The following is a 111433-nucleotide window of genomic DNA, read 5'->3' as shown; positions in this document are numbered from 1 at the left end:
TGAGCACGGCGAGCCGGTCGCGGGTGAGGCCGTAGCCCACGGTGTACTCCCGCGCGCTGGGGAAGTAGGCGCCGTGCATCCGCTCGCGTTGGACGCGGAGCATCATCACCGCGTCGGCCTCGGGCAGCACCGGGTCGAGGTCGTAGGTGGTCGCGAAGCCGGCGTCCTTCGACCAGGCGGTGACTCCTGCCGGCATCAGGGTCGGCGGCGCCACCACGGTCACCCGGGCACCGAGCTTGGTCAGCAGCAGCACGTTGCTGCGGAAGACCCGGCTGTGGGTGACGTCGCCGACGATCACCACGTGCTGGTCCTCCAGGGTCCCGAGCCGGCGGCGCAGGGTGTAGGCGTCGAGCAGCGCCTGGGTGGGGTGCTCGTGCATCCCGTCGCCGGCGTTGATCACCACGGCGTCGGTCCACTGGCTCACCTGCTGCGCGGCACCGCTGGCGCCGTGCCGGATGACGAGGCCGTCGACCCCCATCGCGGCGACCGTGAGCACCGTGTCGCGCAGGCTCTCGCCCTTGCTCACGCTCGATCCCTTGCCGGAGACGTTGATGACGTCCGCGGAGAGCCACTTGCCGGCGATCTCGAAGGAGGAGCGGGTGCGGGTCGAGTCCTCGAAGAACAGGTTGACCACGGTCCGGCCACGGAGCGCGGGCAGCTTCTTGACCGAGCGGCGCTGCACATCGTGCATCTCGGCCGCCGTGTCGAACAGGGCCTCGACGTCGGCCACGCTGAGGTCGTCGATGGAGAGCAGGTGCTTGTTCATGCGGGCAGTCCCCCCTCGTCGGCCCCGGCCTCCGGGGTCACCGCCTGCCCCGCCATCGGGGCGATCCGGACCTCGTCGTACCCGTCGGACTCCTCGAGGCGGACCATCACCCGCTCGCTGCGCGAGCTGGGCAGGTTCTTGCCGACGTGGTCGGCGCGGATCGGGAGCTCGCGGTGCCCGCGGTCCACGAGTACGGCGAGCCGCACCGTCGCGGGCCTGCCGAGGTCGTTCATCGCGTCGAGCGCGGCGCGGACCGTGCGGCCGGAGAAGAGCACGTCGTCCACGAGCACGACGACCTTGCCGTCCACGCCGCCGGGAGGCATCCGGGTGTGGTGCGGCTCGCGCGCCGGGTGCCTGCGCAGGTCGTCGCGGTACATCGTGATGTCCAGTGTGCCGAGCGGGACCTCGGCGCCCTCGACCTTCGCGATCCGCTCGGCGATGCGCCGCGCGAGGTGGACGCCACGCGTGGGGATGCCGAGGAGGACGAGATCGTCGAGACCCTTGTTGCGCTCGAGGATCTCGTGCGAGATGCGGGTCAGGGCCCGGGAGATGTCACGGGCGTCGAGGACGGTTCGTCCATCGGGGACAGCGTCTGTGGTTGCTGTAGGTACAGGTGCGGGTCGGGCAGGAACCATCGCGCCGGACCTCCTTCTCCGCCTCACAGGACGGCTCGTTAAAGGATGTCGATCGGGACCGAGACTAGCAGCCCGTCCGGGCACCTCCGGACGCGACTCGGCCTGGTGGCGGGCCGGACTACTCCGGGAGCGGCGGCCCGAGGACCTCGAGCCCGTAGCGGGGCGCGACCTCGTTCCAGCGGCCGATCTCCTCCTCCATGGAACGCCCCTCGCCCGGCGCCGGGATCTCCATCCTGGTGGCCGGCACCCCCACCTCGTCGTAGAGCCCCATCAGGCCTCCGGGAGCGGTGAGGCTCAGGAAGCGGGCCGGCCCGTCGCCCCGGATCCGGAAGGCGTGCGGCGTCCCCAGCGGCAGGTGCAGGAAGGACCCACCGGCGAGGTGGTGCGTCTCCTCGCCCGCGCGGTACTCGATCTCTCCCGCGAGGACGAACAGCGCCTCGGCCTCCTGGGTGTGCCGGTGCAGTGGCGTCGCGATCCCCGGTGGCTGGGTCACCAGCGACATCGCGTAGCCCCCGCCGGTCTCCCCCGCACTGACCAGGTGCTCGAACAGCGATCCCATGGCCCAGGTGCCGGGCCCGTCTCCTGCGGTGTGCACCACGATGCTGTCGCCCATGGCTGCTCCCAAGGTTGATCCGAACTGACTTCGGACGAATATTGCTACGGTAGGCCGCATGACCGCACCCGTCAACGGCCCCCGTCGCTACCGCTCCCCGCGGCGCGAGGAGCAGGCAGCCGCGACCCGCCGTGCCGTGCTGCTGGCCGCGCGCGACCTGTTCACCGAGCGCGGCTACCCGGAGACCACGGTCGCCGACGTGGCGCGCCGGGCCGGGGTCTCGGTGGACACGCTCTACGCCAGCGTGGGACGCAAGCCCCAGCTGCTCCTGGCCGTCCACGACATGGTGCTGGGCAGCGCCGAGGAACCGGTCCCCGCCGAGCAGCGCGACTACGTGCGCGCGGTCCGGTCCGCGGTCGGCGCCCGGGCCAAGCTGACGACGTACGCCGAGGCGCTCGGCCGGCTCTTCCCCGACACCGTCCCGCTTGCGGAGTCCCTGCGGGTGGCCGCCCAGGGCGACGCCGAGTGCCGCAAGGTCTGGGAGGGCCTCAACGAGCGCCGGGCCACCAACATGCTGGTGCTCGCACGCGACCTGCGGGCGACCGGGGAGCTCCGCGAGGACCTCACCGACGACCAGGTCGCCCACCTCGTGTGGACCACGAACAGCCCGGAGTTCTACCTGCTCACCACCGCCCGTGGCCGCTCGCCGCAGGACTACGTCGCCACGGTCACCGATCTGTGGTGTCGCACGCTGCTCGCGGAGCCGCCCGCCTCCTAGGGTGCTCGCATGACATCGGGCAGCACCACCACCGGCACGCAGCACTCCTCCGACGACCCGCGCAACGCCTCGATCCTGATCTGGGTCAACGGGGAGCTGCTCCCCCGCGAACGCGCGGTGGTCTCGGTCTTCGACTCCGGGTTCGTCCTCGGCGACGGCGTCTGGGAGGGGCTGCGGGTCGCCTCGGGCCACCCCGCCTTCCTCGACCAGCACCTCGACCGGCTCGAGGAGGGCGCCCGGGCGCTGATGCTCGATCTCGGGATGAGCCGCGAGGAGCTGACCGAGGCGATCTACGCGACGCTGCGGGCCAACGAGATGACCGACGGCGTGCACGTGCGGCTGATGGTGACGCGCGGGGTGAAGTCGACGCCGTACCAGGACCCGAGGGTGACCATCGGACCCGCGACCGTGGTGATCATCGCCGAGCACAAGGAGCCCCTGCCGGCCACCGTCACCGAGGGGATCACCCTGTTCACCACCCACGTCCGCCGGGCCACGCCGGACACGCTGGACCCCAAGCTGAACGCGCACAGCAAGCTCAACGACATCCAGGCGTGCATCCAGGCCTACACGGCCGGGGCGGACGAGGCGCTGATGCTCGATCCGCAGGGGTTCGTGGCCACGTGCAACAGCACCCACTTCTTCATCGTCACCCGGGCCGGGGAGGTGTGGACCTCCGACGGCCGGTTCTGCCTGGCCGGGATCACCCGCGCGAACGTGCTCGAGGTCTGCCGGGGCAACGACATCCCCGCGCGGGAGACCACGTTCAGCCTCACCGACGTCTACAACGCCGCGGAGGCGTTCGTGACCGGGACCTTCGCCGGGGTGGTCCCGGTGCGCACCGTCGACGGCCGCACGATCGGCTCGGGGCAGCGCGGGCCGGTCGTGGAGCGGCTGCAGTCGCTCTACAAGGAGCACGTGGCCGCCGACGTGGGGTCGCGCGGATGACCGTCCGGGTGGCCATGTGGAGTGGGCCCAGAAATATTTCGACGGCCATGATGAGGTCGTGGGAGAACCGCCCGGACACCGTGGTCGTGGACGAGCCGTTCTACGCCGAGTACCTCGTCCGGACGGGCCTCGAGCACCCCGGCCGCGACGAGGTGATCGCGTCACAGCCGACCGAGGCCGACGAGGTCATCAAGTTGCTCACCACCGACGACTCCGCACCGGTGCACTACACCAAGCACATGACCCACCACCTCCCAGCGGACCTCGACCTGGGTTGGGTGAGCCACTTCCGCAACGTCCTGCTGATCCGGGACCCGGCCGAGGTGGTGGCCTCCTACGTCCGGTCGCGCGAGACGTGCGAGCCCGAGGACATCGGCCTGCTCCAGCAGCTGCCGCTGCTCGCGGCGCTGCCTGAGGACTCACCGGTGATCGACGCGGGCGACTTCCTGCGCGACCCCGAGCGGCACCTGCGGTGGCTGTGCGACTGGCTCGGGATCGCCTTCACCGACCGGATGCTGTCCTGGCCGGCGGGCCCGCGCGAGTCGGACGGCGTCTGGGCGCCCCACTGGTACGACGCGGTCCTCGCCTCCACCGGCTTCGAGCCGTGGCGTCCGCGCGAGCTCCGGCTCAGCGACCACGACGCCGCGGTCGCCGAGGCCTGCCGCCCGGCGTACGACGACCTCCGCGCCCGGCGACTGGTGCTCTGACGGCGCCCCGGGTGTGTGCGCGGACACGTCAGGAGAGGTCGGCGAGCGCGCTCTCGACCGCGCGGTGGAACGTCGGGTAGGCGTAGATCATCGACCGCAACGTGTCCGTCGGGACCTCCGCGTGCACCGCGGTGGTGAGCATCCCGAGGATCTCCCCGCCGCTGGGCCCGACCGCAGTGGCACCGACGAGGACGCCGCGGTCGGCGTCCTCGACGAGCTTGATCAGGCCGTGGGTGCGGGCGATCCAGCCGCGCGTGGACGAGGCGAGGTCGGTGAGCCCGACCCGCACCTCGAGTCCGGCGGCGCGCGCCTGCTTCTCCGTCATCCCGACCGAGCCGACCTCGGGGTCGGTGAAGGTGACGTGCGGCAGCGCCCGGTAGTCGGCGGCGGGACCGTCCTGGCCGAGGATGTCGCGCACCAGGATCGCCGACTGGTACATCGACACGTGCGTGAACGCACCGTGGCCCACCACGTCGCCGAGCGCCCACAGCCCGTCCGCGGCACGCAGCCGCTCGTCCACCTCGATCGTGCGCGCACCAGGGTCGAGGCCGACCGTCTCCAGGCCGAGGTCGGTGAGGTTGGGCCGGCGACCAGCCGCGACCAGCAGCTGCTCCGCGTCGATCTCCCGGTCCTCGAGCACGACCCGGAAGCGCCCGTCGTCGTGGGAGACCGAGCTGATGCTCACCCCGGTGAGCACCTCGATGCCCTCGTCGGCGAAGACGTCGGCGAGCAGCCTGCTCGACTCCGGCTCCTCGGGCCCCAGGATCCGCTCCCCCACCTCGAGCACCGTGACCCGGACGCCGAACCGGCCCAGCGCCTGGGCGAGCTCGGCGCCGATGGGGCCGCCGCCGATGACGGCGAGGGAGCCGGGCAGTGACTCGATCCGGAGGATGTCGCGGTTTGTCCAGTACGGCGTCTCGGCGAGGCCCTCGATCGGCGGAGCCGCGGGCGACGTACCGGGGTTGAGCACCACCCCGGTCGCAGCCTCGTAGACGTCGTCTCCTACCTGCACGGTGCGGGGGCCGACCAGCCTCCCGCGGCCCCGGACGAAGGTGACTCCGGCCGCGACGAGCCGGTCGACGGCGACCTTGTCGTTCCAGTCGTCGGTGGCCTCGTCACGGATCCGGGCGTGGACCTCGCCCCAGTCGGGCCGCACGTCGGCCTCTCCGGCGAGTCCCTCGACGCGTCGCGCCTCCGCGAGCACGTCGGCGGCCCGGACGATCATCTTGCTCGGGATGCAGCCGTAGTACGGGCACTCACCCCCGACCAGGCGCTCCTCGACCGCGACCACGGAGAGACCGGCCTTGGCCAGCGCAGTCGCCGTCGCCTCCCCACCCGGCCCCAGCCCGATGACCACCACGTCACATGTGTTGTTCGCCATCGCCACAGTCTCCCCCTTCCAGCCGACGAGCCGCATACGCGCGGACACTAGTTCTGGATCGCCTCGTCGAGGGTGGTGCAAACCGGTGCGAGACCGGCACCCGGCTCGAACTTCTGTCCGCGCGTCTGCGCGGAGGGGCCGCTCAGCTACTCGACGAACCCACGTCGATGGTGGTGACCAGGTCCGTGACCGAGGGGCGCTGGGGCGTGGAGCCGAAGCCGAAGCGGGGCTCGGGGGATACGGGGGCGAGGTCGCCGAGGTCGGCTCCGTGCCAGGTGCCACGGAGGCCGGTGACCCGGTGGAGGTCGGTGGCGCCGTAGAACTCGCGGCGGCGGTTGCCGGCCGTGCCCCGGGTGCGTACGCCGCGCAGCAGCAACCGGGCCACGGGGTCGGTCACCCGCGCCCACGTCGGAGCCGTGGCCACGCGGGCCGGCACCAGTCGCAGCAGCCGGCCAAGCGACGTCCGGCTGCCCACGCGCAGGGTGAGGTCGAGCCCCGGTGCCAGCACGTGCCAGGAACGGTCACCGACCTCGGCGCTGACCGACCCGGTCACGACGCTGTCGAAGTGGTAGGTCGTGGACACGAAGTCCGCGACCTCCTCGTCTGGGGCGAGCAGGACCCGGGTGCCGTCGGGCTCGGCGAGCATCACGTCGGTGAAGCTGCCCAGCGGCGAGTCGCGCCAGTGGCCGACCACGACGCGCACGCCGCTCGTCGAGCCGGCGCCGGCGATCGCGCCGGTGAACCGGTGCCGGCCCCTGCCCAGCGCCACCAGTGCCTCAGCGGTCGAGGTGGCGGGCCTGGGCGAAGCAGAACACCCCGTAGCAGCCGATGCCGAGACCGATCGCGACGAGCAGGTAGGGGCCGAACGGCTGCTCGAGCACCTTCAGCAGCGCCGCGTCGAGCCCACCGGACTCCTTGGGGTCGTGGGTGATCCCCGCGTAGCAGAACAGCCCGCCGACGATGGCGAAGGCGATCCCCTTGGCGATGTGGCCGACCTTGCCGAGCAGCAGGTAGGCCGCTCCGCTGTAGCCGAGCTTGCCCTCGGTCTCGAGCCGCTCCGCGAACTTCTCCGTCCAGCCCTGCCAGGCCAGCACCACGGCGTACCCGATCACGGCGAGGCCGACCGCGCCCACGATCCAGGGCCCGGCGGGGAGCCCCATCAGCCTGGCGGTGATCCCCTTGGAGCCGTCACCCGAGCCGCCGGACCCGATCGCGACCCGTACGGCGCTCACGCCGAGGACCACGAACACGCATGCCTTGCCCGCGGAGACCGCCCGTTTGCGGACCCGGTCGAAGCCGTCCTCGTCGCGGTGGCCGAAGACCGCCTCGAGGAGGCGCCAGGCGACGAGCAGGAACATGCCCGCAGCGATCGCCCAGACCATCGTCTGGCCGAACGGCTTGCTAGCCAGCTCCTGCAGCGCGCCCTGGGTGCTGGCCTGCTCCTCGCGGTCGCCGAGGGCGAGCTGGACGGCGATCCAGGCGATCAGCAGGTGCACGACTCCGTAGGCCACCAGGCCGGCCCGGACGGCGTGGTCGAGCCAGTCGCTCTGCTCGGCCTCGCGGCCCATCACCCCCGCGTCGGTCACGAGAAGTCGAGATCCTTGAACCACGACTCCAGGACGTAGCTGGTCTTCCAGCCCATCGAGGCGTAGAGGCCGTCGGCACCGGTCGGTGAGTCCGAGTCGACCTCGAGCCCGACCCGGTCGCGACCCCGGCGAGCGGCGTCGGCGATCACGGCGTGCAGCAGGGCCTTGGCCACCCCGCGCCCGCGGGCGTCGCGGTGCACGCCGATGTACTCGACGTAGCTGCCCTCGTGGCCCTCGGCGTTCTCCGGCAGCACCGTCCCCACGAGCGCCCCCGCGGCCAGCGGCTGGCCGTCGTCACCCTCGACGAACGCCAGCCACCAGTGGTCCCAGCGGTGGCCGGGGTCCTCGCGCAGGCGCTGGAGGAACTCCGGGAAGCTCTCCCGGTAGGAGTTGAAGTGGTCCTCGAAGGAGGACTCCAGCATCTCGTGCACCAGCTGGAGGTCACTGGCGACCGGGAGGCCGTTCTCGTGAGAGGCGACCCGCCGCAGGGTCACGCCCTCCCGCGGCCCGGGCAGCGACGTCGCTTCCTCGGGCACCACGGGGCGGGTCATCTGCGGCCACGTACGGCGCTTGGAGTACCCCGCGTCCGCCAGCCACTGCTGCTGCAGGGTGTCGTCCGCGAACGGGCTCGCGTCGAGGCGGGTGCCGTCGACCTCGCGCAGCTTGGAGATCTCCTCGGCCTGCTCCTCGGCCCACTTGTAGAGCGCTCCGGCGAGGGCTGTGGCCTCCTCGAGGGAGCGGTCGACGTACAGCGCGACCATGGTGCGGCCCGCGGCCCGGTCGTGTACGACGACCCAGGCGCCCGGGCGTCCGTCGGGGCTGATCGCCAGCAGCTGGCGGCGCGTCCAGGACGCCGGTCCGGCGACCTCGGACTCGATCGCCTCGCGGTCCACCGAGGACGACCCCGTGTGGGCGAGGCGGTCGGCGCCGCGCAGGGCGACCAGGACCTCGAGGTCCTCCAGGAGCGGGACCCGAGCGGTCCAGCCCTCGGGGAACCCGTCGGGAGTGGTGATCGCTGCGTCGGGGACGGGAGGCTTCGTTTCGGGGGTCACCCGGCCATCCTGCCGGAACCGGCCGTCACCGGGCGAGGGTGTCGCTGTCGCGGACGATGTTGCCGAGCACGCCGTTGACGAACGCAGGCGACTCGTCCGTGGACAGGTCGCGCACCAGGTTCAGTGCCTCGGAGACCGCCACGGCGGCGGGCACGTCGTCGACGTACAGGACCTCGAACGTCGCCAGCCTGAGCACGTTGCGGTCCACCGCCGGCATCCGGTCCAGCGTCCAGCCCTGCGCGTAGCCGGCGATCACCTCGTCGAGCCGAGCGCGGTGCTCGGTGACACCCTGCACCAGCTCGACGGTGTACTCGTTGACCGCTCCTGCCTCCGCCTGCTCCTGCAGCGCCTCCACCGTGGAGCGGTTGCGCATCTCCGAGGCGAAGAGGACGTCCAGCGCCCTCTTGCGGGCCTTCGAACGCGCGCTCATTCCGCGGACCCCATCAGCTGCTGACGCGGCCCAGGTAGGACGAGTCGCGCGTGTCCACCTTGATCTTCTCGCCGGTGGTGATGAACAGCGGCACCGAGATCTGGTGGCCTGTCTCCAGCGTCGCCGGCTTGGTGCCGCCGGTGGACCGGTCGCCCTGCAGGCCGGGCTCGGTGTACTGCACCTCGAGCTCGACCGAGGCCGGGAGCTCGATGTAGAGGACCTCGCCCTCGTTGGTGGCGACCAGGGCCTCCTGGTTCTCCAGCAGGAAGTTGGTGGCGTCGCCGACGACCTCCGGGGAGACCTCCAGCTGCTCGTAGGTGCCGGTGTCCATGAACACGAACGAGGTGCCGTCGTTGTAGAGGTACTGCATCGTCCGCTTGTCGACGCTGGCCACCTCGACCTTGACGTCGGCGTTGAAGGTGCGGTCGACGGTCTTGCCCGAGCTGATGCTCCGCAGCTTGCTGCGCACGACCGCGCCGCCCTTGCCGGGCTTGTGGTGCTGGAACCACATGACCTGCCAGAGCTGGCCGTCGAGCTTGAGCACCATGCCGTTCTTCAGGTCGTTCGTCGTTGCCATGCGGGTATCTCGCACCTTCGGGGGGTCGGGGGCTGGTGAGCGGCTGCTGAGAGTAGCTGGGGCCCGACCTGGTCGGGCACAGCGTCTGAGTCTAACCGGCGAGGGGCTCGGCGACCTCTGGCGACTCCCGGCGAGTGGTGGCAGCATGCGGAGATGGGCTCGTGGACCAGGAAGTTCGCCGCACCGACCATCGCACTGGCCAGCTCGCTGGCCGTCTCCCTGGCTGTCTCGGCCACGCTATGGGCGGTGCCCGCGGCGGCGGCCGACGCCCCGCGGCCCCCGGGCCCGGTGGCACGCGGCAACCCTGACTTCAGCGCCAACGTGATGGCGCCGCTCAAGGTGACCGACTGGGCCGACTTCCGCAGCGACCTGGCCTCGGTCAAGGCGTACGGCGTGGACGCGGTCAGCGTCGACGTCTGGTGGGGCGACGTCGAGGGACGGGCCGACAACCGGTTCGACTGGAGCTACTACGACCGCGTGTTCTCGACGATCACCGCCGCGGGCCTCGACATCGCGCCGATCTTCTCCTTCCACCAGTGCGGCGGCAACGTCGGCGACGACTACACCAGCCTGCTGCCCGGCTGGCTGTGGAAGAAGTACGCCGGCCGCACCCTCGACGGGGTCCGCATCGGGCCCAAGGGGCTCCAGCACCGCAGCGAGCAGGGCAACTGGTCGGCCGAGACGGTGCAGGGCTGGGCGGACCGGCTGGTGGCCGGTGAGTACCGCGACTTCACCAAGGCGTTCACCCGTCACTTCGCGAAGAAGTTCGGCCGCGACATCACCGAGATCAACGTCTCGCTCGGCCCCTCGGGCGAGCTGCGGTACCCGTCGTACAACAGCCACGACACGGGCACCGGCTACCCGACCCGCGGCGGCCTGCAGTCCTACTCCCCGCTCGCGGTTCGGGACCTCCAGGAGTGGGCGATCGACCGCTACCGCTCGCTGCGGGGCGTCAACCGGGCCTGGGGCACCGACTACCGCTCGGTCCGACAGATCCGGCCGCCGGCCGACGCGGACGCGTTCTTCGAGACCGGCGCCTACCGCAGCACGCGCTACGGCACCGACTTCGTGGACTGGTACAACGGCTCGCTGGTCGCCCACGGCAAGCGGATGCTCACCACCGTGATCAAGGCGCTGGGCGGGAAGTTCCGCCACGCCGACATCGGCTACAAGGTGCCCGGCATCCACTGGCAGATGGGCGCGGGCTCGCCGTACCCGCGGGCGACCGAGGTGACCACCGGCCTGATCCAGACCAGCGTGGACGAGTCCGCCTGGCGCACCGGTCACGGCTACGCCCGGATCATCGAGCTCGGCTCCCGCCCGATCGCCCGCCGGCACGTGGTGATGCACTTCACCGCGCTGGAGATGGGCGACAACGACCCCGGCGACGTCGACACCGCCAGCGGGCTGCGCCCCCACTCCCTGGCGAAGACCCTGGTCGGCTGGATCGGCGACTACGCCCACCGGGTGGGCACCGACCTCAAGGGCGAGAACGCCCTCAGCGGCGGGGTCCAGTACGACTTCGGCTGGGACCAGATCAACGACGCCTTCGAGACCTGGGGCTACCTCGGGCTGACCGTGCTCCGGATGGGCGACGTGGCCGAGGGCACCGGCGCCACCCGCTACGCGCAGTTCATCGACGAGTACCGCTGACCGCTGTCGGGCTGGCTCAGTCCTCGGCCAGGGTTTCGCGCACCTGCGCGGCCACCACCGCGGCGTCGGGCGCGGGCTCCTCGGCCAGCCCGCGCACCACACCCTCGCGGTCGGCGACGGAGCGGTTCTGGCTGAGCTTGGCCTTGGCGTCGACGGACTCGACCGTCACCTCCACCCCGACGATCCCCCGCAGCTGTCCCTGGACGTAGGTATCCGGGGCGTCGCTGACCTGCCAGGGCTCCTCGCGGTGCTGCTCGTGCGCGCGAGTGAGCACGGTGACGGCCTCGAGCAGCCACTCCGGCTCGTGGTGGATCCGGGCCCGCCCGCGGAGCTGCACCGCGGAGTAGTTCCAGGTCGGGACCACCCGGCCGTGCTCGGCCTTGGCGGCGTACCAGGACGGCGACACGTAGGCCTGCGCCCCGCGGCAGACCAGCAGCACCGGCGCGTCCTCCTCGACCTGCTGCCAGTGCCGGTTCGCGCGGGCGAAGTGCGCGATCACCCGATCCCCCTCCCAGACCACGGGCAGCAGGGTGGCGAGCGGGTACCCGTCGGCCCCCACGGACACCAGCTCGGCCGAGCCGATGCCGGCCACGAAGGCCCGGATCTCCGCCTCGTCCTCGACACGGTTGAACGGTGGCACGTACATGCACCAAGGCTAGGCCGCGCCGCCCCGTCCCGCCGTACGACGCCGACCGGGCACGAACGTCCCGCCGTACGACGCCGAGCGGGCACGAACGTCCCGCCGTACGACGCCGACCGGGCACGAACGTCCCGCCGTACGACGCCGAGCGGGCAACCATAGGATCCTCGGGTGCGTCTCATGCTGATCCGTCATGGCCAGACCCCCAACAACGTCACCGGCGCTCTCGACACCGGGTTCCCGGGAGCGGGACTCACCGCGCTCGGGCAGCTCCAGGCCGAGGCCGTGCCCGAGGCCCTCGCACGCGAGACCATCCACGGCGTCTACGCCTCACCGCTGCAGCGGACCCAGCTGACCGCCGCCCCGCTCGCAGCCGCGCGAGGCCTGCGGGTCGGCGTCACCGACGGGCTCGAGGAGGTCGCGGCAGGCGACCTGGAGATGCGCAACGACCGCGAGGCCGTGCACGCGTACGTCGATTGCCTGGCCGCGTGGATGATGGGCGGACTCGACCGCCGGATGCCGGGCGGCGAGACCGGGCACGACTTCCTCGCCCGCTACGCCAACGCCATCCGTGACATCGGCGAATCCCACGGACCCGACGACACCGTCGCGGTGTTCTCCCACGGCGCCGCCATCCGGACGTTCTCCGTGCTGGCCGCGGCGCTCGAGCGCGAGGTCGCGGTCGAGCTGAGCATCCTGAACACCGGCATGGGGATCCTCCGAGGGCAGCCGGGCGACACCTGGGCACTGGAGGGCTGGGTGAGCCACCCGGTGGGAGGGCCGCACCTCGCCGATGCGCAGGCCACCCACGACGTCACCGGCGAGAGCGCCGAGGAAGTGGCGCTCGAAGGCTGAGCCTTGCGCCGAACAGCACCGCTACGCGCCGCCGCGCCCCACGAAGCCCGACTCATACGAGACCACCACTGCCTGGACCCGGTCGCGCACGCCCAGCTTGGACAGGATGCGGGCGACGTGCGTCTTCACCGTGGACTCCGCCACCACCATGTCGGCGGCGATCTCCGCGTTGGAGAGTCCGCGGGTGATCAGCCGGAGCACGTCGAGCTCGCGCTCGGTGAGCTGCTCCAGCTGGGGCGGGATACCGGGCGTGGCCACCGGCTCGGCGAACCGCTCCACCAGCCGCTGGGTGATCGAGGGCTCGATCAGGGAGTCGCCGGTGGCGGCCGCGCGCACGGCAGCGATCAGGCGTGACGAGGGCGCGTCCTTGAGCAGGAAGCCTGCGGCGCCGGCGCGCAGCGCGCGGTAGATGTACTCGTTCTGGTCGAACGTCGTGAGTACGACGATCGTCGGTGGGTCCGGCTGCTGGAGGATCTGCTCGGTGGCGGCCAGACCGTCGAGCTCGGGCATCCGGATGTCCATCAGCACGACCTCGGGCTTCACCAGCGACGCCTGACGGATCGCCTCGTGGCCGTTGTCGGCCTCAGCCACGACCTCGATGTCGCCCTCGGCCTCCAGGATCACCCGGAAGCCGGTGCGCACGAGCTCCTGGTCATCGGCGATGAGGACCCTGATCACGTGCCTCATTGTGCCGACCTTCGAGCGCCAGCGGGTCCCCCTTGAGGATGACGTCGCGCTCCAGGTTCATCCCTGCTGTGGACGCGGGCTACCCACTTGCCTTGCGACTGTGAGGTCACCGGGGTCAGTCAGACGCCGCATCGGAAGGAACCAGAGATGGACAACATCCTCAAGGGCATCCGGCCCCTCGACTACGTGCTGACGGCCGTGATGGTCGCCCTGGCCGTGCTGATCGGGCTCGAGAACGTCCTCGCGGGACCCGACTACGAGATCGCGCACCCGCTCGACTCCCAGTCGGTGCTGATGATCCCAGTCTTCGTGCTGGCGGCGCTGCCGATCCTGTGGCGCCGCCGCAACGTCCTCGCCGTGATCGGCGTCTCGTTCGTCGTGACCGCCGCGAGCATCCCGATGTTCGGGTGGGTCACCCGCTGCGGGTGGGCGTTGCCGCTGTCGTTCGCGCTGGCGTACGCCGTCGCCCGCTTCGCCGGGAGCAGGCAGAACCACCTGATCGGCCTGGTCGGCATCCTGGCGCTCCAGATCGTCACGCTGGTCAGGGACGCCTCGACGGACGGCTTGAACGCGCTGCCGCTCTCGCTGCCGCTCGCCGCGGTCTTCTACGGCATCGGGTACCTCGTCGAATCCCGCTCCCGCAAGCAGCACGACGCGCCTAGTGTGGACACCAAGCGCGTCCACGCCTGAAGGGGCCGAACGATGAGCGAGGGCTTCAACGGGATCTTCCGGGGGGTCCGTCCCGTCGACTGGGTGCTTGCGGGGGCACTCACCGCGGTCGCGTCCGGGCTGATGGTGGTGAACATCCACTTCACGGACGCGGGTGTGACCGCAGCCGTCGCCGACGGCACCATGGTCCACGAGCTCAGCTCTCAGTCGTGGGCCATGGTCCCGGTGCTCGCTCTCGCGACGGTCCCGGTGCTGTGGTGGCGGCGCAACGTCATCGCGGTCACCGCGATCGCGCTGGTCGTGATGGTGCTCCACGACGTGGTCTTCGGCTGGGTGACCAGGTGCGGCGCCGGGCTGCCCCTGGCGTTCGTGCTCGCCTACCTCGGTGCAGTGGCCCTGCAGCGCAGGCAGGCAGCGGTCTCGCTGGGCCTGTGCACGCTGCTGACGGCGGCGGTCCTGGCCCGTGACGCCACCACCGGCTTCGAGCCGATGGGGCTCGCGGTCCTGATCCTGGTGATCGTCTTCGGGGTCGGTCGCGCCGTACGGCACCGCACGGCCATGAGCACGGAGCTCCGGGCCCGGACCGTGGAGCTCCAGCGGCTGCGCGACGAGCGGGTCGCGCTGGAGCTGACGAGTGACCGGGTCCGACTCTCCCGCCAGCTCGACGGGCTGCTGCAGGAACGGCTCAGCCAGCTCACCGCCGCGGCGGACTCGGGCCAGGACCTCGACCCGGTCAGCGCCAGGGTCCTGCTGGAGTCCATCGAGAGCGACAGCCGCGCCACCCTCGACGGGATGCGCGAGATCGTCGGTCTCCTGCGGGGAGGCGACGTCGCGCTGGCTCCTGCTCCCACCGTCGCCCACCTCGATGCGCTGCTCGCCCGGCACACCGGCTCCGACTCGCACCTGACGGTCACCGGAGACCCGCGGTCGCTGCCCGCGACGGTCGAGCTCTCGGCGTACCGCATCGTCGAGCACCTCGTCGAGGTCCTCTCCGACCAGACGGGCTCCCCCATCGAGGTCAATGTCCGCTTCGACGACGACGCGCTCGAGATCCGGGTCATCGGACCGGTCAACAGGACGGCCGACGTCAAGACCGCAGTGACGCGGGCGCGCGAGCGTGCCAAGTTCCTGGGCGGCTCGCTCGACATCAAGGTCAGCCGAGGGCGGGCCCGCGCGGTGGCGCAGCTCCCGGTGCCGGGATAGCGGCGGCTGCGCATGGTCAGGGTCGAACGCGTCGCCATCGCCGTGGGAGTGCTCCTCCTGGTGGCGTTGCCGACCGCGCTCGACGGGTGGCCGACCACGCTGCGCGGCAACCTGTTCCTGGTCCTGTTCCTGGCGTCGGGACTCGCACTGATGTGGTGGCGGACCCAGCCGCGCGTCGCCTCCGTGATGTCCCTCGGTCTGCTCCTGGCGGCAGTCGCCCTCGGCACCCACCAGTCCCCCGACTCAGGGATCGTCATCTACTCGCTGGCCTTCGCCGTGCTCGCGCTCGGCTGGTCGGGACGCGCCGCCTGGCTGGTCGGCCTGTGCGCGGTTGCCTACCTCGTGCCCTTCTACTACCTGTCCGAGGGGGGTAGCTGGGTGTCGGCACTGATGTTCTCGGTGCCGCCGTACGTCGCCGGCACTGTGTTGCGGCTCCGCAAGGAGACCGCCGACCAGCTCGCGGTGCGCGCCAAGGAGCTCGAGGACGAGCAGCAGCTCTTCGCCGAGATCGCCCTGCGCCACGAGCGCGCGAGGATCGCCAGCGAGCTGCACGACATCGTCGGCCACGCGATCAGCGTGATGGTGATCCAGGCTGCCGCCGGGCAACGCCTGATCGACACCGATCCGGCGCGTGCCAAGCAGGCGTTCGCAGCGATTGCGGAGTCAGCGCGACAGGGCACCCAGGACCTGGAACGACTCATCGAGCTCCTCGGCGGGACCCCCGACGGCGCTGTCGGCGCTGGCGGCGGACCCGACCTCTCGCTCGTCGACGAGGTGGTCACCCGCGCCGGCCGCAGCGGCCTGAACGTCACCTGCCGCTTCGAGGGGGACCGCGACCGGGTCCCCCCACCGGTCGCGCACCTCGCCTTCCGCGTGGTCCAGGAGAGCGTGACCAACGCGCTCCGGTACGCGCCCGGTGCCGACGTCCGCATCGTCATCAGCGTCGACGAGGCCGAGCCCGGACTCGCCATCCGGGTCGAGAACGACGCCGTGCCGGATCACGAGGCCTCGCTCTCCGGCACCGGCCGAGGCCTGGTCGGCCTGCGCGAACGCGTCCAGACGCTCGGCGGTCATTTCACCGCCGGGGCGACCGGCGCAGGCGGGTGGGCGGTCGAGGCGCGGCTCACCGGGGATGTGGGAGTGCGGACCGAGTAGGGGTCATGGAAGCGTCGGCCTACGTCCGCCGGTGGAAGCTCACCTTGCCGTCGGGGTGCCGGGCGACCCGATAGCGCCGGTCGTGGATCCGACGGTGGTGGTGCCCGCACAGCAGCCGGCCATGCTCGACGTCGGTCGGTCCCCCTTCGGCGTACGCGATGTCGTGGTGTGCGTGGCACATCGAGGGCGGCTTGTCGCAGTCGGTGGCCGTGCAGCCACCGTCCCGGATGCCCATCACGACCCGTTGAGCCTCGGTGTGGAACCGGCGCTTGCGGCCCACGTCGAGCACCTGGCTCTTGCCGCCCAGAACGACAGGGAGGACGCCGGCGCCGCAGGCCAGCCGCCGGGCCTCGGCCGCGGAGATCCGGCCACCGGTGTCCAGGGTGCACACGCCCGCAGCGTCCAGGGCTCCGGTGAGCTGGTCGAGGGTCATCGTGACCACGATCGTCGCGGTGGTCCCACCCGCTTTGGGCAGCCATTTCCCCGGGATCGCCTCGAGCAGCTGGCAGAACGCGACGCCGGTGCGGACCGACGTGGGCAGGTCGGGGTCGATGTCGGTGGCTGTCGAGCGCACCGGGTTGGTCAGCGACCAGAGGAACTTCTTCAGGATCTGTCCGTGCAGCGCTGGGATCCGGAACTTCCCGTGGCACACGCCCTGGTCGTCCTCGCGCAGCTCCAGTGACGTACGCCGCGCGGCGGCCGCTTCCTCGGCCTCGAGCTGCTCGCCGAGGTAGCGGTCGGCCAGCTCGGGGGCGACGACCTCGAACAGGTGCCGCCCCAGGAGCCGCAGCTCGCGGGCGTCGTGGTGTGCGGCCAGCCCGACCAGGTGCTCCTCGGCCCGCCGCCGCTGGTCGGCGTCGACGGCGAACTCACCACTGCGGGGCAGCTGCTCCAGCGACTTCACGATCGCCCGCCCCTGGTCCCCGTTGACCGCGCCCCTGGACATCGCCGCGGCGAGCACGTCGTGCTCCTCGAGCGCCTTGGCGAGCTTCAGGTCCGAGCGACACGCGATCCGGGTCTGCCGGGTGGTGACGGCCAGCCAGTCCCCGGCAGAGGCAGCGCCCTGATCGGTGGTGGCGCCGGCCCGGTCCGCTTCGGCCAGCACCCGCAACCGCATCGCCGCCAGCTGCGCCTCAGCGCGCGCGAGGTCGGTGAGCGTCTGCCGCTGCTCCTCGGGACTCATCGTCGAGGTCGGCAGATCGACCAGCTGATCCAGCCGCCCGCGCAGCCGCCCGGCGAAGTCACAGACCGGGTGCGACCGGTCCATCAGCTGGCTGCTCATGAGTCAATCCAAGCAGCGACCACTGACAGTTTCTGGCCGAGAATCCCCTTGCTCTACAAGGGAATCGAGGACCTTATGGCGGCTGCGATGAGTCCTCGTGGCGGATGAAGTCCGCACTGTCATGACTGCACTCTTTTCGAAGCTACAGACAGTCACGATTCCGGTGACTGACCAGGAACGGACCAAGGCGCTGTTAGAGGAACTCGGCTTCCGCACGACGATGGACGCGGAGCTGCAGCCCGGCTTCCGGTGGATAGAGCTCGCTTTCCCCGACCCAGGGGGTACGACGCTCTCCCTGGTCGCCGCCGGCGACGAGCTGCCGGCGGGGATCGACACCGGCATCCGTCTCCTCACCCCGGACGCCAAGGCCGCGCACACCCTCCTCGCCACCAAGGGCCTGGACGTCGGCGAGTTGCTGGACTGGGACTCAGCCCCGCTGATGTTCAGCTTCCGCGACCCCGACGGCAACCGCTTCTACGTCAACGAGAACGGCTGAGCGCGCAGTGGCCGGTCGCCGACCTGCACCGCATCTGCGCGATCCAGCCAACCATCCTTTCGCGTAACCTCCACAGTGGGTGCTGGCCCGCCGATGCGAGGTCCTGGGTCTTGTGCGGCTGACCACGATGCGGCCGCATGTGGAAGGGGACACGATGAGCCCATGGTGCGTCGCGTGCTCGTGGTCGACGACCACGACGACGTCCGGGCCGCGATCGTGATGCTGCTGACGGCGGAAGGTTTCGCCGTCGTCGGGGAGGCCGCGGACGCCGAGCAGGCACTGACAGTGGCCCGCCGCGAGCGACCGGGGGTCGTGCTGCTCGACATCAGGCTGCCCGGCCCGGACGGGTTCGCCGTGGCCCGAGAGCTCAGCTGCCTCAGTCCGGCGCCCACAGTCGTGCTGATGTCGAGCCGCGAGGCCGGGGTCTACGGCCCGGAGCTCGAGCGGTCGTCCGCCAAGGGGTTCATCACGAAGAGCGACCTGTCGGGCGCCACCCTGAGGCGAGTGCTCGGCGATGTGGTCGCGTGAGGACTGTTCGTCTGGCCGTGGTGGCGGCGGCGGTGACGCTCGGGGTGACGTCCGTTGCCGTCGGGTACGGCTGGCGCCAGCCCTTGTTGTGGGGGCCCGACCTGGTGGTCGGCCTCGTGTGGTGCGCCGCGGGCCTGAGGTTCTGGAACCGTCGACCGATGGTCGCCGCGCTGGCGCTGGGCGTCGGTACGACCTGGTTCGTCAGCAGCTTTGTCCCAGCCACCGTCTTTTGGCACAGGGGGTTGCTCATACACCTCCTGCTCGGCCTGGCGTTCGTCAAGCGGGGTCGTCTGTTGATCGGGACCGTGGCGCTCGTCTACCTGTGCTCGCTCACCCCGCTGGTCTGGCGCGGCGAGCGCGCGACGATCGTCCTCGCATGCGTGCTCCTCGCTCTCGTCGCGGGCCTCGGCAGCGGGCCCGCCCGGCCGGCCCTGGCCCGCGCGGCACAGTCGTGCCTGGTCGTGACCTGCCTGGTACTGGTGGCCAGTGCACTGATCCGGCTCGCTGCGCCAGAACCGGGTGGCGGTGCACTCCCGACGCTCCTCGCCTACGAGGCCACGTTGGTCGTGGTGGCCGTGGTTCTCATCGCCGCCGAAAGCACCACCGACTCCGACTCCGTGGCTGACCGTGTACTCGAGCTGAACGACGGTCCGGCCTCCTCCCTGAGGGACGCGCTGGCCGAGGTGCTCGAGGACCCGGAACTCCAGGTCGGCTACTGGCGTGACCACATTCGGGGCTACACCGATCTTGAGGGTCGCGAGGTGGTGCCACCGTCACCGGCGACCGGCCGCGACTCGCTGCACATCCAAGCCAACGGCAGGCCGGTCGCACTCGTGGTGCACGATGCCGCGCTGCGCGGTGACCCCCGGCTCGCTGCGGCCGTTGGGGTCGCCACCCGGCTGACCACCGCGAACGCGGACCTCCGCGCGCGAGTCAGCCAGCGCCGCGAGGAGTTGGCCGCGTCGCGACGACGGCTCGTGCAGACCGCCGACGAGGAGCGAGCCGATCTGGCATCGCTGCTGCGGATCGGACCTCGAGCCCGCCTCACCGGGCTTCTCGGCACGCTGCGCAGCATCCCGGATCCGCCCTCCGACGTGGCCACTGCGACGGCCCACGTGGCCGAGACCCTCGAAGACCTCCGCCGGTGGGAGCAGGGCCTGCATCCTCGGGACCTGGAGAAGGGTCTTGGTCCGGCGCTCGAGTGCCTGGCCGCCGCCAGCCAGATCCCGGTGACGATCGCCGAATCCGGCGGACGCGCGTCCCCGGCTGTGGAGACCGCGATCTTCTACACCTGCGCCGAGGCCCTGGCCAACGTCACCAAGCACTCCTTCGCCACGCGCGCGACCATCATCATCGCGTCCGACGGAGATCTGGTCACCTTCGAGGTGACCGACGACGGGACTGGAGGGGCGGACCCGGATGCGGGGACCGGGCTCCGGGGTGCGCGCGATCGGATCGAGGCGTTCGGGGGCACGCTGAGGGTGACCAGCGCGACCGGAGGCGGCACCACACTCAGCGGCGAGGTGCCGCTGAGTCCGGATGGCCGTCCCGGATCCTCGGAGGACCCTGCTTCCTGATGGGTCACTCGATCTTGGTGAACGGACGACCTCCGAAGATCGCCTCAACGAACATCTCGGCCTTGGGATTCGTCAGATCCTGGAGGTCGGAGAGCCGCAGCCCGTCTGCGTCGATCTCCCAGGTGCCCGCGAGTGTCCCGGAGCAGTTGGTCTCGAAGCGCACCTCCAGCCGAGTCTCGGTCGAGGAGTAGCTGCCCACGCAAGGTGGGAACGATGCTCCCGGTGGGGGCTTCTCGGTGTAGACACCCTGGTCCAGGGTGAACGTGAGGACACCGACGTACTCCTGCGCAGTGGTCTTGTCGAGCCCGGTCTCCATGAGCGTTTTCAGGCTGTTGTCGCGACGGTAGGTCCCGTCCGGGATCTCGTTCTCGCCGTCCGGCACCTTGGGGCTGGCCTCCTCTGCTTCGACCCCGCCGCAGGCAACCGGGCGCTCATCCTCGCCCACGGTGACGGACTTCTTGAGCTTCGTGATCGTCTCGATCATCTGTGCTGTGGGTGGATCCGCCTGGAGTTGGTCGTAGACCGGCCGGGACTCCCTCAGCCACGCCTTGACTGCGCTGGGCGGCGCCAGGACGGTCTTGAAGCCGGCGTCGCAGAACTCGGCGGCCGCTTCCGCGTCCGTGGGCATCTCTTCGATCGCCCAGCTGCGGGTGGCCACGGCCGCATCCTCGAGGGCCTCACGCTGGCCGTCGCTCAGGTCGGCCAGGACGCTCGAGTTCACGACCAGGGACTGCACCTTCGGGTACAAGGTGACGTTCGCGGTGCCGACTGAGTGCCGGGGCAGATGCTGCGCGTGGTCGAACGACGACTCCACGGCGGTGATCGACCCGTTCGCGACCGCGGCAGCGAAGTCGGTGCCGGGCCCTGCGGCATCAGTGGGCTGGGCACCGAATGCCTTCAGGATCGAGTAGCTGAGTTCGGATTTCGGCGCCCGGATCGCTCGTCCGTCGAGGTCGTCTGGCTCGAGCGTCGGATCCGCGAAGGAGAACGGGTGGCGCAGCGACTCGGGCACCAGCGCCAAGCCCGTCACCCCGGCCTTCGCCAGCCCGGCCAGCATCTCCTCGGCGACGTCATCCGCCACCACTGTGGCGACCAGTGCGCTGGAGTCGACCAGGAGGGGTGCGTGCAGGGCCTGCAACGTGGAGACGCTCTCGGTGTCCCAGGCCCGGGCTGGGATCATGCCCAGATCCAGCTTGCCCGAGGTGACCTGGCGGGCGACCTTCTGGTCCCAGTCCGCCTGGTTCGGGCCAGCCGCACGCCAGACTGGCTTGACGACGACGCTGCCGCCGGACGCCTCGGCGACCTGTCGCGCGAACTCTTTGATCAGAGTGCCTGCCGGCCGGTCCTCGGTGTCATCGGTGCCGATGGTGAGGGTGACCGGGGGTGTCGAGCCGCCCGCCTTGCTGACCTCGTCGTTGCTGCATCCGCTGGCTGCCGTGACAGTGGCGAGGAGGATGGCCGTCGCGGCGATCGAGAGTCTGGTCATGGCCGGGCCTTTCGTGGGGGTGTCGCTCGACCGTAGGCCGGGTGCCGCCCGCTCCACATCGCGGCGGACCCGGTATTCGCGTCCGTGCGATGTGTGGCTGTCCACTATCGCCTGACGCGGTCGCGCTGGCCGATACTGCTCTTGTGTGTGTCGTCGGCGGTCCCGCGGGACGGACCTTGTGCACGTCGGCTGTTCTGCTCGTCGGGGTCGGCACAGTCACCGCCCAGCTGGCCCACAACAACGACCTCGTGACCACGCACGCCGCCGTGCGCCCCTCGGCGGCCGCGCTCCAGCTGGTCGCGTCACTGGCGTTGGTCGGCGCGGGTCTCGTCGTCTGGTTCGGCCAGGAACGCGGATCTGTCGGACCAGCGACTCTCGGCGCCGCCGTCGCCTTCATGGCGCCCGTGTGGGTCGGGTGGCAGGACGCTCCAGCGCTGCTCCGCAGCGCCGGCGTGGTCCTCTCTCCGCTCCTACTCCCTTGTCTCATCGACGTCGCGGTCGGGTTCCCGGACCGCGGGAACCGCGACGCCCTGCACAAATGGCTGGTGAGGTCGGGCTACGCGGTCACGAGCGTGTACGTCATCGTCAGGGCCGCGGTCTACGACCCGTTCCTCGACCCCAGGTGCTGGGCGTACTGCCTGGACAGCACCTTCCTCGTAGACGCCGCACCGGGTTTCGTCGGCGCGCTCGATCTCCTGTGGCGCGTGGCAGCGGCGCTCCTGGCCGCCCTGCTCCTGCTGGTGTCCCTGGCGCGTCCTGGCGCGCTCGACCGCGAACAGGTCGCTGATCTGGCCGGTCGTGACTGCTGCGACTCTCGCTGCGGTGACCCAAGCCGCCCGCTCCGTGCTCTCAACCGCTCCCGAAGACCCCCGCCTCGAGCCGCTCCAGACGCTTTTCCTCGTAGAAGCCGTCTCGCTGGTCGCCCTCGCCGCCGCGCTGGCCTGGGCCACGTGGCGTCGCGAACAGCGACGTGCCGCAGCGATGAGCCGGCTGGCCGAGGTGGCGAGCGAGGCAGCCGGCATCGACTCGCTGACGGACGCGCTGGCCGCAGCCGCGGGGCGCCCCGACCTCGAGCTCGCGTACTGGCTCCCCACGGCAGGACGGCATGTGGACGCCAATGGGCAGCTGCTGGCTGATGCGCCTATGGCGGGTGACGTGTCGGTGCTCCGCGGGGAGACGCCAATTGCGCTGATCAGAGGCGGTGGGCAAACCACATCCACAGCACTGCTGTCGGAGGCGTTGGGACCGGCGGCACGGCTGGCGTTTGACAACGAGCGCCTCAGGGCTGAGGAGATGTACCACGTCCGACGGATCGCGGACTCACGTGCACGAATCGTGGCGGCAGCGGACCGGGCCCGTCGCGAGCTGGAGCGTGACCTGCACGACGGCGCCCAGCAGCGCCTGCTGGCGGTCATGTACTCGCTGCAGACGGCTGCGACCGCTGCGCGCGGTCGCGGGGACCTCGCGCACATCGCGGCTCTGGACGAGGCGGTGGACGAGTGCCGGTCAGCACTTGCCGAGCTGCGCGACCTCGCGCACGGCACCTTCCCCGCCATCATCGACACCGCAGGGCTCGCCCTGGCCCTCGACGATCTCGCCGACCGCGCGGATGTGGTCCTCACCGTGGAGGACCAGATGACTCCGGCCCTGCCTGCACCCGTCGCCCATACGGTCTACCTCGCTGTGGTCTGGGCCCTGGTTGCAGTCGCCAACGGTGGTGGAGTTGGGCCGCTGCGAGTCAGGCTCGAAGTCGCCGGCGAACTCCTCGTCGTGACGATCGAGGGCGCGCCTCCCGGTGAGTACGTTCGGACCTCCGACCGGGTGAGCGCCCTGGGTGGTCAGCTGCATGCCGACGACGGACTACTGAGGATGGAGATCCCATGCGACTAGTTGTGGCCGAGGACACGATGCTGACCCGGGAGGGCATCGTCCACCTCCTGCAGGAGGCAGGGCACGAGGTCGTGGGGCAAGCGGGTGACGCTGTCGAACTCCTCCACCAGGTCGATCAGCAGCAGCCGGACGCGGTCATCGTGGACATCCGGATGCCGCCCACACACACCGACGAGGGCCTGGTCGCCGCCCAGCAGATTCTCGATCGGCACGCGTCCGTGGCCGTCCTGGTGTTGTCGCAGTACGTCGAACCGGCGTACGCCCTGAAACTCCTCCAGGAGCGGCCGGAACGGGTCGGCTACCTGCTCAAGGAAAGGGTGTTCGACGTCGTCGTGCTCATCGACGCCCTCCGTCGGCTCCAGGACGGCGAGAGCGTGGTTGACCCAAGCATCGTGAGCCGGTTGATGGGGCGCCCTCGTGCTGACGACCCGGTTGCCCAGCTCAGCGAGCGAGAGCGCGAGATCCTGGCCTGCGTCGCCGAGGGGCTGTCCAACCAGGGCATCGCCGCGCGCCTGTACATCGCGGAGCGCACAGTGGAAGCGCACATCACGCGGACATTCCAGAAGCTCGGACTGGTCGATGTCGTCGATGCCCACCGTCGTGTGCTCGCGACGCTGCTGTACCTGAGATCCGACCAGCGACCAGACGGTTAGTCCGGCGTTGACCGGATGCCAACGCCACTGCGCAGCAGGGCTGTTCCAAGCTGTGAACGCCTGGATGAGCCAGGACATCAGGCACTCGGGTCATTTCCTGGGGGGTTCGCTGCTGGTCACGTAAGGACGAGGCGCCTTGGCCCACGTATTTCCTCCGCCTGTCGGCGCCCCCAAACGCACGCTCATGGCGATAGGCAGGCAGTTGCATCTTCCCTCTGCGATCCTTTCGATTTGCCCATCGTTGAGTTGCCCGGCGGCCAAGGATGCCTTGACCTAAAACCCACCGACGGCGGCTACGTGTCCAGCATCAGGTGTCGGAAGCCGGACGGAACCATCACGTGGGAAGCGCTTCCGCCCGAGGGCGACAACGTTGCCTGGACCCACGTTTCGGTGGACGGCGTGACCGTGGCCGCCTCCTCGTGGTCGTGCTGGTTGCTGACGTTTGACGCGGCGACAGGTCAGGAGATCGAGCGCATCTTCACCAACTGAGCGCCGGCTCCTGTCGCCTGAGCATCGCCTGCAGCGCTCACGTTCTGAAGAGTGCGTCACACCCCCGCGGATGACCAAGACCCTCAGCTTGCGTGCTGCTGAACGACGTTGAGCACGTTGCCATCGGGAGCACGGACGAAGAAGCGAGTCACGCCCCATGCCTCGGTTGTCAGGGGATGCACGATCTCGTACCCACGCTCCTGTGCTTGGCGGTAGGCGGCTTCGACGTCGTCGACCATGACCGAGACGACGGGGTCCACGGGCGCGGTGGCATCGCTGGTCATCACCTGGAGCGTCACCCTGGATACCGGCGACGTGTGGCGGGCCACCCAGCCCAGGTTGAACTCCTCTTCGGCTAACCCGAGGTAGTCGCTGTAGAAGCTCTTGGAGGCGGGGAGGTCGGGTACGTGGAGGTCGGCGATGATCTGCGTGACGTGGATGCGCGACGGGTCGGCACTCCCAGCTGGGTCGATTTCGCCTGAGGTGTGCTCCGGCGCGGCGCCCAGGAGGTGGATCCAACGCGGATCCTGCTGGCCGGACGAGCGCTCGAGTTCGCGCACCAGCGGTTGCGGGCGGCTCGCCATTCGGCGCAGGCACTCCTCGACCTGGCCCCGGTCAGCGAACCCGTGCAATCGCTCGGTGCGGGTGCGCAGCTCACCCGGCGCCTGCGCGCCGCGGAGCAGCAGGACCGTAAGCAGCGCTCGCTCGTCGGGCTCGAGGGCGAGATGCTCGTCGAGGATCTGGTGGTACTTGAGTGTTCGGCGCCCGGTGTCGGACCACACGATCCGCAGCAGCCCGCGCTCCTTGAGCGACTTCGCGGTCCGCTCGACGATCTGCTGGTCGAGGTAGGTGACGGGGTCGCGGCTGCTCGTCTGGTTGCACGCCGACACCAGTGCCTTTGCGGAGAGGGGATAGGTGGCGGGCACGGTCGTCTGCTTCTCCAGCAGGCTGCCGAGGATGCGCTGGTCAGTCGCATCGAGGACCGGGAGTTCTCTCACGTCACGACCTTAGATCTGCCTTGGCAAGATTGCGGATCGAAGAGCGTCTTTTCACCATGATCACGACGCTTCATGTGGCGGGAAGCTCTGGAGTCGGAGTCACCCTGGCGCCCGGGTGCTGCTGGAGGGGGTTCATACTACGAACGCGTCAGGCTCGTCAGAGACTGGCTTCGCGGACGTGGTGTAGTTGCAGCACGCTTCCCTTCCAGGGAAGGAGTCGAGGTTCAAATCCTCGCGTCCGCTCCATGTTCCAAAGCCGGAGCGCAGTAGCCGCCGTGTATGTCCTCACCGACCCGGGCCGGGGTTGTGGGTTTGCATTGCACAGTCTTTCCACCGCGAATGCTCTACGAGGCCTCATCCGAAAGCGACTTCCAGCGCGCTCACAACGCACCCTCTCGCGCACCTACCGGCCCAGAACCAGCCCGCTCGTCGGCACCCCGGTCCCCGCGGTCACCAGCACGTGGTGGGCATAGTCGACCTGGTTGACCGACGTACCCCGCACCTGGCGCACGCCCTCGGCGATGCCGTTCATCCCGTGGATGTAGGCCTCGCCGAGCTGGCCGCCGTGGGTGTTCAGCGGCAGGCGGCCGCCGAGCTCGATCGCTCCCCCGGCGATGAAGTCCGGGGCTCGCCGCGGTCGCAGAAGCCGAGCTCTTCGAGTTGCATCAGCAAGTACGGCGTGAAGAGGTCGCACGGCACCGCCGTCGCGATGTCCTGGGGCCGGAGACCGGACTGGCGCCGCAGCTCGGGGGTGGTGAGGACCAGGGCCACGGTGAGAGCGCCGAAGAAGTGGCCCACGACAACTGAGCGCCGAGCGGTCATCGACCGCCCGGAGCCGGCTCAGCTCGAGCGCTCGACCGCCGACACCGTCCAGCCCCTCGAGGACACGTCGTCCAGGCGCACGGTGAACAGGAACGGCACCGTCCGCTCCGCGCGCGGGTCACCGGAGACGACCTCCTCGGTCCCGCGGTCGACCTCGTAGTAGATGCCGTGGGCCGCGACCGCGACCTTGAACTCGATCGGCTCGCGCGAGACGAGCTCGCGGACCTCGATGCTGCGGACCGTGGCCGATCGCAGCACGGTGCGGTTGGGCGTGCGGATCGCGGTGAAGTCGAGGCTGCCGTCGTTGATCGCCCACTCCTCGAGGAACTGGTTGATCGCCACTTCGAGCACCGACTTGTCGAAGCGTGCGTCGACCAGGCTGAGGTCGCGGGCGGCGTCGTCAGCAGCGTCGGCCCACGAGATGTTCGTCATGGACAGCACGTCGCTGATCCCTGGCCCGGACGTGCGCTCGGCGACCTCGAGCAGTGCGTCGCGGCCCACCGCCTTCTGGTTCCAGACGTCGGTCTCGATGTCGTCGGTGAGGTGGTGGCTTCCGTCCTCGGCCTGCTCGATCCCGGTGACGACCCATTGGCCGCCCTGGTTCTTGCGCAGGGTCCAGTACTCGACCGGTCGCACCGAGCGGTCCTTGCGGGTCAGCCGCTCCCCGGTACGGCGGTCCACGACGTAGTCGTCGAGCGTCGCCGTGATCCGGAAGGTGACCGTGTCATCGGTCTCGCCGGCGCGGTTGGCCACGTTGACCAGCTCCACGCGCGGGACGTCGAGGATGTCGACGACGTTGACCTGGCCGCGTGCGGCGTACGCGCGCAGCTGCTCGGACCACTTGCCGTAGACGACCGGCGCCAGGATCTCGCGGAGCGTGGCCTCGTCGCGGTTGGTCCAGGCTCGCTGAGCGGTGACGTAGAGGTCGACGGCACGCCGTTGGAGGGCCTCGGTGTCGAAGGATTCGTCGGTGTCGGCCAGGGCGGCGACCTGCGCCCCCACGGCGTTGGCACGAGCGCGCGCCGTCTTGTCGGAGCGGTGGGCGACGCGGTCGCTCGTGGTGTTCATGGTCCGCTTGTCGCGACGCCGCTGGGACCTACTCCTGAGCATCAGGAAGACCACCAGCAGCAGGATGAGGATGAGCAAGCCGGAGCCGCCACCGCTCCCGAGGAAGAAGAACCCGGTGCCGCTACCGCGACCGAGCCCACCGCCGCCTCCCCTGAAGCCCCCGCCGCCACCGAAGCCGTGGCCGCCACCGCCACCCCGCGCGAACGCAGCAGTCGGTGCGAGCAGCAACGGCACGCTGACCAGCGCGAGCGCCCAGCCGAAGAATGCGGCCAGTCGGCGTAGCCGGGTGCGGAGAACAGATCGGGAGCTCATTACGGGGCCTTCCCGGACATGGTGGACGTCGCCGCGCTCGGGTGGCGCTCAGAGCTTGCGTCCTGGATTCAGGTCCGGCCTACATGGTCCCTCGCCTGACCAAGTCGCGGAACCCCGGCTCCTAGCTGCCCGCACCAGCTCGCTTCTCGGGTCCCCGGACTACCGGCGGTCACCAGCACGCGCTGGGCCTCGTCGACCCGTTGAAAGACGCGCCGCGCGAAGGCTGATACCTCCCGTCGCGCCGTAGACGGCAGCCGGCGGCGACCGCCGGACCGCGATTTCGGTTGATCAGGCCTTCGATGGCAGTCCCCACGAAAGTGAGGCAAGGCAAATCCCCGCGTCTATCCACCCAGATTGACGCTCCCAACCAACTGCCTGCGGGATACCTTGGCGTCCCTTGGCCGCCACCATTGTGGTCCGACGGCGAGCCATACAAGAGCGAAAGTTCAGCGCATGAAGGAGCCCGAGTACTACCAATCGCTCATCCCTCCATTGGACCGTCCTGATGGGCGAGAGGCGACCCCTGGGCTGCTGAAACTACGGACTGCGACCCGCGCGCTGCGCAACCACTTGGACGACCTTCCAGTCGACTACAACCAGGACCTGACCGGGGACCGGTTCCTAGCCGGGATGGGGTTCATGTACTCCCGACAGCGGTACGGGTGCGCGGAGTCCCTCATCGGTGGCGCGATGGGCGGCACCGTGCTCGGCGCGATGGCTCGCAGCCTATTCGTCGACGGGCTGCGGTGGCGATGGATTGGCGAGGACCCTGAGGCAAGGCGCCCGCTGCTGCTCGGCGACCTGCTTGAGGAACGGAACAACATCTGCGAGGCGTTGCGGAAGAACAATGTCCCAATGCCGAACCTGTCCCGATGGCTGATGCCCATACCGCCGGTCGCAGACCTGACCGGGGAGTCCCTGACCTGGCTGGACACTCCCCCGCTCCCGGGTGACGAGGAACTCCTGTCGGACTTCTTGAACTCGACGAACGCGCACGGCGGCTCCGCCCCGGCCAGCGACCCGTTGCATCTGCTCGACACGACCGGCCTTCGCGGCGCCGTCATGGTGCTCGCGTTCGCAGGGCACGGAAACTACCTTGGCCACCAGAGCTGCCTAACCGAGGACGGTCAGCCCGGCCACGACCTGCGCGACATCTACGAAGCGCTATTCATGCAGGTTGCGGCCGCAGGTGTCGTCACGGTGCTCCACGGGACCGCAGCTGCGGTGCCCGAACTGTGGCCCGCCGACGTGCCGCAGGAGCCGTTCATGACCAAGATGATGGAGCTCGCCGGCGACGTCGCCGAAGCTGCGCGCCCCATCCACCAACTCTTCACGACCAACCCACGCACCCACAAAGGTGCGGTAGCAACGGTGCGTCCAGCCGCCACCATCCTGAACCCGCGAGCTATCATCCCCTGCGCCGACGTCATGCCGTTCCTGGGCGACCTGCACGGGACCATCGCCGAAGCGGAGCGGTTCTGGACGAACTCCCGAGCGACGCCGGTCGGCGAGGAGCACTTCACGAACGGGACCACACTGCACGAGTCGCTGAACTACGGCGGCGCGTACTCGAACCTCGACACGTGCCTCTCGACATACGACAAGCTCGGGTCCGGCCCCATTTCGGTGTTCGCTGCGCGGATGCTGCTCGAGGAAGCTGCCCGTCTGCGGTGGCGGTTCAGCGTGACGGACGAGAAGGGGTTCGCCGCACGTGCGACGCAATACTTCGACGAGTTCCGTGCACACCAACGCACGACCATCAACAAACTGCGCGGCAACGGCGTCTCCGCGGATGCCGCGAACCGGTTGTTCGAGCTCCCGTCGTTCGTGCAGTCCCCTCCACCCAAGCCCCCGACGAAGAACCGGCAAAAGATTCCGCACCTCAGCGCGCTCCTGCGTGAATTCGGCCAGGCCACGCAGCCGCGGGACCCGGGCTGGGTGGTCGTGGCGTACTCACTATTGAGCCAGGTCACACATGCGACCACGCTCGGCTGCCTGCACGCCGTGAGGTACGACGACGATGAAGACATCTGGCACGGGAACGAGTTGAGCCCAGAGCTCATGGCTCTCTCGTTGGACGTGGCGTGCATTGGTGGCGCTTACCTCATCGGACACTCGGCGTTGATGCTGACCGAACTGAGTGACGATGCCAGGAGATTCCGCGCCTCGCTGCTCGACGGCGCATCGCGGGTTCACCACGAAGCGCGGAACGTTCACGGGCTCGGTTGACCTCGCTCACCGAAAGCGACTCCAAAGGCCAGTGAAGCTTCGTGAAGCCACCGTCCCGACGCTTGTGAAACGAACCTTCAGCCGAGTGAGACTCCTCTCTCGGATCTACTGCGAATTGCTGGTCGTGGCCTTGGTCTTGGTCTCGGTGACAGTGATGGTCGCTGTAGCGCCGACGATCGTGATCGTCTTGCGTGCTCGGGTCAGGGCGACGTACAGATTATTGACGTCGGTTATCTGGTTGATGTCGGCGATGACGACGTGGTCGTACTCAAGGCCCTTGATGAGGAGGGTGCGGGACACGACTTTGCTCCGGTTTCGGCGGCCTTGGTGGCGGATGCGGTCGCGTGCTCGTGCGAGTTCGGTTCCGAGGACGTCAGGGTTGTCGCCTGCCGCGGCTGCGCCGCGGAGCGCGGTCTGAATGTCGTTCCAAGCTTCGTGGGAGTGGAGGCGAAGCGAGGCAGAGTCCGGGATGGCCCCCATCGCGGTAGCGAGGGACGTGTACGAGGGGTTGGCAACGACGGTGTCGAACGCTGCGAGTGCGGATTCAAGGCCGGGGCGCTTGAGGCCGGAGGTGCTCTTGCCAGCTTTGAGCCGGTTCTTGACGCCGTCGTTGAGTTGGGCGTGACCGCAGGTGCAGCGCTTGGTCAGGTTGATGAGCCAGGTTGCGAATTGCTCAGGGGTGGCGGCAGCGAGTTCGCCGAGGCGGTCGCCCATGAACTCACCGGCGACTTCTTCCATCATGGTGAACGCGCCGTTAAGGTCGGCTGCGGCGCGTCTGGCGGTGTTCCCCCAAGGGGAGATGACGACGGTCGTTTCGCCCGCCGGTCGGTACTTGAGGGCGGCGTTTGCCGCTGCTCGGCGGTCGGTCCCCGAACTGCGGTACTCGACGCCCGGCGGAAGCTTGATGGCGGAGAAATCGATGACGCGGCCTGGTGTCAGTGCGGTGCGCGCCTTGAGGAGCCACTCTCCGAGGGGCTGGTTGTGGTCGTTCCATCGCCACGGTGTCGGCTCAATCGGATAGTCGGGAAACCTGGCTTGTACGTCTTCCCACGTGACGAGGGTGTTGCCGCGGAACCCGAAGATGGCTTGCTTGGGGTCTCCGAGGACACCGATTGCTGGGATGGCCTCGGCGATAGCGCAAACGAGTTGGTGTTGGGTCTCGCTGCAGTCCTGGTACTCATCGACCAAGGCATGGCTGTAGGAGGCGGCGAGGACTCGACGGATGGTGCGGATCGTGGTGATGCGGTGTGCCGCGGTGATGTAGTTCTCCGAGTCGTCCCAGTCGGGTGTCGGCGGAACCTTCAGCTGTCCGATGTTCGGGTAGGCGCGAGCCAGGAGGAACCCGAAGCTGGTCAGTGTGAAGACGCGTGCGCCAGCAGTGATACCGAAGGACTTCAGACGCTTCTGGATCGCGTGAACGCCCGCGTTGGTGTGGGTCAGGATCAGAGTCCGGCCACCATGCGCGACGATCTGGCGGGCGGCTTCGGCGAGCAGGTGCGTCTTGCCGGTTCCAGCGGGCAGGGTGACCGAGACGGGTAGCGCAGCAATGAGCCCGGCCGCCGTGGTCTCGAGTTCGTCGCTCACTTGTCTGTCTCGACGACCGCGGTGCCGTCGGGCTCGTCGGGCGGCGCATCCTTCGGTGCGGGTTCAGGTTGGTAGTAGGTGTGCTCTCGGACCTTGGCCAGCGTGGCAGCAACCGCACCCTCGGCCAGTTCGGGACGGCTGAGGACAACCGCGGCGAGTGCCTTGCCCCGGTCAACGTTCTTGAACCAGCTCTTGTCTTTCGCTGTGTCGCCGACCGTCACTCGTGCCTGCTCCAACGTGGTGCCGGCCGCCACCCACGCCGCGACGTCGAGCTGTGCATCCTTCTCACTGACAGTGGGTGCGCCACGTGCTTTCAGTTGGTCAGCGAAAGACACTCGAGACGTTTCAGGGTCGTCGGCCGCCTCAACAGCCGTGTCGATGAACGCCGTCAGGCCCTCGGCGGAAAGCTGGTCACAGATCGCCCGCTCGGTACATACGCCGCCAGTCCACTGCACGACCTTCCCCCCTGCGGCCTCCACGTCATGCACGAGTGCATTCGCAGCCTGGTCGTCGCTGTCGAGAACGAGGAGGACCTCGTATCCGGCACCGAGAAGCTCCTTGGCTCGACCAGCAGAGCCGGTCCCTCCCGACCCCTCAACGCCGACGACCCCGAGCGCCGCAGTCGGGACACCATCCGCCGCCTCGCACTCTGTGTCCCACGCCTCGAACAGACCGAGCAGAAGTCCGTACTCCGTCTTGCCCTCGCCCATGACGACCCGGCGGGCCAGAAACGCCTCAGGGCTGGCCTTGATGACCGGCTTCAACGTCACCGGGTCGCCCAGCGACCTCGCAACCGTCTCCCCGCCCTCCCCCCGGACCATCACCAAGTCGGACGGATCCAGGTGCTGCAATGCCGACGGAGAGTGCGTCGTGACGAACACCTGCGAGAACGTGTCCTTGCGCTGGAGATAACGCAGCAGGTGAACCAACCGGTGCGGTTCGAGCCCGTACTCCACTTCATCGACCAGCAAGATCGTGGAGTCCTCGTGCGCAAGCTGCTGCGCGGCCGCACCCACCAGACGCCGGGTTCCCAACCCGAAGTTCGTCAAAGGGACCGGACCATCAAACAGCGCAAGGTTCCCCTGCGCGCTCGTCAGGGAGATGTCCAGTCCCGGCCGAAGGTCCTCGAACTTGGCGCTCCCGATGGCCGACACCGCATTCCCAACATCGTCCGCCAGGCCCTGTAGGTCCGGCGGGATCGCAGCGGATACCGCCTCACGAGCCGCACGGTTCGCCAACGTTAGTGTCTTGCGGGCGTCCTTCTTCTTCTCCGTCAGTTTTCCCAACGCAGACATCCGCGTCCACCGCAGATGAGCATCAACGCGCTCATCAACACGGAACGCCCCGAACCGGGAACGGTGACGCGCCCGAAGAACGTGCCGCTCCTCGTCGTCGTCAGCATCAGGCCGATACGCAACCCACTCGGGCTCCAGGTCCGCATCAACCTGAAGCTCGACGATCACACACTCCTCGAACCCGTCCTCCGGGTCGTGAAACCACTCACCCGCCGCGTTGATGCCAGCAAGGTGCAGACCCAGATCCTCCACACCGAGCAGATCCTGGGGAACGCCAGTCATCGCGATACGGATACGGATGGGTTCATCCAGCTCCCCGCGATAGAAGTCGGTGTCGGTGAACGTGATGTTCCACCGGTCGCTCAGCCCACGCTCGAGAGCAGTGAGGATTGTCGACTTCGTCGCGTCCCCGGGCCCGATCAGGACGAAGAATGTCTGGTCGGCGGGCAGACTCCAGGACAGCCTCCGGATGCCGCGAAAGTTCTCGATGTCGATTCGCCGGATCTTCATGGTGATTCGCCTTCGGGTCGCTGGACTCAGATTCGACCACATCGCTTCCTGCAAGGTCGGCAGATAGCCCACTCAAGGTCGGGCCGTTCCGAATCTTGGGCGAACCTGTCTACCGAAGGCGTCTAAATTGATTCCAGACTGTGAAACGTAGGTAGACCGCTGGAGGGCACCCCAATCGTGATTAAGCGGGGCCTGCGAGGTTGCCCACAAGGTGCGTCATACCGGCTCCCTTCTGTTGTCAACCGGTCAGGCGTTGCGTCTTTCGCACAGGTCCGGGAAGTGGCCTATCCGAAGCGTCGATGTGCGGGGGCAGGCCGACCGCGCTGGATTGAAGAGTCGCCCCGCAGCGCCCTCCCGGACCCGCCCCACGCTCCGACACCTTGGCCGAAGTGCACATTTCGTTGCTAGGCGTCCGCCAAAGGCACACGTCAGCTCATAGGCGATGGGCTAAGGGGCTGCGCTAACAGTGCTAAATGTAGGCGAGGATCGATCGACCGTGTGAGCCCGATTGCGATCTCGGCCAAACAGCGGTTCGATGTCTTGGTTGCCGAGTGAGCGGTGGGATTGCCATCATGTACGTGCTGGCCATGAAAGCCCCGGCGAAGGACGCCCTGCGTCTGATCTTCGGGAAACTCGACTCCACCGTCGAAGAGCGCGACGCCGAGTGGCTGCGCCTGGGTCGCTCCGATTTTGAACAAGCATTTGCGGCGTCAAGCGCTAGGAACGACTTGCCCGAGGAAGTCGCGGCGACTTCTCGGCTGATGGCCATAGGGGATGTGGATCCGACTCCGAGTGAGGTTCGTTCGGCGGCTTACCGCGTGGAGCGCCGACGGGCATTACTCGGCGCCGTAGCCGACATCGTCGGTTGGATCGTCATGGCTGGGATTGTGCTCGCAGGCGGCTTGGCAATCCTGGACGCTACCGCAGGACTCGTTGGGGCCGTCCTGGTTGCCGTATTGGCGTTCGGGGTGCAGTTCTATGGCAGGCGCGCGGCGCTGAGGGCGGAGACATTGGCGCAACTCACAGATCCTCTGGCGTGGGCGCTCTATTACCCGACTCAATTTGCCCAGCGAATTCTCGACGTCCAGGAATCACTACTTGCTGGGGGAGAGCGCAGCATGTTGGGCGAGTATGAGAACCGTGCAGCGAAGGTCTCCCGACTTGAGGATGGTCGAGTCGCGCCGGGGCAAGAAGAGGGGTTTAGCAACCTAGTGTCATGGACCAACGAAAGCGTCGCCTTGCTCGCGGGTTTGAATGCTGCTCACAGCTTAGCGAACGGGCTCGTCACACGGGCGACTCAGGCCGCTACTCTCACCGAGACCGAATACCGTCGGCTCCTCAGCGGAGCGCAGGGTGCTCGCGTAATTGGGCACGAGCAAGCCAACGTCACGTACGGGTATCTGTTGGATCAAGCCACTGTGTTCTTGCGCCTGCCGCAACCAGACACCATCGCGGTGCAGGAGAGGGCACAACGTGCCGTCGCGCAATCGCCCGACTTCCAGGCACTTTGCAGTGCTGCTCGCGGCCTATTGGATGACGCAAAACACATAAGTCACGGCTACGGACATGCCGGTTCAACCAAGTGGAAGAGACCCCCCGGCCACGCTCAGGAGGTGTGGTCCGTCGCCCTTGGTCTGGCACTCATCAGCTTGGGGCTGTATGCGGGCACCAGACCGCAGTGGGAGTGGCTTGGACAGACCATGGTGGCCGTCGGTGTCGTGCTTGTGCCGGGGACTTACGGCCGCGCACTCAAGGAGGGGGTCCGATTGCCCGGCGCCGGGCCCCAATAGCTCGAATGGTGGCTTCTCGCGGCGACGGAGGCCTGGGTAGTGGTTGTTTCTCTCCTATCCGACAGAGGCAGCGGCCCAGGTGCGTTCGATGAACCGGTGCAGGTGTGCGTCTTTCCACCGCTTGTTGGCCGGCCGCTGCATGGCACCTGCCCCGTACTGGACAATGGTCAGGTGACGGCCGGTGGTGATGCGCTCGAGGCGCGCTGGCGACGTGTCGATCGAGCGGTGACTGAGGTGGCCGCGGCAGTGAACTCGGACGATCCGACACGATGCCCCGATTCCGTCGCTGTGGTCCTGGACGCCGTGTACGACCTCTGGGAACTGTGGGCATCCAACGCGTCGTTGACCTCGTCGCAGGAGAACAACGCCGTACGAGGCAGTGCAGACGGCGAGACTGCGGCGGCCCTCATTCACGCCCGAGGAGGCAAGACACATTTGCACGTGGAGTTTGGCGACTTCACTGACACAATCGCCGAGCGCTTCTACGACCATTTCGGCTGCTGGCGATGGCAGTCGCACTCGGATCCCTCGCCGCGGTTCACCGAACGAGACAACTGGTACGCGCTCCATGTCTCGACCCAGGAAGTCCTTCCACCTATTGACGCAGCCGTCAGGTGGATGCGGAAGGCAATTCCGAGACCAACGTGATGGATGGATCCCCGTGACCTCACGGCCGGTTCCGGGGCGCGTCACACCGCCGCCTGTCGGTCATCGGCCGCGGTGTATTGCCCTCCGCGGCGGGCCAGGGTCTAACGTCCTACTCGTGCTAATGACCACTCACAACCCGCTGACCACTGATCCCGAAGTTCTGGCTATCTATGTTGGCGTCGCGGTCAGTGGCGTTCTAGCGGCGATCGCGCTCATCATTTCGCTGCGTTCGCTGACGATCCAGAAGGAGAGCGGCCGTGCGGCAGTCATATCCGCCGAGGCAGCACAGCGGGCCAACTGGCTCACCGAACAGCGCATGCTGCACGAAGCTGCGAACGTCGCGCAAAATCAACCGGTCACGTCGGGGCAAGGACCTGATGCCGGCCCGGGCCCCGCGCAGAAACCCAACGTGCAGTGGTCTCTGGATAGGAAGTCCAAGAATGGGTTCGTGCTGAGAAACGTCGGGACCGACGTGGCCGAGGAGGTCCGTATCCCCGCCGAGGGTGCCGCGCAGATCAGTCGTGGATTGCCTGAGTCCGCGACCCTGCGTCCACAAGAGTCAGTCGAGTTCCTGATGATCGGCGCAATGGGAGCCCCAGTGCCGAACGAAATCCTCGTTACCTGGAAGGGCCGAGATCCGGACGATCCGCTCGTAGTTCCGGTTCCGAGATAGCGAAGACCGGCAAGCCTGTCGCCATGGCCCCCCGGCGCGTCGACCTGCGCCAAGGACGCCTGATAAGCGCGTCGTACCACCGCGTGCACGGCACCCAACGTTTTGGGCAGAGGAGAGTGCGAAGATCCGCGGTATGGCCACCGACGAAGAGTTGAATTGGGCACTGACTTATGAAGGCTACGAGCGGTTCTCGCGGGACATGGCCGCTTACCACGAGCTCTTGCGACCGGCCATGTCCATCCATGAGGCGTCCGGGCGGATCCCGGAGTGGTGTGGTGTCGATCTGCTTCGCGCTTGGGCGTTCTACCGCCAGCGCGAGCATCACAACCTGGGACACAGTCCCATGGCCGACGACTGGGACGACGTCCTGGATGCCATCCGCCGACACCCCCACGCCGAAAGCCGGGATCTGCCGCCCCCTCGGTTGCCCATCTTGACCGGCGAGTGGGCCGAACGACTTCGACCTACACTCGACGCGCCGTACTGGTCGAGACTCATGAAATTCGTCGAGACCGAACGTCGGACTCAGAGCGTCTTCCCGGCGCGCGACCAGACCTTTAAGGCCTTTGAGCTCACCCCCTACGAGAAGGTCCGCGTTGTCATATTTGGCCAGGACCCCTACCCGACTCCCGGTGATGCAGACGGCCTGGCGTTTTCGGTCTCGAGTCCTGCCTCGAAGACTCCCGCCAGCCTGAAGAACATCTTCAAGGAGCTCGCCTCGGACGTGGACGTTCCCACACCTGCCAAGAACAGTCTGGAGGGTTGGGCGCGGCAGGGCGTGCTGCTCCTTAACACGGCTTTGACGCTGCGTGCCGGCTCGGAAAAGGACCACCAGGTGCATCGGCAATGGCGTTGGGAGCACCAAGGATGGTCAACGTTTACTGACGCGGTGATCTCGGTGATCCTCGAGAAGGAGGAGCGAGTGGTCTTCATCCTCTGGGGCAACGACGCCCGCCGAAAGGCGAAGTTGATTGAAGGCTCCCGTCACGCTGTCATCGAGCAGGTGCATCCGTCGCCGCTGTCCGCCTACAAAGGCTTCTTTGGCAGTAAGCCGTTCACCAAGGCCAACGACCTGCTGGGCGAAGACCGGGCGGTCGACTGGGCTCGGACCTCGTAATGGTGCCGCTAGCTGGCCGCGACTCGGCGCCAGCTCTTGCATGACACGGGGCGGAGGCGCACGGACTGGTAGAGGCTTCTCGGCCGGATCATCCTCGGGGTTTGTCATTCCGCCGCCTTCGTGCCTCCTGGCAAGTCGCGATCGGCTTGGTGCCCATCTCCAAGGGGGGTCAGACCAGACGTGCTGTTCTATCGCCAGCCGTAGTGGTGCAGCGCCTCGTTCCAGAGCCATTTGAGGCACGCGGCTGGCCCGTCCTCGCGCCAGACTGTCTGCGCATGGGAACAGTAGTACGACCTGTTCTCACGAGACTGACGGCGGTCGTTGTTGGATGTGAGAACCCGCAGGCCGCTACTGCTCGACCACTTTCTTAGCTCGGCACGAAGATCCTCCACACCTGATACCAGTTCCGGGAGGGCCCTTCGGATCTATTGGCGTGTGCTTATACGGCGACAGGTCTAGGGGGAACGGGGGGTCATCAAACCTCTTCCCGTTCAGGTCCTTGTAACTGACCCTCGTCTCGTACCTCAGGGGCAGATCGTCGCGCTTGAACAGGTCAGGCCCCGAGTCGAACGTAACGCGAATGGTTCTCCCTGGGGCGAGCATCGGAATGGGGCGAGAGAAGACAGACGAATCGTTGATGTCCCGCCGTGCCTCGTTGGCAGGCTGAAGGGGTTTGTCAAAGACAACAGATACATCACGTGCGGGTGTGGCGCCGATGTTTTTAATCGCGATCCGCACCAGGAAGCGCCTGAACTCGAAGTCAACGATCACGTACGGACGGACCTGCTCCTCTCGAAGGCGCCTCGCTTGCACGAGCTGCACTGCTGCAAAAATCGCGACAACGACACCCACGAAAAGTGCGCCCACAGCACAGGCCGCCGAGATTTCGGCTGGCCCCCATGTTCTCGGATCCATGGTCGGACCGTATGCCGAACCTCCGACAGACCCACTACGCCCGGGCGGCCGATAATCCTTGGCACGCCGCCTCATGCCTGCACTGAGCGGGCGCAACAAGAGATCCACGGCCAAGGTCCCGACCCTCTTCCACGCCGACATGTACATCCCGCCCAGTTGGCCGCAGCAGTGTGAGAAGACCAGCCACTTTGTCCGCACCAGATCCCTGCGCGACTTTCCGCCGCCTGTTCGGACGCTCCGCAACGACCGAATGGCTGCCGCGATCCGCGCGACGAGTAGGAGTCTTGAGGCGACATCCGGTTGGCATTGGCGCCACAAGTTCGTCACGAGGCACGTGACTGCATCCTCCGTCGCTGAGCCGCCAAGGGCCTGGGCTCGCGAGAGTGTCAGGGCCGAGCCCTACGGTCTCAGCTAAGGAGGCCGGTTGGCCTACGAACCGGTTTGACTCAGAGGGCGGACGGATGACCGACGTAACTGTGGACTGCACAATCGAGGGAAATTTCGAGGTCCCTTCGGCCCACCTCGAGGCCATGGGTCAGGGAGTAGCCGTGTGGCCGGTTGAATCAGTGAAGTTGCTCTTGACTGAGGATGTGCAAGGCGCGGTGCGAGCACTGGTGCCTCATCTGTCGGCTTACCGCACGGAGCGCGGGAGTGGTCGGGTGGCTGCACGTGTCGTTGCGGAGATGTCGCCTCCGGTCGTCGTTGTCGACGGTCCTCTGGTCGTTGAGCAAGACCCCTCAGCCGCAGAGCGTCTGCTCGCCCACGAGGTTGGCCATCTTGTACTTGAAGATCGAGGAGAGGTGGTCGGCCAGCCGCTACTGGGTCCCACTTATGAGGGAGCCTGGAAGCGCTGGCTCGTAGGTTTCGGTGGTGTATCTCTCGAAGAGTTTCGGATTGAACGCACGTTGTTCGAGTTGGGCTACGGGGCGAGCGCATGGAGGGACATCGCGTTCTCCAGCGACACGCTCTACTCGGTCAATCTTGACCTCCTCGAAGCGCTCGTCGACGAGCGCAGTCACGATGTCGAGTACTTGGCGAGTGCTGTGTGTGGAGTCGTATCAGATTTGAGCAAGCATTTCGGCTATGCGGCTGCGTGGATCGCTGAGGAGTACGACTGGCGGTTCCCGGTTGAGGAACTGTCGGAAGCCGGTCAAGCCAATTGGCGCGACTTCGTTGGGGAGCACTGGGACCAGCGCATGATGTTTTACCGCGAGGTTCCGCCCGCGGACGAAGCGATCGAACACGACCAACTTCGGGACCTCTTACGCCAGGCCGGCAAGCTCGAGCAAGATTTGCTGAAGCGAGCTGGCTTCTACTTCAGCGGTCCGGGCGAGGGCCAAGGGGACGAGGAGTGGGGCTTCTGGCGAGTCCAAGATGACTCCTTGTGGGGCGACCGAACAGAACGGGCCCTCGCTGAGGCGAGGGTTCGAGGTGACCTTGACTAGGTCTGCGAGCGCGGCTTGACGGCTGCGTCCCTTGTCGGGGGTGTCCAATTTCTCCCCAGTCCGGGAAGCCCCAAAGGGGCTTATGCCGCATGGTGCGCGGTCAATGAGTGCGCTTACGCGAGTCGCGTCTTTCCACCGCGAATGCGCCCACGGACCATCCGGGAGCGACTCTCGTCCCGCACGCCCCCAGCGCCGCGCGCGATCTACCGGCCCAGTACCAGCCCGGACGTCGGCACCCCGGTCCCGGCGGTCACCAGCACGTGGTGGGCGTCATCGACCTGGTTGACCGATGTACCGCGCACCTGGCGCACCGCCTCGGCGATGCCGTTCATCCCGTGGATGTAGGCCTCGCCCAGCTGGCCGCCGTGGGTGTTCAGGGGCAGCCGGCCGCCGACCTCGATCGCTCCCCCGGCGATGAAGTCCGCAGCCTCGCCCCGGCCGCAGAAGCCGAGCTCCTCGAGCTGCATCAAGACGTACGGCGTGAAGTGGTCGTAGAGCACCGCTGTCGCGATGTCCTGGGGTCGGAGACCGGACTGCCGCCACAGCTCGCGTCCGACGACGCCCATCTCGGGGACGCCGATGTCCTCGCGGTAGTACGACGTCATCACGAACTGGTCGGCCGCGCTCCCCTGCGCTGCCGCGAGGATCGAGACCGGTGTCTGCTTCAGCGAGGCGGCCCGCTCGGGTGTGGTGACCACGATCGCCACGGCGCCGTCGCTCTCCTGGCAGCAGTCGAGCAGGCGCAGCGGGTCCGCGATCATCCGCGAGGACTGGTGGTCCTCCAGCGTGATCGGACGGCCGAAGAAGAACGCGTCCGGGTTGGTCGCCGCGTGCTTGCGGTCGGCCACCGCCACCAGGCCGAAGTGCTCGGAGGTGGCGCCGTACTCGTGCATGTAGCGGCGTGCCTGCATCGCCACCGTCGCCGCCGGCGTGGACAGCCCGTGCGGATAGGTCCAGGCGTTGTCGAGACCATTGGTGTTCACCTGCGCGGCCGCCCAGTTCTGCACCTGGCCGAACCGCTGCCCCGAACGCTCGTTGAACCCGCGGTAGCAGACCACCACCTCCGCGACACCGGTCGCGACCGCCATCGCGGCCTGCTGCACGGTGGCGCAGGCGGCTCCCCCGCCGTAGTTGATCCGGCTGAAGAACCGCAGGTCGCCCATCCCGAGCTCGCGGGCCAGCGCGATCTCCGAGCTGTTGTCCATCGTGAACGTGACCAGCCCGTCCACGTCGGCCGGAGCCAGCCCAGCGTCCGCGAGCGCGGCCAGCGTCGCCTCCGCGGAGAGCTGCAGCTCCGATCGCCCGGACTCCTTGGAGAACTCCGTCGCGCCGATGCCCGCGATCGCCGCCTTGCCGGAGAGGCTCATCGGGAGACCACCACCTGGGCGTTGACGTGGTTGCCCAGCGAGACCGCACCGACCACGTCGATCGTCAGGGTTCCCTCGTCGACGGCGGAGACCGTGCCTGAGAACCGCACCGTGTCATAGGGGTACGCCGGGGCGCCGAGCCGCAACGCACAGGACTTGATCACGAACTCGGGTCCGACCACCTCACGCGCCCACTCGCCCACATAGCGCTGCACCAGCCCGGTGGTGGTGAGGATGTTGAGGAAGATGTCCTTCGAGCCACGCTGGATCGCGAGGTCGCGGTCGTGGTGCACGTCCTGGAAGTCTCTGGTGGCCAGGGCCGTGGAGACGACCAGGGTCGGGGTCACGGGGAGCTCCCAGACCGGCAGCTCGGTGTCCAGCTCGGTCATCGGGCCACCCTCCAGGTCGGCAGCGTCGTCTCGTCGTCGAGCCGGTCGAAGTCGACCACCACCGCATCTCCGATCGCGAGCTCCTCGGGCGCGTCGGTCACGGTGGCGACCATCCGGACCCCTTCCTCGAGCTCGACCAGCGCGATCGTCAGCGGCACCTCGCGGCCGGGCAGCTTCGGCGCGTGATGGACCAGGAACGAGAAGATCGTGCCGCGGCCCGAAGCCACGACGTACCCCCGGTCGGCGACGTGGCACGAGGGGCACATCGGCCCGGGCGGGTGCCGCAGCGCTCCGCACGCGTTGCACGACTGGATCCGCAGCTCGCCCTTGGCGGTGCCCTCCCAGAAGAACTCGGTGTCGCGGTTGCGGACCGGCCGGGTGATCAGGGAGCGATCGGGTTCCTGGGGTCTCGACTGATCGCTCGCTGCGCTCGCTGCTCGACCGCCAGAAGACTGATCGCTCGCTTCTCGACCGCCAGAAGACTGATCGCTCGCTGCTCGACCGCCAGAAGACTGATCGCTCGCTTCACTCGCTGCTCGACCAGCGGCATGTGGCTTGAACTTCAGCACCCGGAACAGCATCGTCGCGACCAGCTCCCGGTCCTCCCCGGAGCCGACCCACCAGCTGTTCACCGTGGTGACGAAGTACCCCTCGCCGACGCCGGTCTTCTTCGGGCCGACCACCGACTCCAGCCGGGTGGTGATCGCGACCTGCTCTCCCTCACGCAGGTAGCGCTCGTAGGTCTGGTCGCAGTTGGTCCCGAGCACCGAGGTGAACCCGGCACGGTCCAGCATCTGCATGGTGCCGTGCAGCGGGTCGCCCTCGGGGCGGGTCGGGTCCAGGCCGTACATCGTCCACACCTGCGCCATCGCCGGCGGCGCCACACCGTGGGTGAACCGCTCGTCGGTCTCGCCGATCGCCTCGAGCCAGTTGTTGATCATCGGCTGGTTGACCGGGTCGCGGGCGAGCCGCGGCTCGGTCTCGCCGAGCGCCTTGAGGCGTTCGACCTCGGCCATGATCCAGTCGTGGCTGCCGACCGGCGAGCCACTCATCGGGGCACCTTGGGCAGGCCGAGGCCGAACATCGCGATCAGCTCGCGCTGCACCTCGTTGACGCCGCCGCCGAAGGTGAGCACGAGGTTGCGCTTGGAGGTCGCGTCTAGGTACTCCGCCAGCTCCGCGGTCTCCGGGTCGGCCGGGTCGCCGTACGCCGTGACCACCCGCTCCAGCGCGAGACCGAGCGACTGCACCTCGTCGGAGGCGAAGACCTTGGACGCCGACGCGTCGGCCACCGCCTCACGCCCGCTCGCCCCGGAACCGGCGACCTGCCAGTTCAGCAGCTCGTTGACCCGAAACGCCGCGGTGGCGCGAGCGAGGGTGTCGCGTACGACGGGCAGCGACAGCAGCGGCGTACCGGAGGCGTCGGTGCGCTCGCGGGCCCAGGCGACGACCATGTCGCGCAGCCCCTCCATGCGCCCGGCCGGGCCGAGCATCACGCGCTCGTGGTTGAGCTGGGTGGTGATCAGCCGCCACCCCTCGTTCACCTCACCCACGACCATGTCGGCCGGCACCCGCACGTCGTTGAAGTAGGTCGCGTTGGTGTGGTGGGAGTGGTCGGAGGTGATGATCGGCGTCCAGGAGTAGCCGGGGTCCCGGGTGTCCACGATCAGCACGGTGATGCCCTTGTGCTTGGGGGCGTCGGGATCGGTGCGCGCCGCCAGCCACACGTAGTCGGCCGCGTGCCCGCCCGTGGTCCACATCTTCTGCCCGTTGACGACGTAGTGGTCCCCGTCGAGCCGGGCCGTGGTGCGCAGCGACGCGAGGTCGGTGCCGGCGTCGGGCTCGGAGTAGCCGATCGCGAAGTGCACGTCGCCGGCGAGGATCCGGTGCAAGAACAGGTCCTTCTGCTTCTGGGTGCCGAACGCCTGCAGCGTCGGGCCGACGGTCTGCAGCGTCACCGAGGGCAGGTGTACGTCGGCCCGGCTGGCCTCGTTGGCGAAGATCTGCTGCTCGATCCCGCCGAGCCCCTTCCCGCCGTACTCCACGGGCCAGCCGACGCCCATCCACCCGTCCTCGCCCATCTGGCGGATCGTGCGGTGGTAGGCCTCGCCGTGCCGGTCGGTCATCATCTCGCGCCGTGCCTCGGGCGGGACCAGGCCGGAGAAGTAGGCGCGGACCTCGTCCTTGAACGCCCGCTGCTCGGGGCTCAGCTCGGCACCGGCGCCGGCGGTGGGCTGCTGCGCCGGCACCAGGGCCAGCGCGGCCTCGGTGCCACCGAGCTGGCGGGCGACGTCCTTGACCCAGGCGAAGTAGCGGTGCAGCGGGTAGGTCTCGTCGACCCCCATCCCGCCGTGCAGGTGGTGGCAGGTCTGCAGCGCGGCGGGTGCCCGGTCGCAGAACCAGAACGCGCCGACGCCGAGGTCGTCGGCGGCCGGCTCACCGGCCACGACCCGGCGGGTCACCTCCTCGGCGGCCAGGGAAACCATCCGGGAGGTCACGTAGACGTCGGCGATCTGCATCGCCACGCCCTGGAACTCCGCGAGCTTGCGCCCGAACTGCACCCGCTCCTTGACGTAGCCCGCAGTCAGGTCGCGGGCTCCCGCGAGCAGGCCCTCGCCGTGCAGCAGCAGGCCGGCGACCACGTGCTCGCGCAGCGACGCGGCCGCGCCGGCACCCAGCACCCCCAGCACCGGCGCCGCGTCGAAGACGTAGGTCGCCTCGGTGGTCCCGCGCGATCCGGGGGTCTCGACCCGGGTGACGCCGTCGGCGTGCGGGTCGACGAGCACGACCACCGCCTCGCCGCCCTCGGCGGTCGCGGTGACCATCAGCACCGTGCTGGTCTCCGGGAGGTCGCCGTACGCCGGCACGGCGAGCTTGCGACCGGTGAGGCGCTCGCCCTCGAGCCGGGTGGCGGGCCGCTCGGGCAACGCGGCCCCGACCTCGTTGAGCGCCGGCGCGACCAGCAGCTCACCGGCGGCGATCCGCGGGATGAACGCCTCCTGCTGCTCCGGCGTACCGGACGCCTTCAGCGTCAGCAGGCCGGCGACGAGGGTCTCGCGGAAGGGCAGGTCCAGGGCGCGGGCACCCACCTCGCGCACCAGCACGGCCAGCTCGCCGAGCCCCAGCCCTTCGCCGCCGTGGTCCTCGGGCGCGGCCAGGCCGAGCAGGCCGGCCTCCCCGCACGCGGCCCAGCTCGCCCCGGTCTCCTCGGGGCCCTTCTCGACCACATCGGTGAGCACGGATCGGATCTCGTCGGCGACCTCGTCGCTCATCTGGGCCCCTAACACGACAGAAACTGTAACCTGTTCTAGTCTAGGGACTGCCCGGACAACCGCAACCACGAGGACACCCCCATGGCCCGACTCGGCCAGTGTCTCCCCCGCCCCTTCAGCTCCCTGGCCGCCTCAGTGGGCGGTGTCCTTCGTGACCAGGTCGACGAGTTCGTCACCATCCCCCAGGTGGACATCCCCCAGGGCGCGTGGCTGGACCTGCCGCGCCGGGGACGTACCTGGGTCACCGACCTCGCCGGCCCGCCGGGAGCACCCGCGATCGTGCTGCTGCACGCGGTCGGGTGCACCGGGATGCTGACGTGGTTCCCCGTGGTGAACGAGCTCGCGAAGCAGTACCGCGTGGTCGTGTTCGACCAGCGCTGGCACGGACGCGGGATCATCTCCGAGAAGTTCTCGGTCCACGACTGCGCCGACGACGTGGCCGCCGTGATCACCGAGCTCGGGCTGCACCGGCCGATGGTGGCGGGGTACTCGATGGGCTCGGTGATCGCCCAACGCGTGTGGCGCCAGCACCCGGAGCTGGTCGGCGGCCTGATCCTCGCCGCCACCACCGACCGGTTCCGCACCAACGGACGCGAGACCGCCTTCCACGCCGGCATGGAGGTCTCCATGGGCTCCCTGCGCGCCCTCGCCAAGTCCCGTGTGGTGCGCTCGGCGGCGAAGAGCACCGCCGAGGCCCTGGACATCGGCCCCACGGTCACCGGCCAGTGGGCCCTGAACGAGTGGCGCAGCACCACCCCCTGGGCGATGGCGCAGGCCGTGGCGGCACTGGGTCGGCACCACTCCACCCCCTGGCTGAAGCGGATCGACGTACCCACCGCCGTCGTCATCCCGGCGCACGACCACGTCATCCCCGCCGAGCGGCAGCGCGCGCTCGCGGCACTGATCCCCGGCGCCACCGTCCACGAGGCCCCCTGCGGCCACGCCGGCTGCGTGCTCCAGGCGGACAAGTTCGTGCCCGTCTTCGTCGAGGCGGTCGAGGGTGTCGCCGCGCGCATGCGGGACCGCGAGCGCGTCGAGGCCTGACGGCCGACCGGCTGGCTCGGGGGCCCTTTCCCACGCAATTGCTGGGAAAGTGCAGCCTGAGCGTCAAGTGCACTGACTTTTGCCAGCAATTGCGGGAACAGTGCGGGACTAGCCCGCAGCCTTCTTCCCCGCGGTCTTCTTCGCCTTCTTCTTCGGCTGTACGGCGGCGTACAGGTCGTCGAGCTCCTGGGGGAACTTCTCGGTCAGCTTCCAGGGCTGGGGCACCAGCTCGCGGCAGCCGATCGCGCCGACGTGCATGTGCTTCTCGCTCGACATCACGGTGATGTTCAGGCCGGCGCCGTGCATGATCGGGCCGAGCGGGTAGAGCCCCTCGATCCGGGCGCCCATGAAGTACAGCGGCACCGGCGGGCCGGGGACGTTGGAGATCACCAGGTTGTGGATCACCGGGCCGGAGTCGGCCAGCCGCAGCGAGGAGACCATCCGCACCGCGAGGCCGAAGGTCCGCGGCGCCGCGAACTCCGCCCAGTCCTGCAGGGTGTCGGCCGGGATCGCCTTGTGGTGCTCCTTGGCGTTGCTGTTGGCCGCCGAGACGACCTTGAGCCGTTCCAGCGGATCCGCGATGTCGGTGCCCAGCCGGGAGAAGATCGTGGAGACCTTGTTGCTGCCCCCGCTCTTCCTCGACTCCTCGCGCACGGAGACCGGCACCGTGGCGAGCAGCGACGTCTCCGGCAGCTCGTCGCGCTCCTCGAGGTAGCGACGCAGCGCCCCACCGGAGACGGCGATCACCACGTCGTTGACGGTGGCGCCCTCGACGGCGTTCTTGATCTCCTTGATCTTCGTCAGCGACATGTCCTGCAGGGCGATCGTGCGGTGCCCGGTGATGGTGCCGTTGAACGAGGTGCGCGGCGCCGTCAGGGGTGCGGCCATCGCCGTACCGCTGCGGGCGCGGTCGATGGTGCGGGTCAGCAGCCCGGCGGTCGGCGCCACCATCTTGGCCGCCGCGACCGGCTTGGTGAGGTTGGTGAGCACCCCGCGGGCGAGCAGCTCGGCATCGCTGGGCGTGCGGGGCTGCCTGGTCCCCTCGGCCGACTCCAGCGGCGGCGCCTCCGGCTCCAGGCTGCACATGTAGGAGATCGCGTTGGCGCCCGAGACCCCGTCGACCGTGGAGTGGTGCATCTTGGTGAACACCGCGATCTTGCCCGACTCGAGTCCCTCGATGACGAAGAACTCCCACAGCGGCCGGGAGCGGTCCAGCGGGATCCCCGCGATGTGCCCGCAGAGCTCGGCGAGCTCGCGCTCACCGCCGGGGGCCGGGACCGCCATCCGGTGCATGTGCCGGTCGATGTCGAAGTCGTCGTCGTGGACCCACACGGGGTGGTCGATGCCGAGCGGGACCTGCTTGAGCTTGCGGTGGAACATCGGTACGTCGGTGATCCGGCGCTCCAGCTCGTCCTTGAACGTCTCGTAGTCGTAGCCGCCGGCGATCGTCTCCGGGTCGAGCAGGATCACCCCGCAGACGTGCAGCAGCTGGGAGGAGGTCTCCAGGTAGAGGAAGCTTGCATCGAGTCCGCTGAGACGTTCCATGCGCGGAGTGTAGGACCGATCTGGAACACGTTCTAGTTGCTGTCCGCGTCGTGCTTCTCACACCACCTGACCCGCGACCCGCCAGTAACCTGCAAGCATGTCCTTTCGCCGTCGTCAGCTCGTCACCGCGCTCCTTGCCGCCAACGCCATCCGCCCGATCAACGGCCGCGCCACGATGATCCCGTCGTTCTTCGCCGGCTGGATGGCCAGCGAGCTCGCTCCCCAGCTGCTGCTTGCCACGGCCGCGGACACCGCCGCCGAGCTGACCGTACGCCGCAACCGACCCGGCCACCCCAGCCGATCCGGGCTCGCGCTCGCCGCCGTCGCGGGCGCCGGACTGACCTACCTCGCGGTGAACGCCAACCGCTCCGCGAACCACGTGGAGAGCACCCTGCGCGACGGCCTCGGCGACGACTACCTCGATGACCTCGAGGAGCCGCCCAGCACCGAGGACCTCAAGACGCGGGTACGCGAGGTGGCCCGGCCGTTCAAGATGGCCAGGCCAGGCGTCGAGGTGATCCGCGACGTCAACTACACCGCCGGGGGCAAGCGCGCGCGGCTGGACATCTACCGGGCCAAGGACACCGACCTCAGCAAGGCCCCCGTGCTCGTGCAGGTGCACGGCGGCGCCTGGACGATCGGCACCAAGGAGCAGCAGGGCCTGCTGCTGATGAACCGGATGGCCGAGCACGGCTGGGTCTGCGTGGCGATGAACTACCGGCTCGCACCCAAGCACCCGTGGCCCGCCCAGATCATCGACGTCAAGAAGGCGATCGCGTGGACGCGGGAGCACATCGCCTCCTACGGCGGCGACCCCGACTACCTGGTGATCACCGGCGGGAGCGCCGGCGGCCACCTCGCCGCCCTGGCGGCGCTCACCCCCGGCGACCCGGAGTTCCAGCCCGGCTTCGAGGCCGCCGACACCAGCGTCGCGGGCTGCGTGCCGTTCTACGGCGTCTACGACATGGGCGGGATCACCGAGGAGAAGCACGCGGTGATGCTGCGCGACCTGTTCCTGGCCCCCCGGGTGTTCAAGAAGGACCCGGTCAAGGACCGCGCGGAGTTCGTGAACGCCTCACCGCTGGCCCACGTCTCGGCCGACGCACCGGACTTCTTCGTGCTCCACGGCACCAACGACTCACTCGTCGACGTCCGGCAGGCACGCTCCTTCGTGGCCAAGCTCAAGGAGCGCTCCGAGGCGACGGTGACCTACGCCGAGTTCCCCGGTGCCCAGCACGCCTTCGAGGTGTTCGGGTCGATCCGCAGCCACCACGTGATCCGGGCCGTCGAGCGCTGGCTGCAGCACCACCGTGCGGCGTACCTGCGCCAGGACCCGCAGACCTCAGCCGCGGGGTAGCCCGAGGATCCGCTCCCCGGCCACGTTGCGCAGCACCTGGGTGGTGCCGCCGGCGATGGACAGGCAGCGGGTCAGCAGCAGCTGGTGCACCGCCTCGCGGGAGAGGTCGTCGCCGCTGAAGACGCGGTCGCCGAGCAGCTCCACGACGAGCTCCGCGGACTCCTGGCGGCTGCGTACGCCGACCAGCTTGGCCACGCTCGACTCCGGCCCGGGCCCCTGCCCCGCGATGGAGCGCAGCGTCGCGCGGGCCCCGAGCAGCGCGACCACGGTCGCCCAGGCCACGGTCCGGCCGATCTCGACGCGGTGCTCACCGGCCTCCGGTGCGTCCTCGCCGGACGCGAGCAGCCCAACGGCCCGCTCGACGGACTCCGATAGCCGCGCCCCCGCCATCGCCACGCGCTCGTTGGCCAGGGTGGTCCGGGCCAGCTTCCAGCCGCCGTCGACCTCCCCGACCACGCAGTCGTCGGGGACGAAGACGTCCACGAGGAAGACCTCGTTGAACATCTCCTCGCCGGTCAGCTCGCGCAGCGGCCGGATGTCGATCCCCTCGCTGGCCATGTCGAGCAGGAAGTAGGTGATGCCGGCGTGCTGCTTGCCCTCCGTGCTGGTCCGCGCCAGGCAGATCCCCCACTGCGCCTCCCGCGCCAACGAGGTCCACACCTTCTGCCCGGTCAGCAGCCACCCGGGGCCCCGCGCGTCGGTCGAGACCCGCACCGCCCGGGTCCGCAACGCAGCCAGGTCCGAGCCGGCACCGGGCTCGCTGAACAGCTGGCACCAGCTGATCTCGCCGCGCAGCGTGGGCCCGACGAAGCGCTCGCGCTGCTCCTCGGTGCCGTGGGCCAGGATCGTGGGTGCGGCCCAGCCGCCGATCTTGAGGTCGGGGCGCACCGCCCCGGCGCGCGCCAGCTCCTCGTCGATGACCAGCTGCTGCACCGGGTCCGCGCCGAGTCCGTGGGGCGCGGGCCAGTGCGGCGTCAGGTAGCCGCTCTCGGCGAGCGCGGCCCGCTGCTCCCCCGTCTCCAGGCCCGCGATCCGCTGCACCTGCTCGCGGACCTCGGCCCGGAACTCGTCGCTCTCCCCCAGGTCGATGTGCAGGCTCCGGCGCACGTCGCTCGCGGCGAGGTCGGCCAGCCGGGCGGCGTACGCACTCGTGGGTCCGAGCAGGCTGCGCAGCGCGACCGCCCGCCGCAGGTAGAGGTGCGCGTCGTGCTCGTAGGTGAACCCGATCCCACCGAGCACCTGGATGCACGACTTCGCCACCGCCACCGCGCCGTCGAGGCACACCGTCCCGGCGACCAGTGCCGCGAACTCGTGCTGCTCGGGGTCCTCGGTCGCGGCCCGGGCCACGTCCCAGGCGGCAGCGGTCACCGACTCGCTCTCCTCGAGCATCTCCGCGCACAGGTGCTTGATCGCCTGGAAGGCACCGATCTTCTGGCCGAACTGCTCCCGCAGCCCGGCGTACTCCACGGCCATGTCCAGGCACCACCGGGCGATCCCGGAGGCCTCGGCCGCCGCGAAGGTCAGCAGCAGTCGTCGTACGCCGGCCGCGTCGACCGGGACCTCCACGAGATCGGCGACCGGGACGTCGTGGAGCTCGACGGCACCGACCGTGCGGGACAGGTCGGGTGTCGTGCCCGGGTGCACCGTGAGCGCGGAGACCGGCACCACGAACCACCGCTCCCCCGCACCCACCAGCACATGCGTGCTCGTCGGAGCGTCGGCCACGACCGCGACGCTCCCGTCGAGGCGGTCGTCGCGGATCGTGAGGGTGGGCCGCAGCCCGATGCCGACAGTGACCTCACCCGTGGCGATGCCGGAGCGCAGCGCCGAGTCGTCGACGAGCAGCCCGGCGACCGTCGTGGACAACAGCCCGCCGGGCACCAGCCCGTGTGCGGCGGCCTCGAGCGCCACGGCCTGGTCGAGCAGGGAGCCGCCACCACCGGCCGGCTCCGGCAGCGCGATCGCGCTCAGCCCCATCTCGGCCGCCCTGCCCGACCACTCTCCCAGCGCCTCGCCGGAGCCGCCCCCGGACCGCACCGCCTCGGTGGTGGACTGCCCCTTCGCCCAGGCGAGCAGCGAGCCGGACAGCTCGACGTGGTCGTCATCGATGCCGATGGGCACGGGAACTCCTCGGTAGTCATTTGAGCCTGTCGAAACCAGACGCCGGTCGAGCTCGTCGAAACCCCGCCCAAACTAGAACGTGTTCCAATCATGCCATGGGCTCACCGGCCCCGACCAGCACGCTGGCTAGGCTGCGGCCGTGACCCAGATGCCCGCCGACCTGCTCGTCCGTGCCCGCGAGGCCAAGGGGTTCATGCCCGCCGACGAGGGCGCGTTCCTGTTCGAGACCGCCGTCGCGCACCTCGCGGACGGGCCGGCTCTCGAGGTCGGGACCTACTGCGGCAAGTCGGCGGTCTACCTCGGGGCCGCGGCTCGCGAGGCCGGCAGCGTGGTCTTCACCCTCGACCACCACCGCGGGTCCGAGGAGAACCAGGCCGGCTGGGAGCACCACGACCCCACCCTCGTCGACCCCGAGCTCGGCCTGATGGACACGTTGCCGGTCTTCCGCCGCACGATCGCCCTCGCCGGGCTCGAGGACGAGGTGGTCGCCGTCGTCGGCCGGTCCACGACCGTCGCCGCCCACTGGCGTACGCCGCTCGCGCTGCTGTTCATCGACGGAGGGCACGCCGAGGAGCACGCGCAGAACGACTACTCCGGGTTCGCCCACTGGGTGCAGCCCGGCGGCGTGCTGGTGATCCACGACGTCTTCGAGCGGCCCGAGGACGGCGGCCAGGCGCCGTACCACGTGTGGCAGCGCGCCGTGGCGAGCGGCGCCTTCGAGCCCGTCGCGACCGTCGGCTCGATGCGGGTGCTGCGCCGCAGCTCAGGCGCGGCCGGAGAGCACGTCGGCTGAGGCCTTCGTGCAGCCGCACTCCAGGCCGATCTCCCGGAAGTGCGCAGCCAGCGTGTCGCCGCGCATGATCCCGGAGGCCGGTGAGGTGCGGGAGAGCTCGTCGGCGGCCAGGATCACCGCGGCCGCTGTGTAGGTGGTCTGCTCGGCGGGCCAGAACACCTCGTCGGGGTAGACGTAGCCGGTCCAGTAGCTGCCGTTCTCGTGACGCAGGTGCTGCATCTCGGCGAAGAGCTGCAGGGCACGCTCGTGGTCGTCGAGAGAGTCCAGCGCCATCACCAGCTCGCAGGTCTCCGCACCGGTCACCCACGGGTTGGTGTCGACGCAGCGGATCCCGAGGCCCGGCACGACGAAGTCGTCCCAGCGCGTCGCGATCAGCTCATGACCCGCCTGGCCGCGGACGGCCCCACCGAGCACCGGGTAGTACCAGTCCATCGAGAAGGAGGACTTGTCCAGGAACCGGTCCCGGTGCTCGCGCAGCGCGTGTCCGAGCCGCCCACCGGCGATCTCCCACTCCGGCTGCGGCTCACCGACCAGCTCCGCGAGGGCGACCCCCGCACGCAGCGACTGGTAGATGCTCGAGGAGCCCGCGAGCAGGGCCTCCCGGTTGACCGAGGCAGGGCCGTGCTCGTCCCACTCCTGCGACCAGGCGATGCCGCCGAAGGGCAGCTGCATCCCGACCACGAAGTCCAGGCCACGGCGTACGACGGGCCACAGCCGGTCCACGAACCCGCGGTCACCGCGCAGCATCCAGTGGTGCCAGAGCCCCACCGCGAGGTAGGCGCACATGTTGGTCTCGCCGCTCGCGTCCTCGACCTCGCCGGCGACGATCTTCATCGGCCAGGAGCCGTCGTCGCGCTGGGTGCGCCGGCACCAGTCGTAGGCCGCTTCTGCCGCTTCGACCTCACCGGCGACCAGCATCGCCATCGCAGCCTCGACGTGGTTCCACACGTCGACGTGCTCTCCCGTGGTCCACGGGACCGCACCGTCGGGCTCCTGCATCCCGGCGATCGAGGCCGCCGTGACCGCGATCTGGGCGCTGGTCAGCACGCCCGGGACGGACGGGATGTCGTGGGGCGCGGTCGTGCTGCCCGTCATGCCGGCTTTCGCAGGTAGAGCACCATGCTCTTGCCGATCAGCGGGTTGAGCACCTTCTCGGCACCGCGGGTCAGTGTGCTCCACCGCGGCGTCTTCATGATGTCCCACACCAGCACCTGGTGGTAGGCCTTCACCAGCGGGTTCTGGTCGTTGGTGACGCCGACCGCGCACTTGATCCACCAGTACGGCGAGTGCAGGCCGTGGGCGTGGTCCTTGCCCTCGAAGATCATCCCGGCGTTGACGAGCTTGCCGATCAGCTCCTTGTCGGAGTAGATCCGGATGTGTCCGCCCGGCACGTTGTGGTAGTCGTCGGAGAGCTTCCAGCACACCATCTCCGGGAGCCACCGCGGCACCGTGATCGCCATCGTGCCGCCGGGCCGCAGCACCCGGACGAGCTCCTCGATCGCCTGGATGTCGGCGGGGATGTGCTCGAGCACCTCGGAGGCCACGACGCGGTCGAACTCACCGTCGGCGAAGGGCAGCGCGAGCGCGTCCCCCTCCTTGATGTCGGCCTCGGCGCCCTCGGGGACCTCACCGGCCTCCTTCATCGCGCCGAACAGCTCGAGCACGTTCGCGAGCTCGTCGGCGTCCTGGTCGAAGGCGACGACGTCGGCGCCGCGGCGATACATCTCGAACGCGTGCCGGCCGGCACCGCAGCCCATGTCGATGACGCGGTCGCCGGGCTTCAGGCCCAGGCGTTGGAAGTCAACGGTCAGCACGGGTGGGCTCCTCATCGGTCGTGGGGTTGGTGGTGGTGATGACCTCGTCGTACGCCGCGGCCGTGGCCTCGGCCACCGCACGCCAGCTGAACGTCTCGAGGACCCGGCGGCGACCCGCTGCGCCCATCCGCGCGCGGCGCTCCGGGTCGTCGAGCATCGCAGCGATCGCGCGCTCGAGCTCGCCGACGTCGCCGGGGGTGACCAGGTCGGCGCACTCGCCGTCGGGGCCCACCACCTCGGGGATGGCGCCGGCGCGGCTGACAACCAGGGGTGTCTCGCAGGCCATCAGCTCGGCGGTCGGCAGCGAGAAGCCCTCGTAGAGCGAGGGCACGCAGGCGACCTCGGCCGAGCCCATCACCTCGACGAGCTCGCTGTCGCTGATGCCGCTGACGAACGTGACGTGGTCGGCGATGCCGAGCTGGTCGATCAGCTTCTCGGTGCGTCCGCCCGGGGTCGGGCGGGTGACCAGCAGCAGCTGGACCTCGCGCTCGGTGCGCAGCTTGGCGAACGCCTCCAGCAGGGTGGCGATCCCCTTCATCGGGGCGTCGGCGCTGGCCATGGCCACGATCCGGCCCGGGACCCGCGGCTTGGTCGGGGGCACGAACACCTCGTCGACCCCGAGCGGGATCACCTGCAGGTTGGCCGGGTCCACCCCGAAGTCGGTGATGATGTCGCGGCGGCTGGACTCCGAGACGGTCAGGATCTTGCCGACCGAGCGAGCCACCTTGCCCTGCATCTTCAAGAAGCCGTACCAGCGGCGCAGGGTCAGCTTCTTGCGCCGCGTCGGGGCCGCCTCGATGTCGATGCGCCGGTCGAAGGTGATCGGGTGGTGGATGCTCGTGATCAGCGGGAGCCCCATCTTCGCGATGTCGAGCATCCCGTAGCCGAGGACCTGGTTGTCGTGGACGATGTCGAAGTCGTCGAGCCGGTCACGGAGCAGTCGGGCGGCCCGCTTGGAGAACGTCTTCGGCTCCGGGAAGCCGGCCGTCCACATCGTCAGCACCTCCTCCACGTCGATCAGGTCGCGGATCTCCGACGGTTTCGGCGTACGGAACGGGTCCGGCTCGCGGTAGAGGTCCAGGCTGGGCACCTTGGTCAGGCCCACCCCTGGGTCGAGCTCGGGGTAGGGCTGACCCGAGAAGACCTCGACGGTGTGCCCGAGTGCGGTCAGCTCACGGCTGAGGTGGCGGATGTAGACGCCCTGGCCGCCACAGTGTGGCTTGCTGCGGTAGGACAAGAGTGCAATGCGCAAGAGGCGCCTTCCTGGAGCTGCCAACTAAGAGCGACCCCGGACTGGGACCGACCTGCTGGTACTGAAACGTGTTTCTATTATGCCGGAACCCACTGGTAGCCTTGGACTGCAGGTCCGAAGCACAAGCCTCCGGACGATCACCACGAGAATCGGCCCCCGGGAGGTTGAGATCTTGGCCACCGTGAGCTCGCTGACCTATGACGACCTTGGGTCAGCCGCGCAGCGAGACCGCAGACGCCGCATTCTCGACGCCACTGTGGCACTGGCGTCCAAGGGCGGCTTCGACGCCGTCCAGATGCGGGCCGTCGCCGAGCACGCCGACGTGGCACTCGGGACGCTCTACCGCTACTTCCCCTCGAAGATCCACCTGCTCGTCTCCGCGCTCGCGCGGCAGTTCGAGGAGACCGAGGCCAACCTCGGCCGCAAGCCCATCCCCGGGGACACCCCGGCCGACCGGGTCACCCACGTGCTCACCCGGGCCACCCGTGGCCTGCAGCGCGAGCCCCACCTGACCGAGGCACTCACCCGGGCGTTCATGTTCGCCGACTCCTCGGTCGCTGGCGAGATCCACGTCGTCGGACTGCGGCTGACCTCGATGCTGAACCGGGCGCTCCAGGGCGACCAGTACGTCGAGGGCGCCCACCCCACCGACCGCGAGATCGCCGTGGCCCGCGTGATCAGCGACGTCTGGCTCGCCTCCCTGGTCGCCTGGGTCACCGGCCGGATCACCGCCGAGCAGGTCACCGAGCACCTCGAGACCGCCGTCGAGCTCATCCTCCGCTGACACCTCGCCGACCGGGCACAGACGTCTCGCCGTAGCCGCCGACCGGGCACAAACGTCACGTCGTACGGCGTCGACCGGGCAGAAACGTCACCTCGTATGGCGTCGACCGGGCAGGAACGCCCGGCTCTCAGCGCACCCGCCACGGTCTGCAGTGCACCGAAAACGCGTCTCCGCGTACGTCGGCACTCGCCGTCGTGTCGTGGCGATCCCCCGACTCGTAGCCATGCTCCATCCATGGGCCGTGGTGCAACAGGTCGCCAGGACGCGCCACATGGGGTCGGCGGAACTCGTGGAACCCGCCGACGGCGAGGGCGACTAGCTCGTCGAGCTGCTCGATCATGGAGTCAGCATTCTGGCCGCACGCGTCGCAGAAGCAGTCGGGGATCGGCTCAGCCACGGCTGAACCCACGGCGACGACAGCCTGGACACCCCCCTCGAACGAGGCCCTGCCCAGCAGCAGGCTGGCGCGCCCGGGGCCGTCAGGCTCGATGGCAAAGCTGCTCTCAAGTGGTCCGGTCACCGCGAGGAGCCGCTGCCGCTCCGGCATCGTTGTCGTTCTCCTCCGACACTCGAGCTTCGTGACCAAGGTCGCGGGAAGACGGTCCAACACCTGGCCGAACGGTGCCGTGACGGCGGCCAGGTCCCGCGACACCCGCGAGTACGCGTCGTCGTCTGGAGCGTCGTCGCTGAACCGGATCGGTGGCATCGCGACACCCTAGGCTCGGTCGAGACATTTGTGCCCGGTCGGCGCACACCAGCGGGACACATTTGCCCGCTCGATGTCGTACAGCGGGACACAATTGCCCGCTCGGCGAGCTACAGCGGGACGCAATCGTAGAGCTCATCTTCCGCTGACACCCCGCCGACGCGGGGCCTTGGGCTGCCATCGAAGCGGGTCAGGCTGCGAGGTTGGCTGGTGGCCGTCTCAACGGTAGGAGCAGCAGGCTGCCGGCGACAGGCAGTGCCGAGACGAGAAGGAACGCGGTCGGGATGGTGGTCGCGGCGGCGACCAACCCCAGGAGCAGGGGGCCGGCACCGAGTCCGAGGTCGATGAAGATGCTGGTGGTCGCCGCTGCGCTGCCGCGCTCGTGTGCCGGAACGCTGCTGAACACGGCAGCGAAGATCGCTGGGGTGAGAAACGCACTCGCACCTGCCAGGGCGACGGTGCCCGTGATGAGTCCGATCGGCGTGCTGATTGCTCCTACCACCAGCAGGCCGGCGGCAGCCACCGCCAGCGCGACTGCGGCCAGACGCAGTGGCGGGACCCGGTCCGGCAGGCTGGCGAACGAAAGTCGAAGCACGACGACGGTGGTGCCGAAGACCAGGAGCACCACGCTCCATGCCTCGATCCCGACTTCGCGTGCTTGCAGAACCGTGAAGGCGAGAAAGCCGGACGTGGTCGCAACGCCGCTGAACAGCGCGGCGCCGGGAACGAACGCGCTGCGCTGCAACAGCGCGCTGGGCGCGGTGACAGGTGCGGTCGCGGGTCGGGTTTCCGGCACTTGAGTCGCGGCGGTGGCGGCGAGCGCCGCGAGGACCGCTGCCCCCGCCCAGACCAGGTGGAACCCTCTCCAGTGCAGCAACCCTTGACCGATCAGCGGCCCGGCCGCGAGACCGACGTAGAGCGCCAGGGAGTTCAAGCTGAGCGCCTCGCCGGCACGCCCCGGGGGTGCCAGATCGGCAAGGGCGGCGAAGCCAGCGACGAAGTAGAGCGCCTCCGCCGCTCCCAGCAATGCCCTGAGCGCGACCAGCATGGCGACGGAGGTGACCAGGTAGTGACCGAGGATCCCGATCGCGAACAGGGTCGAGCCACCGACCAGCATCATCCGCCGGCCACGCCGGTCGCTCCAGCGACCCGCGTACGGTCGCAGCAACAGGGTCGTGGCACTGAACGATCCCATCGCGATGCCGACACCGGCTTCTTCTGCCCCGAGCGGTCCGGTGGCGAACAGCGGTGTGACCGCGATGAGCATCCCGGTCGCGGTGAAGTAGGCAAGGTCGGAGATCGTCAGCGCCACGAACGCCGGCGTCATCAGTCGCGCCGAAGACGACCTGCCCATATCGGTGACGCTACCGCTCGATCACCGAGGAACAGCCTGTGCCCGGTCAGCCGCCGAAGGCGTGGGTGGCGGTGGCGCCGCCGTCGATGGCGAGCTCGGCGCCGGTGACGAAGCTGGACTCGTCGCTGGCCAGGTAGACGTAGGCGGGGGCGATGTCGGCGGGGGTCCCGACGCGCTTGAGGGCGACCTTGCCGGCGCCGAACTCCATCGCCGCGTCGCCGCCGTGGATCCGGGTCATCGGGGTGTCGATCATCCCGGGGTGCACCGAGTTGACCCGGATCCCCTTGGGCCCGAGCTCCATCGCGGCGGACTTGGTCATCCCCCGGATGGCGAACTTCGTCGCGGCGTACGCCGTGCAGAACGCCATCCCGGCCAGCCCCTCGATCGAGGAGGCGTTGATGATCGAGCCGCCACCGCCCTTGCGCATCGTGCGGGTCACCGACTTCATCCCCAGGAAGCACCCGAGCTGGTTGACCCGGAACAGCAGCTCGAACTCCTCGGCCGGCATCTTCTCGACCTCGCCGAAGCGCAGGATGCCGGCGTTGTTGACCAGCACGTTGACCGGCCCGAACCGCTCGTTGGCCTCCTCGACCAGGGCCGTCCAGCTCGCCTCGTCGCTGACGTCGTGACTGCGGAAGTACGCCGAGCCGGGGAACTTCGCGCACAGCTCCTCGGCCAGCGCGGTCCCCGCCTCCTCGGCGATGTCGGCGATCACGACCTGGGCGCCCTCCTCGACGAAGGCCTGCGCGATCGCAGCGCCCTGTCCCTGGGCGGCACCGGTCACGATGGCGCGTTTGCCGGCGAGTCTGCTCATCGACGTTCCTTGGGTTGAAGGGTCATCACGGAGTCGGCAGCGAAGCCGACGGCGGGGTCGCGCTCGGCGAAGTAGCCGCCGAGGTCGGAGTCGAGCCCGGCGAGGTCCCACACCTCCCCGGAGGCGTCGAAGCGCTGCTCGACCACCGGGGCGGCGAGCAGGGCCACCATGCCGCCGTACACGACGAAGACCTGCCCGGTGATCCGCGCCGAGGCCGGCGAGGCCAGGTAGGCCACGAGCGGGGCGACGTGCTCCGGGGAGTAGGGGTCCACCGAGCGCCCGGACTCGTCCTCACCGAAGACCTGCGCGGTCATCGCCGTGCGTGCCCGGGGACAGATCGCGTTGGCGCGGACCCCGACCCTGGACAGCCCACGGGCGGTGGAGAGCGTGAGCGCGGTGATCCCGGCCTTGGCCGCCGCGTAGTTCGCCTGCCCCGGCGACCCGGTCAGGAAGGCCTCCGACGCGGTGTTCACCACTGCCCCGTCGACCGGCTCCCCGGTCTCCTTGAACCGGCCGCGCCAGTACGACGCGGCGTTGCGCGAGAGCAGGAAGTGGCCGCGCAGGTGCACGTTCAGGACGAGGTCGAAGTCCTCGTCGGTCATGTTGAACAGCATCTTGTCGCGGGTGATCCCGGCGTTGTTCACCACGACGTCGAGGCGGCCCAGCTTCTCGGTGGCGGCCTGGATCATCGCGTCGGCGGTGGCCCGCTCGGCGACGTCGCCGGCCACGACGAGCGCCTCGACCCCGAGGCCGCGGATCTCCTCGGCGGCCTCCTCGGCCGCGCCGGGCAGGTCGTTGAGCACCACGTCGGCGCCGGCCCGCGCCAGGGCGAGGGCCTCGGCTCGGCCGAGGCCGGCGCCGGCGCCGGTGACGACCGCGACGCGGCCCTCGAGGGACAGCGGGTCGTTGGAGGTGGGCACCCGTCTACTCCTCGACCAGGCTCAGGGCCGACTTGGGGCACGATGCGACGGCCTGCTCGACCATCGCGAGGTCCTCGTCGCTGACGTTCTCCTGGAGGACCTGGAGGTAGTCGTCGTCGTCGACCTCGAAGTGCGTCGGGGCCAGTGCCTCGCACATGGCGTTGGCCTCGCAGAGGTCGAAGTCGACCTTGATCTTCCTCATGGTTGCTCCGTTCGGGGTGGTCGGCTGGCTGGCGGTCTGGCTGACTGGTCGTCTTGGGGGTGCGGCGCGCTAGGAGCCCTCGCTGGAGTGCCCGGGGAACACGTGGGCGTCGGGGTCCACGAGCACGGCGGCGTTGTTCACCGCGGTGGCCACCTCTCCGAACCCGACGGCGATCAGGCGCACCTTGCCGTCGTACTCGGTGATGTCCCCGGCGGCGAAGACGCGCTCGAGGTTGGTGCGCATCGCGGTGTCGACCTTGATGTGGCGCTTGTCGAACTCCAGCCCCCACTCCTTCATCGCGCTGAGGTCGGCGATGAAGCCGAGGGCGGCGACGACGCTCTGCGCGGGGCGCACGAGCACCTCCCCCTCGGTGGTGGTGATCTCGACGCTGTCCACGTGGTGCTCTCCGCGCAGCGCGGTCACCTGGGCCTTGGTGATCACCTCGGTGCTGCCGGCGAGTACGGCGTCCACGGTGGCCTGGTGCGCGCGGAACTGGTCGCGCCGGTGCACCAGCGTGATCGAGGCGGCGATCGGCTCGAGGTGGTGGGCCCAGTCGAAGGCGCTGTCGCCGCCCCCGACGATCACCACGTCGCGTCCGGCGTACTCCGCGAACGACGGCACGAAGAACACCAGGCCGCGGTCCTCCCAGCCGTCGCCGGCGGGCAGTGGCCGCGGGGTGAACTTCCCGATGCCGGCGGTGATGATCACGACCTTGGCGCGTACGACGGTCCCGTCGTCGAGCCGCATCGTCGCGTGCTCGTCGCCCACCTCCAGCGTCGTGGCGGTGCGGCCGAGCAGGTAGGTCGGCTTCGCGCTGGCGGCCTGCTCTACGAGCTGCTCGACCAGCTCACGGCCCTTGATGCTGACGAAGCCCGCGACGTCGAGGATCGCCTTCTCGGGGTACAGCGCAGACACCTGCCCACCCAGCTCGGGGAGCGAGTCGACGAGCGTCACGCTCATCCCTCGGAAGCCGGCGTAGTAGGCGCCGAAGAGGCCTGCGGGACCGGCGCCGACGATGAGCAGGTCGGTGTCCACCTCGCGTGTTGCCGCGGGACCCCCCACTCCCTCGACCATGGGCACGACCTTTCCGAGGCAAGAAAACTGGAACGTGTTCTAATTTATCAGAACGCGTCCATCTTGGACACGCGCCAGTCTCCCCCGGCGCGGGTCAATGTCACCCGTACCCGATTCTGGTCGACTCGCTGGTTTGCCGAGCCCTTGGCGGTGGTCACCTGGTTGACGAACACCAGCGCCTCGACCTTCGTGCTGCTGGCGGAGAGGACCGAGGTCGCCACCACGCTCGCGGTGAGCTTGACCTGGTTCTTGACCGTCTGGGCCTTCACGCCGTCCATCGCCTTGACGTACTCGTTGCGGAAGGTGGGCGCCATCACCGCCTGCGCGGCCTTCATGTCGGCATCGAGCGTCTTCCAGTCGTAGCCGAGCACCTTCTCGGTCAGCGACGTGGCCGCCGCCATCCCCGCGTCGCGGGCCTGGCTGGAGGTGATCACCCCGTCCGGCGCGGCACCGTCGCCGGGGTTCTCGGCGGCGTACCACGCGTAGCCGGCGACGCCGGCGAGCACGAGGCACAGCGCGACCAGGATGCCGGTGAGCCGCCCGCTGGCCAGGAACGAGGGCTTGTCCGGATCGGTCGGGGGGATGGAGTCGAGGTCGTCGCCCTCCCGGCTCTCCTCGGCGACCGGCGGAGCCGGGGGCGCAGCGGCCTCCTCGTGCCCCGAGGACTCGGTGGAGCCGGTGGAGTCGGTGGAGTCGGTGAGGTCGCTCTGGCAGTAGCGGCACTTGAGGGCCGCAGCCTTGATCGTCTCCGCGCAGTAGGGGCACTGCTTCTCGGCACTCTTGACGAGGTCGACCATGTCAGCCCACGAACTGCAGGGTCGAGGTGAGCCAGGCGTCGCCCTTGCGCGCCATGGACAGCTTGAGCCGGTAGTACCTCGGCTGTTGCTCACCCTTGGTGGACTTGTTGGTCACCTTGGAGTCCGCTGCCACGAAGACCACCGCGTTGTCCTCGTCGATGTCGCCGATGCCCACCTCGATCACCTTTCCGCTCGAGGTCGCCTGCGACTGCTGGGCGGAGGCCTTCAGGGTCACCTGGGCGGCTTCGTACTGCTCCTTGAACTCACCCGTCGCACCTGCGAGCACCTTCTCGATCAGCGGATCCATGTTCTTGTGGTCGATGGTCAGGAACGCCTCGGTCTCCTTGGTCGCGGCCGCGGTCACCTCGCGGTGCAGCCGCGACAGCGCCTCGGCGCGGGAGTCGCCCGGGGTCGCAGCCGCGCCTTCGCGGAACAGCACGACGGAGGCGGCCACCAGCGCCAGGGCGACGAGGAACAGCACGATGTTGACTCCCCGCCGTGACCTGCCTGCCCGCTGGGGGCGCTCGGCAAGTTCAGTCACTCGTCATTCACCGGTCCTGTCAGCATCCACTTCCACGCGTCGTCCCCGAACACTGTACGCAGACCACCGCCGTTGTGGACCCTCACTTTTGTTCCGTTGCCCGCGTCGGCCTCCCCGGTGCCCACGTCGTACGGCGAGACCCGGTAGCTCTGGCCTGCCGAGCTCCCCGAACCGAAGCTGGGCGCGAAGTTGACGCCTCGCTGGTTGATCGGGGAGCCGCCGGTGTACCCGGGTTGGGCTCTCGGGTCCTTGCAGCTGGCCATGAAGATCTCCTTGTCCGTCAGGTCCAGGGCAGATCGCCACTTGCCCCTGGGGAGGAAGCCCTGGGTGCAGGCCGGCACGTCGTAGTTCAGCTGCAGGTTGATGTGGCCGTAGCCGTCCCCGGGCGTGCCGGTGAAGCCCGACGAGATCACGCGCGGGAAGGTCACCAGGGTCTGCTCCAGGGCCGGGATGTTGGTCGTGAGCACCTGGTTGACCGTGACGAGGTTGGACAGGAACACCGGCAGCGTGGGCTCGAGACCCTTGAGCAACGAGTCCACCTCGCGCACCGCCGGGGCACCCCCCTGGATCACGTTGCGGAGGTCCTTGTCGGAGGTGCGCAGCGTCCCGGTGAGATCGGCGAGATCCTTCGCGAACGACTTGATGTCGCCCTCGTGGTCCGCCTGGGTCTGCAGCACGGTCTGCCCGGTCCGGAGGAGCGCGATCGTCTCGTCCTTGTTGGCGTCGGCCGCGTCGACGAACTCGGTCCCGGAGTCCACCATGCGCTGCAGCGGGTTGGCGGTGTTGCGGAACATGTTGCCGAGCTCGGAGATCACCGTGGTCAGGTCGGTGCGGTTCACCGACCCCACCAGGTCGTCGAGCTCGGTGAGCAGCACCTCTTCGCTCTTGGGCAGGCTGCTGGCGTCACCCCGGACGGTGTCCCCCTGCCCCAGGTAGGGGCCGGCGTTCTCGGCCGGCTCGAAGTCGAGGTACTGCTCCCCCACCGCAGACAGGTTGTGCACGTGGATCGTGGTGTCCTTGGGGATCTTGACCTTGTCCTTGATCGCGAGGTCCACGCGGATGCCGTTCGGGATCACGTCGACCCGGGAGACCTTGCCGACCTTCACTCCCCGGTAGGTCACCTCGCTGCCGGTGAACAGCCCACCCGATCCCGGCAGGGTGGCGCTCATCGTGAACCCTCGCCCCAGGAGCTTGTCCACGATCCCCAGGAAGCTGCCCGCGACATAGACCACGCCGACGGCGCTGAGCACCACGAAGGCGATCAGCCGGACCTTGACGCCGCGGGTCATCGCGTGCCACCTCCCCCGAGCAGGCCACCGAGGAGGCCGCCGGTCGGCGGCTTGCCACCGTCGCCCGTGCCGTCTCCGGAGCCGGTGAGGCCGGGGATGGACAGCTTGGGGGCCGCGGGCGGCTTCCGGCTCTCCCGGGTGGCAGCGGGGCAGAAGCCCAGGTAGCCGGCGAGGCCGGGAGTGGCCTGGCAGAGCAGGTTCTTCAGGGGAGGACTCAGGGCCTCGCAGACCGCCGGGATCACGGCGGCCTCGGGCAGTGCGCCCGCGCAGAGGTTGAGCACGTCCGGCAGGCCCTCACCGGGTGACCGGATGATCTTGTTCAGGTCGATGTCGAGGTGGAACAGCGCGTTGGCGTAGTCGCCACGGGCGATGTTGGCCGCCTGCTCGGGGAACGGGAAGCTGGCCATCATCGACAGGCCCTTGGGCAGTCCGTCGCCGGCCTCGGCCAGCTTGGTCAGCGTGGGCTCGAGGTGCCGCAGGGTGGCCACGATGTTCTCGGTGCTGGCGTCGAGCACCCGGGTGCCGACGACACCGAGCTGGTCGAGCTGACGCAACATCGTCATCAGGCCCTTGTGCTGGCGGTTCAGCACCTTCAGGGCCGGCCCCATCGCGTCGATGGCCTCCCCGATGGTCTCGCGCTCCTTGACCAGGGTGGCACTGAGCCGGTCGATGGAGTCCATCGCCTTGATGATGTCGCCGCGCTGGTCGTCGAGCGCACCGACCATCCGCTCGAGGTTGCCGAGCAGGTGCCGGGCCTGGTCCTGCCGCCCGTTGAGCATGTTGTTCAGCTCCACGCTGATGGTCTTGAGCTGCCCGATGCCGCCACCGCTGAGCACCATGGACAGGGCGCCGAGCACCTCCTCGACCTCGGGGTTGCGGCCGGTGCGGGACAGCGGGATGAAGTCCCCTGCCGAGAGCCGCTTGCTGCTGGCCGCCGACTTCTCCGGCTCGAGCAGGGCGATGTACTTCTCACCGAGCAGGCTGGTCTGGCGTACGTCGACCTGGACGTTCTCCGGGAGGTCGACGTCCTTGCGGACCAGGAACTTGACCCGGGCGTGCCATCCGGAGCGCTCCACCTCGGTCACCTGACCGACCACGACGTCGTCGACCATCACCGCGGTGCGCGGGACGACGTTGAGCGCGTCCTCGAAGTCGGCGGTCACGGGATAGGCCTCGTCCTCGCTGACCGCGTTGCCCGGGAGCGGCAGGTCGTAGGCCCCGTCGAACTTGCACCCGGTGGCCACCAGCAGGGTCACGAGCACCCCGACGATCCCTGACACGATGCGCCTCATCGGTTCCCTGCCTTCAACGCGCCGAGGAGACCTTCGAGCGAGGTCACCGGGGCGGTGCCCCCGAGCTTGAGCTGGGGCGGCTGGAAGTCCGCCGGGTTGTTGCCGATCTGGTCGAGAGCCGGCTTGAGGATCGTCTTGAGCAGGTCGCAGCCGAGCTCGGCCTGGTCCGCAGTGAGCACCTTGGTCAGCGCCGAGGTCTTCACCAGGTCGCAGATCACGTTGTCGAGGCTGGCGACCGTGGGCCCGAACTGCACCCGCGACCCCTGGGTGCCCGACTTGGAGTCCCAGCCGAGTGCGAGGTTGCCCAGTCCGAGGGCGCTCAGCCCCGCGGCGGTGTTCAGGGATTCCTTCTGCTTGGCGAGGACCCCCACGATGTCGGTCAGCTGCTCGATGTCCTTCTGCAGCAGGGTCTTGTTGTCACGGACGAAGGTCCTCACGATGCCCACGGCGCGCGAGAGCGCGGCCAGCGCCTCGCGCAGGTTGCCCTGCTCGTCGGCGAGCTGGCTCGAGACCGACGTCAGGTCCCCCATGAAGGCATCGACGAACCGGTCGTTGGCCGCGAGGGTGTTGGTGAACTGCGACATGTTCTTGACCGAGTCGAACAGCGGCCCGGAGTTGTCCCCGAAGGTCTGGACGGCCGCCGAGAGGTTGAGCAGCGTCTCGTTGCCCAGCGTGCCGTTGCCCTTCAGTGCCTTGCTGCCGGCGGTGAGCAGGTCGTCGAGCGCACCGTTCTTGTTGGCCCCGTTGGGCCCGAGCGCCTGGGTGAGGTCCGAGAGGCTCTGGTAGATCTGGTCGAGCTCGACCGGCGTCCCCGTCTCCTCGAGGGCGATCTTGGCGTCGTCCTGCAGCACCGGGCCGCCGGAGTACGCCGGGGCGATCTGCACGAACCGGTCGGCGGTCAGCGTGGGGGTGATGATCGCTGCCTTGGCGTCGGCCGGCAGCTTGTACTCGTCGTCGTACTCCATCGCGACCCGGACCCGGTCGCCCTCGGGGACCACGGCTGTGACGGTGCCGATCCGCACGCCCATCACGCGGAGCTCGGAGCCCTTGTAGATGCTCACGGTGCGGTCGAAGTAGGCGCTTACCTTCCGCGGCTCCGAGCCACCCGGCAGGACGAGGAAGGTGACCGCGACCAGGACGACCACGGCAGCGATGGCCACGGAGCGGGAGCCGAGACGGTTCATGATCGAGGTCATTTCGGCCGCTTCCCCAGCGTGAACTCGCCGGCTGCGAGACCGGCGAAGTTGGGCACGTAGGCATCGAACCAGGGGCCGGTGCCGACGATGTTGATCAGGATCGAGGCGTAGGGACCGAGGTTCTTGATGGTCTCGTCGAGCTGCTTCCTGCGCTCCTGCAGGAACTTCATCGCGGTGTTCACCTCGGTCAGGGCCGAGTTGATCTGGGCCTGGTTGTCGGTGGCGACCCCGCGCAGCGTCACCGCGAGCTGCCTGGCGTTGACCAGCAGGCTGCGGATGGCGTCGCGCCGGGAGATCAGCTCCTTGAAGACGAGGTCGCCCTCCTTCATCAACGTGACCAGGTCGCCGCGGCGCTCCGCGAGCAGCTTGGTGACGCGGTCAGCGCGCGTCAGGAGCTGCTCGATGGCCTCGTCGCGGCTCGCGATCGCCTGGGAGATGCGTGAGAGGCCGGTGAACGTCGACTGGATGTGCGGGCTCGCGGCGTTGAGGGTGTCGCCGATGGTGCTCAGCGCGGTGGAGAGCTGGGCGGTGTCGATGTCCTCGGTGCGGGTGGTCAGCTCGGACAGGGTGGAGACGATGTCGTAGCTGGAGTCGGTCCGTGAGGTCGGGATCGTCTCCCCCGCGCGCATCTCCCCGGAGCCGACCGGCGTGACCTCGAGATACTTCTCCCCGAGGAGGTTGAGCACCTCCACGGCGGCCCGGGTCTTCTTGCCGAGGGTGGCGCCCTTGACGTCGAAGTCCACGGTCACCCGGTCCTCGGAGATGTGCAGGGCGTTGACCCGGCCGACCTTGACCCCGGCCACCTGCACCATGTTGCCCTTGCGCAGCCCGCTCGCGTCCTTGAGCTGCACGTGGTAGTCGACCCCTGCGAACCCGGGGAACTTCTGCAGGTTGAACGCGGCAGCCATGGTCACGAAGAGCACGACCATGCTGATCGCACCCAGCCTGAGGATCTTGGCATCACTACGGCGGGCCATCAGTCGCTGCACCTCGGGTGCGGGCTGTAGAAGGAGATGCCGGTCAGCGCCTTCTGGATCGGCTCCAGCAGCTTGTCGATCGCCGGCCCGAACTTCGGCAGCAGGATCGAGCCGGACAGGTCGCAGAGGTAGTAGTTGTACCAGGAGCCGTAGGTGCCGGTACGGGTCTGGCGCTCCAGCATCACCGGCAGCCGGGTCAGCACCTCGTCGAGCACTGCCTGGTTGTCGGGCTTGTTCAGGGTCCTCATCACCTTGCGCAGCTGGGCGATGTCGCTCTTGAGGTACGGCCGGCTCTGGGTGAGCAGGTCGGCCAGGCTCGCGGTGAGGGTGGAGAGGTTGGAGACCGAGTCGCCGATGGCCTTGCGGTCCCCGGACAGCTTGGCCATCCAGGTGCGCAGCTCCACGACCAGCGTGTTCAGCTGGTCGTGGCGGTCATCGACGGTCTCCAGCATCGCGGACAGGTTGTCGATGACGTTGCCGATCAGCTGGTCGCGGTCGGCGAGGTCGTTGGTCAACGAGGCCGCGTGGCTCATCAGCGAGCCGATCGTGCCCCCCTCCCCCTGCAGCACCCGGATCAGGTTCATCGAGAGGTCGTTGATCTCGGCCGGCTGGAGGGCCTGGAAGAGCGGCTGGAAGCCGTTGAACAGCTCGGTCAGGTTCAGTGCGGGCCGGGTGCGGGAGAGCGGGATCGTGCCGCCCTCGGGGAGCTTCGCGGCACCCTGCTTGCCCTCGACCAGCGCCACGTAGCGCTTGCCCACCAGGTTCAGGAACCGGATGTCGACGCGGGTCGCCTGGGTCATCGGCACGTCGGAGGCGACCTTGAACGTGATCTCGGCGGTGTTGCGGTTCTTGATCTCGACACCCTTGACCTCGCCGACCGAGACGCCGGCGACCCGGACGTCGTCGCCCTTCTTGATCATGCTGGCCGAGGTGAAGATCGCCTTGTACTCCGACTGGGAGCCGAAACCGAAGGAGCCCATGATCGCGAAGAGCGTGCCCGTCACGATCACCGAGGCGAGCACGAAGACACCGAGCTTGAAGGCGGACAGGATCGTGGCGGTGTTGCGCGAGGCAGCCATCAGTCCCCCTCGATCTTGTTCACGTCGGAGCCGTCCTTGAGGTCCAGCGGTGCGATCGGCACCGGCGGGTTGGGCAGGCCCAGGCACCGAGGGCCGGTGCCCATCTCGCCGTACTCCGGGCGGTCCTCAGGCGTGTAGGCGCGCTTCTGCGTGGCTGCGAGGCTCATCGTCTGGGCGACCCGGCCGCTCTCGAAGATCTCGTTGAGGCGTTCGGTGTAACCGGCTGCGCCGTTGAGCAGGCACGGGAACTCCGGGGAGTAGGTGTCGAGCAGCTTCATCAGCGGCCGGGCCAGCGCGGCCTCCCGCACGATCGCCTTCTCGTTGGTCTTCAGCACGCGGGTGGAGGTCGCGCCCAGCCCGGTCACGCCTTCGAAGAATCCCTGGATCTGGGGCTCGATCGAGGAGACCGTCCGGGCAGTGGTGGTCGCGTTGCGCAGCAGCCGGACGAGGTCCGGGGCCGCGATGGCGTAGCTCTGGCTGACATCGGCGAGCAGGACGAGGTCCTTGCGCAGCGTCGGCAGGTGGACGTTGACGTCGGTGAGGTAGGAGTCCAGCTTCACCATGGTCGCGCCCAGCTGGTCTCCCCGGCCCCGGAGGGCGTTGGCCAGTGCCGTGAGGGTGGTGCTCAGGTCCGCGGGGCGGATCGAGCGCAGAAGCGGGAACAGGTCGGCGAGGATCGTCTGCAGCTCGGAGTTGGTCCGCACCCGGGAGGAGGGGATCACGTCGCCGTCGCTCACCATCTTCTCCGAGGGCTCCTCGGGCGGGATCAGCGAGATGAACTTCTGCCCGAACAGGGTCGTGGGCAGGATCTCGACGCTGATGTTCTCCGGGATGCTCTTGGCGGCGGACGGCCGCAGCCCGATCTTGATCTCGGCCTCGTTGCCGTCCTGGCTGATTCCTCGCACCTGTCCGACCAGGGCCCCGTGGATCCGCACGTCGCCGTACTTCGCCAGCTGCAGCCCGGCGCGGTCCGCCTTGACGGTCACCATCGTCACCGTGGTGAACGTCTTGTTGAACACGCCGATCGAGAGCCCGACGAGCAGCGCCATCACGGCGATGAAGACGATGCCCGCGAGCACCAGCCGCCGATGCTCGGCCTTGGTGTCGTGGATGACGTTCACCAGCACGAGATCACCCCCGCGGCGCTCATCCGGTGATCCGCACGGTGGTGGTGGAGCCCCAGATCGCGAAGCTGAGGAAGAAGTCGGCGACCACGATCGTCACGATCGAGGTCCTGATCGCGTTGCCGACCGCCGTACCGACGCCGGCCGGGCCGCCGGAGGCGGTGAACCCGTAGTAGCAGTGGATCAGGATCACCGCGACCGCGAGGAAGAGCAGCTTGAAGAACGACCACAACATGTCGATGGGTGGCAGGAACTGCAGGAAGTAGTGGTCGTAGGTGCCGGCCGACTGCCCGTAGATCAACGTGGTGATCAGGCGTGGGGACAGGTAGGAGGCGGCCAGCGCGACGATGTAGAGCGGGATCACCGCGATGAAGGCGGCGATGATCCGGGTCGTGACCAGGAAGGGCAGCGCCGGGACCGCCATCACCTCGAGCGCGTCGATCTCCTCGGAGATCCGCATGGCGCCCAGCCGGGCGGTGTAGCCGCAGCCCACGGTCGCGGCGAGGGCGATCGCGCTCACCAGCGGGGCCACCTCGCGGGTGTTGAAGTACGCCGAGATGAACGCCGTGAACTTGGCGACGCCGATCTGGCTCAGCGAGGCGTAGCCCTGGATGCCGACCTCGGTGCCGGCGAAGAACGCCATGAACGCGATCACGCCCACGGTCCCCGCGATGATCGAGAGCCCGCCGACGCCGAAGGAGACCTCCGCGAGGATGGCGAGGATCTCCTTGCGGTAGCGCTTGATCGCGACCGGGGTCCACGCGAGCGCCTTGATGTAGAACAGCAGCTGGTCGCCGCGCTGCTCGATGCCCAGGCGCCGCTCCCGCAGGAGCTCCTTGCCGATGTCGGTGACGGTCGCCATGGCTACAGCCCGTCCTGGGGAACGACCTGGAAGTAGATCGCCGTGATGATCGAGTTCAGCGCGAACAGGACCATGAACGCGATGATGACCGCCTCGTTGACGGCACGGCCCACGCCGCTCGGGCCACCGCCGGCCTTGAGCCCCTTGTAGGCCCCGACGATCGCGGCCATGTAGCCGAACATCACCGCCTTGACCATCGAGACGTAGAGGTCGGGCAGGCTCGCGAGGGCGGTGAAGCTGGACAGGAACGCGCCCGCGTTGCCGCCCTGGATGATCACGGTGAAGAAGTAGCCGCCACCGATGCCGGCGGCGATCACGAGTCCGTTGATCCCGAGGGCGACGAAGACCGTCGCCAGCACGCGTGGCACCACGAGACGCTCGATCGGGTCGATCCCGAGCACCTCCATGGCGTCGATCTCCTCGCGGATCTTGCGAGCTCCCATGTCGGAGCAGATCGCGGACCCGGCCGCGCCGGCGATGATCATGGCGGCCGCGATCGGAGCGGCCTCGCGGACCACCGCGAGCACGGCGCTGGCGCCCGCGAACGACTGCGCGCCCAGTTGTCCGGTCAGGTTGCCCACCTGGAGGGAGATCACCGCACCGAAGGGGATCGATACCAGGATCGTCGGCAGCAGCGTGACGCTGCAGATGAACCAGGCCTGGTCGATGAACTCACGGGTCTGGAACTTCGTGGTGAACACGGCCTTGGTCACGTCGACGACCATCGCGGCGACTTCTCCGGGTCCGCGGACGACGGACGCAGCAGTGAAGCCCATCGAACCCTCCCTAGCCCCTGAATCCCGGTCGCGATCTCGCCGGCAGGCCACCCCCGTGACCGCCGCAAACCTAGAACTTGTTCTCGTTTCGTGCAACAAGGCACACGTGCTTGTGGACGTATGAACGAGCCAGCGTCCGGAAGGTCATGGATGTGGCCGCGATCACAAGTTACGGCCCTAGACTCCGTGAGTGGAGGAATCGGCTCGAATGATCAAGAAGTGGCCAGGAGGGCTCAACCACCCCTCTGCCCTGCTGCTCCTCGCGCAGCTGCTGGCGGTGCTCGCCTACCCCTTCCTGGACACCTCACGGGCCGGGTCAGCGGTGCTGGGAGTGATCTCCATGGTGGCGGTCGGCCTGGCCCTGTGGGTGGTCCGCAGCACCCCGGCGCTGACCTACATCGCGGTCGGGCTCGGCGTACCGGCGCTGCTGATGACCGTGCTGGAGGCGTTCATGCCCGGGGAGACGTGGGTGGTGCTCGCCAGCGCCCTGCTGCACGCACCGTTCTACCTCTACGTCTTCTACGGCACGATCCGCTACGTCTTCCACGACGAGAAGGTGACCACCGACGAGCTCTACGCGATCGGGGCCGCCTTCACGGTGCTCGCGTGGAGCTTCGCGTTCCTCTACGTGGCCGTCGAGATCATCTGGCCAGGCTCGATCGACCCGCTGAGCAACGGGTCGGGCCGCTTCTTCGACCTGCTGTTCTTCTCGTTCACCAACCTGACCAGTGTCGGGCTCTCCGACATCCTGCCGACGGGCAGCCATGCCCGGTCGGTGGTGATGATCGAGCAGGTCGCCGGGGTGCTGTACGTCGCGATGGTGATCTCGCGACTGGTCGGGATGACCGTCTACAACAAGCGCCGCTGAGGCCCGTCTGACGACGGGTCCGGCGCCTCCTCCAGGGCGTGGACGAGCTCGTCGGGGTGGTCGAACCCGCCCTGCTCGATGATCAGGGCGCGTGTCCGTCGCCGGTAGCGCACGATCTGCACCAGGCCGATCCCCCACAGGACGTACTGAACGCTCATCGCCCACCGGAAGGCCTCCGGCGGGTAGTCCGAACCGGTCCCCGGGGTGCGCCAGTCCAGCACCAGCCCGATCGCGACCACGAGGCACAACGAGGCGTAGAAGCCCCCCTGGTTGATGATCCCGGTCGCGCTGGCCAGGCGGCGCGAGGGGTTGGAGGTGCGACCGAGGTCGAAGCCGATCACCGATGCCGGTCCACCCAGCCCCACCACGACCGCCAGCACCACCAGCACTCCCAGCGGCGCGTCACCCGGCCACACCAGCACGACCGTCCACACCGCGACGATCGCGCCCACGACCGAGAGCACCATCGTGGAGCGGTGCCAGGGGTGCGCGCCGACGAGCCAGCCCAGGCCGGGGCCGCAGATCGCGTGGGAGAGGACGATCAGGGTGAGCAGGATCCCGGCCGTCGAGGGCGAGCGGCCCTCACCGAGCACGAAGAACGGGTACCCCCACAGCAGGGTCAGTGCGGTCGCGCTGAACTGGGTGCTGAAGTGCATCCAGAACCCCAGGCGCGTGCCCGGCTGGGCCCACGACTCGGCGAGGCTGACGCCGATGGTCCGGGGGGACAGCCGAGGGCCACGCAGGTTGCGGCCCTCCGGCGCGTCGTGGAGGACCAGGACCACCAGCACGAACAGGACGACCCCGACGCAGGCCGCGCCGAGGTAGGAGCCCGTCCACCCGAGGCGGGTCAGCGCCAGGGTCATCGGCACCGCGGCGGCGATGGCGCCGAACTGCCCCGCAATGCCGGTCAGCTGGGTGATCAGCGGGATCCGCCGCACCGGGAACCACGAGCTGACCAGGCGCAGGACGCAGATGAACGTCATCGCGTCCCCCACCCCGACGAGCGCCCGCGCCCCCAGCGCCAGGGCGTAGCTCTGCGCGAAGGCGAAGCCGACCTGGCCCAACGTCATCAGCACCAGTCCGACGAGCATCACGCTGCGCGAGCCGAACCGGTCGACCAGCAGGCCGACGGGGATCTGCATCCCGGCGTACACGAGGAGCTGCAGCATGGTGAAACTGGCCAGCTGGGTTGCGGAGATGTCGAACCGCTCCGCAGCGACCAGCCCGGCGACGCCCAGGGAGGAGCGGTGGAACACGGCCAGGACGTAGACCATCAGCCCGACGGCCCACACCGTCCAGGCTCCCCGAAAAGAGGGCCGAAAAGAGGGTCGGGAGGAGGGCCGGACGCCGGATCCGGCCCGAGACCGAGACCGAGACCGAGAGAAGGTTGTCACTGGCACCAATCTACGCGAGCAACAGCTCTCTCGCTCAGCTGCGGCCAAGGCCTCACTACTGCTCGGCCCGTGGGTCCTCCGCGATGATGCGGCGGTCGACCTCGCTCGCGATCCGGTCGAGCAGCTGCTCGACCTCGGTGACGGAGTACCCCTCCCGGATGCGGGTCGGGGTGAACCTCGCCGCGTCGACCAGCGTCCGGACCGAGCCGCCCTCGGTGACGGCGACGGCGAGGCGGTCGAGGAAGTCGTCGACCTCGGGCATCTCGTAGCCGGTGCGCAGGCGCACCGGGGTCAGCAGCACGTCCGCTATCTCGGCAGCGAGGTCCTCGTTCACTGCGGCGGTTCGCTCATCTGGTGCTCACTTGGTCGCTTCCATCATCTGGCGCAGCTCCTTCTTCAGGTCGGAGATCTCGTCACGCAGCCGCGCCGCCACCTCGAACTGCAGCTCTGCGGCTGCGTTGTGCATCTGGGTGGAGAGCTGCTGGACGAGCTCGGCCAGGTCGCTGGAGGGGATGCCGGCCGTGTCCGGCAGCCGCTCGTGCATCTTCGAGAGGCCCGGCACCGGCGCCTTCTTGCTCTTGTCCCCACGCGCACCGGTCCCCTGCCAGGTCTGGAGCAGTGCCTCGGTGTCCTCGTCGTCACGCGCCAGCATGTCGGTGATGTCGGCGATCTTCTTGCGCAGCGGCTGCGGGTCGACGCCGTGAAACTTGTTGTAGGCGACCTGCTTCTCGCGACGGCGGTTGGTCTCGTCGATCGCCATCTCCATCGAGGGCGTCATCCGGTCGGCGTACATCACCACTTGGCCCGAGACGTTGCGGGCCGCACGCCCGATCGTCTGGATCAAGGACTTGTCCGAGCGCAGGAACCCTTCCTTGTCCGCGTCGAGGATCGCCACCAAGGAGACCTCGGGGAGATCGAGGCCTTCGCGGAGCAGGTTGATACCCACCAGTACGTCGTACTCCCCCAGGCGCAGATCGCGCAAGAGCTCGATCCGTTTCAAGGTGTCCACCTCGGAGTGGAGGTAACGGGTGCGGACGCCGTTCTCGAGCAGGTAGTCGGTGAGGTCCTCGGACATCTTCTTGGTCAGCGTGGTCACCAGCACCCGCTCGTTGCGCTCCACGCGCAGCCCGATCTCGTGCATCAGGTCGTCGATCTGGCCCTTGGTCGACCTGACCACGACCTCGGGGTCGATCAGCCCGGTCGGCCGGATGATCTGCTCGACGACGTTGTCGATGCCCCCACCCTTGCTGATCTCGTACTTGCCCGGGGTCGCGGAGAGGTAGATGGTCTGGCCGATGCGGTCGAGGAACTCCTCCCACTTCAGCGGGCGGTTGTCCATCGCGCTGGGCAGCCGGAAGCCGTGGTCGACCAGGTTGCGCTTGCGGGACATGTCGCCCTCGTACATCCCGCCGATCTGCGGGACGGCGACGTGGGACTCGTCGACCACGAGCACGAAGTCCTCGGGGAAGTAGTCGAGCAGGCAGTTGGGGGCGCTGCCGGGGCTGCGGCCGTCGATGTGCATCGAGTAGTTCTCGATGCCCGAGCAGGAGCCGACCTGCCGCATCATCTCCACGTCGTAGGTGGTGCGCATCCGCAGCCGCTGGGCCTCGAGCAGCTTGCCCTGCTTCTCGAAGGTCGCGAGCTGCTCCTCGAGCTCGGCCTCGATGCCGGCGATCGCCCGCTCCATCCGCGCCGGGCCTGCGACGTAGTGGGTCGCCGGGAAGACGTAGAGCTCCTTGTCGTCGGTGATCACCTCGCCAGTGACCGGGTGCAGCGTCATCAGCCGCTCGATCTCGTCGCCGAAGAACTCCACCCGGACCGCGTGCTCCTCGTAGACCGGGAAGATCTCCAGGGTGTCCCCGCGGACCCGGAAGGTGCCGCGGGTGAAGGAGAGGTCGTTGCGGGCGTACTGGATCTCCACCAGCCGCCGCAGCACCGAGTCGCGGTCCATCTCCTCGCCGACCTTGAGCCGCAGCATCCGGTCGACGTACTCCTGCGGGGTGCCGAGGCCGTAGATGCACGAGACCGTGGAGACCACGATGACGTCGCGGCGGGTGAGCAGCGAGTTGGTCGCGGAGTGGCGCAGCCGCTCCACCTCCTCGTTGATCGAGGAGTCCTTCTCGATGTAGGTGTCGGTCTGGGGGACGTAGGCCTCAGGCTGGTAGTAGTCGTAGTAGGAGACGAAGTACTCCACCGCATTGTCCGGGAAGAGCATCCGCAGCTCGTTGGCGAACTGGGCCGCGAGAGTCTTGTTGGGCTGCATCACCAGGATCGGGCGCTGGAGCTGCTCGGCCACCCAGGCCACGGTCGCGGTCTTGCCGGTGCCGGTGGCACCGAGGAGGACGACGTCCTTCTCCCCTGCCTTGATCCGCTTGGAGATCTCCGCGATCGCGGTCGGCTGGTCGCCGGAGGGAACGTAGTCGGACTGCACGTCGAACGGCGCCACACGGCGCTCGAGATCGGTGACTGGACGCATGGAAACGAGCCTACGGGGGACCACTGACAAGCGCAGCGGCGTCCGGGGCCGCTCGGGGGGACGTCAGGGGACAAACGAGTCGTGTGGCCGTTCCCGGCACTCTGGTTGGATGGCGGGGTGTCGTCCCGTCATCCACTCGTCAACTTCGACCACCCGGCGCTCCGCATCGTGAGACGGACGATGCTCGTGGTCTTCGGGATCCCGGTGCTGGTGGCCACCGCGATGAGCCTGGTCGACTCCTACCGGCGACGCGGCAAGAAGCCCAAGCCGTTCCCCACCCGCACCGCCCAGGAGGTGCCGGTCGGCCAGGGCACGGTCACGACCTACAGCTACGGCCAGGACCTGTACGACGACATGCTCGCCGCCATCGAGGGGGCGCAGCGCCAGGTCCTCCTCGAGACCTACATCTGGAAGGGCGACGCCGTCGGGCAGCGGTTCAAGAAGGCGATCACCGACGCGGCCGATCGCGGCGTGGACGTCCGCGTGATCTACGACCAGTTCGCCAACCTCGTCGTACGCCCGCCGTTCAAGCACTTCCCCTCCAGCGTGAAGGTGCTGGTCTTCCCGATGTACTCGGCCGGCTGGCGGTTCTTCGACATCAGCCGCTACGGCCGCGACCACCGCAAGATCCTGGTGGTCGACGACGAGGTCGCCTTCGTGGGCGGCTACAACCTCGGCTCGGCCTACGCCACGGAGTGGCGCGACACCCACTGCCGGATCACCGGCCCCGCCGTGTGGGACCTCAAGCGCGCGTTCGCCGACTTCTGGAACCTGCACCGCGACAAGCGGTTCCGCCGCAGCGAGCACCCGATGGACCTGCCCCCCGCCCCCTCGTGGGAGCCCAAGATCCGCCTGCACCGCAACGTGCCCCGGCTGTGGATGTTCCCGATCCGGGCGATGTACCTCGAGGCGATCGACCGCTCGCAGCACCACGTGTGGCTCACCGTGGCCTACTTCCTGCCCGACGAGGACTTCGTGCGCACCCTGGTGATGGCGGCCCGCCGCGGCGTCGACGTGCGGCTGCTGCTGCCCGCCAAGTCCAACCACATCGTCGCTGACTGGCTCTCCCGGGGCTACTTCCGCCAGCTCCTGGACGCCGGTGTCCGCATCTACCGCTTCCGGGGCGCGATGGTGCACGCGAAGACGGCCACGATCGACGGCACCTGGACCACCATCGGGACCGCGAACATCGACCGGCTGAGCATGACGGGCAACTACGAGGTCAACGTGGAGATCATCGACGAGGCCCTGGCCGCGGAGATGGAGCGGATCTTCGAGACCGACCTCACCAACGCCCTCCCGCTGACCCTGACCGAGTGGGAGGCGCGCGACGTCTACAGCAGGTTCACCGAGCTGATCCTCAAGCCGCTGCGGCCGTTCCTGTAGGTCGCTTGTCGGCGGCTCCCGGACGGCGAATACTGAGTCGCGTACGCACTCACTCGTGCCGATCTCGTTGCCGGAGGGCCACATGACGACTGAAACCGCTGCAGGTCTCGACAAGCTCGAGCGTTCTGGGAACGGGCAGGACCGGATGCGCACCGGCGGCCCCGAGCTGCCGCAGGAGCGGCGCCTGATCACCGAGATCCCCGGGCCCCGGTCGCGAGAGCTCCACGAGCGGCGTACGGCGGCCGTCGCCTCCGGTGTGGGCAGCACGCTCCCGGTCTACGTCGAGGCCGCCGGCGGTGGCGTCGTGGTCGACGTCGACGGGAACTCGCTGATCGACCTCGCCAGCGGCATCGCGGTCACCAGCGTGGGCAACTCCGCCCCCGAGGTCGTCCGGCGGGTCACCGAGCAGGTGGCGGCGTTCACGCACACGTGCTTCATGGTCGCCCCCTACGAGGGCTACGTCGAGGTGTGCGAGGCGCTGGCCCGGGTCACGCCCGGCGACCACGCCAAGAAGACCGCGCTCTTCAACTCAGGGGCCGAGGCGGTCGAGAACGCCGTGAAGATCGCCCGGGCCCACACCGGCCGGGACGCGGTGGTCGTCTTCGACCACGCCTACCACGGCCGCACCAACCTGACGATGGCGATGACGGCCAAGAACATGCCCTACAAGCACGGGTTCGGGCCGTTCGCCGGCGAGGTCTACCGCGCGCCGATCTCCTACCCGTTCCGCGAACCGGTCGAGATGACCGGCGCGCAGGCCGCGGCCCGGGCGATCGACGTCATCGAGAAGCAGGTCGGTGCGGACAACCTGGCCTGCGTCGTGATCGAGCCGGTGCTCGGCGAGGGCGGGTTCGTCGTACCCGCTGAGGGCTTCCTGCCGGCGATCGCCCAGTGGTGCACCGAGAACGGCGTCGTGTTCGTCGCCGACGAGATCCAGTCGGGCATGTGCCGCACGGGCGCCTGGTTCGCCTGCGAGCACGAGGGCGTCGTACCCGACCTGGTGACGGTGGCCAAGGGCATGGCCGGCGGGCTGCCGCTCTCCGCTGTGGTCGGCCGCGCCGAGATCATGGACGCGCCGCACGGCGGCGGCCTCGGCGGGACGTACGGCGGCAACCCGGTCGCCTGCGCCGCGGCCCTGGGAGCGATCGCCACGATGGAGGAGCTCGACCTCCCCGCCGCCGCGAGGCGGATCGAGGACACGATGACCACGCGCCTGCGCGCGCTGGCCGAGAAGGTGCCCGCGATCGGCGACGTCCGCGGTCGCGGCGCCATGATGGCGATCGAGCTGGTCCGGCCGGGGACCACCGAGCCGGACGCTGCCCTCGCCGCGAAGATCAGCGCCGGCTGCCACCAGGCGGGCGTGCTCACGCTGACCTGCGGAACCTACGGCAACGTGCTCCGCTTCCTGCCCCCGCTGGTGATGCCCGACCACCTGCTCGACGAGGCGCTCGACGTGCTCGAGGAGGTCGCGCTCGGCTTGGCCTGAGCCCGGTGGTTTGCGCCCGCGCACCCGTGCTGCGCACCAGTTTGCGCCGATGACTTCGCGGGGCGAGACGCTGCCCTGAGGCCCTCCAGGAACCGGGTCAGCAGAACCCGTCAGGGAGAGAAGCTGTTTGCGTCCTCGTCTTCTCTCCCAGTAATGGGGTCTGACTAGGGGCCTATGACCGCCGCGCGCGCCACGCGTTTACCGGATCTGCCGATGAGCGGACGTTCTAACATGACCGCATGGACGTCCACATTCTCTGGCACGTCAGGCATGCGCGAAACCTGGATGGCTCGCCGATTGAGCATCGGAAGCCGAGCGGCGAGCTACTCATCGACGAGCAGTTCGACGACATCAAGATCATCGGCGTGTACAGCGATAAGCGCCTTGTGGACGAAGCGATCGCACGGATACGGCTCCTCGACGGCTTCCGAGAGGAGCCAGACTGCTTTATGTCTGACGCGTACACCCTTGATGAGGACAACTGGACAGACGGTTTTGTGTCGATCTCGATGAAGGACGACTGACCGTCCCCGCGAACGCCCTCAACTGCCGGTGATGACGCGCTCCTATCAACGAGCGGGCCGCATACGCGAGCGCGTGTCCTATGGTGCACAGGTGGCGGTCATTCGGATTTTGCAGGACGGAAGGCTAGTGCTGCTCGACGGAACGAAACTCGACCTCGAACACGTCTGGCTCAGCCAGAAGGATGCCCGGATGGTTGCGGAGAGCGCAGACTTTGTGGTGCAAGCGACGGGCATTGGAACGGCGGATATCTCGTCGGACCGAGATCACATCGGCGAACTGCTGGCGCGAGCCGACGGGAGCCGGGGCTCGGTGGGAGCGCGGCGCTATCGATCCACGGGCACAGTTGCTCTTGTGTTCCAAGAGTTTCACTGACGTCGCAGCACCCACCCCCAACGTCCGGATCTGCCGCCATCCGCGGCGACCCTGCTGATGAGCGTGGCAGGCACAGACACCTAGGCACCGGTGAGTACCTGTGCGGATGCGGCGGCCTTCCGGCTGGACGACCCTGGGGTCATGAACTCCGAACAGGGCGGCGCTCCGACACATCTCGTGCGGCGATCTGGCTCGTCGCCAACTAGGACGCGTGACTGATGAGCCGTAGTAGACCCCTGCGCGCCGGGCTGGTGACGCTCTGCTCCGTGTCAGCGTTCTGGCTGCTCATGCACGAGCTCTTTACCGGGCCTCAGTGCGACTCGAGCTACATGCAGCAATCCAGCTGCCTCGGAGGCGAACTCCTCATGGCCGCGATTGGCGCACCCTCCTTGCTCATCATCGTCGCCCTCGCCCTCTCGGGCCGTGGGATGGGCCACTCGTTGCTGGGAGCGCTGCTGTCCCTGGGGGCAGGTTGGCAATCCGTCAGCGGCATCTTCGACTTGCTTGACCTGGCCGAGTCCGACTTCCTCGGGCAGATGCTCACGGCCCCCGCCGCAGCCCTCTGCGCCGCCTTGTGGGCTTTCTACGGTCCAGGCACTACGGACGCGAACGAGCCACCATCGGAGGCCTAGACCGCGCCCGCGTCGGGCGAGAGTCCGCTCATGCAGCGCTCCGCGCGGTCTGTCGAGATGCGGACGTTCTTAGCGTCTCAGTCTGTGTCAGTGATGCAGAGGACGGTCATCTCGGCGTTTCGATAGTCGGTGAGGACAAACGTCTCGTCCCACGCCACATCGAAGAACCATGGTGTCCAGGGTTCGTTCGTCCGGTCGAGACGAAAGTCCTCATACCTTCTGCCCGTAAGTCCCGCGACCGCTTCATCTGCCAGTCGCTTAGCCTCGGCTCCATGCCCTGCGAAAGCCCCGTAGGCACCACCGTGCACGATGGTCGTGGCGAGGATGCCGTCCAGGGTGAGCGCACCTCCAGGCACCTCCTCCAACGCGCCTGGCACACGGTCGAGCTTCGCGGGAATCTCTAGCGGTGACAGGTCATCGCGGACGACCGGACTGTCGAAGAGCAACCTGTGCATCTCGTACTCGTCCAGACGGTTGCGCGATGCGAACCAGGCGGCGGCGTCGCCGTACTCAACGGCGCGCCATCGTCCAAGCTGGTACCCGCCATTCACGTGAGTCTCTGCGACGTGGCCGAGGTACTCGTCTAGGGGCGCGGAATCAACCGGCACCGATTCCCAAATCACTTGCGGCCACGAGTCGACTACTTCCTGGACTGACGGTCGCGGCTGATCCCAATCGATGTCCTTCCACGAGCGCACAGCGCCGATCATCTCAGCATTGGAGGATTCGCATGCCTACATCTTCCGATCAGACGCAGCGGCAATCTCATGCTGCAGTCGGTGCACGCCTGCGGGTCATTCGAGAACGGGCAACTCGAGGTCGTAGGCCAAGACCACGGCGTGCGCCAGCTGAGCCTCTTGCTCGGCGCTGAGGTACCCGACGGTGCGACCGAGCAGGTTCACCGGGACGGTGATGACATTGTCGAGGGCGACCACGCAGTCGTGATCCAGCCCGTTCTCGGGTCCGACCAGGACCTCGCTGGACAAGCCCTTGATGGTGGTGGTGATCGGAGCGACCGTCACCTTGGTCATCGCGACCCTTGCCGCTTCGCGGGTCAAGACCAGTGCCGGCCGGGTCTTGTCGAGACGGACCAGGCAGATCTCGCGCACCGATCAGTCCTCGACCTCGAGGTGGGTGCTGCTCCACTGCACCAGATCGTCCAGCTCGTCGGCGGGGCCGTGCTCACGTAGGGTCTGTGCGTCTTGCTCGGCAGCCTGTCGACGCATCTCCCGCTCCACCGCGGCTGCGACGAGCGCGGCCCGGCTGGGAGCCTTGCCAGTGGTCACGGCGCGGTCCAAGAAGGCGACCATCTCGTCGGGGAGGCGAACGGCGATCTGTGTGCTCATGCGACCCATCGTACCTGGACGCATCCCATTGTGGGATGCGCACGCTCATGCCGCGATCCGCGCGCGGTCATGCCGAGAGCCAGCGCGCTGGTCCGGTTGACGCCCCTTCACCGGAGGCTTCGCCGGACGGGTCTTGCCGGACGAGAGGGGGGTCGCGCGGACGGCTGACCGCCAGTTTCCCGCAGGAGGTTCGGCTTACGGGACGGCGGGATCCGGCGCGGCCCGCGTGTCGTGGTGTGGATCGCTGTGACGCGAAGCGGTCGCCGGGGGTCGCGTTGGCAGTGGCATCGCGGGGTGACCGAGGTGGTCGTCCTCGCATTTAGGGTGTCGACATCTGGTTGGGCGACAGAAGGGAGGCGTCATCTTGGCTGATGAGCGTTCAGTTCAAGCTCACTACCGTGCTGTCGGATTGCTCGATCGCATCGTCGCTGGTTTGCGCGAAGCGGGTAAGGACCCTGACGCGCCGACTGTGGATGACCTTGCGCCGGCCGATGAGTTTCACTCGGCCGGGCGCGCTGCTACGAAGGATCTCGCCGCACTCGCTGCACTCAAGCCCGGAACACGGGTGCTTGACGTGGGCAGCGGCCTGGGCGGCCCGGCACGATTCCTCGCCGCGACGTACAGGTGTGACGTCACCGGTATTGACCTTATGCCTGAGTTTTGCACCGTGGCCAACGAGCTGTCCCGCATGACGCGCCTTGCAGAGCGGACCCAATTCCGTCGAGGCAATGCTTTGGCGCTACCCTTTGATGATGGCGCGTTCGATTGCGTGTGGACGATTCAGACGCAAATGAACATTGCCGAAAAGCGCCAATTTTACGGTGAAATAACGCGCGTCCTGCGACCCGGCGGTCAGTTCGTGTTCCAGGACATCTGTGCGGGCAACGGACAGTCGCTCGATTTTCCCGTTCCCTGGGCGAGTGAGCCGGGGCAGAGCCACCTGATTTCCCCGGAAGACTTGCGAACACTCTTGCGCAAGTTGGGCCTCAAAGAGCACACGTTCCGGGACGTCTCTTCGACGATCCTTGCCTGGCTGGACGCAAACCGACCGCCGGCGGGCACATCGCCTCCTCTTGGAATGCACCTGGTGCTTGGCGAGCGACATGCCCAGAAGCGTGCCAATTCCGGCCGCGCCTTGCGTGATGGGCGGGTGAGGTACGTTCAGGGTGCGTATCTCAAGCCCGAGTGAGTGCCGATGACAGGTTCTTTGAGCCCTTCGGCCGCACTGGGTTGCGGTGCAGCTCGCGCAATCGCTGCAAAAGTCGCCCAACTACCCGGTGGAGCGGACCGCTGGCTCGCATCGGGTCGCCGCGGCCGCTCACCGCAGCGTTGAGTTCATGCACAACGACGATAAGGACCATCCAACACGCTGGCCTGCGGGGGAGCTGAGGAAGGTGAACCCGTCGAGCATCATGCGGCTGTCTGTCATCCCGGAAGGGGATCGTCTTTCGGAGCATCCGGATCTGCCGCGATGAGTTCGACGTGGATGGACATCGGCTCGCGTTGCGAGTGCAAGACTCACCGCCATGACCAGTCAGGTGCCGTCCGTCCCGCCGGGACCCATGGGAGAGCGCATCTTGTGGGTGTGGTTGCTCGTCGTCGCCGGAGTCGGCTGCTGGCTCGTCGCGGCCGTGTGGCTCTTTCGGGCGTATCTGGAAAGCGACACCAGCCGGGACATCTACTTCGGCTATGGCATCGGATTCTTCATCTTGGGCCTTGCTCCGCTGGGGCTGGCCCTGGTGCTGCGGCTGCGCACAGCACTGTCCAGAAGACGCTCCAAGGCCTGACGCGAACGTCCGCATCTGCCGCGATCCGCGCGCTCATGCCGATGACCGGATGCCCCGGCCCGGCAGTGGCATGCTGGGCATAGACGCCATATGAGGCGAGGGGAGGTGCGGGGATGGTGAGAACAGCCGTGGGTACGGGTGACCATCCGCCTGACCCTCCCTACAACGCGGAGGCTCACGCCGGGGCGACGCTGAACGCGCTGCGGCGCATCCGCCGCAACCGACGCACACTCACTCAGGCCGACGCGGAGAACATTGTCCGCGAAGAGGCGAACGCGAGAGCGGTCAAAGTTCCGGGTCACGTCGTACGCCACATGGCGCGCAACGCGCTGCGGTCCTTCTGGTGGCCCTTCCTCCATCCAAGGCAAGCACGAGGCGAGGGCTACCGCTTCATGTGGGAGCGGGACTCTGAGTGAGGATCATCTAGCGTCCGGGCGAACATCCGCTCATGCCGCGAAGGGCGCTCGAACACGAACGCTCTGCCGCGACGAGTACACATCGATCGATGCAGACATGATGGTCGTGCGTGGCACAGGCTTGTCCAGTTCGCCGAGTAGCTGAACGAACCGTACGTCGGCGTTCTCCAGCCGGGCGCACAACTGGTAGGTGCTGCGCGCCGTCTGGTGGGTCTTGGCGTTGCTGATCTCCTCAGCGGTTGGCGCGTAACTGAACAGCTCAGCCAGCGCCAGGTGTTCTGCAGCATGGAACGCGTTCTCGTAGAAGGGCCGCAACGCACCGTCTGCGAGGGCGCGGCCGGCACCCATCCGACCACCACGACGAGCGAGATCCCCATCGAGGCGGACAGTGCCCCCGGCTAGGACCCGCTCCGCAACTCGTCCCACGCGCGCGTCGCGAAGCCCTCGTAGTCGAGCACCAGGCCGTCCTCGTCCACGGTGAGCCGGAACGCGCCGTGCAGCAGGTCGCTGTACTCCCAGGCATCCGGCCCGCCGGCGGGGTCCAGCCGTGTGTAGGTCTGCTCCACCCGGGAGACCCTCAAGGTCGGCACCTCCACCCACGCCACCGAAGTCGTGGCCGACTCGCCCGCGGCCAGCGACTGCAGGCGCCTGATCGGGAACGTGTTCGTCAGCGGTGTCGCGGCGATGTCCACATCCACGCAGCCGTCGAGGATGGGCGCCCGCTCTCCGTCCTGCCACCACCGGTCGCCCTCGGCGCGGAGGTCGAGGGTGGCCACCCCGGTGGAGAACGCCTCTACGTGGGCGGCCACGGTGCGCCACGCCTCGTCCAGCTCGACCTGGAAGGTGCATGAGATCGGGGCGGCCGCGTCGAGGAGGACCTCTGTCGCGCGAGCCGTCCAGCCTTGGCGGGCCCGGGTGAGCCGGGCGGTGCTGTGGCCGGTGGCGGGCGGAATACGTCGCCACATGACCAGGCGGGGGTCTGCACTCACGCGACGCATTCTGCCAGGTTCACACACCTTGCTGCCGAACCTAGAGGTGCCCGTCACTTGCCTGCACCTCGCCCTGGCGGATTCCATCTGCTGCTGATCGAGCGCTGACATTCCGATGAGCGGCGGCTCAGCCAGCCGCCAGGATCCGGCTCAGGAACTGCCGGGTGCGCTCGTGCTGCGGGTCGGTCAGCACCTCGGCCCCACCCCGCTCGATGACCCCACCGTCATCGAGGAACAGCACCTGGTCGGCGACGTCGCGGGCGAACCGCACCTCGTGGGTGACGATCATCAGGGTCCATCCCTCCGCTGCCAGGTCCTTGATCACTCCGAGCACCTCACCGACGAGCTCGGGGTCGAGCGCAGAGGTCGGCTCGTCGAGCAGGACCACCTGCGGCTTCAGCGCCAGCGCCCGGGCGATGCCCACGCGCTGCTGCTGCCCGCCGGAGAGCTGGGCGGGATAGGTGTCCTCCCGCTCGGGCAGGCCCACCTGGGCGAGCAGGACCCGGGCATCGGCGACCGCTTCGTCGAGCGGGCGCTTCTGCACCTGGACCGGTCCCTCGATCAGGTTCTCCAGCACGGTCTTGTGCGGGAACAGGTTGTGCGCCTGGAACACCATCCCGGTGCGGGAGCGCAGCGCGGCGACCTGCTGGCGTCGCTCGGACTTCGCGTCGGGCAGGGCGCCGAAGTCCACCGCCGCGTCGGCGATCCTGATCCTGCCCGCGTCCGGGGTCTCCAGCACGTTGAGCGATCGCAGCACGGTGGTCTTCCCACATCCGGACGGCCCGAGGAGCACGGTCGCCGTACCTTCGTCGGCCGTGAAGTCGATGCCCCGAAGGACGTGGTGGTCCGCGAATGACTTGTGCAGCCCCGTGACCTCGATCAGCGGGCTGCCGTGCGTCGGCGTGCTCATACGGCGAACCTCTCCAGGCGGCGTTCCAAGCGTTGCTGCACGAGTGAGAGCACCCAGCAGATGACCCAGTAGTAGAGAGCGGCCAGCACGTAGAGCGCCATGAACTTGCCGCTCGTCGAGGCGGCGTTCTGGGCCACCCGGAACAGGTCGGTGAGCAGCACCACCGCCACCAGTGAGGTGTCCTTGACCAGCGACAGCAGGGTGTTGGACAGCGGCGGCACCGCGATCCGGGTGGCCTGCGGGAGCACGATGCGGCGCATGGTCATCCGGTAGTCCATGCCGATCGTCGTGGCCGCCTCGAACTGTCCGCGGGGCACCGACAGGATCGAGGCGCGGATGATCTCAGCGGCGTACCCGCCGACATTGAGGCTCAGCGCGAGCACCGCCGCGGTGAAGCCGGGCAGGTCGATGCCGATCTGGGGCAGGCCGTAGAAGACGATGAACAGCTGCACCAGGAGCGGCGTACCGCGGATGGCGGAGATGTAGAACCGGGCGGGCGCGTCGAGCAACCGGTTGTTCGAGAGCCGGGCGAGCGCGGTGACAAGGGCGAGCGCGAGGCCGATCAGGAAGCTGATGATCGTCAGCGGGATGGTCACCTTGACCGCCCCCACCAGCATCCGACCGGCCGTGTCCTGCACGACCTTCCAGGTGCTGCGGCCGGCGTCGGAGCCCTTCAGGTCGACGTCGTCGGGGTCCTCCACCGACACGTCGGACTTGAAGTAGGACTTCGAGATCTTCGCCAGCGTCCCGTCCTGGCGCAGCTTCTTCAACGCCGCGTCGGCCTGCTCGCGCAAGCGGGTGTCGCTCTTGCGGAAGGTCAGTGCCTGCTCGGAGATCTCACCGCCCGCGTTGCCGGCGATCACCACGTCGTCGGAGCCGGTGGAGGCGAGGTAGTCGAGCACGGCGATGTTGTCGTTGACGATGGCGTCCACCCGACCCTGCTTGAGCAGGGCGGCGGCCTGGGCGAAGCCCTCGACCGACTCCACCTTCGCGCCGGCGTCGCGAGCGACCTGGGCCCAGTTGCTGGTCTCGGACTGGGCGGTGGTCTTGCCCTTCAGATCCTCCAGCCGAGAGATCCCCTTGGTCCCCTTGGCCACGACGATCACGCCGCGCGAGTACGTGTACGGCTCGGAGAACAGGTAGCCGGCCTGCCGCTCCGGGTTGATCGTGACCTGGTTGGCGATCACGTCGATCCGCCCGGAGTCCAGCGCCGGGAAGAGCGCGTCGAAGGTCCCCTGGACGAACTCCGGCTTCCAGCCGGCTTCCTTCGCGACCGCCTTGACGACCTCGATGTCGTAGCCGGTGAGCTGGTCGGTCCGCGGGTCCTTGTAGGTGAACGGCGGGTAGGTGCCCTCGGTGCCGACCTTGACCAGGCGCGGCTCCGGGTCGTCGGCGGCGTTCGCGCTGCCCGGGACCACCAGCACGATTGTCAGGGCCATCAGCAGCAGCACCAGCCGGCGTACCCGAGCACTGGTCCGTTCGGGGGCGCGCCTGCTCACGGTTCTCACCACTCGTTCACTGTAGTGAAATCCAGCGTCCGCGGGCCCGCCGCTTCGTGGCGTGGGTCAGCTGCCCTCGCGCTGCCCCCACGGGCTCCCGTAGGCGGTCAGCAGGTCGAGGAACGGCACCGCGTCGAAGGCCTCCGAACCGAGGACGCCCGCGCCCGTCCAGACGCCGGTAGCGAGCAGCTCGAGGGCGACCACCGGGTTCACCGCGGTCTGCCAGACCACGCACTGGTGGCCGTACTCGCGCATGGACCACTCGTTGTCGACCACGTGGTAGAGGTACGTCGCCCGCGGCTGGCCGTCCTTGCCGGTCCCGGTCACGAACAGGCCGGCGCAGGTCTTCCCGGTCATCTTGTCCCCGAGCGTGGCCGGATCGGGCAGGCAGGCGGCCACCACGTCGCGCGGGCTGACCGCACCCCCGGGGACCTGGACCTTCTCGGTGCGGTCGAGCCCGAGCTTGTGCAAGGTCTTGAGGACGTCGATGAACTCCTCGCCGAGGCCGTACTTGAAGGTGGCTCGCTCGCAGTCGACCCATCGCGGCATCAGGAGCACCTCCTCGTGCTCGACGTTGACGCACTCCACCGGGCCGATGCCCTCGGGGAACTCGAAGACCTCGGGCTCGCTGAACGGCTCGGTGGTGAACCAGCCGCGGTCGCGCTCCCACACCACGGGCGGGTTCAGGCACTCCTCGATCGTGGTCCAGATCGAGAAGGACGGCGCGAACTCGTGCCCCTCGACGCTGAGGTTCGCCCCGTCGCGGACGCCGAGCTCCTCGATGTGGCTGAACAGGTGGTCAGCGGCGTACCGCGCGAACACGTCGGAGAGACCCGGCTCCACCCCGATGCCGCACAGCGCCAGCCGTCCCGCCCGCTCCCACTGCTCGGCCACGGCGAACTGCTCGTCGCCGAGCTTGACCCCGGTGCGGGAGTACGGCGCCTCCGGGTGCGGCCGGGACAGGGACATCGCCATGTCGAGGTAGTCAGCGCCGCCGGCGTACGCCCCCTCGAAGATCGGCATCACGAACCGCGGGTCCACCGCGTTCATCACGTGGGTGATCGCGTGCTCGCGCACCAGCGCCTCCACCGACGAGGCGTCGGAGGCGTCCACCTGCGCGGCCGCGAATCGGTCGTCCCCCAGCGTGTCGACCGCCTTTCGCGACCGCGCGTCGTCGTAGTCCGCAACGACGCACGACTCGAAGAAGTCACGCCGCGCGGCGATCGCCGTGAAGGCGGACCCGACTCCGCCGGCCCCGACGAGGAGGATTCTCATCTCACTCGCCGAAGTAGGACATCACGTGCTTGATCCGGGTGTAGTCCTCGAGGCCGTACATCGAGAGGTCCTTGCCGTAGCCGGAGTGCTTGAAGCCGCCGTGCGGCATCTCCGCGACGATCGGGATGTGGGTGTTGATCCACACGCACCCGAAGTCCAGGTCGCGTGAGAACCGCATCGCCCGGGAGTGGTCCTTGGTCCACACGCTGGAGGCGAGGCCGTACTCCACCCCGTTGGCCCAGGCGAGCGCCTCGGCCTCGTCGGTGAACTTCTGCACGGTGATCACCGGGCCGAAGATCTCGTTCTGGATCTGCTCGTCGTTCTGCCGCAGCCCGGAGAGGACGGTCGGCTCGTAGAAGTAGCCGCTCTCGCCCTGTCGGTGACCGCCGGCAGAGACCTGCGCGTGGTCGGGCAGCCGGTCCACCATCCCGGAGACCCGCGCGAGCTGGTCGGCGTTGTTCAGCGGGCCGTAGAGGATGTCCGGGTCGTCGGGCATGCCGGTGCTGGTGTTCCTGGCCTGCTCGGTGAGGGCGGCGAGGAAGTCGTCGTGGACCCGGGGGCCGACGAGGACGCGGGTGGCGGCCGTGCAGTCCTGGCCGGCGTTGAAGTAGCCGGCCGCCGCGATCCCCTCCGCCGCGGCCTCGACGTCCGCGTCGTCGAAGACGATCACCGGCGCCTTGCCGCCGAGCTCGAGGTGGACCCGCTTGACCTGCTTGGCGGCGGCACCGGCGACCTCCATGCCGGCGCGGACCGAGCCGGTGATCGCGACCAGCTGCGGGGTCGGGTGGTCGACGAGCGCACGTCCGGTGTCCCGGTCCCCGGTCACCACGTTGAAGACACCCGGCGGGAGGAACTCCTGGGCGAGCTCGGCGAACAGGGTGGTGGACGCGGGCGTGGTGTCGCTGGGCTTGAGCACGATGCAGTTCCCGGCCGCCAGGGCGGGCGCGACCTTCCAGACCATCATCATCAGCGGGTAGTTCCACGGGGTGACCTGTCCGACCACGCCGATCGGCTCGCGGCGTACCCAGGAGGTGTGGTGCTTGAGGTACTCCCCCGCGGACTTGCCTTCGAGCACCCGCGCGGCGCCGGCGAAGAACCGGAGCTGGTCGATCGCCGGCGGCAGCTCCTCCTCGATGGTGAAGCCGATCGGCTTGCCGGTGTCTCGCGACTCCACGTCGACGAAGTCCAGGGACCGCTCCTCGAGGGCGTCCGCGATCTTCAGCAGGGCCTTCTGGCGATCGGCGGGGGTGGCGTCGCGCCAGGTCTCGAACGCGGTCGAGGCGGCCCGGTAGGCGCGGTCGACGTCCTCGGGACCCGACTTGGGAGCGGTGGCGTACACCTCCCCCGTGGTGGGGTCGATGACGTCGTAGGTCTCCCCCGACGCCGCGTCGACGAGCTCTCCGTTGACCACGTTGCGGAACCTGGTGTCTGCCATGCGGTGAGCGTAGTCATTGCGCGACGGATTCGATAGGTCCGACCGGCCTTCACCAAACGATTCCATCGAGATTCGCCGCATCGGCGCGCCGAATCGTTTGCCACCCATGGCGCGGACGGGGCAGACTGGCCTCTCCGCCGTACACGACCCGAGGTGCCACCATGACCGATGCCAGCCAGGACGAGGCTCGCCAGCGCGCAGCCAAGGATCACCTCTGGATGCACTTCACCCGGCACTCGACCTACGACACCCACGACGTGCAGACGATCGTGCGTGGCGACGGTGTGCACGTGTGGGACTCCCACGGCAACCGCTACCTCGACGGCCTCGCGGGGCTCTTCGTCGTACAGGCGGGACACGGCCGCACCGAGCTCGCCGAGGCGGCCGCCAAGCAGGCCGCCGAGCTCGCGTTCTTCCCGCTCTGGTCCTACGCGCACCCGAGCGCGATCGACCTCGCCGAGCGGGTGGCCGGCTATGCGCCGGGCGACCTGAACCGGGTCTTCTTCACCACCGGCGGCGGCGAGGCCGTGGAGTCGGCGTGGAAGCTGGCCAAGCAGTACTTCAAGCTCACCGGCAAGCCGACCAAGCACAAGGTGATCAGCCGCGCGATCGCCTACCACGGCACCCCGCAGGGAGCACTGTCCATCACCGGGCTGCCGGGCATGAAGGCTCCCTTCGAGCCCCTGGTTCCCTCCACGTTCCGCGTGCCGAACACGAACTTCTACCGCGCCCCGGAGCAGTTCCAGACCGGCGCTCCGGACGACGAGTACAAGTTCGGCCAGTGGGCTGCCAACCGGATCGCCGAGGCGATCGAGTTCGAGGGGCCCGACACCGTCGCGGCCGTCTTCCTCGAGCCGGTGCAGAACTCCGGCGGCTGCTTCCCGCCACCCCCTGGCTACTTCGAGCGCGTCCGCGAGATCTGCGACGAGTACGACGTGCTGCTGGTCTCCGACGAGGTCATCTGCGCCTTCGGCAGGCTCGGCCACATGTTCGCGGCGGAGCGGTACAACTACCAGCCCGACATCATCACCTGCGCCAAGGGCCTCACCTCGGGCTACTCCCCGCTGGGCGCGATGGTCGCCACCGACCGCCTCTTCGAGCCGTTCTCCAAGGGCGACACCTCCTTCGCGCACGGCTACACCTTCGGCGGCCACCCTGTCTCGACCGCGGTCGCGATGGCCAACCTCGACATCTTCGAGCGCGAGCAGCTCAACGAGCACGTCCGCGACACCGAGGGCGACTTCCGCGCCACCCTGGAGAAGCTCAACGACCTGCCGATCGTGGGCGACATCCGCGGCGACGGGTTCTTCTACGGGATCGAGCTCGTCAAGGACAAGGCCACCAAGGAGACCTTCAACGAGGCCGAGTGCGAGCGCCTCCTGCGCGGCTTCCTCACCGGCGCCCTGTTCGAGGCCGGCCTCTACTGCCGCGCCGACGACCGCGGGGACCCGGTGATCCAGCTCGCTCCCCCGCTGGTCGCCGACCAGGCCGTCTTCGACGAGATCGAGTCCATCCTCCGCGACGTCCTCACCCGGGCCTGGGCCCAGCTCTAGCCCGAGGCGCTCGAGCTGGACGCGCCCCAAGGTGGTCGAGCAGCGAGCGAAGCGAGCGGATAGTCGAGACCACTCCGGTGCGCCGGAAATCAGACGTACGCCGGCAGCAGGGTCCCTTGGCCACGCAACCCCAAGGTGGTCGAGCAGCGAGCGAAGCCTTGCGTCGAGCAGCGAGCGCCAGCGAGCGAACAGTCGAGACGAGCGGATAGTCGAGACCACTCCGGTGCGCCGGAAATCAGAGGTACGCCGGCAGCAGGGTCCCTTGGCCACGCAACCCCATGGTGGTCGAGCAGCGAGCGAAGCCTTGCGTCGAGAAGCGAGCGCCAGCGAGCAAACAGTCGGTTGAAGACGCACTCGACGTGGGGCTACACCACGTTGGAGCCCGGGACCTTCTTGTGGACCAGTCCGCATGGGCTTCCGTTCCTGCGGGATCACCACGGGACGGTGGATGTCACCGCGGATCGGCCGCCGCCGCAGCCAGACGCACCACCGCCCTTCTACTGACTCAGCCCCTCTGCACGGCTTGCGTCTGCCTGCTGCCTCACCTGAGTGGTCTCGACTGACCACTCGCTCCGCTCGCTGCTCGACCACCTAGTGGTTGCGCCGACGTACGCCGGCAAATCGCCCTGGGTGCCCCCTTGAACACCCGGGGACGGCGGCGGATCGGTCCACCGTGGAACCAGTCACCGACGTGGCCACAGGCGACGCAGCCGTGCCGCCCGTTCCTGCCGGCGGTCCGCTCGTCTCTGCTGCTCGGCTGCCTTGTTTTCCGCGCGTATCTCAGCCATCGGCACCCACACCCCGAGCGCAGCGGTCGCGTCCGTGAGTGTCGCAACCTCCTCGGGGCTGAGACACGCCCAGACGCCGTGGGCGCAGTCGTGGAACGTGCCGAGGTCTCCCTCATGCTTCCTGGCCCAGAGGTCCACGTTGATCGACCAGGCGGCATAGGCCCGCAACAACGCCCACTGCTCGTCGTCCTGCGGATCGACCTCGACCCCCATGCCAGGCCGTCGCTTCCGGGGGCGCTGCCGGGCCGCGAGATCGCGCAGACCTTGCTCCGCCTCCTCGACGCCTTCTGTGAGCTCGTCCGAGTAGTCCGTGAACGCGTCGACGACCACGAAGCCCAGAGCCGGACGCAGTACGTCGAGGACGGCCTGGCAGACGCGGTCGGCCTGCTCCCGCGAGAGCGGCACGTGCGGCTCGAACGAGTAGTCGATGCGCGCCTGTGGCTGGGCGGTCGAACCGGTCCCGGAAGGCATGGGGGCAACTATCGCAGCAGGGGTTCGTCGGCGCGGCGCTTGCGAGTGGTCTCGACTACCTGACTGGCGTGCCCGTCGTACGCCTGTCTGCCTACTCACCGGAGTGGTCTCGACTATCCACTCGCTTCGCTCGCTGCTCGACCACCATGTGGTGCCGCTGCTCGACCACCATGTGGTGCCGCGGCTCGACCACCTCGGGCCCCAGTCTCAGAGGAGGCCGAGCTGCTCGGCGTGGCGGCGTACGGCGTCGCTGTCGGCCGCGAGGACGAAGGGGACGTCGTGCAGCCAGTCGCCGGTGACCTTCTCGACCCGGCCGTCGCCGGGGTCGAGGCGGACCTCGCGGATGTAGACGGCGAGGATGCGGCCCGGGTAGGCGCGGACCAGGTCGGCGTACAGCTCGGGGTCCTTCTCGCCGGAGTCCCCGAGCAGGACGAACCTCAGGTCGGGATGGAGATCGAGGACCTCGTGGAGGCGACCGGTCTTCTGCTCCCGACCCTCGGCGGTGCCGAGCAGGTCGCGCAGCAGGACCGGGCCCAGCGGGAACCCGCGGTGCCGCAGGAACGCCACCAGGAACGCGTGCAGGTTCCACGGGCTGGAGGAGACATAGAAGACCGGGTTCACGCCGGCTGCCAGGTCCCGGTAGAGGTCGGCGGCTCCCGGGAACGGTGTCCGCGTCACCGCGGACCCGGTGATCGTCTGCAGGATCATCTGGCCGACGCGCTGGACGCCGGTCTCCAGGATCGTGTCGTCGATGTCGGAGAGGATCGCGAACCGCCCGGCAGGCTCCGGCACCCGGACCTCGAGGAGCGTGGTCTGCGGTCCGTCCAGACCGCGGTACTCCCCCGCGAGCTCGACCGTGCCGGTCGTCCAGGGAGAGCTGAGCCGACCCGGCTCCGGGTGGAGCCGGGCAAGGAAGTAGCCGTCGATGTCGGTGACGACCTCGGCCACCGCTCCGGCGACCGTCACCCGCAGCGGCACCCGGGGCAGCTCGTTGGTCACGAACTCACGCACCGTGCGGCGCACCGAGGCGCCCACGCCCTCACCCTCGATGGCCTCCGAGGGCGCCGGGGCGTCCAGCACCCTGCCCCGTACGACGACACCGTTGGGTCCGCCGTGCCCGATGTAGGGCTCGATCCGGAAGTACGCCGGCGGCCGCGATCCCACCCGGCGCAACCGGGCGGCGTCCCACGTGCGCTCGAGGCCGATCGCCCAGCGGCGCACGTTCATGGCGACACCGTACGTCCGTGTCGCCGGCTCAGCGCTCCACGCGCTCGGCCATACGCAACAGCTCGAGGCCCTCGGTGAAGGTCGGCAGCTCCAGGTCGGCCGCGCGCTCTCGCTGCGCGGCCACGTCCACCGGTTCCTCGGTGAGCACCCGGGCAAGGCGGCGCACCAGCCTGGCGAAGGGGTACGTCGCAGCGCCGCTGTCGACCTCGGGGACCTCGCTGGTCTCGCGCAGCACCGCCAGGTCCCGGACCTCGGGATCGTCGCGCCGCGCGCCGGAGAGCCGCACCGGGAAGTGCCCGGTGTGACCGTCCGCCTCGGCAACCAGCATCCCGTCGCTGCCGTACGCCGCCAGCCGCCAGCCGGACCCGTGCCACGCCACCCACGAGGAGTGCTGGGAGTAGACCGCGCCATCCCCCAGCCGCCCCGTGAACGCGACGCTGTCGCGGCTGGTCGCCGGGATGTCCCCGCCTGGCGCGGGCCACAGCGGTCGCCTGGTCGCGGCAGTCCCGTTCACCCCGGAGAGCGGCCCGAAGATCCACTGCACCAGGTTGACGGTGTGCAGGCCGTGGACCCGCAACGTGCTGGCGCCGTACGCCGAGTCGGCACACCACGTGGAGGACTCGACCCGTTCGGGGCGGGTGAACGTCGGGTAGAAGGCACGGACCTCGACGTTCTCGAGCGTCCCCAGCCAGCCGTCCCGGACGAGCTGGCGCAGCGTCCAGATGCCTGGCGAGAACCGGGACTGCATGTCCACGATGCCGAGCCGGCCCGCCGCCGCGGCGGCGGCGACCATCGCCTCGCCCGAGGCCACGTCCACCGCGAGGGGCGCCTCGCACAGGACGTGCTTGCCCGACTCCAGCGCCAGCACCGACATCTCGCGGTGCCGACTCGGCCGGGTGGAGACGTCGATGAGGTCCACCTCGGGGTCCGCGCACAACGCCTCGAAACCGACGTGGGCGCGCGGGATCGCGAACTGCCTGGCCACAGCATCGGCGGTGTCCCGGTGGGCGGTGGCGACGGCGACCACCTCCACGTCGGGCATCGCTCGGTACGTCGGCAGGTGCGTGGCCGCGGCGTAGCTCGCCCCGACGACGCCCACCCGGAGAGGCCGCGTCACGAGACTCCCGCGGGCGCCGCCGGCACCGTGACGTGCGGGAGCACCTCGGCCCCGAAGAGCTCCATGGCCTCGAGGACGGACTCCTGGTCCGGGCCGGTCGGGTAGCGGAAGACCATCAGGAAGTCGTCGACACCGGCCTGGTCCTGGAAGCGCTGCATCGTCGCCAGGCACTCCTCGGGCGTACCGAAGATGAACCGGTCCCGGACGAACTCCTCGAAGGAGATGTCATCGGCCGACTCCACGCCGGGCAGGTCGGTGATGGCGCCGTACTCGAAGAGGGTGCGGGCCATGGACAGCGCGGTGGTCCCGAACTTGTCCATGGCGTGCTCCAGGTCACGGGTGGGCCAGCAGAATCGGATGGAGGTGATGTGCGGCTTCCGGCCGGCCTCTTCAGCGGCAGCACGATAGGCCGCCGACATCTCGGTCATGGTGCTCAGCGACATCATCGCATTGGTGATCCAGCCGTCACCGAGCCTGCCCGCACGGCGCAGACCACCGGGGCTCCAGGCGGCGAGGTGCAGCGGGACACCGCCCTGCTGCAGCGGGGGTGGGATCACCGAGACGTCGTCGAAGTCATAGATCTGGTCGCTGAAGGAGAACCGCTCGCGACTGTGGGCCTCCCGAACGATCCTGACCGTCTCGTCGAATCGCTGGGCGCGGTCCTCCCACGAGACCCCGAGGGTCTTGTAGTCGACGTCCATGTAGCCGGCGCCCAGCCCGATCCACGCACGTCCGTTCGAGAGCTGGTCGAGGGTCGCGATGTCCTGCGCGAGCTCGATCGGGTTGTACAGCGGGGCGATCGCGATCGCCGTACCGACCTTGACCCGCTGGGTGCGGGCCGCGATCGCGTAGGACAACGGGATCGGAGAGCCGAAGTACTCGTCGGAGTACTTGTGCTCGGTGGTCAGTGCGAACTCGAAGCCGAGGCGGTCAGCCGTCTCGGCCTGCTCCAGGATCTCTGCCAAGACCTGATGGGGTTCTCCGGTCGTCATTCCCTGGGTGAAGAGGACACCTACAGACACTTCGTTGCTCCGCTCGTGGTGATGGTGGGTGAGTGGGTGGGGCTTGTCCCGAGAGGAACAGTGGGGTCAGAGACGGACGAGGGCCATCACCGTGTCGAGGTTGCTGGGAGCGCTGAGGCCGAAGGCGGTGGCACGGGGCCGGGCGTCGCTCGCTCCCCGCGCCGCGGCCAGGCCGGCGAGCCTGCCGAGGGTGAAGCCGCCGCTGATGTGGATGCCACCGAGGTCGGAGGCGGGGTTGAGACCACCGACGCAGTCACCGGCCGCGTAGAGGCCCGGGATCGGCTGACCGAACACGTCGATCACCTGGAGGTCCTGGGTGACTCGGAAGCCCCCACAGCTGAAGTTCACGCCGATCACCATCGGCACGGCGGTGAACGGTCCGGTGGAGATGTCGCGGCGCCCGGGGGGCAGCACCACGCGACCGAAGGCCGGGTCGCGCGGTTCCCCGGTCGCCAGGAAGGCGTTCCACCGCGCGACGGTCTCGGCGAGGGCCGGTGGCGGCACCCCGATCGCCTCGGCCAGCTCGGCGAGCGTCTGCCGGGTGATCGCAGGCTGGGGCATCTGGGCGATCAGCGTCGACTTCTCGGTCGCGACCACCTCGTCGAAGACGTAGTGGGCCCGGCGGCCCGGCGCCTCGACCAGTCGCTCGACCCGGTCGTCGTACGGGCCGGCCTCGTCGTGGAACCGGTTGCCGGAGCTGTCCACGGCGATGGCGTCCTCGACCAGCGAGGAGGAGACGATCACCAACGGCGGCACGAACGTCATGTTCACCAGGTCGGCACCGGCCGACTGGCCCAGCAGATGGCCGTCACCGCGCGCGGTGTCGATGCCAAGGTAGGGGCCCTCCGCGAGGAACCCCGGCTGGTACCGGCGGCGCAGCTCGGGGTTCGCCTGGTAGCCGCCGGCGGCGAGCACGACGCCTCGCGAAGCGTGCACAGTCGTCTCGGCCCCGTCCGCGGCGCGGACCACGACGCCGCCGACCCGACCGTCCTCGACGAGCAGGCGCACTGCCTGGCTGCCGAACATCGTGGTCACGTGTGGCAGCTCGAAGTCGCGCTGAAAGGCGCGCTGGTAGGCCCAGGTGTCCTCGGTGGCCAGCATGCGGTCCACCGAGTGCTGGGCAGGACGCGGGATGAACCTGCTGAACCGGACCCCTCGCTCGGTGAGGATCCGGTAGGTCTCGGCGCTCTCGCGGGCGAACAGCCTCGCCAGCTCCTCGTCCCAGACGATGCCGAAGTCGTTCTCGGCATCGGCGACCATCCGCCGTGCGTCCTCGAGGAAGACCTCCTCGCTGTCCTCGATCCCCGCCTCCGCCTGGGCCTGCGAGCCCACGAAGGCCAGGTAGCCGGTCGACCACACGGCGTTGCCGCCGATGTGCTCACGCGCCTCGACCGCGACCACGTCGACCTGCTCGCTCGCAGCCGCAGCGACCGCGGCCATCCCGGCCGGTCCGGCGCCGATCACCACCACGTCCGTGGTCAGGGACCGGTCTGTGTCGTCTGGCTCGGGCGTCACCAGTGCTCCTCGTTCTCGTCGGCCGGTCACGAGCAGACTTGCTCGGATCTGATTAGGCGTCAAGGTTCTAACCACTGTTGGTTCACCGTGTCGACCTGCCCGCCCCTGAGGTCGCTTCCCGGCGATGTGGGCGCGCCTGCACCTGTGATGCACCTAACAGCAAACCCTTGTATCGGCGCACGTGCTGGGCCAGACTGTCGCCGAACGAGCGTCGGAGTGCTGCTAACGACTAACCCCCGCGACGCCGGAAGGGACACACCATGACGGCGTTGATCGGCACCTCGGTACTGCGCAAGGAGGACCCGGCCCTGCTCACCGGACGGGGCCAGTTCGTCGACGACGTCCGGCTCGCCGGGACCGTGGTGATGGCGTACGTGCGCAGCCCCGTGGCGCACGGGCGGATCGAGCAGGTCGACACCAGCGAGGCACGGGCGCTGCCCGGCGTGCTGGGCGTGTGGACCGCCGAGGACCTGCCCGGCCTCCCGTTCACCAGGTCCGTCCCGGGCATGGAGCGTCCGTGCCTGGCCCAGGGCACCGTGCGGTTCGTCGGGGAGCCGGTCGCTGTCGTGGTGGCGACCGACCGCTACGTCGCGGCCGATGCCGTCGAGCTGGTCAGCGTCGACTACGCGGAGCTCCCGGTGCTCAGCACCATCGATGCCGCGATGGCCGAGGGAGCCGCCCCGATCGTGCCGAACATGGCGAGCAACGTGGTGATGGAGGTCCCGCTCACCGAGGACGACGCCCAGGCCGAGCTCGACGCCGCTCCCCGACGTTCGTCGCTGCGCATCCACAACCAGCGCGTGGCCCCGGTGCCGGTAGAGCCGATCGGCTGCGTGGCGGAGTGGAGCGGCGACCGGCTCACCCTCTGGGCGACGGTGCAGGCACCGCACCCCATCCGCAACGAGCTGTGCACGATGTTCGGGCTCGCCCAGCACCAGGTGCGGGTGGTGGCACCCGACGTCGGCGGGGCGTTCGGGTCCAAGGCCAGCTTCTACCCCGAGTACATCCTCACCGTGGAGCTGTCCCGACGCCTGGGGCGTCCGGTGAAGTACGTCGAGACCCGCAGCGAGAGCCTGGTCGCGATGACCCACGGCCGCGCCCAGGTGCAGGACCTCGACGTCGGGTACGACGACGACGGGAAGCTGCTCGCGATGCAGCTCAAGATCATCCAGGACTGCGGCGCCTGGCCCGACGTCACCGGCAGCGGCCTGCCCACGCTGACGATCTTCATGTCCCAGGGGTGCTACAAGATCCCCAAGATCGGTGCCTCGTTCCGCAGCGTCACCACGAACACGACGCCGGTGGCCGCCTACCGCGGTGCCGGGCGGCCGGAGGCGGCGTACCTGATCGAGCGGCTGATGGACGTGATCGCCTTCGACCTCGGCATCGACCCCGCAGAGGTGCGCCGGCGCAACTTCATCCAGCCCGAGGAGATGCCCTACGCCGCGCAGTTCCCGGTCGTCGTCTATGACGAGAGCGACTACCCCAAGCTGCACTCGATGCTCCTCGAGGCCCTCGACTACGAGGGGCTGCGTCGTGAGCAGGAGGAACGGCGCGCGACCCCGGGCGCCCGACTCCTCGGCGTCGGCACGTCGGTGTTCGTGGAGATGGCCGGCTTCGGCCCCTCGGCGTTCTTCGAGGCCTTCGGGTACGTCGGCGGCTGGGAGTCCGCCACCGCCCAGATGAGCCCGGACGGGTCCCTGACCCTCTCCATCGGCACCAGCCCGCACGGCCAGGGCCACGAGACGGTGATGGCCCAGATCGCCGTGGACGCACTCGGTGGGGCGGTCCCGTTCGAGTCGGTGAACGTGGTCCACGGCGACACCGGCCGGGTCCAGGAGGGCATCGGCACCATGGGCAGCCGCGCGATGCCGGTCGCCGCCCCGGCGGTGAAGATGGCCACCGCCCGGCTCGCAGACCGGCTCCGCGAGGTCGCCGCGCACCTGCTCGAGGCCTCGGTGGAGGACATCGAGATGCGACCGGGCGCCTTGGGGGTCCGCGGTGCGCCCGACTCCACGATCAGCCTCGCGGAGGTCGCGCTGAGCGCCTACAAGCCGCACCGGCTGCCCGAGGACAGCCCGGTGGGCCTGGAGTTCACCAGCTATCACGAGCCCAAGAACCTCAGCTACCCCAGCGGTGCGCACGGGTGCGTGGTCGAGATCGACCAGGACACCGGCGAGGTCGAGGTGGTCAGGTACGTCGCGATCGACGACTGCGGCGTGGTGATCAACCCGCTGCTCGCCCGGGGGCAGGTCCACGGCGGCGTCGTCCAGGGCATCGCCCAGGCGCTGCTCGAGGAAGTGCGGTACGGCGAGAACGGCCAGCCGCTGACCTCCACGCTGGTGGACTACATGGTCCCGACGGCTCCCGACATGCCGTCCATCGAGACCTCGCACCTCGAGATCCCGACCTCGTTCAACGCTCTGGGCGCCAAGGGGCTCGGCGAGGCCGGCGCCACGGCCGCACCGCAGGCAGTGGTGAACGCGGTGCTGGACGCACTGGCGCCGTACGCCGTGCGCACCCTGGACATGCCACTGACCTCCCAGAAGGTGTGGCGCACGATCCAGGCCGCCCGCAACGAATCGCAGGAGAAGGAGCGCGCATGAACGACACGGTGAACCTGACGGTGAACGGACTGCCCGTCCAGGTGAGCGTGGAGCCGCGGCTGCTGCTCGTGCACCTGTTGCGCGAGCAGCTCGGGCTGACCGGGACCCACGTCGGCTGCGACACCTCGAACTGCGGCGCCTGCACGGTGCTGCTCGACGGCGAGGCGGTCAAGTCCTGCACCGTGCTCGCGGTCTCGGCGGCCCAGTCCTCGGTCGTCACGGTCGAGGGCCTCGCCCACGAGGGCGAGCTCAGCCCGGTCCAGGAGGGCTTCCGGCAGTGCCACGGGCTGCAGTGCGGCTACTGCACGCCCGGCATGCTGATGGCCTCCACGAGCCTGCTCCTCGACGAGCCCGACCCCAGCGCGGAGACGATCCGGTCGGGACTCGAGGGCAACCTGTGCCGGTGCACCGGCTACGAGATGATCGTGGAGTCGGTGCAGTGGGCGGCTGCCAACGGAGGCCCGGGGCCGGTCGCCCGTCGTGAACGCGACGCGTCCGCCGACGAGGCGGTGGCGCGATGATCCCGGCGCGGTTCGACTACGTGCGGGCCGACTCCGTGGAGGGGGCGAGCAAGCTGCTCGTCGAGCACGGCGAGGAGGCAAAGCTGCTCGCCGGCGGCCACTCGCTGCTGCCGCTGATGAAGCTGCGGCTGGCGAACCCCTCCGTGCTGGTCGACATCCGGCAGCTCCCCGAGCTCGGCGGGATCGAGGAGTCCGGCGACGGCCTGCGGATCGGTGCCGGCGTACGCCACCGCGACCTCGAGCGCAGCCCGCTGGTCCAGCGGCTGGCGCCACTGCTGTCCAGGGCAGCGGCCACCGTGGGCGACCCCCAGGTGCGCAGCCGCGGCACGATCGGAGGGTCGCTGGCACACGCGGACCCCGCCGCCGACCTGCCGGCCACGCTGCTGGCCCTCGACGCCGTCGTGGTCGTCACCGGGCCCGCCGGAAGCCGCGAGGTCTCCGCTGCCGACTTCTTCGTCGACTTCTGGGAGACCGCCCTGGCCCCCGACGAGATCCTGCTCGAGGTCAGGGTGCCCAGCACCGAGGGGCTCCCCTGCGACTTCCAGAAGTTCCGTCGCCGCAGCCAGGACTGGGCGATCGTGGGAGTGGCCGCCGTGGGCGGCGACGCGCCCCGGATCGGGCTGGTGAACATGGCGGCCGTGCCCTGCCGGGCCACCGCGGTGGAGCAGGCGCTGCGTGACGGAGCGTCGCACCACGAGGCGGCCCAGCTGGCCGCCGAGGGGACCGCGCCGACCAGCGACCTGGCCGCCGAGGCCGACTACCGCAGGCACCTGAGCAGGGTGCTCGTGGAGCGCTCGCTCACCGCCATGGCCGCCGGCTGAGCCGTACGCCGAGAGCGACGACCGGCGCGCGCGGAGGATCAAGGACCGCGGAGGATCGAAGGAGAGGACGACCGATGGCCTACACCGTGCACCTGGACCAGGACCTGTGCATCAGCTCGGGCAAGTGCGTCGCGGACGCCCCTGCCGTCTTCGGCTTCGACGACGACGACATCGCCGAGGTGCTCTCGGACCCGGCGCCGATCCCGGACCCCCGGCTCCTGGAGATCGCGCGCAACTGCCCGTCCGGGGCGATCACCCTGCGCGACGGCGCCCGCGAGGTCCCCACCTGGTGAGTCCGGCACTCACAGTCGCAGCAGCCGGGTGGCATTGCGGGAGAGCGTGTCACTGAGCGCGGGCTCGGGGGCGGCGCCGCCGTCCCAGCCGGCGAAGTTGGTGCCGTAGACGAGGCGCTCCGACCCCACGGCGTCGATCAGGCAGTCCAGGGCACGGTCGCTGTGCACGTGGGTGTCGAACCAGATCCTTCGCAGGTGGTCCTCGAACCCGCCGTCCTGCAGGTGCGGTCCGGCCCACGCGCGTCGCTGGGTCGCGCTCTCGAACCGGCCCGCGAGCAGCGCGGTGGCTCCCCCACCGTGCGAGACGCACACGTCGAGACCGGGGTGCCGTTCGAGCACCCCTCCGAAGACCAGCGCGGCCACGGCCAGGGTCTCGTCGTAGGCGAAGCCCAGCAGCAGGTCGAGGTCGAAGCGGCGCAGCCGCGGATCGGCTGGTGGCCCGTCCGGGCCGAGCGGCGAGGGGTGCACGAACAGCGGCGCGTCGAGGTCCACGACGGCCTCGTAGAAGGGGTCCATCTCGGGATCGTCCAGGGTCCGGCCGGGATCGGTGTCGACGTAGGCCGCGACCAGGCCCAGGTCGCGGACCGCTCGCTCCAGCTCCGCAGCAGACGCTGCCAGGTCCTGGGTCGGCAGCTGGGCCGCGCCGAGGAGGCGTCCCGGGTGCCGCGCGACCACGGCCGCCAGGGCGTCGTTGTGGCGGCGGCAGTAGTCCGTGGCGGTGACCGGGTCCAAGTCGCCGAAGTAGGTCAGCGGGTTGGGCGAGAGCAGCTGCACGTCGATCCCGGCAGCGTCCATCTGCGCGATCCGCAGGTCGGGATCCATGAACGGGCTGTTGCGGTAGCGCACGCCCTCGAGCACGTAGCCACCGACGCGGAACCAGGGCCGCTCCGGGTCCGGGCTGAGCTCGGGGCCGTCCGCCCCCGCAGCACCCAGGGACTCCTCGAGCACCGCGTGGGCGTGCACGTCGATGACCGGCAGCGAAGGTTCCATCTGCGGGACCATACGGGTGGACAGTCCCCCGCGGAAGACCTATCGTCGTTAGGAACTACACGCCGCTTGTTCGGAGGCCCTGTTGACGGTCGACCACTGTCCCGTCGCGGGCACCCCCACCGACCTGACCGGCTACCACGAGGTGTGGGACGCCTTCCGACAGCGCGAGCTGCGCCAGGCGCTGTACGACGCCGGCGGCGTGGTGATGGCCGACTGCCTGCTCGACCTGCACGGGTCCGCGCACCAGGCCCGTCGGCGCCTGGAGAACCGGCTGTTCCGGCGGGGCACGTTCCGCTGGTGGGAGGCCGAGGTGGTGCCCGGCCTGATCGAGGAGGCGATGGCGCCGTACGTCGCCGCCGGCCGCGGCGACCTGATCGAGCTCGGCTACCGGATCACGATGAACCTCACCGCGCAGGTGGCCGGGGTCGACCGCCCCCTGGGCACCGCGGAGGAGACCGAGGCCCTGCTGGGGTTCACGGTCAAGTTCAGCGAGGGCGCCGTCCTCGTCCACTCCACGCGCGACCACGACGAGGTCAACGCCGAGGTGGCCGAGGTCCTGGAGCACTTCAGCGAGGTCTTCCTGGCACCCTCGATCACCCGTCGGCAGGCACTCCTGGCGCAGCTCGAGAACGGAGAGATCGAGGAGGCGGACCTGCCGCGCGACGTGCTCACCGCGCTGCTGCGCAACGTCGACGCCCTGGAGCTGACCCCCGAGGTGATCCGTCGCGAGGTCGTGTTCTACCTCCAGGCCGGCTCGCACAGCACCGCCAACGCGTTCGCGCACTCCGTCGACGAGATCTTCACCTGGTGCGAGGAGCACCCCGACGAGCTCGACCGGCTCGACGACGACGTCTTCCTGCAGCGCTGCGTCCACGAGGCGTTCCGGATGCACCCCGCCAGCCCCGTCGCGTGGCGGCGGGCGCTGACCGACATCACCCTGCGCGACGGTCGCGTGATCCCGGCCGGAGCCTCGGTCAACATGGACCTGCGCGCCGCCAACCGGGACTCCGAGGTCTTCGGCGCGAACGCAGCAAAGTTCGACCCCGACCGGGTGGTGCCTGACGGGGTGCAGCCCTGGGGGCACACCTTCGGTGGGGGCATGCACGCCTGCATCGGCATGGAGCTCGACGGCGGCACCGTCCCGCGCCCCGAGGCGAGCGCCGATCACGTGCTCGGCACCGTCCCCCTGATGGTCAGGGCGCTGCTGGACAACAACGCTCGCCGCGATCCCCAGCATCCGCCGACCCGCGACCCGAACACCGAGCGCGAGCACTTCGGCACCTACCCCGTCCTCCTCGGGTCGGCGCAGTGATGCCGGCCGACACGGGTCCCGGGACGACCTGGGCCGTGGTGACCGGGGCCGCGAGCGGCATCGGCGCGGTGGTCGCGGAGCACGCGGCCAAGGCGGGGTACCGCGTCGCGGCATGGGACATCGACGGCGCCGGGCTGGACGCCCTGACCACCCGCGTCGAGGGGGTGCAGGGAACGGTCGTCGACGTCACCGACGAGGCCGCCGTGGCCGAGGCCCTGGCTGCGCTTCCCGAGGTCCCTGCCCTGGTGGTGAACAACGCCGGGATGGTGCGCTTCGGCCCGCTGCTCGACCTCAGCGTGGCCGACTGGGAGGCGGCGCTGCACCTCAACCTCACCGGAACCTTCGTCGTCGCCCGCTCCGCGGCGCGTCTGATGGCCCGTGCCGGCGGTGGCTGCATCGTCAACCTGGCCTCGATCAACGGGGTCGCCGCGGCCATCAACGCCGGCTCCTACACCTCCAGCAAGGCTGCGGTGATCCGGCTGACCGAGCAGATGGCGCTGGAGTGGGCCGAGCACGGAATCCGGGTGAACACGGTCTCCCCCGGCCTGATCGACGCCGGCATGTCGGAGCCGATCTACGCCGATCCCGTCACCCGTGCCCAGCGCACCTCCCACGTCCCCCTGGGCCGCCTCGGCTCCGCCGAGGACATCGCCGGGGCCGTGTTGTTCCTGGGCTCGGACCAGGCGTCGTACGTCTCAGGACAGAACCTCGTCGTCGACGGCGGCATCACCAAGGCGACCCTGGCCGGGCTCGCCCGGCCCAGGAGCGTCGACTCCCCCGGGCAGGACTGAGGGCCCCGGCCCTCACCGCCCTCACACTCGCGAGCGAACTCGGACTAGGAGAGACACAGTGCGCCCAGTGGACGGGATCTCGGTGGTCGTCACCGGCGGCGGATCAGGGATCGGCGAGGGAGTGGCACGCCACTTCGTCGGGCTCGGCGCCAGGGTCACCATCGCGGGCCGCCGCAGCGAGAAGGTCGCCGCCGTGGCGGAGTCGCTCGGACCCACGTGCCTGGCAGTGCAGGCCGACGTGACCGTCGCGACCGACCGCGCCCAGCTCGTCGACGCCGCCGTGGAGCACGGCGGCGGGATCGACGCCCTCGTCAACGCTGCCGGCAACATGTACCGCGGCCCGGTGGAGTCCCTCGACGAGTCGGAGATGCTCGCGCTCTTCCACGCCAACGTGGTCGGCCCCGTGCAGCTGCTGCGCGACGCCCTCCCCCACCTGCGCCGCAGCCGTGGCGCCGTGGTGTTCTTCGGGTCGGTGCACACCCAGCGGGCGTTCCCCGGGGCCTCGCCGTACGCCGCCACGAAGGGCGCGCTGGAGACCCTCACCGGAGTGCTGGCGGCCGAGCTCGGCCCTGACCAGGTGCGGGTGAGCTGCGTACGGCCGGGAGCCGTGTTCACCGAGCTGAACCAGCGCGCGGGGCTCGGCGACTCGACCCAGGCCGAGGAACGGCTCAAGGGGCTCGCCTCCGCCCACGCCCTGGGCCGGATCGGCACGGTGGAGGAGATGGCCGAGGCCGTCGAGTACCTCGTCCGCGCCGAGTGGGCGACCGGCAACGTGCTCACCGTCGACGGCGGCCTGGGACTGGGAGTGACCCATGCCTGAGCCCACCTGCCGGGAGCCCGCCCGGCCCGTGCACCTCCCGGAACCGACTGCCCACGACGTAGCGAGGAGAGACTGATGAGCGATCTTCTGATCCGAGGCGGGACCCTGATCGACGGCACCGGCGCCGTACCGGAGCCCAACCTCGGCCTGCTGATCTCCGGGGACCGGATCGTGGCGATGGGCCAGGCTGCGCTGGACGCCGTGGCCGAGCGCACCGACGTCGTGGAGGTCGACGCGACCGGGAAGACCGTGATGCCCGGCCTGATCGACGCGCACACCCACCTCAGCTTCGGAGAGCCCACCGGCAACGACGAGCTGTTCTTCCACCGCACCGAGGCCTACAGCTCGATGCTCTCGGCCTACAACGCACGCAAGGTGCTGCGTGCCGGGGTCACCGGCGTCCTGGACGCCGACTGCCTGTGGAACATCGGCGTCGAGCTGCGCGACGCGATCGAGGCCGGGATCGTCGAGGGTCCCCGGATGACCTCGGGCGGCAACGCGCTGATGACGTCGGTGGGAGGCACAGCCGGCCGGCTGATCAAGGACGAGGGGCGCACGGCGTACGCGACCGTCGTACCGAACCGCAGCGTGATGGTCAGCGAGATCCGCCGCCAGATCAAGTACGGCGTGGACTGGATCAAGGTGCACGTCACCGGCGTGATCCCGTCGCAGAAGGGGCCCGAGGTCAAGGTCTGGACCCAGGACGAGATCCGCACCGTCTGCGACACCGCGCACGAGCTGAACACCCTCGTGGTCGGCCACTGCCGCAACTCCAGCAGCACCAAGGAGTCGGCGCTGGCCGGGATGGACCTGATCTACCACGCCTCCTACATGGACGACGACGCCCTCGAGGCCGTGATCGAGAACGGCTCGGCGCTGTGCCCGACGTTCACCCTGCTGGGCAACCTGGCCGACTACGGCTCGAAGATCGGCACTGCCCCCGAGCTGCTCGACATGTTCCGCGCCGAGATCGAGTCGACCGGCCAGATGATCCACAAGGCCCACCAGGAGGGCGTGAAGATCCTGGCGGGGTCCGAGACCGGCTTCGCCGTCACCCCGGTCGGAGAGTGGCACGCCCGCGAGCTCGAGCTCCTCGTCGAGTACGCCGGGCTCTCCCCGATGGAGGCCATCGTCGCCGCCACCGGCAACGGCGGCATGGCGATGCGGCGCGAGGGCGAGGTCGGCACGCTGCAGGAGGGCTGGCTCGCCGACGTGCTGGTCTTCGACGGGGACCCGCTGGGCAACATCAAGCTGCTCAACGACAAGACGCGGTTCCACGAGGTGATCAGCCGGGGCAAGCGGATCGACCTGGTCACGCCGATCCCCGAGCGCAAGATCCACCCCTCCGAGCAGGTGCGGTTCCTGGCCGCCTGCCCGCTCACGCAGACGCTCGCCCTGACCGAGGACGACATGGTGGCGCTGTCCCAGATGTGAGGGGACGGACACCCGAATCGGCGCTAGCTGCCTAGCCACTCGACCTCGCGTAGCGGTTCAGCCGGGCAGCTCCAGGCCCCCGGCCCACCTGGCCAGCCTGCGGACCAGCTCGCGGTGCGCGGGCGGGTCGAACGAGGGCAGGTGGTGCCCGAGCGCGTCGTGGGCGACCCGTCCCCCGGCGTACTCCCGGACCCAGGCCAGCGGCTGCTCGCGTCCCTGGCTCGGCGTGGTCAGCAGCGGCCGGACGTCGTCGGCCAGGCGCAGCTCGCTGTAGGCCTCGTCGTCGGTCTCGAAGTCGTCGAGGCCGTGCGTCAACGGGTGCGCGCAGACCCGCACCGAGATCGGCCCCACCGGCGGGTGGGAGGACCTGTCCCAGTCCCAGGCGGCTCCGAGCAGGGCCTCCCAGTCGGCCCAGTCATCGAAGCAGATGCTCGCCGTGTGCATCGCCAGGATCCCGCGGCCCTGCTCGAGGTGGGCGAGGACCCCGGCACGCATCGGGCCCGAGGGGCTGAACCCGCGTGCCGCGGCCTGCGCGGCGTAACGCTCCGGGACCCGCATCGTCCATCTCAAGGTGTTGAACACGAGCAGGTCCGCCGAGGGCATCCAGCGGACGAAGTCGGCGTCAGTCTCCGTCACGACGGTGCGCCACCCGTCGTCGGCGAGCACCGTGAACAGCCGGGCGCTGGTGGCCTCGAAGTCGTGGGTGACCCCGCCGGAGAAGAACACGGCGAGCGGCGCCGAGCGGGCTTCGGACATGGCGCACGGACCCCCAGGTGCTTGACGTGTGTGTACTAACGACTACATGCTGTGGGAGCTGTGCGCAAGCACCCGAGGGGAGAAGCCGACATGACCCAGGACGCGATGGTCGAAGAGGTGTTCACGGTGGAGACCTTCGAGGAGGCCAAGGAGGCCTACCGGGCCAAGGACCTGCGCCAGTCGCTCTACGACGAGGGCGAGGTCGTGATGGCCGACGTGCTCGTGAACCTCCACGGGGCCGAGCACCGGGGCCGGCGACGCATCGAAAACCAGATGTTCCGCCGCGACACCTTCGAGCACTACGAACGCGAGCTGTTCCCCGCCGTCATCGCGGACACCCTCGCGCCGTACGTCGCCGACGGGCACGTCGACCTCGTGCACCTCGGCCACGAGCTGATGCTCAACCTGGCGGCGGTCACCGCGGGCGTGGACCGGCCGCTCGGCACCACGACCGAGACCCAGCGCCTCTACGACTACCTGATGGTCTTCATCTCGGGGGCCACGCTGGCGCACTTCACCGGCGACAAGGTCGAGCAGCGCGCCTGCGTCCACCAGAGCCTCCTGGACTGGGACGCGGAGTTCCTGAGCCCGTCCGTACGCCGCCGCGAGGACCTGCTCGCGCAGCTCGAGGCCGGCGAGGTCGACGAGGCGGACCTGCCGCGCGACGTGCTCACCGTGCTGCTGCGCAACCGGGAGAGCCTGGAGCTGACCGACGAGGTGATCCGCCGGGAGGTGGCGTTCTACCTGCTGGCCGGCGCGCACACCAGCGCGACCGCCTTCGTCCGCTCGATCGACCACATCCTGGGCTGGCTCGAGACGCACCCCGAGGACCGGCCGCTGCTCGCCGACCGCCTGTTCATCCAGCGCTGCATCCACGAGACCGTGCGGCTGAACCCGTCCAGCCCGATCGGCAAGCGGCGGGCCCTGGCACCGGTGCGGTTCAAGTCGGGGATGGAGGTGCCGGCCGGGGCGACCCTGGTGATCGACCTGATGAAGGTCAACCGGGACCCTGCCGTCTTCGGGCCGAACGCCGGCGACTTCGACCCGCACCGCACTCTCCCCCACGGCGTGGCCCCGTTCGGGCTCTCCTTCGCCGCCGGGATGCACGTGTGCATCGGCCAGGACCTCGCCGCAGGTGTGGTGGGGTCAGCGGACCCCGAGGCCCACCTCTACGGCCTCGTGACCGGGGCGGTGCAGCAGATGTTCGATGCCGGCGTCGTCCGCGACCCGGAGCGTGCGGCCCAGCGCGACGCGAACACCGCGAGGCCCTACTGGGGCACCTACCCGGCGATCTTCGCGGAGGACACCCGATGAGCTTCAGGCACGTGGTGATGTTCCGGTGGACGACCGAGTCGACCACCGAGCAGCGGGCCTCCGCGATCGAGGCGCTGCGCAGGTTCGGCGAGGAGATCTCCGACCTCGGCCGGCTCGTCGTGGGAGAGGACGCCGGGCTCGCCCAGGGCAACGCGGACGCCGTCGTGACCGTGGACTTCTCGGGTCCCTCCGGCTACACCGTCTACGCGACCGACCCGCGGCACCTGCGCCTGCTCGACGAGCACATCCGCCCGATCCTGCGGGATCGCTGGGCCGTCCAGCACGAGCTGTGACCGGGTCTCGGTGATCGGCAAGTTGCGTTCTCGCCGGGTCCCCCGTGGGAGACTGGGACCCAAGCGACGACCTCGAAGGGACGCCCACGCATGTCGCACGAAGCGGTGATCGCGGAGCTGCAGCGGCTCGGCCTGTCCGGCTACGAGGCCAAGTCCTACCTGGCCCTGGTCGCGGGCGGAGAGCCCCTGAACGGCTATGAGGTGGCCAAGCGCTCCGGGGTCCCTCGCAGCACCGTCTACGAGACCCTGAGCAAGCTGGTCGCCCGCGGGGCGGCGTACGAGGTGCGCGCACAGGAGGGCGGCGTGGGTTACCTCGCGCTGCCGCCCTCGTCCCTGCTCGGCCGGATGCGCCGCGAGTTCGAGCAGTCCATCGACCTCCTCAGCGAGCAGCTTCCCGAGATCGCCTCACCGCCGGCCATCCACCTGCTGCACGGCATGGAGAGCCGGGCGTCGCTGATGGAACGCACCAAGGACGTCGTCTCGGCCGCGCGGCACGAGCTGTTCGTCTCGGGCTGGCCCGAGGAGATCGCCGAGCTCAAGTCGCTGATGAAGGACGCGGCCGCCTCGGGGGTGGAGTCCTCCGTGGTCAGCTTCGGTCCCGACCCCGACCCCGTGGGTCACACCACCGTCCACCGCTACTCCTCCCCCGAGGTCGTGCTGGAGAACCTCGGCTGCCGGCTGCTGGTCACCGCGGCCGACCGGCAGCAGGCCGTGATCGGCGGCCTCACCGCCACCGGCGCCTGGGGCGTCTACACCGACGACCCCGCGGTCGTGCTCGTGGCCGTCGAGTACGTCCGTCACGACATCGCCATGCACCGGATCGCCGAGCGCTTCCTGGACCCCGACGAGTTCGAGGAGTTCTGGACCAAGGATCCCGAGGTCCAGCGCCTGCGCGCCGACCACGGGGAGGCCGCCAAGGTGCTCAGCCGGGGCTACCGGGTGACCCGGCTCCCGACGGACGGCAGGGCCCGGGGCGCCGGCAGCTGAGCGGCCACCGGGCGGCACCCCGCCCTTGCGCCCGCACGGCAGCCCGTTGGACCATCAGTCCCCGACGGCGGAGGACATCCATGGACCACACGCATGGCTGAGGACCTGGGCTCGCTCCCACGGATCGGAGCACCCGCGACCAGGGCCCTGACCCAAGCCGGCTACCGGTCGTTGCGAGAGCTCGCCGGGGTTCCCCGCAAGCAGCTCGCCGAGCTGCACGCCGTCGGTCCGAAGGCACTCCGGATCATCGAGGAGGCACTCGAGGAGCACGGGCTCAGCCTCGGCTGATCCTCGGTGTCACCGGAACCCGTCGGGTGGCCGCTGCAAGTGGGAGTTGCGCGCGGCATCGCGTGCCCCGTGGCGTGCGGCCAGTCGAACGAGCCAGTAGATGCCCCCGCCCACGACCGCGATCGGGGCCAGCATGAAGACGAGGACGATGATGAGCTCGACGACGCCGAGGCCTGCTACCAAAGGCATCCGCGCACCGTACTCGGCTGGCACCGAGCCTGTCTGGTCATTCATCACATCGACATCGGCCGCTCAACGCAGCGCTGGCCAGACAGCGACCTCGCACGACTAGGAGTCGAAGCCCAGTCCCACCTTGCCCATCGCCTTGAGCCAGAGGTTCTCCTTGCCTCCGTTGGCGTCGGCGCGGGCCAGGGAGCGACGGGTGGCCTCGATGCCGACCCAGCGCAGCGGTTCGGGCGGGAACGGGACCGGCTTCTTGCGCACCATCTCCAGCCGGGTGCGTGGGGTGTCCTCTCCGGCGAGCAGGTCCAGGAGCACGTCGCCGGCGAAGCGAGTGGCGCCGACCCCGAGCCCGGTGAAGCCGGCCGCGTAGCCGACACGGCCCGAGATCGCCGTGCCGTAGAACGCCGTGAACCGGGTGCAGGTGTCGATCACGCCGCCCCACGCATGGCTGAAGCCGAGTCCGGCGAGCTGGGGGAAGGTGCGGAAGAAGTTGTCGGCGAGGACGTCGAAGGTCTCCGGCCGTTGGTCGTGCTCCGGCCCGATCCCGCTCCCGTAGTGGTAGATCGCGTCGTACCCGCCCCACAGGATCCGGCCGTCGCGAGTGGTGCGGAAGTAGTGGAACTGGTTGTTCAGGTCCGAGACCCCCTCGCGCCCGCGCCAGCCGATCGACTCGCGCTGCGCGGCGGTCAGCGGCTCGGTCATCAGTGCGTAGT

At 69.0% G+C, this 111433-nt stretch carries 110 protein-coding genes, 1 tRNA gene and 1 pseudogene (2 of these 112 only partly in view); 47 read left to right on the top strand and 65 right to left on the bottom strand.

Annotated features, from left to right (window positions below):
* The 3 genes from AC4BGB_RS20425 to AC4BGB_RS20415 all read right to left on the bottom strand — a co-directional run.
* Positions 1-766, bottom strand: the 5' portion of a protein-coding gene (locus tag AC4BGB_RS20425) for an aspartate carbamoyltransferase catalytic subunit (RefSeq protein ID WP_490548826.1). 170 nt of this gene lie to the left of the window's left edge; the window shows 766 of its 936 coding nt (coding positions 1-766); the start codon lies at positions 764-766; its stop codon lies off the left edge, out of view.
* Positions 763-1401: a bifunctional pyr operon transcriptional regulator/uracil phosphoribosyltransferase PyrR gene (gene pyrR / locus AC4BGB_RS20420; RefSeq protein WP_490548825.1), complete on the bottom strand. Its 639-nt coding sequence runs from the start codon at positions 1399-1401 to the stop codon at positions 763-765. The genes AC4BGB_RS20425 and pyrR overlap by 4 nt, the downstream gene beginning before the upstream one ends.
* Positions 1402-1519: 118 nt before the next feature.
* Positions 1520-2014: a cupin domain-containing protein gene (locus AC4BGB_RS20415; RefSeq protein WP_490548824.1), complete on the bottom strand. Its 495-nt coding sequence runs from the start codon at positions 2012-2014 to the stop codon at positions 1520-1522.
* Positions 2015-2072: 58 nt separating this feature from the next.
* Between AC4BGB_RS20415 and AC4BGB_RS20410 the strand changes: the two genes are divergently transcribed.
* From AC4BGB_RS20410 to AC4BGB_RS20400, 3 genes are read left to right on the top strand one after another with little or no spacing between them, the layout of a single operon-like run.
* Entirely contained in the window at positions 2073-2732 is a 660-nt protein-coding gene (locus tag AC4BGB_RS20410; RefSeq protein WP_490548823.1) for a TetR/AcrR family transcriptional regulator, read from the top strand.
* A 9-nt stretch (positions 2733-2741) separates the two neighbouring features.
* Complete coding sequence (locus tag AC4BGB_RS20405; protein ID WP_490548822.1) at positions 2742-3680, top strand: aminotransferase class IV; 939 nt, start codon at positions 2742-2744, stop codon at positions 3678-3680.
* The gene (locus tag AC4BGB_RS20400) at positions 3677-4387 is read left to right on the top strand and encodes a sulfotransferase-like domain-containing protein (RefSeq protein ID WP_490548821.1); all 711 of its coding nucleotides are present in this window, start codon (positions 3677-3679) and stop codon (positions 4385-4387) included. Before AC4BGB_RS20405 ends, AC4BGB_RS20400 begins: the two co-directional genes overlap by 4 nt.
* A 28-nt stretch (positions 4388-4415) precedes the next feature.
* Here the strand turns inward: AC4BGB_RS20400 and AC4BGB_RS20395 are convergent, their stop codons facing one another.
* The 6 genes from AC4BGB_RS20395 to efp all read right to left on the bottom strand — a co-directional run bounded on the left by AC4BGB_RS20395 (position 4416) and on the right by efp (position 9413).
* Positions 4416-5768 carry a dihydrolipoyl dehydrogenase family protein gene (locus AC4BGB_RS20395; protein ID WP_490548820.1) on the bottom strand — a complete coding sequence of 451 codons (1353 nt, stop codon included), beginning with the start codon at positions 5766-5768 and terminating at the stop codon, positions 4416-4418.
* Between the two features lie 142 nt (positions 5769-5910).
* Positions 5911-6537, bottom strand: coding sequence for a hypothetical protein (locus AC4BGB_RS20390; protein ID WP_490548819.1), 627 nt, complete (start codon positions 6535-6537; stop codon positions 5911-5913).
* Positions 6538-6544: 7 nt separating this feature from the next.
* Positions 6545-7354, bottom strand: a complete 810-nt coding sequence (locus tag AC4BGB_RS20385) for a DUF1206 domain-containing protein (protein ID WP_490548818.1) — start codon at positions 7352-7354, stop codon at positions 6545-6547.
* Complete coding sequence (locus AC4BGB_RS20380; protein WP_490548817.1) at positions 7351-8406, bottom strand: GNAT family N-acetyltransferase; 1056 nt, start codon at positions 8404-8406, stop codon at positions 7351-7353. Before AC4BGB_RS20380 ends, AC4BGB_RS20385 begins: the two co-directional genes overlap by 4 nt.
* A gap of 25 nt (positions 8407-8431) precedes the next feature.
* Positions 8432-8836 (bottom strand): transcription antitermination factor NusB, encoded by a 405-nt coding sequence (gene nusB / locus AC4BGB_RS20375; protein ID WP_490548816.1) that lies wholly within the window; start codon positions 8834-8836, stop codon positions 8432-8434.
* Between the two features lie 13 nt (positions 8837-8849).
* The gene (gene efp, locus AC4BGB_RS20370; RefSeq protein WP_490548815.1) at positions 8850-9413 is read right to left on the bottom strand and encodes an elongation factor P; all 564 of its coding nucleotides are present in this window, start codon (positions 9411-9413) and stop codon (positions 8850-8852) included.
* Between the two features lie 153 nt (positions 9414-9566).
* Here efp and AC4BGB_RS20365 point away from each other — a divergent pair, with 153 nt between their 5' ends.
* Complete coding sequence (locus AC4BGB_RS20365; RefSeq protein WP_490548814.1) at positions 9567-11066, top strand: family 14 glycosylhydrolase; 1500 nt, start codon at positions 9567-9569, stop codon at positions 11064-11066.
* Positions 11067-11082: 16 nt separating this feature from the next.
* On the opposite strand, the gene AC4BGB_RS20360 is transcribed toward AC4BGB_RS20365, so the two are convergent.
* On the bottom strand, positions 11083-11712 hold the full coding sequence (locus AC4BGB_RS20360) for an FMN-binding negative transcriptional regulator (protein ID WP_490548813.1): 630 nt from the start codon (positions 11710-11712) through the stop codon (positions 11083-11085).
* 174 nt (positions 11713-11886) lie between these two features.
* Here AC4BGB_RS20360 and AC4BGB_RS20355 point away from each other — a divergent pair, with 174 nt between their 5' ends.
* Complete coding sequence (locus AC4BGB_RS20355) at positions 11887-12561, top strand: histidine phosphatase family protein (RefSeq protein ID WP_490548905.1); 675 nt, start codon at positions 11887-11889, stop codon at positions 12559-12561.
* A gap of 21 nt (positions 12562-12582) precedes the next feature.
* On the opposite strand, the gene AC4BGB_RS20350 is transcribed toward AC4BGB_RS20355, so the two are convergent.
* Positions 12583-13248 (bottom strand): response regulator, encoded by a 666-nt coding sequence (locus AC4BGB_RS20350; RefSeq protein ID WP_490548812.1) that lies wholly within the window; start codon positions 13246-13248, stop codon positions 12583-12585.
* 147 nt (positions 13249-13395) lie between these two features.
* Between AC4BGB_RS20350 and AC4BGB_RS20345 the strand changes: the two genes are divergently transcribed.
* From AC4BGB_RS20345 to AC4BGB_RS20335, 3 genes are read left to right on the top strand one after another with little or no spacing between them, the layout of a single operon-like run.
* On the top strand, positions 13396-13938 hold the full coding sequence (locus AC4BGB_RS20345; protein ID WP_490548811.1) for a hypothetical protein: 543 nt from the start codon (positions 13396-13398) through the stop codon (positions 13936-13938).
* Positions 13939-13950: 12 nt separating this feature from the next.
* Positions 13951-15120 carry a sensor histidine kinase gene (locus tag AC4BGB_RS20340; RefSeq protein WP_490548810.1) on the top strand — a complete coding sequence of 390 codons (1170 nt, stop codon included), beginning with the start codon at positions 13951-13953 and terminating at the stop codon, positions 15118-15120.
* 12 nt (positions 15121-15132) lie between these two features.
* The gene (locus AC4BGB_RS20335) at positions 15133-16275 is read left to right on the top strand and encodes a sensor histidine kinase (protein WP_490548809.1); all 1143 of its coding nucleotides are present in this window, start codon (positions 15133-15135) and stop codon (positions 16273-16275) included.
* Positions 16276-16294: 19 nt separating this feature from the next.
* On the opposite strand, the gene AC4BGB_RS20330 is transcribed toward AC4BGB_RS20335, so the two are convergent.
* The gene (locus AC4BGB_RS20330) at positions 16295-17557 is read right to left on the bottom strand and encodes an HNH endonuclease signature motif containing protein (RefSeq protein ID WP_490548808.1); all 1263 of its coding nucleotides are present in this window, start codon (positions 17555-17557) and stop codon (positions 16295-16297) included.
* A 121-nt stretch (positions 17558-17678) separates the two neighbouring features.
* Here AC4BGB_RS20330 and AC4BGB_RS20325 point away from each other — a divergent pair, with 121 nt between their 5' ends.
* The 3 genes from AC4BGB_RS20325 to AC4BGB_RS20315 all read left to right on the top strand — a co-directional run bounded on the left by AC4BGB_RS20325 (position 17679) and on the right by AC4BGB_RS20315 (position 20158).
* On the top strand, positions 17679-18053 hold the full coding sequence (locus tag AC4BGB_RS20325) for a VOC family protein (RefSeq protein WP_490548904.1): 375 nt from the start codon (positions 17679-17681) through the stop codon (positions 18051-18053).
* 162 nt (positions 18054-18215) lie between these two features.
* The gene (locus AC4BGB_RS20320; protein ID WP_490548807.1) at positions 18216-18581 is read left to right on the top strand and encodes a response regulator; all 366 of its coding nucleotides are present in this window, start codon (positions 18216-18218) and stop codon (positions 18579-18581) included.
* Positions 18578-20158 carry a sensor histidine kinase gene (locus AC4BGB_RS20315; protein ID WP_490548806.1) on the top strand — a complete coding sequence of 527 codons (1581 nt, stop codon included), beginning with the start codon at positions 18578-18580 and terminating at the stop codon, positions 20156-20158. Before AC4BGB_RS20320 ends, AC4BGB_RS20315 begins: the two co-directional genes overlap by 4 nt.
* Before the next feature lie 4 nt (positions 20159-20162).
* Here AC4BGB_RS20315 and dctP read toward each other — a convergent pair whose 3' ends face one another.
* Positions 20163-21644: a TRAP transporter substrate-binding protein DctP gene (dctP, locus tag AC4BGB_RS20310; protein WP_490548805.1), complete on the bottom strand. Its 1482-nt coding sequence runs from the start codon at positions 21642-21644 to the stop codon at positions 20163-20165.
* Positions 21645-22466: 822 nt separating this feature from the next.
* On the opposite strand from dctP, the gene AC4BGB_RS20305 reads away from it, so the two are divergent.
* From AC4BGB_RS20305 to AC4BGB_RS20295, 3 genes are all read left to right on the top strand, one after another.
* Positions 22467-23534: a histidine kinase gene (locus AC4BGB_RS20305; protein ID WP_490548804.1), complete on the top strand. Its 1068-nt coding sequence runs from the start codon at positions 22467-22469 to the stop codon at positions 23532-23534.
* Between the two features lie 2 nt (positions 23535-23536).
* Positions 23537-24187: a response regulator transcription factor gene (locus AC4BGB_RS20300; protein ID WP_490548803.1), complete on the top strand. Its 651-nt coding sequence runs from the start codon at positions 23537-23539 to the stop codon at positions 24185-24187.
* Positions 24188-24418: 231 nt separating this feature from the next.
* Positions 24419-24676: a hypothetical protein gene (locus AC4BGB_RS20295; RefSeq protein WP_490548802.1), complete on the top strand. Its 258-nt coding sequence runs from the start codon at positions 24419-24421 to the stop codon at positions 24674-24676.
* Positions 24677-24759: 83 nt separating this feature from the next.
* On the opposite strand, the gene AC4BGB_RS20290 is transcribed toward AC4BGB_RS20295, so the two are convergent.
* Complete coding sequence (locus tag AC4BGB_RS20290) at positions 24760-25674, bottom strand: DUF480 domain-containing protein (RefSeq protein ID WP_490548801.1); 915 nt, start codon at positions 25672-25674, stop codon at positions 24760-24762.
* 172 nt (positions 25675-25846) lie between these two features.
* Between AC4BGB_RS20290 and AC4BGB_RS20285 the strand changes: the two genes are divergently transcribed.
* Positions 25847-25920, top strand: a tRNA-Gly gene (locus AC4BGB_RS20285).
* A gap of 157 nt (positions 25921-26077) precedes the next feature.
* On the opposite strand, the pseudogene AC4BGB_RS20280 reads toward AC4BGB_RS20285, so the two are convergent.
* A pseudogene (locus AC4BGB_RS20280) lies at positions 26078-26496 on the bottom strand (thiolase C-terminal domain-containing protein).
* 18 nt (positions 26497-26514) lie between these two features.
* Complete coding sequence (locus AC4BGB_RS20275) at positions 26515-27876, bottom strand: Tim44 domain-containing protein (RefSeq protein ID WP_490548800.1); 1362 nt, start codon at positions 27874-27876, stop codon at positions 26515-26517.
* 453 nt (positions 27877-28329) lie between these two features.
* On the opposite strand from AC4BGB_RS20275, the gene AC4BGB_RS20270 reads away from it, so the two are divergent.
* Positions 28330-30105 (top strand): hypothetical protein, encoded by a 1776-nt coding sequence (locus AC4BGB_RS20270; RefSeq protein WP_490548799.1) that lies wholly within the window; start codon positions 28330-28332, stop codon positions 30103-30105.
* A 105-nt stretch (positions 30106-30210) separates the two neighbouring features.
* On the opposite strand, the gene AC4BGB_RS20265 is transcribed toward AC4BGB_RS20270, so the two are convergent.
* Positions 30211-31689 (bottom strand): UvrD-helicase domain-containing protein, encoded by a 1479-nt coding sequence (locus AC4BGB_RS20265; RefSeq protein ID WP_490548798.1) that lies wholly within the window; start codon positions 31687-31689, stop codon positions 30211-30213.
* Positions 31686-33494 (bottom strand): ATP-dependent nuclease, encoded by a 1809-nt coding sequence (locus AC4BGB_RS20260; RefSeq protein ID WP_490548797.1) that lies wholly within the window; start codon positions 33492-33494, stop codon positions 31686-31688. The genes AC4BGB_RS20265 and AC4BGB_RS20260 overlap by 4 nt, the downstream gene beginning before the upstream one ends.
* 572 nt (positions 33495-34066) lie before the next feature.
* Here AC4BGB_RS20260 and AC4BGB_RS20255 point away from each other — a divergent pair.
* The 4 genes from AC4BGB_RS20255 (at position 34067) to AC4BGB_RS20240 (ending at position 37722) form a co-directional block, all read left to right on the top strand.
* Positions 34067-35284 (top strand): hypothetical protein, encoded by a 1218-nt coding sequence (locus AC4BGB_RS20255; RefSeq protein ID WP_490548796.1) that lies wholly within the window; start codon positions 34067-34069, stop codon positions 35282-35284.
* 96 nt (positions 35285-35380) lie between these two features.
* Positions 35381-35932 carry a hypothetical protein gene (locus AC4BGB_RS20250; protein ID WP_490548795.1) on the top strand — a complete coding sequence of 184 codons (552 nt, stop codon included), beginning with the start codon at positions 35381-35383 and terminating at the stop codon, positions 35930-35932.
* 121 nt (positions 35933-36053) lie between these two features.
* Positions 36054-36605 (top strand): hypothetical protein, encoded by a 552-nt coding sequence (locus tag AC4BGB_RS20245; protein WP_490548794.1) that lies wholly within the window; start codon positions 36054-36056, stop codon positions 36603-36605.
* Between the two features lie 133 nt (positions 36606-36738).
* Entirely contained in the window at positions 36739-37722 is a 984-nt protein-coding gene (locus AC4BGB_RS20240; RefSeq protein WP_490548793.1) for a uracil-DNA glycosylase, read from the top strand.
* Between the two features lie 348 nt (positions 37723-38070).
* Here AC4BGB_RS20240 and AC4BGB_RS20235 read toward each other — a convergent pair whose 3' ends face one another.
* Entirely contained in the window at positions 38071-38637 is a 567-nt protein-coding gene (locus AC4BGB_RS20235) for a DUF8453 domain-containing protein (protein ID WP_490548792.1), read from the bottom strand.
* Between the two features lie 461 nt (positions 38638-39098).
* On the opposite strand from AC4BGB_RS20235, the gene AC4BGB_RS20230 reads away from it, so the two are divergent.
* Positions 39099-40082, top strand: coding sequence for a hypothetical protein (locus AC4BGB_RS20230; RefSeq protein WP_490548791.1), 984 nt, complete (start codon positions 39099-39101; stop codon positions 40080-40082).
* Positions 40083-40285: 203 nt separating this feature from the next.
* Here AC4BGB_RS20230 and AC4BGB_RS20225 read toward each other — a convergent pair whose 3' ends face one another.
* Genes AC4BGB_RS20225 through AC4BGB_RS20210 form a run of 4 tightly spaced genes read right to left on the bottom strand, consistent with a single transcriptional unit; the run spans position 40286 to position 45109 of the window.
* A complete protein-coding gene (locus AC4BGB_RS20225) occupies positions 40286-41449 on the bottom strand; it encodes a lipid-transfer protein (RefSeq protein WP_490548790.1) in 1164 nt (387 codons plus the stop codon).
* The gene (locus tag AC4BGB_RS20220) at positions 41446-41838 is read right to left on the bottom strand and encodes a MaoC family dehydratase (protein WP_490548789.1); all 393 of its coding nucleotides are present in this window, start codon (positions 41836-41838) and stop codon (positions 41446-41448) included. Before AC4BGB_RS20220 ends, AC4BGB_RS20225 begins: the two co-directional genes overlap by 4 nt.
* Positions 41835-42890: a bifunctional MaoC family dehydratase N-terminal/OB-fold nucleic acid binding domain-containing protein gene (locus tag AC4BGB_RS20215; RefSeq protein WP_490548788.1), complete on the bottom strand. Its 1056-nt coding sequence runs from the start codon at positions 42888-42890 to the stop codon at positions 41835-41837. Before AC4BGB_RS20215 ends, AC4BGB_RS20220 begins: the two co-directional genes overlap by 4 nt.
* Positions 42887-45109, bottom strand: a complete 2223-nt coding sequence (locus AC4BGB_RS20210; RefSeq protein ID WP_490548787.1) for an acyl-CoA dehydrogenase family protein — start codon at positions 45107-45109, stop codon at positions 42887-42889. The genes AC4BGB_RS20215 and AC4BGB_RS20210 overlap by 4 nt, the downstream gene beginning before the upstream one ends.
* Positions 45110-45190: 81 nt before the next feature.
* Here AC4BGB_RS20210 and AC4BGB_RS20205 point away from each other — a divergent pair, with 81 nt between their 5' ends.
* The gene (locus AC4BGB_RS20205) at positions 45191-46153 is read left to right on the top strand and encodes an alpha/beta fold hydrolase (protein WP_490548786.1); all 963 of its coding nucleotides are present in this window, start codon (positions 45191-45193) and stop codon (positions 46151-46153) included.
* 108 nt (positions 46154-46261) lie between these two features.
* Here the strand turns inward: AC4BGB_RS20205 and AC4BGB_RS20200 are convergent, their stop codons facing one another.
* Positions 46262-47698: a WS/DGAT/MGAT family O-acyltransferase gene (locus AC4BGB_RS20200; RefSeq protein WP_490548785.1), complete on the bottom strand. Its 1437-nt coding sequence runs from the start codon at positions 47696-47698 to the stop codon at positions 46262-46264.
* A 97-nt stretch (positions 47699-47795) separates the two neighbouring features.
* Between AC4BGB_RS20200 and AC4BGB_RS20195 the strand changes: the two genes are divergently transcribed.
* Positions 47796-49055 carry an alpha/beta hydrolase fold domain-containing protein gene (locus AC4BGB_RS20195; RefSeq protein WP_490548784.1) on the top strand — a complete coding sequence of 420 codons (1260 nt, stop codon included), beginning with the start codon at positions 47796-47798 and terminating at the stop codon, positions 49053-49055.
* Here AC4BGB_RS20195 and AC4BGB_RS20190 read toward each other — a convergent pair.
* A complete protein-coding gene (locus tag AC4BGB_RS20190; RefSeq protein ID WP_490548783.1) occupies positions 49041-51176 on the bottom strand; it encodes an acyl-CoA dehydrogenase family protein in 2136 nt (711 codons plus the stop codon). The genes AC4BGB_RS20195 and AC4BGB_RS20190 overlap by 15 nt on opposite strands.
* A gap of 148 nt (positions 51177-51324) precedes the next feature.
* Between AC4BGB_RS20190 and AC4BGB_RS20185 the strand changes: the two genes are divergently transcribed.
* On the top strand, positions 51325-51969 hold the full coding sequence (locus AC4BGB_RS20185) for a class I SAM-dependent methyltransferase (RefSeq protein WP_490548903.1): 645 nt from the start codon (positions 51325-51327) through the stop codon (positions 51967-51969).
* Here AC4BGB_RS20185 and AC4BGB_RS20180 read toward each other — a convergent pair.
* From AC4BGB_RS20180 to AC4BGB_RS20170, 3 genes are read right to left on the bottom strand one after another with little or no spacing between them, the layout of a single operon-like run.
* Entirely contained in the window at positions 51940-53064 is a 1125-nt protein-coding gene (locus AC4BGB_RS20180; protein WP_490548782.1) for a prenyltransferase, read from the bottom strand. The genes AC4BGB_RS20185 and AC4BGB_RS20180 overlap by 30 nt on opposite strands.
* The gene (locus AC4BGB_RS20175; protein WP_490548781.1) at positions 53061-53783 is read right to left on the bottom strand and encodes a class I SAM-dependent methyltransferase; all 723 of its coding nucleotides are present in this window, start codon (positions 53781-53783) and stop codon (positions 53061-53063) included. Before AC4BGB_RS20175 ends, AC4BGB_RS20180 begins: the two co-directional genes overlap by 4 nt.
* On the bottom strand, positions 53770-55035 hold the full coding sequence (locus AC4BGB_RS20170) for a glycosyltransferase family 4 protein (RefSeq protein ID WP_490548780.1): 1266 nt from the start codon (positions 55033-55035) through the stop codon (positions 53770-53772). The genes AC4BGB_RS20175 and AC4BGB_RS20170 overlap by 14 nt, the downstream gene beginning before the upstream one ends.
* A gap of 181 nt (positions 55036-55216) precedes the next feature.
* On the opposite strand from AC4BGB_RS20170, the gene AC4BGB_RS20165 reads away from it, so the two are divergent.
* Positions 55217-55819 carry a TetR family transcriptional regulator gene (locus AC4BGB_RS20165; RefSeq protein WP_490548902.1) on the top strand — a complete coding sequence of 201 codons (603 nt, stop codon included), beginning with the start codon at positions 55217-55219 and terminating at the stop codon, positions 55817-55819.
* A gap of 127 nt (positions 55820-55946) precedes the next feature.
* On the opposite strand, the gene AC4BGB_RS20160 is transcribed toward AC4BGB_RS20165, so the two are convergent.
* The 16 genes from AC4BGB_RS20160 to AC4BGB_RS20085 form a co-directional block, all read right to left on the bottom strand.
* Positions 55947-56525, bottom strand: coding sequence for a DUF6226 family protein (locus AC4BGB_RS20160; protein ID WP_490548779.1), 579 nt, complete (start codon positions 56523-56525; stop codon positions 55947-55949).
* A 190-nt stretch (positions 56526-56715) separates the two neighbouring features.
* Positions 56716-57852 (bottom strand): MFS transporter, encoded by a 1137-nt coding sequence (locus AC4BGB_RS20155; protein WP_490548778.1) that lies wholly within the window; start codon positions 57850-57852, stop codon positions 56716-56718.
* Between the two features lie 73 nt (positions 57853-57925).
* Positions 57926-58693, bottom strand: a complete 768-nt coding sequence (locus AC4BGB_RS20150) for an SDR family NAD(P)-dependent oxidoreductase (RefSeq protein WP_490548777.1) — start codon at positions 58691-58693, stop codon at positions 57926-57928.
* Positions 58690-59613 carry a 3-oxoacyl-ACP reductase gene (locus AC4BGB_RS20145; RefSeq protein WP_490548776.1) on the bottom strand — a complete coding sequence of 308 codons (924 nt, stop codon included), beginning with the start codon at positions 59611-59613 and terminating at the stop codon, positions 58690-58692. The genes AC4BGB_RS20150 and AC4BGB_RS20145 overlap by 4 nt, the downstream gene beginning before the upstream one ends.
* 4 nt (positions 59614-59617) lie before the next feature.
* Complete coding sequence (locus AC4BGB_RS20140) at positions 59618-59815, bottom strand: ferredoxin (RefSeq protein WP_490548775.1); 198 nt, start codon at positions 59813-59815, stop codon at positions 59618-59620.
* A gap of 69 nt (positions 59816-59884) precedes the next feature.
* Positions 59885-60889 (bottom strand): NAD(P)/FAD-dependent oxidoreductase, encoded by a 1005-nt coding sequence (locus AC4BGB_RS20135; protein ID WP_490548774.1) that lies wholly within the window; start codon positions 60887-60889, stop codon positions 59885-59887.
* A gap of 47 nt (positions 60890-60936) precedes the next feature.
* On the bottom strand, positions 60937-61686 hold the full coding sequence (locus tag AC4BGB_RS20130) for a VirB8 family type IV secretion system protein (protein ID WP_490548773.1): 750 nt from the start codon (positions 61684-61686) through the stop codon (positions 60937-60939).
* Position 61687: 1 nt separating this feature from the next.
* Positions 61688-62227: an Rv1363c family protein gene (locus AC4BGB_RS20125; RefSeq protein WP_490548772.1), complete on the bottom strand. Its 540-nt coding sequence runs from the start codon at positions 62225-62227 to the stop codon at positions 61688-61690.
* On the bottom strand, positions 62224-63516 hold the full coding sequence (locus tag AC4BGB_RS20120) for an MCE family protein (RefSeq protein WP_490548771.1): 1293 nt from the start codon (positions 63514-63516) through the stop codon (positions 62224-62226). Before AC4BGB_RS20120 ends, AC4BGB_RS20125 begins: the two co-directional genes overlap by 4 nt.
* The gene (locus tag AC4BGB_RS20115) at positions 63513-64796 is read right to left on the bottom strand and encodes an MCE family protein (RefSeq protein WP_490548770.1); all 1284 of its coding nucleotides are present in this window, start codon (positions 64794-64796) and stop codon (positions 63513-63515) included. The genes AC4BGB_RS20120 and AC4BGB_RS20115 overlap by 4 nt, the downstream gene beginning before the upstream one ends.
* 8 nt (positions 64797-64804) lie before the next feature.
* On the bottom strand, positions 64805-66004 hold the full coding sequence (locus AC4BGB_RS20110) for an MCE family protein (RefSeq protein ID WP_490548769.1): 1200 nt from the start codon (positions 66002-66004) through the stop codon (positions 64805-64807).
* Positions 66001-66981, bottom strand: coding sequence for an MCE family protein (locus tag AC4BGB_RS20105; RefSeq protein ID WP_490548768.1), 981 nt, complete (start codon positions 66979-66981; stop codon positions 66001-66003). Before AC4BGB_RS20105 ends, AC4BGB_RS20110 begins: the two co-directional genes overlap by 4 nt.
* Complete coding sequence (locus tag AC4BGB_RS20100; RefSeq protein WP_490548767.1) at positions 66981-68060, bottom strand: MCE family protein; 1080 nt, start codon at positions 68058-68060, stop codon at positions 66981-66983. The genes AC4BGB_RS20105 and AC4BGB_RS20100 overlap by 1 nt, the downstream gene beginning before the upstream one ends.
* A complete protein-coding gene (locus AC4BGB_RS20095; protein ID WP_490548766.1) occupies positions 68060-69187 on the bottom strand; it encodes an MCE family protein in 1128 nt (375 codons plus the stop codon). Before AC4BGB_RS20095 ends, AC4BGB_RS20100 begins: the two co-directional genes overlap by 1 nt.
* Positions 69188-69206: 19 nt before the next feature.
* Positions 69207-70046, bottom strand: coding sequence for an ABC transporter permease (locus tag AC4BGB_RS20090; RefSeq protein WP_490548765.1), 840 nt, complete (start codon positions 70044-70046; stop codon positions 69207-69209).
* Positions 70047-70048: 2 nt separating this feature from the next.
* Positions 70049-70822 (bottom strand): MlaE family ABC transporter permease, encoded by a 774-nt coding sequence (locus AC4BGB_RS20085; protein WP_490548764.1) that lies wholly within the window; start codon positions 70820-70822, stop codon positions 70049-70051.
* A gap of 190 nt (positions 70823-71012) precedes the next feature.
* On the opposite strand from AC4BGB_RS20085, the gene AC4BGB_RS20080 reads away from it, so the two are divergent.
* Positions 71013-71690 (top strand): ion channel, encoded by a 678-nt coding sequence (locus AC4BGB_RS20080; RefSeq protein WP_490548763.1) that lies wholly within the window; start codon positions 71013-71015, stop codon positions 71688-71690.
* Here the strand turns inward: AC4BGB_RS20080 and AC4BGB_RS20075 are convergent.
* The 3 genes from AC4BGB_RS20075 to uvrB all read right to left on the bottom strand — a co-directional run bounded on the left by AC4BGB_RS20075 (position 71672) and on the right by uvrB (position 75560).
* Positions 71672-72982: an MFS transporter gene (locus AC4BGB_RS20075; RefSeq protein WP_490548762.1), complete on the bottom strand. Its 1311-nt coding sequence runs from the start codon at positions 72980-72982 to the stop codon at positions 71672-71674. The two genes, AC4BGB_RS20080 and AC4BGB_RS20075, sit on opposite strands and share 19 nt — an antisense overlap.
* 157 nt (positions 72983-73139) lie before the next feature.
* Positions 73140-73418, bottom strand: a complete 279-nt coding sequence (locus AC4BGB_RS20070; RefSeq protein WP_490548761.1) for a DivIVA domain-containing protein — start codon at positions 73416-73418, stop codon at positions 73140-73142.
* Positions 73419-73442: 24 nt separating this feature from the next.
* Entirely contained in the window at positions 73443-75560 is a 2118-nt protein-coding gene (uvrB, locus tag AC4BGB_RS20065; protein ID WP_490548760.1) for an excinuclease ABC subunit UvrB, read from the bottom strand.
* A gap of 180 nt (positions 75561-75740) precedes the next feature.
* Here uvrB and AC4BGB_RS20060 point away from each other — a divergent pair, with 180 nt between their 5' ends.
* The 5 genes from AC4BGB_RS20060 to AC4BGB_RS20040 all read left to right on the top strand — a co-directional run bounded on the left by AC4BGB_RS20060 (position 75741) and on the right by AC4BGB_RS20040 (position 79961).
* Entirely contained in the window at positions 75741-76946 is a 1206-nt protein-coding gene (locus tag AC4BGB_RS20060) for a phospholipase D-like domain-containing protein (RefSeq protein WP_490548901.1), read from the top strand.
* 145 nt (positions 76947-77091) lie between these two features.
* Positions 77092-78432: a 4-aminobutyrate--2-oxoglutarate transaminase gene (gene gabT, locus AC4BGB_RS20055; protein WP_490548900.1), complete on the top strand. Its 1341-nt coding sequence runs from the start codon at positions 77092-77094 to the stop codon at positions 78430-78432.
* 239 nt (positions 78433-78671) lie between these two features.
* Positions 78672-78956, top strand: coding sequence for a hypothetical protein (locus AC4BGB_RS20050; protein WP_490548759.1), 285 nt, complete (start codon positions 78672-78674; stop codon positions 78954-78956).
* A gap of 31 nt (positions 78957-78987) precedes the next feature.
* A complete protein-coding gene (locus AC4BGB_RS20045) occupies positions 78988-79329 on the top strand; it encodes a hypothetical protein (protein ID WP_490548758.1) in 342 nt (113 codons plus the stop codon).
* A 266-nt stretch (positions 79330-79595) separates the two neighbouring features.
* Positions 79596-79961 carry a hypothetical protein gene (locus tag AC4BGB_RS20040; protein WP_490548757.1) on the top strand — a complete coding sequence of 122 codons (366 nt, stop codon included), beginning with the start codon at positions 79596-79598 and terminating at the stop codon, positions 79959-79961.
* A 77-nt stretch (positions 79962-80038) separates the two neighbouring features.
* On the opposite strand, the gene AC4BGB_RS20035 is transcribed toward AC4BGB_RS20040, so the two are convergent.
* The 3 genes from AC4BGB_RS20035 to AC4BGB_RS20025 form a co-directional block, all read right to left on the bottom strand.
* Positions 80039-80671 (bottom strand): hypothetical protein, encoded by a 633-nt coding sequence (locus AC4BGB_RS20035; RefSeq protein WP_490548756.1) that lies wholly within the window; start codon positions 80669-80671, stop codon positions 80039-80041.
* Positions 80672-80755: 84 nt separating this feature from the next.
* Positions 80756-81070, bottom strand: a complete 315-nt coding sequence (locus AC4BGB_RS20030) for a type II toxin-antitoxin system PemK/MazF family toxin (protein WP_490548755.1) — start codon at positions 81068-81070, stop codon at positions 80756-80758.
* Between the two features lie 3 nt (positions 81071-81073).
* Complete coding sequence (locus AC4BGB_RS20025) at positions 81074-81307, bottom strand: ribbon-helix-helix domain-containing protein (RefSeq protein WP_490548754.1); 234 nt, start codon at positions 81305-81307, stop codon at positions 81074-81076.
* Positions 81308-81671: 364 nt separating this feature from the next.
* Here AC4BGB_RS20025 and AC4BGB_RS20020 point away from each other — a divergent pair, with 364 nt between their 5' ends.
* The 3 genes from AC4BGB_RS20020 to AC4BGB_RS20010 are packed head-to-tail and all read left to right on the top strand — an operon-like array spanning position 81672 to position 83094.
* The gene (locus AC4BGB_RS20020) at positions 81672-82496 is read left to right on the top strand and encodes an SAM-dependent methyltransferase (protein ID WP_490548753.1); all 825 of its coding nucleotides are present in this window, start codon (positions 81672-81674) and stop codon (positions 82494-82496) included.
* A 46-nt stretch (positions 82497-82542) separates the two neighbouring features.
* Complete coding sequence (locus AC4BGB_RS20015) at positions 82543-82782, top strand: hypothetical protein (RefSeq protein ID WP_490548752.1); 240 nt, start codon at positions 82543-82545, stop codon at positions 82780-82782.
* Positions 82783-82833: 51 nt separating this feature from the next.
* Positions 82834-83094, top strand: coding sequence for a hypothetical protein (locus AC4BGB_RS20010; RefSeq protein ID WP_490548751.1), 261 nt, complete (start codon positions 82834-82836; stop codon positions 83092-83094).
* A 446-nt stretch (positions 83095-83540) separates the two neighbouring features.
* Here the strand turns inward: AC4BGB_RS20010 and AC4BGB_RS20005 are convergent, their stop codons facing one another.
* From AC4BGB_RS20005 to AC4BGB_RS19980, 6 genes are all read right to left on the bottom strand, one after another.
* Complete coding sequence (locus AC4BGB_RS20005) at positions 83541-83858, bottom strand: hypothetical protein (RefSeq protein WP_490548750.1); 318 nt, start codon at positions 83856-83858, stop codon at positions 83541-83543.
* 50 nt (positions 83859-83908) lie between these two features.
* Positions 83909-84499, bottom strand: a complete 591-nt coding sequence (locus AC4BGB_RS20000) for a putative glycolipid-binding domain-containing protein (RefSeq protein ID WP_490548749.1) — start codon at positions 84497-84499, stop codon at positions 83909-83911.
* Positions 84500-84626: 127 nt separating this feature from the next.
* Positions 84627-85409 carry an amino acid ABC transporter ATP-binding protein gene (locus tag AC4BGB_RS19995; protein WP_490548748.1) on the bottom strand — a complete coding sequence of 261 codons (783 nt, stop codon included), beginning with the start codon at positions 85407-85409 and terminating at the stop codon, positions 84627-84629.
* Positions 85406-86908 carry an ABC transporter substrate-binding protein/permease gene (locus AC4BGB_RS19990; protein ID WP_490548747.1) on the bottom strand — a complete coding sequence of 501 codons (1503 nt, stop codon included), beginning with the start codon at positions 86906-86908 and terminating at the stop codon, positions 85406-85408. Before AC4BGB_RS19990 ends, AC4BGB_RS19995 begins: the two co-directional genes overlap by 4 nt.
* A 66-nt stretch (positions 86909-86974) precedes the next feature.
* On the bottom strand, positions 86975-88183 hold the full coding sequence (locus tag AC4BGB_RS19985) for a saccharopine dehydrogenase family protein (RefSeq protein WP_490548746.1): 1209 nt from the start codon (positions 88181-88183) through the stop codon (positions 86975-86977).
* Position 88184: 1 nt separating this feature from the next.
* The gene (locus AC4BGB_RS19980) at positions 88185-89618 is read right to left on the bottom strand and encodes a gamma-aminobutyraldehyde dehydrogenase (protein WP_490548745.1); all 1434 of its coding nucleotides are present in this window, start codon (positions 89616-89618) and stop codon (positions 88185-88187) included.
* A 161-nt stretch (positions 89619-89779) separates the two neighbouring features.
* Between AC4BGB_RS19980 and AC4BGB_RS19975 the strand changes: the two genes are divergently transcribed.
* Positions 89780-91171 (top strand): aspartate aminotransferase family protein, encoded by a 1392-nt coding sequence (locus AC4BGB_RS19975; protein WP_490548744.1) that lies wholly within the window; start codon positions 89780-89782, stop codon positions 91169-91171.
* 683 nt (positions 91172-91854) lie between these two features.
* Here the strand turns inward: AC4BGB_RS19975 and AC4BGB_RS19970 are convergent.
* From AC4BGB_RS19970 to AC4BGB_RS19950, 5 genes are all read right to left on the bottom strand, one after another.
* Entirely contained in the window at positions 91855-92430 is a 576-nt protein-coding gene (locus tag AC4BGB_RS19970; RefSeq protein WP_490548743.1) for a hypothetical protein, read from the bottom strand.
* Between the two features lie 207 nt (positions 92431-92637).
* Entirely contained in the window at positions 92638-93657 is a 1020-nt protein-coding gene (locus tag AC4BGB_RS19965; RefSeq protein ID WP_490548742.1) for an App1 family protein phosphatidate phosphatase, read from the bottom strand.
* A 28-nt stretch (positions 93658-93685) separates the two neighbouring features.
* On the bottom strand, positions 93686-94774 hold the full coding sequence (locus AC4BGB_RS19960; protein ID WP_490548741.1) for a Gfo/Idh/MocA family protein: 1089 nt from the start codon (positions 94772-94774) through the stop codon (positions 93686-93688).
* Positions 94771-95796 (bottom strand): LLM class flavin-dependent oxidoreductase, encoded by a 1026-nt coding sequence (locus AC4BGB_RS19955; protein ID WP_490548740.1) that lies wholly within the window; start codon positions 95794-95796, stop codon positions 94771-94773. The genes AC4BGB_RS19960 and AC4BGB_RS19955 overlap by 4 nt, the downstream gene beginning before the upstream one ends.
* Positions 95797-95862: 66 nt before the next feature.
* Positions 95863-97311 carry an FAD-dependent oxidoreductase gene (locus AC4BGB_RS19950; RefSeq protein WP_490548739.1) on the bottom strand — a complete coding sequence of 483 codons (1449 nt, stop codon included), beginning with the start codon at positions 97309-97311 and terminating at the stop codon, positions 95863-95865.
* A gap of 260 nt (positions 97312-97571) precedes the next feature.
* Here AC4BGB_RS19950 and AC4BGB_RS19945 point away from each other — a divergent pair, with 260 nt between their 5' ends.
* From AC4BGB_RS19945 to AC4BGB_RS19930, 4 genes are all read left to right on the top strand, one after another.
* The gene (locus tag AC4BGB_RS19945) at positions 97572-99917 is read left to right on the top strand and encodes a xanthine dehydrogenase family protein molybdopterin-binding subunit (protein WP_490548738.1); all 2346 of its coding nucleotides are present in this window, start codon (positions 97572-97574) and stop codon (positions 99915-99917) included.
* Positions 99914-100438, top strand: coding sequence for a (2Fe-2S)-binding protein (locus tag AC4BGB_RS19940; RefSeq protein ID WP_490548737.1), 525 nt, complete (start codon positions 99914-99916; stop codon positions 100436-100438). The genes AC4BGB_RS19945 and AC4BGB_RS19940 overlap by 4 nt, the downstream gene beginning before the upstream one ends.
* On the top strand, positions 100435-101259 hold the full coding sequence (locus tag AC4BGB_RS19935; protein WP_490548736.1) for an FAD binding domain-containing protein: 825 nt from the start codon (positions 100435-100437) through the stop codon (positions 101257-101259). Before AC4BGB_RS19940 ends, AC4BGB_RS19935 begins: the two co-directional genes overlap by 4 nt.
* A 74-nt stretch (positions 101260-101333) precedes the next feature.
* Positions 101334-101552, top strand: coding sequence for a ferredoxin (locus AC4BGB_RS19930; protein WP_490548735.1), 219 nt, complete (start codon positions 101334-101336; stop codon positions 101550-101552).
* A gap of 9 nt (positions 101553-101561) precedes the next feature.
* Here the strand turns inward: AC4BGB_RS19930 and AC4BGB_RS19925 are convergent, their stop codons facing one another.
* Positions 101562-102542, bottom strand: a complete 981-nt coding sequence (locus AC4BGB_RS19925; protein WP_490548734.1) for an amidohydrolase family protein — start codon at positions 102540-102542, stop codon at positions 101562-101564.
* Positions 102543-102624: 82 nt separating this feature from the next.
* On the opposite strand from AC4BGB_RS19925, the gene AC4BGB_RS19920 reads away from it, so the two are divergent.
* From AC4BGB_RS19920 to AC4BGB_RS19905, 4 genes are all read left to right on the top strand, one after another.
* Positions 102625-103854, top strand: a complete 1230-nt coding sequence (locus tag AC4BGB_RS19920) for a cytochrome P450 (RefSeq protein ID WP_490548733.1) — start codon at positions 102625-102627, stop codon at positions 103852-103854.
* Positions 103854-104645 carry an SDR family NAD(P)-dependent oxidoreductase gene (locus AC4BGB_RS19915; RefSeq protein ID WP_490548732.1) on the top strand — a complete coding sequence of 264 codons (792 nt, stop codon included), beginning with the start codon at positions 103854-103856 and terminating at the stop codon, positions 104643-104645. Before AC4BGB_RS19920 ends, AC4BGB_RS19915 begins: the two co-directional genes overlap by 1 nt.
* Positions 104646-104703: 58 nt before the next feature.
* On the top strand, positions 104704-105465 hold the full coding sequence (locus AC4BGB_RS19910) for an SDR family NAD(P)-dependent oxidoreductase (RefSeq protein WP_490548731.1): 762 nt from the start codon (positions 104704-104706) through the stop codon (positions 105463-105465).
* A 75-nt stretch (positions 105466-105540) separates the two neighbouring features.
* Positions 105541-106899: a metal-dependent hydrolase family protein gene (locus tag AC4BGB_RS19905; protein WP_490548730.1), complete on the top strand. Its 1359-nt coding sequence runs from the start codon at positions 105541-105543 to the stop codon at positions 106897-106899.
* A 57-nt stretch (positions 106900-106956) separates the two neighbouring features.
* Here the strand turns inward: AC4BGB_RS19905 and AC4BGB_RS19900 are convergent, their stop codons facing one another.
* A complete protein-coding gene (locus tag AC4BGB_RS19900; protein WP_490548729.1) occupies positions 106957-107655 on the bottom strand; it encodes a ThuA domain-containing protein in 699 nt (232 codons plus the stop codon).
* 90 nt (positions 107656-107745) lie between these two features.
* Here AC4BGB_RS19900 and AC4BGB_RS19895 point away from each other — a divergent pair, with 90 nt between their 5' ends.
* The 4 genes from AC4BGB_RS19895 to AC4BGB_RS19880 all read left to right on the top strand — a co-directional run bounded on the left by AC4BGB_RS19895 (position 107746) and on the right by AC4BGB_RS19880 (position 110537).
* Entirely contained in the window at positions 107746-108969 is a 1224-nt protein-coding gene (locus AC4BGB_RS19895; protein ID WP_490548728.1) for a cytochrome P450, read from the top strand.
* A complete protein-coding gene (locus tag AC4BGB_RS19890) occupies positions 108966-109262 on the top strand; it encodes a Dabb family protein (protein WP_490548727.1) in 297 nt (98 codons plus the stop codon). Before AC4BGB_RS19895 ends, AC4BGB_RS19890 begins: the two co-directional genes overlap by 4 nt.
* A gap of 90 nt (positions 109263-109352) precedes the next feature.
* A complete protein-coding gene (locus AC4BGB_RS19885; RefSeq protein WP_490548726.1) occupies positions 109353-110249 on the top strand; it encodes a TrmB family transcriptional regulator in 897 nt (298 codons plus the stop codon).
* A 93-nt stretch (positions 110250-110342) separates the two neighbouring features.
* Positions 110343-110537: a helix-hairpin-helix domain-containing protein gene (locus AC4BGB_RS19880; RefSeq protein ID WP_490548725.1), complete on the top strand. Its 195-nt coding sequence runs from the start codon at positions 110343-110345 to the stop codon at positions 110535-110537.
* A gap of 9 nt (positions 110538-110546) precedes the next feature.
* Here AC4BGB_RS19880 and AC4BGB_RS19875 read toward each other — a convergent pair whose 3' ends face one another.
* Positions 110547-110726, bottom strand: coding sequence for a hypothetical protein (locus tag AC4BGB_RS19875; RefSeq protein WP_490548724.1), 180 nt, complete (start codon positions 110724-110726; stop codon positions 110547-110549).
* A 99-nt stretch (positions 110727-110825) separates the two neighbouring features.
* On the bottom strand, positions 110826-111433 hold the end of the coding sequence (locus AC4BGB_RS19870; protein ID WP_490548723.1) for an NAD(P)/FAD-dependent oxidoreductase. The gene runs 787 nt beyond the window's last position; the window shows 608 of its 1395 coding nt (coding positions 788-1395); its start codon lies beyond the right edge, outside the window — the gene reads right to left on this strand; its stop codon occupies positions 110826-110828.

The organism is Nocardioides sp. Z30_9, from assembly GCF_058215735.1.
This window is presented reverse-complemented; position numbering and strand designations above follow the sequence as displayed.

Bases quoted from the DNA above. Each gene is read 5' to 3' on its own strand.
- pyrR (WP_490548825.1), bottom strand. From the start codon at position 1,401: ATGGTTCCTGCCCGACCCGCACCTGTACCTACAGCAACCACAGACGCT.
- AC4BGB_RS20415 (WP_490548824.1), bottom strand. From the start codon at position 2,014: ATGGGCGACAGCATCGTGGTGCACACCGCAGGAGACGGGCCCGGCACC.
- AC4BGB_RS20410 (WP_490548823.1), top strand. From the start codon at position 2,073: ATGACCGCACCCGTCAACGGCCCCCGTCGCTACCGCTCCCCGCGGCGC.
- AC4BGB_RS20405 (WP_490548822.1), top strand. From the start codon at position 2,742: ATGACATCGGGCAGCACCACCACCGGCACGCAGCACTCCTCCGACGAC.
- AC4BGB_RS20400 (WP_490548821.1), top strand. From the start codon at position 3,677: ATGACCGTCCGGGTGGCCATGTGGAGTGGGCCCAGAAATATTTCGACG.
- AC4BGB_RS20395 (WP_490548820.1), bottom strand. From the start codon at position 5,768: ATGGCGAACAACACATGTGACGTGGTGGTCATCGGGCTGGGGCCGGGT.
- nusB (WP_490548816.1), bottom strand. From the start codon at position 8,836: ATGAGCGCGCGTTCGAAGGCCCGCAAGAGGGCGCTGGACGTCCTCTTC.
- efp (WP_490548815.1), bottom strand. From the start codon at position 9,413: ATGGCAACGACGAACGACCTGAAGAACGGCATGGTGCTCAAGCTCGAC.
- AC4BGB_RS20365 (WP_490548814.1), top strand. From the start codon at position 9,567: ATGGGCTCGTGGACCAGGAAGTTCGCCGCACCGACCATCGCACTGGCC.
- AC4BGB_RS20360 (WP_490548813.1), bottom strand. From the start codon at position 11,712: ATGTACGTGCCACCGTTCAACCGTGTCGAGGACGAGGCGGAGATCCGG.
- AC4BGB_RS20355 (WP_490548905.1), top strand. From the start codon at position 11,887: ATGCTGATCCGTCATGGCCAGACCCCCAACAACGTCACCGGCGCTCTC.
- AC4BGB_RS20350 (WP_490548812.1), bottom strand. From the start codon at position 13,248: ATGAGGCACGTGATCAGGGTCCTCATCGCCGATGACCAGGAGCTCGTG.
- AC4BGB_RS20345 (WP_490548811.1), top strand. From the start codon at position 13,396: ATGGACAACATCCTCAAGGGCATCCGGCCCCTCGACTACGTGCTGACG.
- AC4BGB_RS20340 (WP_490548810.1), top strand. From the start codon at position 13,951: ATGAGCGAGGGCTTCAACGGGATCTTCCGGGGGGTCCGTCCCGTCGAC.
- AC4BGB_RS20335 (WP_490548809.1), top strand. From the start codon at position 15,133: ATGGTCAGGGTCGAACGCGTCGCCATCGCCGTGGGAGTGCTCCTCCTG.
- AC4BGB_RS20330 (WP_490548808.1), bottom strand. From the start codon at position 17,557: ATGAGCAGCCAGCTGATGGACCGGTCGCACCCGGTCTGTGACTTCGCC.
- AC4BGB_RS20325 (WP_490548904.1), top strand. From the start codon at position 17,679: ATGACTGCACTCTTTTCGAAGCTACAGACAGTCACGATTCCGGTGACT.
- AC4BGB_RS20320 (WP_490548807.1), top strand. From the start codon at position 18,216: ATGGTGCGTCGCGTGCTCGTGGTCGACGACCACGACGACGTCCGGGCC.
- dctP (WP_490548805.1), bottom strand. From the start codon at position 21,644: ATGACCAGACTCTCGATCGCCGCGACGGCCATCCTCCTCGCCACTGTC.
- AC4BGB_RS20275 (WP_490548800.1), bottom strand. From the start codon at position 27,876: ATGAGCTCCCGATCTGTTCTCCGCACCCGGCTACGCCGACTGGCCGCA.
- AC4BGB_RS20270 (WP_490548799.1), top strand. From the start codon at position 28,330: ATGAAGGAGCCCGAGTACTACCAATCGCTCATCCCTCCATTGGACCGT.
- AC4BGB_RS20260 (WP_490548797.1), bottom strand. From the start codon at position 33,494: ATGAAGATCCGGCGAATCGACATCGAGAACTTTCGCGGCATCCGGAGG.
- AC4BGB_RS20255 (WP_490548796.1), top strand. From the start codon at position 34,067: ATGTACGTGCTGGCCATGAAAGCCCCGGCGAAGGACGCCCTGCGTCTG.
- AC4BGB_RS20245 (WP_490548794.1), top strand. From the start codon at position 36,054: ATGACCACTCACAACCCGCTGACCACTGATCCCGAAGTTCTGGCTATC.
- AC4BGB_RS20240 (WP_490548793.1), top strand. From the start codon at position 36,739: ATGGCCACCGACGAAGAGTTGAATTGGGCACTGACTTATGAAGGCTAC.
- AC4BGB_RS20235 (WP_490548792.1), bottom strand. From the start codon at position 38,637: ATGGATCCGAGAACATGGGGGCCAGCCGAAATCTCGGCGGCCTGTGCT.
- AC4BGB_RS20230 (WP_490548791.1), top strand. From the start codon at position 39,099: ATGACCGACGTAACTGTGGACTGCACAATCGAGGGAAATTTCGAGGTC.
- AC4BGB_RS20225 (WP_490548790.1), bottom strand. From the start codon at position 41,449: ATGAGCCTCTCCGGCAAGGCGGCGATCGCGGGCATCGGCGCGACGGAG.
- AC4BGB_RS20220 (WP_490548789.1), bottom strand. From the start codon at position 41,838: ATGACCGAGCTGGACACCGAGCTGCCGGTCTGGGAGCTCCCCGTGACC.
- AC4BGB_RS20215 (WP_490548788.1), bottom strand. From the start codon at position 42,890: ATGAGTGGCTCGCCGGTCGGCAGCCACGACTGGATCATGGCCGAGGTC.
- AC4BGB_RS20210 (WP_490548787.1), bottom strand. From the start codon at position 45,109: ATGAGCGACGAGGTCGCCGACGAGATCCGATCCGTGCTCACCGATGTG.
- AC4BGB_RS20205 (WP_490548786.1), top strand. From the start codon at position 45,191: ATGGCCCGACTCGGCCAGTGTCTCCCCCGCCCCTTCAGCTCCCTGGCC.
- AC4BGB_RS20200 (WP_490548785.1), bottom strand. From the start codon at position 47,698: ATGGAACGTCTCAGCGGACTCGATGCAAGCTTCCTCTACCTGGAGACC.
- AC4BGB_RS20195 (WP_490548784.1), top strand. From the start codon at position 47,796: ATGTCCTTTCGCCGTCGTCAGCTCGTCACCGCGCTCCTTGCCGCCAAC.
- AC4BGB_RS20185 (WP_490548903.1), top strand. From the start codon at position 51,325: ATGCCCGCCGACCTGCTCGTCCGTGCCCGCGAGGCCAAGGGGTTCATG.
- AC4BGB_RS20180 (WP_490548782.1), bottom strand. From the start codon at position 53,064: ATGACGGGCAGCACGACCGCGCCCCACGACATCCCGTCCGTCCCGGGC.
- AC4BGB_RS20160 (WP_490548779.1), bottom strand. From the start codon at position 56,525: ATGCCACCGATCCGGTTCAGCGACGACGCTCCAGACGACGACGCGTAC.
- AC4BGB_RS20155 (WP_490548778.1), bottom strand. From the start codon at position 57,852: ATGACGCCGGCGTTCGTGGCGCTGACGATCTCCGACCTTGCCTACTTC.
- AC4BGB_RS20150 (WP_490548777.1), bottom strand. From the start codon at position 58,693: ATGAGCAGACTCGCCGGCAAACGCGCCATCGTGACCGGTGCCGCCCAG.
- AC4BGB_RS20140 (WP_490548775.1), bottom strand. From the start codon at position 59,815: ATGAGGAAGATCAAGGTCGACTTCGACCTCTGCGAGGCCAACGCCATG.
- AC4BGB_RS20135 (WP_490548774.1), bottom strand. From the start codon at position 60,889: ATGGTCGAGGGAGTGGGGGGTCCCGCGGCAACACGCGAGGTGGACACC.
- AC4BGB_RS20130 (WP_490548773.1), bottom strand. From the start codon at position 61,686: ATGGTCGACCTCGTCAAGAGTGCCGAGAAGCAGTGCCCCTACTGCGCG.
- AC4BGB_RS20120 (WP_490548771.1), bottom strand. From the start codon at position 63,516: ATGACCCGCGGCGTCAAGGTCCGGCTGATCGCCTTCGTGGTGCTCAGC.
- AC4BGB_RS20110 (WP_490548769.1), bottom strand. From the start codon at position 66,004: ATGACCTCGATCATGAACCGTCTCGGCTCCCGCTCCGTGGCCATCGCT.
- AC4BGB_RS20105 (WP_490548768.1), bottom strand. From the start codon at position 66,981: ATGGCCCGCCGTAGTGATGCCAAGATCCTCAGGCTGGGTGCGATCAGC.
- AC4BGB_RS20100 (WP_490548767.1), bottom strand. From the start codon at position 68,060: ATGGCTGCCTCGCGCAACACCGCCACGATCCTGTCCGCCTTCAAGCTC.
- AC4BGB_RS20090 (WP_490548765.1), bottom strand. From the start codon at position 70,046: ATGGCGACCGTCACCGACATCGGCAAGGAGCTCCTGCGGGAGCGGCGC.
- AC4BGB_RS20085 (WP_490548764.1), bottom strand. From the start codon at position 70,822: ATGGGCTTCACTGCTGCGTCCGTCGTCCGCGGACCCGGAGAAGTCGCC.
- uvrB (WP_490548760.1), bottom strand. From the start codon at position 75,560: ATGCGTCCAGTCACCGATCTCGAGCGCCGTGTGGCGCCGTTCGACGTG.
- AC4BGB_RS20060 (WP_490548901.1), top strand. From the start codon at position 75,741: ATGCTCGTGGTCTTCGGGATCCCGGTGCTGGTGGCCACCGCGATGAGC.
- gabT (WP_490548900.1), top strand. From the start codon at position 77,092: ATGCGCACCGGCGGCCCCGAGCTGCCGCAGGAGCGGCGCCTGATCACC.
- AC4BGB_RS20050 (WP_490548759.1), top strand. From the start codon at position 78,672: ATGGACGTCCACATTCTCTGGCACGTCAGGCATGCGCGAAACCTGGAT.
- AC4BGB_RS20045 (WP_490548758.1), top strand. From the start codon at position 78,988: ATGACGCGCTCCTATCAACGAGCGGGCCGCATACGCGAGCGCGTGTCC.
- AC4BGB_RS20035 (WP_490548756.1), bottom strand. From the start codon at position 80,671: ATGATCGGCGCTGTGCGCTCGTGGAAGGACATCGATTGGGATCAGCCG.
- AC4BGB_RS20025 (WP_490548754.1), bottom strand. From the start codon at position 81,307: ATGAGCACACAGATCGCCGTTCGCCTCCCCGACGAGATGGTCGCCTTC.
- AC4BGB_RS20010 (WP_490548751.1), top strand. From the start codon at position 82,834: ATGACCAGTCAGGTGCCGTCCGTCCCGCCGGGACCCATGGGAGAGCGC.
- AC4BGB_RS20005 (WP_490548750.1), bottom strand. From the start codon at position 83,858: ATGGGTGCCGGCCGCGCCCTCGCAGACGGTGCGTTGCGGCCCTTCTAC.
- AC4BGB_RS19995 (WP_490548748.1), bottom strand. From the start codon at position 85,409: ATGAGCACGCCGACGCACGGCAGCCCGCTGATCGAGGTCACGGGGCTG.
- AC4BGB_RS19985 (WP_490548746.1), bottom strand. From the start codon at position 88,183: ATGAGAATCCTCCTCGTCGGGGCCGGCGGAGTCGGGTCCGCCTTCACG.
- AC4BGB_RS19980 (WP_490548745.1), bottom strand. From the start codon at position 89,618: ATGGCAGACACCAGGTTCCGCAACGTGGTCAACGGAGAGCTCGTCGAC.
- AC4BGB_RS19975 (WP_490548744.1), top strand. From the start codon at position 89,780: ATGACCGATGCCAGCCAGGACGAGGCTCGCCAGCGCGCAGCCAAGGAT.
- AC4BGB_RS19970 (WP_490548743.1), bottom strand. From the start codon at position 92,430: ATGCCTTCCGGGACCGGTTCGACCGCCCAGCCACAGGCGCGCATCGAC.
- AC4BGB_RS19965 (WP_490548742.1), bottom strand. From the start codon at position 93,657: ATGAACGTGCGCCGCTGGGCGATCGGCCTCGAGCGCACGTGGGACGCC.
- AC4BGB_RS19945 (WP_490548738.1), top strand. From the start codon at position 97,572: ATGACGGCGTTGATCGGCACCTCGGTACTGCGCAAGGAGGACCCGGCC.
- AC4BGB_RS19940 (WP_490548737.1), top strand. From the start codon at position 99,914: ATGAACGACACGGTGAACCTGACGGTGAACGGACTGCCCGTCCAGGTG.
- AC4BGB_RS19935 (WP_490548736.1), top strand. From the start codon at position 100,435: ATGATCCCGGCGCGGTTCGACTACGTGCGGGCCGACTCCGTGGAGGGG.
- AC4BGB_RS19930 (WP_490548735.1), top strand. From the start codon at position 101,334: ATGGCCTACACCGTGCACCTGGACCAGGACCTGTGCATCAGCTCGGGC.
- AC4BGB_RS19925 (WP_490548734.1), bottom strand. From the start codon at position 102,542: ATGGAACCTTCGCTGCCGGTCATCGACGTGCACGCCCACGCGGTGCTC.
- AC4BGB_RS19915 (WP_490548732.1), top strand. From the start codon at position 103,854: ATGCCGGCCGACACGGGTCCCGGGACGACCTGGGCCGTGGTGACCGGG.
- AC4BGB_RS19905 (WP_490548730.1), top strand. From the start codon at position 105,541: ATGAGCGATCTTCTGATCCGAGGCGGGACCCTGATCGACGGCACCGGC.
- AC4BGB_RS19900 (WP_490548729.1), bottom strand. From the start codon at position 107,655: ATGTCCGAAGCCCGCTCGGCGCCGCTCGCCGTGTTCTTCTCCGGCGGG.
- AC4BGB_RS19895 (WP_490548728.1), top strand. From the start codon at position 107,746: ATGACCCAGGACGCGATGGTCGAAGAGGTGTTCACGGTGGAGACCTTC.
- AC4BGB_RS19890 (WP_490548727.1), top strand. From the start codon at position 108,966: ATGAGCTTCAGGCACGTGGTGATGTTCCGGTGGACGACCGAGTCGACC.
- AC4BGB_RS19885 (WP_490548726.1), top strand. From the start codon at position 109,353: ATGTCGCACGAAGCGGTGATCGCGGAGCTGCAGCGGCTCGGCCTGTCC.
- AC4BGB_RS19880 (WP_490548725.1), top strand. From the start codon at position 110,343: ATGGCTGAGGACCTGGGCTCGCTCCCACGGATCGGAGCACCCGCGACC.
- AC4BGB_RS19875 (WP_490548724.1), bottom strand. From the start codon at position 110,726: ATGCCTTTGGTAGCAGGCCTCGGCGTCGTCGAGCTCATCATCGTCCTC.